The sequence below is a fragment of the Marinobacterium rhizophilum DSM 18822 genome (assembly GCF_000378045.1).
Classification (GTDB): domain Bacteria; phylum Pseudomonadota; class Gammaproteobacteria; order Pseudomonadales; family Balneatricaceae; genus Marinobacterium_A; species Marinobacterium_A rhizophilum.
The window spans coordinates 1-115,343 of the sequence record NZ_KB899096.1 but is presented as its reverse complement, the minus strand read 5'-3'; the positions used below and the strand labels follow the sequence as shown (position 1 = coordinate 115,343).

Below are 115,343 nucleotides of genomic sequence, written 5' to 3'. Positions count from 1 at the left end.
GGATCACCATTGGGTTGCTGTACTGCCCATTGGAGAAGAAGCTGAGACTCGCCGCCTCGCCACGGATCTGGTCCTCGGCATTGTGCACATAGGCCAGGAACTGGATTTCGGGCACCGGAATAAAGCCGTTGTGCGCAGCACCCAGCGCGAGTCCCAGAATACTCTGTTCGTCCAGCAGGGTATTGATCACGCGATGCTTGCCGAACTTTTCGCACAGTTTGCCGGTGACATTGTAAACGCCGCCTTTAGGGCCGATATCTTCGCCCATTAGCAGTATTTCGCTGTGTGTGGCCATCAACTCCGCCAGCGTCCAGTTCAGCAACCGCGCCATGGGCTGAGGCTGAGCCAGCAGGGTCCGGTCACGGGCAAACAGGGTTTCAAGCGCTTGCGCGTCAAGTGGCGCCACTGCTGGCACGGCGCGCGGCGGCGGCACGATGGGCGCCATCACTTCAGCCGCCGTGGCGAGCCTGGGCCTGCCAATGGCACGCTCCGCCATCACATCAACTTCGACTGCCGTACTCTGGTAAAGCGAAATGATCTGATCAGCCTTTAGAAGGCCGAGTTCAATCAACAGGCGGGCCGAATGCAGCAACGGGTCTTGGGCCTCAGTTTGTTCTATTTGCGCGGCGCTCAAATAGGCGCTCTGGGCGTCCGAGCCCGCATGGCCAAGCAGGCGCACACAGCGCATATGCATGAATACGGGTCGGTGATGACGCCGTGCCAGCTGCTCGGCCTGTCGCGCACAGCGGTACGTATCGAGCAAGTTGAGGCCGTCGCAACTCAGGTAGTGCAGACCCGGGCGCTGGCTGAAACAGGCGGCAATCCATCCCTGTGGCGTGGGGGTCGAGATGCCAATGCCGTTATCTTCACAGATAAACACCAGCGGCAGCGGAAGCTTCTGATAGCCCGTCCAGCAGGCACTGTTAACGGCGCCCAGTGCCGTGCTGTGATTGGCCGAGGCATCACCAAAGGAACAAAGCACGACGCCATCCGCAGGCAGGGCACCGCGATGCTTGAGCCGCCGCGCCAGCGCAATGCTCAGCGCCGTGCCAAGCGCCTTGGGCAGGTGAGAGGCGATGGTGCTGGTCTGTGGCGGTACAAATAGCGCCGCACTGCCGAGCACCTTGTGCCGCCCGCCCGACATCGGATCTTCACTGGACGCCACGAAGGACAACAGCATGTCCCAGATCGGATATGAGCCACCGGCCTGGCGGGCACGCTGCAGCAAGAAGGCTGCATCGCGGTAATGCAGGAATGCCATGTCATCCGGCCGAAAAGCCGCAGCGATGGCGGCATTACCCTCATGCCCGGCACTGCCGATGGTGTAGAAGGATTCACCCCGTGCCTGCAGTTTTCGTGAGCACAGGTCGAGCTGACGGCTCAGCACCTGGCTCTCGAACAACTGCAGCAATTGCGCTGCACTGAGGCCCGCATCCTGCAGGCTCAACCGAATAGCAGGCTCCGGAAGATCGCCGCCTTCTACCCGCTGCACGAAGTTTTGGTCGACAATCTCGGCTCGACTCTGCATGGCCATGTCTCCCTGAGGTATTCTCAGAGTATGGCCGAGGCGGCGGCAGTTAGCCGGCTGGCAACGGATCCCAAAGCTGGGGTATGCTTTTTTGTTTGCGCCGGTGCCATACCCAATGTCCGCCAATACCCTTGAAGTAAACCGCACGCGCTTTCGCTTTGACGACCACGAGGCCGTATGGCTGTTCGGCTACGGCTCGCTGATCTTCAAGGCGGACTTTCCCTTTATTGAGCGGCGTAGCGCCAGCATCACGGGCTGGTCACGTCGCTTTTGGCAAGGCTCCCACGATCACCGTGGCACCCTTGAGGCGCCCGGACGCGTCGCAACCCTGATCGAAACCCCGCAGGCGCGCTGCAAAGGCATGGCCTATCTGATCTCGCCACAGGTGTTCGAGCAGCTGGATTTTCGCGAAAAGAATGGCTATCTGCGCTTTTGCACCGAAATGACCTTCGATGACGGTCGTCATGCCCAGGGGCTGGTGTATATCGCCACACCCGACAACAGCGCCTTTCTTGGACCTGCGAGCGAAAGCGAAATCGCGCTGCAGATAGCCACTGCCACCGGGCCCAGCGGCCCCAATGCCGACTACCTGCTGCATCTGGCCGAATCCCTGCGCAGTCTCGGCGACCATGATGCGCATGTCTTTGAAATCGAAATGCAGCTGCGCCTGGCGTTAGGCAGCTGCCCGAGGGCACTCAACCCACTGTGAACCACCTGAGTTTGGCGTTCACATCAGACTGACCTCGCTATGGCCAGCATTCTCGAACGGCCGCCCGTAACCCAGTCCGCATAGATACAAATATGGATAAAAATCTCCAGAGAGACTAAACTGAAGCCCATGTATCGTATAACAGGGCTGTCATCATGAAGCAGGGCGTCGAACTGGGACAGCAGGACCCCAGGCGGGTCTCACAGGTTTCCCTCAAGGTATTCTTCAATATCGCGTCGGCATGGCATCTGAGCCGTGAACAGGAACAGATTCTGCTCGGCGAACCGGCGCGTTCCACCTTCTACAAGTGGCGCAAAGGCGAGGGGCCCGCATTGCCGCGCGATACCCTGGAACGGATTTCCTACGTAATGGGTATCTACAAGGCGCTGCGTATCCTGTTTCCAACCGAAGAACAGGCCAACGCCTGGCCTGGCAAGGCAAACGCCTATTTCGGTGGCGAATCCGCGCTTGCGGTGATGCTCAAGGGCAGCCTGATCAACCTGGCCGATGTGCGCCGCTATCTGGATCACGCCCGAGGCTAGAAGCCCTTTACCAGTGGTCACTGGTTCCATGCCATTTACACCGAATCGTTCACCCTTAAAGGCCTTTATTCATGCATGCCATGCCGGCACTGATCGACCTTGACTGGGACAAGGCGCACCGTCTGGTGCCGAGTCACTTTCCCCCCATCAGTCTGTTTGAAACCGTGGCTGATCCCGCGGATCTGGAAATCGTTTATGCCGTGGAAGCCCTCACCAATGACCGCTTGCGCGATGAGGCAGGCGAGCTGCGCCTGGTGGCCGCACCAGACCGCATAGCCGGCCCGGGCTCCACACCCGTCATGGCGGCCTTTACGCACATCGGCGTGGCGAGCCGATTCACCGATGGCCGGTATGGCGTTTATTACGCCGCCCGAACCCTGCAAACCGCCATCGCCGAAACGCGCTATCACCGCGAGACTTTCCTGCGGGCGACCCAGGAACCCGATACCGAACTGACGCTGCGTGAATATGTCGGCAAGGTGGCACAGCCGCTACACGACATTCGCGCAGAGAATTTTTGCGAGCTGCACCAACCCGACAATTACGGACCGTCACAGCGCTTCGCTCGCCAGTTGCGCGAGCAGGAAAGCCCCGGTCTTTACTACCCCAGCGTGCGGGATAGCGGCGGAGAATGTCTTGCGGCCTTCAAGCCCCGCGCCTTGACCATTCCGGTACAGGGCAGTCATTACCGCTACGTATGGAGCGGCCATGCCCAGGCGATTACCGCCGTGCTGAAGGTTGAAGCCGTTGCCTGACATGTGGCGCTAACATTTAAATTAAACGCTTTAAATACAGAAGGTTATCGGCTTAATTGCCCAGTCAACATGAAGTAAAAAGGCAAGGCAGGGCACCGAACAAGGCCACCCCGCGGGACACCTGGACGCGTTCTTACAAAGCGCTTGAAAAGACCTTTTTCAGCAGCTCTGTACTGCGGGCGGCCGGGTTTTCCCGAATGCGTTTTTCTTCAGCCGCAATCATCGTGAACAGGCCATCCGTTGCCTGTTCGGTCACATAGGTATCGAGATCCAGTGCACCCAGGCTTGCGACATTGCCAAGCATTCCAGCTTGTGAGGACATGACCTTATAAGCGCTGGTCACACCCACCTTGTTTGTGGCATCCGCGACAATAGGGCGCATCAACGCGTTCAGCTTGTCGCTGTTTTTGGCGCGCAGATACGCTGTTGCTGCGTCGTCCGACCCTTGCAGTATGCTGCGGGCATCCTCAACTGACATGTCCCGAATCGTGTCGACGAACAGGTCGCTGGCCAGCGGCACAGCTTGCTCGGCCGCGCGGTTCATGGTGGTGATGAAATTATCGGCCAGCGCTCCCTGGCCCGTCGCACGCAGACCTTTTTCAACGATCTGCAGCTGCATTGGCAAGGAAATCCGTACCGCCGGGTTATCGAGGTAACCACCTTCGGTGCCCAGCGATGCGACCGCAGTTTTTGAACCCTGTATCAGGGCTTCTTTGAGTCCGCTGGTGATATCGCTGTTGGAAAGACCCGCAATCGCGGCATCGGTCGCAGCTGTATTAGCCGTTGTATTATTAGCACCCTGGATTTGCGTCATGGTGTCCTGCGCCTTGTTCAGCACATCTTTCCAGTCTGCATAAGAGTTCAACGACGCGCCGAGCAGGCTCGCCACAAGAATGGGGGTCGACAGGTAATGCAAGCGTGCCATGGGTTCTCCGATGAACTGATGAAGGTGCAGCTTAATTAATACAAAAAGACCGCAAGTATAAAGGATCACGTAACCGAAAAAAGGCCAGCTTAATAGCTACCGGCTAGCAGCTGCACGCTTCAGGACCCGCAGAGGACAACTGGGACTTGTTCATAGATTCCCTAGCTCCTGTCCCTGGAACTTTCGGTTTTGGCTCGGTATTGCTGTGGCGATAAGCCAGTCCAGTTTTTGAAGGCACGGGTAAAGCTTCCCACTTTGGCAAAGCCAAGCCGGAATGCGATCTCATTGATTGAAAGGTGCGATTGTTGCAGGTACTGCAGCACTAGATCCTTGCGCAGCTGATCGAGAATTTCCTGATAACTGGTGCCCGCCAGTTTTAGCTTGCGCTGCAGATTACGCGGACTCAGATAAAGTGCGCGAGCGATTTCAGCTTGGTCGGCATGTTGCGCTTCCAAGGTTTCCAAAAGTTTGGCATAGACTTGGTTGACCACATCGTGACGATCCAAACGTGCCAGGTACTCGGTGATCAAACGGTCATTCAGCACTGCTAATTCGGCGTTGCGTGTGGGTAGCGGTTTGCTTAGGTCAGCCCTGTCAATCAGCAACCGGTTGGCTGGCGCCGAAAATTTGACCGGACAGCGGAAAAGCCGTTCAAACCCCTCAATATTCTTTGGGGGTGGGCGAGTAAAAGATACTTCCAGCGGTCTGAATTGCCCTTCAGCGATATGCCGCCCAGTGAGGGCGACAGTGGCCATGATCGCATCCATGTCGACATCGTGTAGTAGCTCCTTATACCACCGCGGAAAGCTCATCGTAATCGCGGCCCCTGAATCGTCTGATTCCATGGCGATGGTTAACGCAGTGTTGAACATGCGCTGGTGACGAATCAGACGCTGAAAACTTTCTTCCATACAGGCGCTGGCCCAGATCGAGATTCCCAGCGCGTGCCAGGAGGTCGGGCGGATATATTTGGCCACCATCAGCCCAAAACTGTCATCGCCGCTAGCCACTGTGGCTGACTGGAGTACCTGGCTGATCCGAGTCACCGGAAAACGCGCGTTGGTATCGAGGGCGCGTGACAGATTGATTCGATTGGCGCGAAAAAGACCCTCCGCATCGAGTTTGTAATGATCGATTGCGCGGGCAATGGCCACGGCCCAGCCTCCAATAACAGTCCCTTCCTGTTGCGTAACGGTCATAACTCCCCCTGAGAGTGGCCTGCTTTGATTTAATTTAACCTATAGCGCCATTCGTTTCACCAATTGCGACCAGAGATTGATGAGGGTTATCCCTTAATACATGCTGTGGCCATCGCCCGTTTGGGCACAACAAATAAACGCCCAGCTTTAGGCGTACAGGGGAGAGCAAATAATGAGCAAGCGTGAAGTGGTGGTTTTGAGCGGTGTTCGTACCGCTATCGGTACCTTTGGCGGCAGCCTCAAGGGGCATGCCCCCGGTGATTTGGCAGGCTTAGTGGTGCGCGAGGCGGTGAGTCGGGCGGGCGTGGAGCCTGAGGCGGTTGGCCACAGTGTTTTTGGTCACGTCATTAACACCGAACCTGCCGATGCTTACATGGCTCGCGTTGCTGCGATTAAGGGCGGCCTGGCGCAGACGGTTCCCGGGGTCACGGTGAATCGCCTCTGCGGTAGCGGCCTGCAGGCGGTAATCAGCGCCGCACAACAGATTGAGACCGGGGTTTGCGACAGTGCGATCGCCGGTGGTGCCGAAAACATGAGCCGAGTGCCGTATTGGCTGCCTAATGCCCGTTTCGGCTACCGCATGGGTGATGGCCAACTGGTTGACGCCATGGTGGCGGCGCTGAACTGTCCGTTCGAAAAGGTCCATATGGGCATGACCGCCGAGAACATTGCCGAGAAATGGGGCATCAGCCGCGAGGAACAGGACCAGGCCGCCACGCAAAGCCACAACCGCGCCCAGCGCGCGCTGGAGCAGGGCTATTTCAGTGAGCAGATCGTTCCGGTGGAACTGAAATCTCGCAAGGGCGTTACCCTTTTCGATACCGACGAACATGTGCGCCACAACTGTACCACCGACGAGATGGCCGGTCTGAAGCCGGTATTCAAACGTGATGGCACTGTCACCGCCGGTAACGCGTCGGGTCTTAACGATGCCGCCGCCGCGCTGATGCTGATGGAGCGGGGCGCGGCCGAGGCGCAGGGACTCAAGCCGATGGCGCGTCTGGTGGGCTACAGCTTTGCGGGTGTGGATCCCAAGTATATGGGGATAGGCCCGGTGCCCGCGATCCGGCAGTTGCTGGAACAGGCCAATCTGGCGGTTGGCGATATCGACCTGTGGGAAGTTAACGAAGCCTTCGCCGCACAAGCGCTGGCAGTGGCCAAAGATCTTGAACTTCCCACTGACAAGCTCAACCCCAACGGCAGCGGCATCTCGCTGGGTCATCCGGTGGGAGCCACCGGCGCCATCATCACCGTCAAGGCGCTGCATGAGCTGGCGCGCATCGAGGGGCGTTACGCCGTGGTCAGCCTCTGCATCGGCGGCGGTCAGGGTATCGCCGCGCTGTTCGAGCGCCTGTAACTCTTTTCCCTCCAAGCGTTTTGATCAGGCGCTGGCCGGAGTTGGCTACTTTTTCGCTGGCATGGGCGGCGCTCAAAACGTATCAGATTATCGGAGTTGAATATGCTGTTTAATGGATTCAGGTTGCAGTTGAGGGTGGATCACGGCATCGCTGAACTGCGTTTCGAGCGTCGCGATGGGCCGGTCAATACGTTGGATCACGTTACCCTGAGCGAGCTGCATCAGGCGCTTGAACTGCTGCAGCAGGAGAGCGGGGTGCAAGGGTTGCTGCTGACCAGTGGCAAGCGGGATTTTATCGTCGGTGCCGACATTAACGAATTTTCCGAGCTGTTCGGACTGGACCATTCCGCGCTGACAGCCAGCCTGCGCCAGACCCACGCGCTGTTCCAGCAACTGGAAAACCTGCCTTATCCCACGCTGGCGGCGATCAACGGGATGGCACTGGGGGGCGGCATGGAACTGACGCTGGCTTGCGATTACCGCGTGCTGGGTGAAGCGGCACGTGTTGGCCTGCCTGAGGTGAACTTAGGTATTTATCCTGGCTGGGGCGGCACGGTGCGTCTGTCTCGATTGGCCGGTATTGCCACCTCGTTGGGGTGGATCTTGTCAGGACGCCCGCAGCGTGCCGGCGCCGCCCTGGAAGCGGGCGTGGCTCATCAGGTGGTTGCCGATGCGCAGTTGGGCGACGAGGCACGGGCCTTCCTCCTGCAGCAGATCGATGCGGGGGACGACTTCACCAGTGAGCGGCAGCGCAAGCAGCGCCCTCTGGTGCTGGATGAGGCAGCCCAGCAGCAGTTGTTTGAGGCCGCCAAGCAAGTCGCCCGTCAGCACGGCGATCACTACCCGGCACCGCGTGCGGTACTGGAGCTGGTGCGTGAACATGCCGAGCTACCCTTTGATCAGGCGCTTGAGTGTGAACTGAACGGTTTCCCCGGCGTAGCCAAGGGACCTGTGGCCAAGAGCCTGGTCGGGCTGTTTCTCAGCGATCAACTGGTCAAGCGCAAGGCCAAGGCGACCACGTCCGAGGCACGCAACGTCAGTCAGGCGGCGGTTTTGGGTGCGGGTATCATGGGTGGGGGAATCGCCTACCAGTCCGCCAGCACCGGTACCCCCATTCGAATGAAGGACATCACGGGCGACGCGTTGGAGCTTGGCATGCGCGAGGCGGACAAGTTGCTTGCCAAGCAGGTAGAACGTGGTCGTCTCGGCGACGCCAACCGGCGCGCCGTTCTGGAAACCATCATGCCGACCCTGGAGTACGACGGCTTTGACGCGGTCGACTTGGTTATCGAAGCGGTGGTGGAAAACCCCAAGGTCAAAGCCAGTGTGCTGGCTGAAGTGGAGCGTGCGGCACCCAACGCGGTGATCGCCTCCAATACCTCGTCGATCTCCATCAGCCAATTGGCCGAATCGTTACAGCATCCGGAAAACTTCTGCGGTATGCACTTTTTCAACCCGGTGCACGCCATGCCCCTGGTGGAGGTCATTCGCGGCAAGCAGAGTTCCGATGCGGCGATTGCCACCACCGTGGCCTACGCGGTGTCCATGGGGAAAACCCCGATTGTGGTCAACGACTGTCCGGGCTTTCTGGTTAACCGCATCCTGTTTCCCTACTTTAATGCGTTCAATCGCCTGCTGAAGGACGGTGTGGACTACCAGCGTATCGACCGCGTGATGGAGAGTTTCGGCTGGCCGATGGGGCCGGCATTCTTGGCCGATGTGGTCGGATTAGACACTTTGGTGCATGCAGACGCGGTCATGGTCGACGGCTTCCCGGAGCGAATGGGGCACGACGGCCAGACCGTGGCCGAAGCGATGCTGCGCAACGGTCGCCTGGGGCAGAAGAACGGCCGCGGCTTCTACCGCTATGGCGTCGACGAGCAGGGTAAGCGTTTTAAGGCGGCGGAGGACGAAGTCTACGGCCTGGTTGAGTCCCTGGCCACCTCGATGCCGGAAATCAGCGACCATGAAATCGGCGAGCGGATGCTGATCCCGCTGTGCCTGGAAGCGGTGCGCTGCCTGGAAGAGGGCATCGCCGACAGTGCCGCGGAAGTGGACATGGGCCTGGTGCTGGGCCTCGGTTTCCCCCGTTTCCGGGGCGGTCCGCTGCGATACATCGATACCCTGGGCATCGAGGTGTTCTGCAATTTGGTGGAAAAACACCAAAACCAGGGCCCGCTTTATCGCCTGACCGACGGTCTGCGCCAGCGGCGTGCCGGGCAAAAAACCTTCTTTTAATCGTCACCTTCAAACATCGAGCGCCGCGGCTTGCGCCGCGGCGCCACGGAGCCTCGCGCGGGCTGGGCTCCCTTCACCCATGAGGATTTTGCTATGCCAGAATATCAAGCGCCGTTGCGCGACATCCGCTTCGCGATGAACGAACTCCTGGACTTTGAAAGCCACTACGCAAACCTGAATGGCTGCGAAGATGCGACGCCCGACCTGGTCGATGCCATTCTCGAGGAAGGGGGTAAATTTGCAGCCCAGGTCCTGTCGCCCCTCAATCAGGTCGGCGATCAGCAGGGCTGCACCCTGGTAGATGGCCAGGTCAGGACGGCGGAAGGCTTCAAGGAAGCTTACCAGCAGTACGTGGAAGGGGGTTGGCCGTCGCTGGCCCAGAATCCCGAGTTTGGTGGACAGGGCCTGCCTGAATCGCTGGCCGCGGTGATCGCTGAAATCAACGGTACCGCCAACTGGTCCTGGGGCATGTACCCCGGCCTGAGTCACGGTGCCATGGCGACGGTGCAAGCCCACGGCACCCCTGAACAGCAGGCCATGTTCCTGGCCAAGCTGATCGAGGGGCTGTGGACCGGCACCATGTGTCTGACCGAGCCCCACGCCGGTTCCGACCTGGGCCTGTTGCGTACCAAGGCAGAGCCCGCCGAGGATGGTACCTACCGCATCACCGGCACCAAGATCTTTATCTCCGCCGGCGATCACGATATGGCCGAGAATATCGTGCACATCGTTCTCGCGCGCTTGCCTGATGCGCCGGCGGGAGTGAAGGGCATCTCCCTGTTCCTGGTGCCCAAGTTCAATATCGATGGCGACGGCAACCTGCTGGATCGCAACAGTGTTTCCTGCGGATCGCTGGAGCACAAGATGGGCATCCACGGCAACGCCACCTGCGTGATGAACTTCGACGGCGCCAGGGGCTACCTGATCGGTCAGCCGGGGCGTGGTCTCAACTGCATGTTCACCTTTATGAACAACGCCCGCCTGTTCGTGGCCCAGCAGGGCGTTTGTCACGCGGAGCTGTCCTATCAGGGAGCCTTGACCTACGCCAGGGACCGCCTGCAGATGCGTTCGGCCAGTGGCGTCAAGGCGCCGGATAAGAGCGCCGATCCGATCATCGTCCACCCGGACGTGCGGCGCATGCTGCTGACCCAGAAGGCTTATGCCGAAGGTGGCCGGGCATTGACCTACCTGCTGGCGCAGCAGGTGGACCGGGCCCATAAGGCGACCGATCCGGACGACCGCGAGGACGCCGAGAAGCTGCTGGCCCTGCTGATTCCCATCGCCAAGGGTTTTCTGACCGAAGCCGGCGTCGAAGCTGCGAACCTGGGGATACAGGTGTACGGCGGTCACGGCTTCATCAGCGAGTGGGGCATGGAGCAGATCCTGCGCGACGCCCGTATCGCGCCGATTTACGAGGGTACCAACGGCATTCAGGCGCTGGACTTGCTGGGGCGCAAGGTGATCGGTTCCAAAGGGGAACTGCTGGAACACTTTATCGGCCATGCCAACGCCTTTATCGATTCTCAGGCTGATAATGCGGCCATGGCGGAATTTGTCGCCCCCCTGCAGGCCAACCTGCAGCGCTGGGTAAAGCTGACTCACACCGTGGTAGCCCGCACCCAAAGCAACCCCGATGAGCTGGGGGCCGCGAGCTTCGACTACCTGATGTATGCCGGCTACACGGTGCTGGCGTATATCTGGGCACGCAGTGCCGCGGTTGCGCAGCACAAGCTGGATGCGGGCAGTGACGAGACGGCCTTCTACCAGGCCAAGCTGACCACCGCCCGGTTCTTCTTCCAGCGCCTGTTGTCGCGCAACGAAGGCCTGGCCAGGAGCCTGGAGGCGAGCGGCGAGACCTTGATGGCGATGGACGCGCAGGCGTTTTAATCTCGCCTCGCGTACGGCGGCGCCCTTTGAGCCTCCTGGGCACGGGGGCGCCTCCGTAGCGGCCGTATTGGTCGAAGGCGTATCGACGCTGGGAGTCCATCGCGCTTCTGCGCCTCAAGAGGCTGAGCAACAGTCGGAGAAAACACGATGAACACATCGATCCGCGGCGAACGCCGGGGCAAGATCTTTGCGATCAGCCTGCAGCGTGCGGACAAGAAAAACGCCCTCACCACAGGGATGTACGAGGTGTTGACCGAGCTGTTTGCCGAGGCCGACCGGGACGCGGCGGTAGCGGTAATCCACCTTACCGGCAGTGGTGACAGCTTCTGTGCCGGCAATGACCTTACCGACTTTATGTCGGCGGCAGAGCGGGGCGAAACAGATAGTCCTGGGCGAGCATTTCTGCAGCAACTCCATCGTCAGCGAAAACCGATAGTGGCGGCGGTCAACGGCGTGGCGGTCGGTATCGGCGTCACTCTGTTGCTCCACTGCGACCTGGCATACGCCGCCGCCGGGGCGACTTTCCGACTGCCTTTTGTTGACCTTGGACTGGTTCCGGAGGGCGGCAGCAGCGCCTTGTTGCCACAGATGCTGGGCCACCGGCGGGCGGCAGAACTGCTGCTGGCGGGCCGGAAGTTTGATGCCGAAACGGCGGTCGTGATGGGGATCGTCAACGAGGCTTGCCCAGCCGATCAGCTGCAGGCGCATAGCTGGTCGATGGCTGAGTTGTTGGCCGCAAAACCGTCACAGGCGTTGCTGGAGGCCAAAGCAATGTTGAAAAAGAATCCCGGTCGGCCCCTGGCGGCGGTGATCGACAGCGAGATTGACCAGTTTATGGCGCGCCTTGCCGGCGAAGAGGCGCAGCAGGTACTGCGCGGGCTGATGAAACCAGGCGCCTAGGGTCAGTTGGCGTCTGAGCGGGTGATCAGCGCCACAACCGTGTCGGCGATCTCTTCCAGGTCCTGGCGTTCCACGTAGATACCGTCGATCAGCAGGCGCGCCAAGCCGTGCAGTGCCGCCCAACTGGCCTGCGCGGTTCGCAGCGCGCAGTGGTCGGCGGGCAGTACCCGCTGACGCTGCATCCGTTCCACCAGGTCGACCCACAAGCGGAAGCTGGCCTTGGAGATCTGTTGCAGCGACGGCGTGGGGCTGCCGCGCTTCCAAATCTCTTTGCCGTACATCAGGTCGTAGGTTTGTGGATTGTCGTTGGCGAAGCGGATATAGGCACGCACCCACCGAGTAAACAGCGCCTGGCTGCTAGCGTCGTCCTCGACGTCGAGTATCTCCCGGATCATGCGGTCCTGGGCCTCAAAGCCGATTTCAGCGATGGCGCACAGCAGGGCATTTTTATCCTTGAAATGATGATAGGGCGCCGTGCGTGACACGCCAACCTGGTCGGCCAGTCGGCGCATGGATAAACCTTCGATACCGCCGTCGCGAATGATGGCGTTGGCAGCATCGATCAGTGCGGGGCGAAGTTCGCCGTGGTGATAAGGCTTGGTGTCTGTCATGGGAGCAACTTAGATTTTTAACTTGACGGTGTCAAGTTTCGACGATAACTTGACGGTGTAAAGATTGGCCGAATAAGAACAGTTCGCCGGCCAACCAACGGCATAGAGAGACTCAGACATGACTGCAAACCGTTATCCGCACTTGATGGCGCCCCTGGATCTTGGCTTTACCACGCTCAAGAACCGGGTATTGATGGGTTCCATGCACACCAATCTGGAGGAGCAGCCGGGCGGCTTTGAGAAGCTGGCGGCATTTTATGCGGCGCGAGCCCGTGGTGGCGTCGGGTTGATCGTCACCGGCGGGATTTCACCGAATCCGGAGGGGGTGGTGTTTCATGGCGCAGCGAAAATGGATGACGAGGCGGAAGTGCCGCACCATCGCATCCTTACCGATGCGGTGCACGCCGCCGGTGGCAAGATCTGCATGCAGTTGCTGCACGCCGGGCGCTACGCGGCCACCCCGGTCGCCGTTGCTCCCTCGCCGATTCGGGCGCCGATCAGCAAATTCACGCCGCATGAACTCACCGATGCCCAAGTGGAGAAGCAGATCGACGATTACGCCCGCGCCGCCAAACTGGCGCAGCAGGCCGGCTACGACGGGGTCGAGCTGATGGGCTCCGAGGGCTACCTGATCAACCAGTTTCTGGCCGCACGGACCAACCAGCGCAGCGACCGCTGGGGTGGCAGTTACGAGAACCGCATGCGCTTCCCGCTGGAGGTGATCCGCCGGGTGCGCGAGCGGGTGGGCGCGAAGTTTATCGTCATCTACCGGCTGTCGATGCTCGACCTGGTCGAACAGGGCAGCAGCTGGGAGGAGATCGTGACGCTGGCCAAGGCTGTGGAAGCGGCAGGCGTGAACATTATCAACACCGGCATCGGCTGGCACGAAGCGCGCGTACCCACCATCGCCTCCAGTGTGCCGCGGGCCGCCTTTACCGGCGTGAGCGAAAAGCTGCGTGCCGAAGTCACGGTGCCGGTGATCACTTGTAACCGCATCAACACGCCGGAAGTGGGCGAACAGGCGATCGCCTCCGGCCAGGCGGACATGATCTCCATGGCGCGGCCGTTCCTGGCGGACCCCGACTTTGTTGCCAAGGCCGCGGCCGGGCATGCGGAGCAGATCAACACCTGCATCGGTTGCAACCAGGGCTGCCTCGACCACGTGTTTGTCGGCAAGATGACCACCTGCCTGGTCAACCCACAGGCCTGCCGCGAGGATGAACCGGCGGTGGATCCCACCGACGCACCGCGGCGCATCGCGGTGGTGGGAGCGGGACCTGCCGGAATGATGGTGGCGGCGGTCGCCGCCGAACGCGGCCACAAGGTCACCCTGTTCGAATCCCGCACCACCCTGGGCGGCGAATTCGAAATCGCCGCGCGGATTCCCGGCAAGGAGGAGTTCTACGAGACCCTGCGCTACTACCAGAGCCGCTTTGAACAGGCGGGGGTGGAAGTGCGTCTGGGACAGAGTGCCAGCAGGGAGCAGCTGCTGGCGGAGGGGTACGATGACGTGGTGGTGGCCACCGGCGTACGCCCCTGGACACCGCCGATTCCGGGCACTGAGAACGCCGAGTACCTGGACTACCTGGATGTGCTGGAGCACGGCAAGCCGGTGGGGCAGCGGGTGGCGATCATCGGTGCCGGCCCGATCGGATTTGACGTGGCCGAGTACCTGACCGAATCCGACGAGCATGTGCACCAGGGCAAGGAAGGCTTCATGGCCGAGTGGGGGGTGGACGCCCGTTTCGAGACCCGTGGTGGCCTTACCGCACCACGGCCCGTACCGGCAGTGGATCGACAGATCTTTATGCTGGAGGTGCGTGACATTAAGGTGGGCTCCGAGCTGAGCAAAACCACCGGCTGGATCCACCGCGAAGTGCTGAAGAAGCGCAACGTGGCGATGTGGGGCGGGGTTACCTTCAAGCAGGTCGACAGCGATCGTATCCGACTCGAGCACCAGGGTGAGGAGAAGATGATCGAGGTGGATACCGTGATCGTCTGCGCCGGCCAGCGGGCCCGCGCCGACTTGGCCGAGCAGCTGGAGAGCTGCGGGGTGGCCGTGCATCGAGTCGGTGCGGCGCGCGATGCCCGCGGTATGGACGCCAAGCTGGCCTTTGCCGAGGCGCTGGAACTGGCCAACTCACTCTAAGTTGGCGATCCGTTTAGGTAATCGGCAGGCGGTGGCGGTAGCCCGTCACCGCCTTGCCGCCGACCAACCCTCGGCACTTGCCCGGCGGTCATTCCTCACCGTCCACTCCTGATTTCAGGTACCTCCCATGTCGATTACCCCGAATCCGGCAATCCCAGCACCAACAGACTGCGCCACCGATAGCGTCGATGGCTATGTCGATGTGAAGGATGAACCACGCCATGTTCCGCGCTTTGAAAACGACTATGCGCGGGTCTACGATGTGCGTTTCAAGCCGGGAGAGCATTCGCTCTACCACCGCCACAGCGTCGATACCCTTTATGTCGCGGTCTACGACACACGGGTCTTTGACCAGACCTATGGCGCGGATCACGGTGTAACCCATGAGCTACCGGCAGGGCTGTGTGGCTGCCGTCCCCATGGCCGTGAGCCGCTGATCCACCGTGTGCGTAACGAGGGTGCGGGGCTGATGCAAATGATCGGCGCCGAACACAAGCGGTCGCCGCCGGTGGTCGCGGAGCGCCCGCTCGAGGCGCCCCTTCATACCCCGGTCGCGGATCCGTTCAAAGGGGAGTCCATACGCTGCTACCAAATCGATCTGCAACCAGGGGAGTCCACCGGCCTGGTGGAATACCCCTTTTCGGGCCTGCTGGTATCCTTCAGCGACGCGACGCTGGCGGTCGGCGACGGTCGAGCCACTCAAGTTGTCGCCTTTGGCCCCGGAACCTTCATCTGGCATGACGGGCCGATCGCACGTCAGCTGCACAATGTGGGCAAGACACCTTTTCGCGCTGTACTGGGCGAATGGCGCTGATCACGGCTGGGAGCGGTCCTGACCCCGCTGAGCGAGGGTGGCTCTTGCCGCTCTCAGGTCGGCGTAGTCGGCGCCGGCCGGGAAAAGTCCGCAAATGCGGGAGAGGTGCTGGCGGGCGTCTTCGGCCCGCCCCTGGTGCTGCAGGCAGTCACCGAGCGCTCGGGTCGCTCGCAGCTCCAGCAATCGGGCGCCCTGGTGCCTGGCAATCGAGATGGACCGGCGCAAACAGCCTTCTACATCCTCGACCTCTTCGGGCCGGCGCTGCTGCAGCGGTGTCCGCCGGATCAGGAGCTGCGCCTTCAGGAAGAAGAGTTCGGCCTCGAATACCGGTTCCTGCTGCCGGGCCAGCACGTGCTCGGCTTCGGCCAACTGCGTCAGTGCCTCCTCGATAAGACCGGCCTTGCCGAGGGCATCCGCTTCCAGGGTCAGAAAGTGGGAATGGAAAAGCCGGGTCTCGGTCCGGTGAAATGCGGCCAGGCCTTCGCGGATCTGCTCGATACCCTCGCGACCGGCGGTCTGGTCCACCATCGCCCATCCAGATAACACCTTGCCATAAAGCAGCCAGATGGCAAAATTATGCTCCCGGGCGAGGTCGATGGCCGCTTCTGCGCAGGCTTGAGCCTGGTCGCTCTCCCGGCGCACGCGGTGCCGCTCAGCGGCGAAACAGAGGGTGGCGGCCAGACTGAAGAGGTGGCCGCGCTGGCGGGCCATTTCAATTGCTTCTGACATCATGCGTTCTGCCTGGCGCGAATCACCCATCAGCTCCAGCACCATCGCCATCAGATAACGGCTCCAGACGCCGGGCTCGAGCCCGTAAAGGATGGCATGCTGGCTGTGGAGCCGGGCATCGTAAAGCTGCAGCGCCTGTGCCAGATGCGCGTAGGCGTCTTGAAGCCTGCCGAGGAAGAAGAGTACCGAGCCCAGGGCGCAATGGGCCTGCAGCAGGAAATCGCGATCCTGTTCCTGTTCCGCCAAGTGGAGCAGCTGCTGTCCAAGCTCGCTGGCGGTCTCGTGCTCGGCACGTACAAGGTAATGATTCCTGAGCCCGGCCAGGATAAAGGAGAGGTCGGCCGTCGATCCCACCTGCCGCTGCAGCGCCAGGGCGCGGCGATAGGTCTGTTCCACCTCGGAGGCTGCATGGCCTCTGACGGCGATCAGGTTGGGTCCCAGCGAAAGCTGCAGTGCCAGCTCATTTCGGGCGCGCTCCGCCGTATCCGGCAGCTCCTCGAGCAGCTGCAGTGCCCGGCTGAGATGCCCAATGGCTTCTTCGTTGGCGGAACGTTGTGCAGCCTGCCGTCCGGCACAATGCAGAAACTGTACGGCCTTGGGCAGGTTTCGTCCCTGCGTATAGTGGTGCGCCAGCTCGTTGCAGTGGTCCTCGAGGTGTCCTTCGAAAAGGGTTTCGATGGTCTCGGCTGTGCGTTCATGCAGCATTGCACGCCTTTCCTTCAGCAGACTGCCGTAGGCGACTTCCTGGGTCAGGGCATGCTTGAAGCTGTACTCCACTTCCGGAAAAGCCGGGCGCTCATAGAGAAACTCCCCATTCTGCAACTCTAACAGCAGGCCACGCAGCTCGTCGTCTTCGAGGTCGACGACGTGCCGCAACAGGCTCCAGGAAAATGCTTTGCCTATCACCGCCAGTTTCTGGAGCAATGCCTTCTGGGCCAGGGGAAGACGATCGATTCTCGCGCTCAGCACGCCCTGAACGTTGGTGGGAATGTGCAGAACGGCAGGGAGCCGATTGAGCCGGTATTGGCCACGTACGCCACAGAGTACTTGCTCCTCGACCAGGGTCCGGACCACTTCTTCGAGAAAGAAGGGGTTGCCTTGCGTCTGCTCCATGATCCCTGGCCTGATCGATGCTAGGCTGGCATCTTTGCCCAGCAGAGCGTCCAGCAGCTCTGCGGATTCGTCGCCCCCGAGCGGCTGCAGACGGATCTGATGGAAATGGCGGTATCCTTCCCACCGGTGACGGTATTCGGGCCGGTAGTTCACCAGCAGCAGGATCCGCGCGCCGGCAATGTCTTCGATCAGGCTTTCGAGAAAGGCCAGGGTTTCGCGATCCAGCCACTGCAGGTCTTCGACGATGACCACCAGGGATTGCTCGAGGCTCTGGCGCATCAGCAGTTGTTTAATCGCGTCGAAGGTATGTTGCCGTTTGAGGCTCGGATCCATCTGCGCCAGGTCCGACGTCGACTCGTCGAGGCCGAGTAGAGGATCAAGGTAGCGTCGGCTCGCTTCGAGTTCCGGATCCAGTGCCTGCAAAATGGCGGTCACTTTTTCGCGGCATTGGCGCTTGTCGTCGCGGGCGCCAAATTTAAAATAATTCTTCAGCAGCTCTATCAAGGGAAGGTAGGCAAAGGCCTTGCCGTGGGACACCGAAAAGGTTTCCAGTACCCGGCAATCGCGTTCGCAACGGCGCTTGAATTCGAAAAACAGACGGGACTTGCCAACGCCAGGCTCGCCGACAACGCCAACCACCTGTCCCCGTTGCTCGCGTGCCCGCGTCAGCGCCTTCGATAGCCGCGCGAGTTCGCGCCGCCGGCCGGTAAAGCGCACCAGCCCACGGTGTGCCGCAACCTGCAGCCGGGTGCGCATCGCACCGACACCCTCCAGCTCGAAGGTCGTGACGGGATCGGTAATGCCCCTGACCTTTATCGCCCCGAGTGAGCGGCACTCAAAATAGCCTTCGGCCAGTCGGTGGGTCGTCTCGCTGAGGACGATGGATCCCGGCTTCGCCAGCCCCTCGAGGCGCGAGGCCAGGTGTATGGTCTGCCCGACCGGATCGTAGTCGGTACGCAGGTCCTCGGTACGAATCGAACGCACCACCACTTCACCACTGTGAATGCCAACACGGATCTGTATCGGGCGTGCTTGCGCCAGACCGCGACTGGCGCAATAACGCGCCATTGCATCGCGCATGCGCAGTGCAGCGAACAGCGCGCGTTGGGCATGGTCTTCATGCGCGATCGGTGCGCCGAACAGGGCCAGAATACCGTCACCCAGGGACTTGGCGACATAACCCTCATAGTGATGGACCGCCTCCATCATCAGTTCCAGTACCGGATCGATCAGGCGGCGGACCTCTTCCGGGTCGAGGTGTTCGATCAACGCCGTCGATCCGGCCATATCGGCGAACAGCGCCGTAATGATCTTGCGCTCGCCCGCAACGGCGCCTCTCGCCTGCAATGCGATCTGCTCGGCTCGAATACGGTCGGCGAGGTGGCGGGGCGTATAGTCGATGGGGGCAGCCATCTCGGGATGAATGGAGGCTGATGGTCGATCACCGAGTGAAGCGCCACAGGCTTCACAGAATCTGGCGGCTTGATTGACCCGATGGCCACAGCGGGGACAGGCATGCAGCAGCAAGGTACCGCACTGGCTGCAGTACGTTGCGCTTTCCGACGTCTCGCATCCGCAATTGACGCAACGCATCATTGCCTCGTCTGTCCGGCCACCTCGGTTCACCGGCAGTTCTTCGGTCGGTGTTCCGGGCTAGCCGGTAGCGCGCCGTGACCTTGCGAATCTGCTGGGGATCCTGCGAATACGTCTTGAGTGTTCGCAGGTTACCTAAAAAGCATAGTGCAGACCGCGGGAGCGGACGGATCGGGACCGACGGCTCGAGCATGGAAAAGCTGTCAAATCCGGCTTTTCCGCACGACTGCATGGATGCAGGAAGTAGAGCGATGCAGGGTGCCCGAGCCAAGTCGATCAGTGTTAAGTCCGACAGGCTGCTAGAAAGTGCCGGGGTAGGCGCCGCCGTCCAGCAGCAGGTTCTGGCCGGTGACAAAGCCGGCCTGGGCGCCGCACAGGAAGGTGCACAGGGCGCCGAATTCGGCTGGATCACCAAAGCGCTTCGCCGGACTGGCCTGCATCTGCTGTTCGCGGACCTGATCGGCGCTGACACCCAGTTTCTTCGCATACGACTCGACGGTGGAGGTTAAGCGGTCGGTCTCGAACGAGCCGGGCAGCAGGTTGTTGATGGTGACGTTATGGGCCACGGTTTCCCGCGCCAGTCCTGCCACAAAACCGGTCAGGCCGCTGCGGGCGCCGTTGGAAAGGCCGAGGATCGAGATCGGCGCCTTCACCGCCGACGAGGTGATGTTGATGATGCGGCCAAAGCGGCGTTCCTGCATGCCGTCCACCACCGCCTTGATCAGAAAGATCGGGGTCAGCATGTTGGCGTCCAGCGCCGCATACCACGCCTGTTGATCCCAGTCGCGGAAGTTGCCAGGCGGCGGTCCGCCGGCGTTGGTCACCAGAATATCGGGGTCAGGGCAGGCGGCCAGTACCTGGGCGCGCCCGGCTTCGGTGGAGATATCGGCGGCGACTGCATGGACAGCAACGCCGGTTTCGGTGCGTATCTCGTCAGCGGTTGTTTCCAGCGCGTTGGCGTTGCGTGCGTTGATGACCAGATTCACGCCCTCTTTGGCAAGCGCCAGGGCGCAGGCACGCCCGAGGCCTTTGGACGCGCCGCAGACGATAGCGGTGCGGCCGTTCAGGTTCAGATTCATAGCGGGGTTATCCTTGGGTGATTGTCGGCGATTGGTGGTCAAAAACACTCACAGCTGCAGCGGGTCAGGAGGAACCGTTAGATACCGTCGACGAGGACCACGCGCCCCGAGCTGCACGCGTCCCGAATCGTTTTCAGCCCCTGGTAGACGTCGCCGTAGTAAAACTCCTCGGCTTTGGCCATGGAGGGAAATTCAAACAGCACGATGCGGCGCGGTTCCCAATCGCCTTCCAGGACTTTGTGTTCGCCACCGCGGGCCAGGTATTTTCCACCCGCGGCCTCTATGGCGGGTTTGGCCTGGGTCATGAAGTCCTGGTAGCGCGCAAGATCATGGATATCGATATCGAAAATAACGTAGGCACTCATTGGCTGTTCCTGTGAGTTGTGATGAATTGCTGTACCTGACCACGGCGCCGCCTTGACGACGGCGCGGCTGGCAGGGCCGGTCAGACTGCCCGCGTGTGGCGCAGCGGCTTGGGTTCCAGGCCCGTGTCGAGGCGTGCCGGCGCGTCGGCCAGCTCGATCAGGTCGCGGTTGACCTGGTCGATACGGTTGACCCCGAGCAGCGCCATGCCGGTGCGGATCTCCCGCTGGAAGGTGTCGAGCAGGTTGTTGATGCCGGTTTCGCCGCCGCCGGCCATGGCGTAGATCCAGGGGCGGCCGATCAGCACGCCATCGGCGCCCAGAGCCACCGCCTTGAGCACATCCAGGCCGTCGCGCACGCCGCCGTCCAGATAGACCTCGGCGCGGTGGCCGATGGCATCGGCGATGGCCGCAAGCTTGCTGATGCTGGAGGCGACCGAATCCAGCTGGCGGCCGCCGTGGTTGGAAACCACCACGCCGTCAGCGCCGACGTTCACCGCCGCCAGGGCGTCTTCCACTTCCATCACCCCCTTGATCAGCAGCTTGCCCGGCCAGAGGTCGCGCAGCCAAGCGATATCCTCCCAGGTGACGCTGGCATCGAACTGGGCGTCGATAAACGCCTTGTAGGCATTCAGATCGTCCGGGTCGGGGACCACCTGGCTGAGGTTGCCGATGGTGTGCGGCTTGCCCTTGATCCCCACATCCTTCAGCCAGAGCGGGCTGTAGAGTAACTGGGCGGCTTTGGACAGCTTGCTGGCCAGGTTGGTACCGATCATGCCGTTGCGATAGTCGCGCAGGCGCATGCCGGCCACCGCCAGGTCGACGGTGAACACCAGAGTGGTGATACCGGCGTTCTCGGCGCGCTTGAGCAGCGCCTTGACGATGTCGCGGTCACGCAGCATGTAGAGCTGGAACCAGATCGGCTTGCCAGTGGCGGCGATGATCTCCTCCACCGGGCAGATGCCGAGGGTGGAACAGGTGAACGGAATGCCGATAGCGTCGGCGGCGCGGGCACCCTGGGTTTCGCCGCGGCGGGCGAACATGCCGGCCATGCCCACCGGGGCCAGCGCCAGCGGCATGCTGGCGGCCTGGCCGGCGAGGGTGGTACCGGTGTCGACGTTGTCGACATTCTTCATCACCCGCTGGATCAGCCGGTAGCGGTCGAAATCGTTGACGTTGGACGCCAGGGTGGTTTCGCGGTTGGCGCCGCCATCGATGTAGTCGAACAGAAAGCGCGGCAGGTAACGCTTGGCGCGACGGCGGTAGTCGTCGACGGTGACCGGGTTTACGTTGAAAAGGCTCATGGCGAACTCTCCGTTAGCGATTCTGGATCAGTGACAGCGGTCCAGCGGCGCGCCCTGCTGCAGAAACTGGCCGATGTTGGCGCACACCCGGCGCGCCATATCCATGCGGCACTCGGCGGTGGCGCTGCCGATATGGGGCAGCAGGGTGACATTGTCGAATTCGCGCAACGCCGGGGTGATCTCGGGCTCGAACTCAAACACATCCAGACCGACCGCGCCGAGATGGCCGCAGCGCAGCGCCTCCACCAGCGCCGCCTCGTCGATCAGCGGGCCGCGGCCGGTGTTGATCACCACCGCGCCCGGCTTCATTTTTGCGAGCGACTCGGCGTTGAGCAGGTGACGGGTCTGTTCCGTGAGGGCGCAGTTGAGGGAGACGATATCCGCCTCGGCCAGCAGCTGATCGAGGGTGGCACAGTAGCGGGCGCCCAGCGCTGCCTCCGCCTCCGGCTTGCGGTGCGGGCCGTGGTAGAGAATCTCCATGTTGAAGCCACGCGCCCGTTGCGCGACCGCCTGGCCGATGGCGCCGAAGCCGATGATGCCTAGGCGCTTGCCGTGCACCCGCTGGCCCAGCTGAGCCACGCCGGCGGTCCAGTTGCCGGCGCGCAGGTGGCGTTCGCTGATGCTCAAACGGCGGCAGGTGGCCAACATCAGCGCCAGGGTCAGGTCGGCGGTATCCTCGGTGACCACCGGGGTGTTGCTGACCACGATGCCGCGATCACGGGCCGCCGCCAGGTCGATGTTGTCGGTGCCCACCCCGATGTTGGCGATCAGGCGTAACGATGTCGGCAACTGGTCGATGACGTCGGCGGTAACCGGGTCCATGGGGGTGGAAACCAAGATGTCGCCGTCGTCGGGCAGCGGCTGGCCCAGGTCGACGACACGCAGCGATCCAAACTGACCCAGTGCCTCCATCATGGCGGGTGGCAACGGGCGGGAGACGATAATTGTGGTATTGCCCATGGAATCGGGCTCCTGTTTCTTATTGATGGAATAGATGGGGTTATCCCAGCAGCGGGATGAGTGCGATCATGCCCAGCGTGACGCCGACCGGGATCACCACGGTGATCACGCCGACGTCCCGGTAGGCTTCCTTGTGGGTCAGGCCGGTGATGGTCAGCATGGCGACAATCGCGCCGCAGTGGGGCAGGGAATCGAAGCCGCCGCTGGCCATGGTGGCGATACGGTGCAGCACCTGGGGCTCGATACCCATCTCGAGGTAGGAGGGCGCCAGGGTCTGCATGAATATCTGCAGGCCGCCGGTGGCCGAACCGGTAATGGCGGAGACCAGGCTGATCGAGGCAAACATTGACAGCAGCGGCGGCAGTGCGGAATTCAGCATGAACGACGTGAAGTCCACGAACCCTGCGGTATGCGTGACCACGCCGCCAAATCCGATCACGGCGGCGGTGTTGATCAGCGGCATGATGGAGTCCTGGGTGCCGTGTCCCATCACCTTCATCGCCTCGCGCTGTATCGCCGGGAAGAGTACGGCTGCGACGACCGACCCGGCCAGCAGGGCAATGCTTGGCCAGATAATCGGCTGGCTGTTGGCAAACAGCAGCACGGCGCGCAGCAGCGAGCCTTCCGCCAGTGCGGCCATGTCGATGGACATGCTGATCACGCGGGGCAGAATGATGAACAGCAGCACCAGTGCCAGCGGCAGGCTGGCCGTGAGCCAATGCGGATAATCGCGCTCGTCAACGCAGGAGATGCGGTCATGGGGCGCGGGCGTGAACCCTTCGCCGCGCTCAACTGCCAGCACGCGCTCGCGTTCCAGGTACCAGATTCCGAAAATGAACATCAGTGCGCCACCGACGGTGGCAATCCAGAAGCCCGCGAACAGGTCGGTGCCCAGCGCGACCGATGAAATCACATTGTGTATCGACGGCGTGCCAGGCAGGGTGGTCAGGGTGAAGGTCCCGGCCCCCAGCGCCAGCGCGCCGCAGAACAGCCGCTTGGGAATATCGGCTTCTTGCAGCAGTTTGAGGCCAAGCGGATAGATGGCGAAAATCACCACGAAGGCGACAACACCACCGTAGGTGAGCAGGGCGCAGGCCAGGGTGGTGATCCACAGCGCGCGGTGCGCACCGAGGCGGCGCACCAGTGCCATGGCGATACTCGATGCGGCGTGGCTGTCGCCCATGACGCGGCCGAAAATGGCGCCGGCGGCGAACAGCAGGAAGAACTTGCCGGCGAAGGTAAAGGCGCCCAGCGGACCGAAAACGTAGTATTCGGACAGGCTCGCTGCCAGTGGCAAACCATTGGTCAGAATGACCACCAGAGAGCTGATCAGCGACGCCAGGATGATATTCACCCCGCGCAGGGCCAGCCAGATGAGCAGCGCGACGCTGCCTATTAATCCTGCGTATTCCATTTATTATTATTCTCCGAAGCTATCGAATGCCCGCCTTCAGCGGCGGGCTCGGTTTCCGGGCTGTTGCCCGGTGTAAGCGGTTATGACCATTGGGCGCGGATCAATTTTTTATCGATCTTGCCGACGCTGGTTTTGGGAATGTCATCGGCCAGCTTGATCGTTTTCGGAACGGCCCACTTGTTGATGCGACCGCTGTCCACGTACTGCTGCAGGTGCTGCTCGAGTACCGCTGACGTCAGGTTTCCAGAGGAGGGTACGATCAGCGCTGAAGGACGTTCGCCCCAGCGCTCATCGGGTATGCCGATGACCGCCACGGCCGCAACGTCGGGATGGGTGCTGATCAGGCTTTCCAGCTCCAGCGAGGAGATCCACTCGCCACCGGTTTTAATGACGTCCTTGATGCGGTCCTTGATCTCGACAAAGCCATCGGGATGGATGCAGGCGATGTCGCCGGTATGTAGCCAGCCACCGCTCCAGAGTTCGTCGCCTTTCTCGGGCTCGTTCAGATAGCTCTGCGTCAGCCAGGGGGCGCGGGTGACGACTTCGCCGGTACTGACGCCGTCGTGGGGCAGAGGATTCCCTTGTGGATCCCAGATCTCGAGGTCCACCAGATTAGACGGCTGTCCTGCTTTAACTCGCCAGTGAGCTTGCTCATCGGCGGGTCGAGCGCTCAGTTCGGACGTCATGCGCGTGATGCACAGCAGTGGGCAGGTTTCGGACATGCCATAGGCGCTAAAGGGTTCGATACCCAGAGCCATGGACTGCTCAGCAAGTCCCGAGGTCAGCGCGCTGCCGCCGATGATGACCTTCCAGCCACTGAAATCGGTGTCCCTGGCCTGGTCGGACTGCAGCACCATTTGCAGGATAGTGGGTACGCAGTGGGAGAAGGTGACACCCTCTTCGCGGATGAGTCGGGCCAGGGTGTTCGGCTCGTAACGGCCCGGATAGACCTGTTTTACCCCCATCATGGTGGCGGCATAGGGAATCCCCCATGCATGCACATGAAACATGGGGGTGATCGGCATGTAGCTGCCGGCGTGATCGAGCAGCGGGCCTTCGGAGCTGGAGGTGGACAGAGTGTTAACCATGTTGAGGGTGTGTAGCACCAGCTGACGGTGGCTGAAGTAAACCCCTTTGGGGTTGCCGGTGGTGCCGGTGGTGTAGAAGGTGGTGGCCACCGAGTTCTCATCGAAGTCGGGAAACGCGTAGTCGGCCTCGGCCTGGTCGAGCAGTTGTTCATATTCGCCGAAGGTGGTGAAGGCGGGAGCAACGGGAGTCGTATCGTCACTCAGCTGGACAAAGCCCCTGACCGTTTCCAGCTGGTCTTTGATCCCTTCGACGATCGGCAGAAAATCATCGTGAACCAATACCAGATCATCCTCGGCATGGTTCATGGTGTACAGAATCTGTGCCGGCGAGAGCCGAATGTTGACCGTATGCAGAATCGCACCCAGCATCGGTACGGCGAAGAAACATTCCAGATAGCGGTGACTGTCCCAGTCCATCACGGCAACCGTATCACCGGGACCGATACCCAGCTGTTTCAGGGTGTTGGCCAGACGGCAGATGCGCTCGTTAAGTTGCGCATAGGAGAAACGGTGTTCACCCGAGACGATCACATTGCGCTGCTCGGTACGTTGGTGCGAGGTCAGGATGCGCTTGATCAGCAGTGGGTAGTCGTAAGCGGATTCACTGGGCTTGAGGATTTTAGTGGTCATCGCCGTCTCTCATATTGTTGTTTTGTTATTTCGGGGGTAGGGCGCCAGCTTCCGTTTCGGGTGAACAGAACCGAAGGCCGGCTTGGCGCCGATCATCAATGCGAATTCTTCGCCTTGCCTTGAGTCTTGTTATCGAAATTGGATCTGGCGCGCGATGTTGTTAAGCCATGGTGCAGAAGATCTTGGTCGACTGGCTTGACATAAAATGCCCTGCTTTTGACATTTTGCGATCGAGCACGACGCGGTGGCATTGCGCCCCCGTCGTTGTCACCTTTTGTCAAGTTGCGAGCATCTTCTGTCAAGCTGGGTTTTGGTCCCAGCCGCTAGGCTACGAATGAAGGATTGGCGGCTACGAGTGCGCCCCGTCCGTACGGTTGGCGTTCAGCCCGCAGCACGCCTGCAGGCCGCCCGAGAACAGCATCTACTCACCCATGTTCGATACCTGCGCAGCAATCAGGCGTTTGCGGGGCGGGGTTGGTCTGAGGCAGAACAATAAAACAGAGGTTCAAATGAGCAACGCAGCATTGAAAGTCGCCAGCGAGCAGAGTCGCATTGATCAGGTTTTTGACAGGCAACGTCGTGCCTCACGCGAGAAGCCCTATCCGAGCTATCAGGAGCGCATCGACGCGCTGAACAAGATCGACAAGATCCTGATGGAAAACATGGACGCCATCTGCGCGGCGGTCAATGCTGACTTCGGCAACCGCTGCCCGCAGGAAACCAAGCTGCTGGATATCTCCCAGCTGACCAGCGCGGTGGCCTACCACAAGAAGCAGCTGAAAAAGTGGATGAAGCCCGAGAAGCGTCACGTGGGGCTCAACTTCTTTGGGGCCAAGAACCGCGTGATTCCGCAGCCCAAGGGCGTGGTCGGCGTGGTCAGCCCCTGGAACTACCCGTTGGCACTGGCGGTGGGGCCCTCCATCACCGCACTGGCGGCGGGTAACCGCGTCATGGTCAAGATGGCGGCCAACTCCCAGAACCTGTGCCGCCTGATGGACAAGCTGGTGTCGGCCGAATTCAGCGACGAGCAGTTCGCGGTGATTCCCGGCGTCTCCGCCGGCGCGTTCACCGACCGCCCCTGGGATCACCTGGTGTTCACGGGCTCCCCGGCCACCGGCAAGGTGGTGATGGAAACCGCCTCCAAGTACCTGACCCCGGTCACCCTGGAGCTGGGCGGCAAGTCGCCCACCATCGTCGCCCCCGACTACAACCTGCGCACCGCCGCCGAGCGGGTGCTGTGGGGCAAGTGCATCAACGGCGGCCAGACCTGTACCGCGCCGGACTACCTGTTCCTGCCGCGCGCCAAGCTGGACGAATTCGTCCAGCACGCCAAGGATGTGGTGAGCGCGCGCTACGCCAGCGCCGACTCCTCGGATTTCACCTCGCTGATCGACGACAAGGCGTTCGCGCGGATTTCACAAACCCTTGAAGATGCCACCCAGAAGGGGGCCAGGGCGGTCCGTCTGGTGCCCAAGGGCGAGCCCAACGCCAAGGATCGCAAGTATCCGCCCACGGTAGTGCTGGACGTCAAGGAGGACATGCTGATCATGCGCGACGAGATCTTCGGACCGCTGCTGCCGATCAAGCTCTACGACAGTATCGACGAGGTGATTCAGTACATCAATGCGGGCGAGCGTCCGTTGGGACTCTACCTGTTTAGCAACGACAAGCGCCTGCAGGAAAAGGTGATCTACAACACCCTGTCCGGTGGCGTGTCTCTTAACGATACCGTTCTGCAGGCCGCGCAGCACGACATGCCGTTCGGCGGCGTGGGCAACAGCGGCATGGGACACTACCACGGCAAGGAGGGCTTCCTGGAGTTCTCCAAACTGCGTCCGGTGTTCCAGCAGGCCAGGCAGTCCGGCATCCTGATGCTGGCACCGCCTTACGGCCCCCGCTACGAGAAGCTGATGAAGCTGGTGTTCAAGTTCCGTCTCTGATCGGCGCTCTTTCGCATACGGCCTTCGCTCCTGTGAAGGCCCAACTCCCTTTCTGTGGCTCATCGCAGATTGGCGGTAAAGATGCAGGGTGCTGGTGAGTGCAACGAACCGCACCATCAGGGCGCCGGTGCGGTGCGGTGCGCTCCGCTTACCGGCACCCTACGGTATCCGGTGTTTACATCGGGGCACCTAAAAAACGCACCGTCCCTGTTGTGAGAAGAGCTTTTTTTCTATTTATCCTCCCCGGGCTGCCGCTCCCATCGTTATCTGCGCGCCAGCCCGGCCACGCTAGAGAGTCGTTATGTCTGAACAGCAAACAGCCGCTGTGACCCCCCGTGTTTTCCGCTCCACTCCCCGCTATGTACAGGCGGTGGGTCTGATTGACCGTGCCGCCGATTACCTGGCGCCGCTCAAGGTGAAGCGTTGTGCCGTTCTCTGTACCCCGCGCAGCCGGCGCGGGGAGGGCGCGCGCTTGCTCGCCGCGCTGGACAAGGCCGGTATCGACGTACAGGTCACCACCTTTGGCGGTGAGTGCTCATTCCGGGAGATCGAAGCGCGGACCGAGGAGCTTCGTGCGCAGCCGCCGGTTGACGCGCTGATCGCTCTGGGGGGCGGCAAAACTCTGGATGCGGGCAAATGTATCGCCCATCGTCTGGAGGTGCCGGTGGTGATCATGCCCACGCTGGCCTCCAACGACGCCCCCTGTTCCGCCCTGTCCGTCATCTACACCCCGGAGGGGGCCACCGAGACCTACGAGGTGTTCCCGCAAAACCCCGCGCTGGTACTGGTGGATACCGAGATCGTCGCCCAGGCGCCGGTGCGTTTCACGGTGGCCGGCATGGGCGATGCCATGTCGACCTGGTACGAGGCCCGTGCCTGCCACACCAATCCGGCCGGGGTGACCCCCTACGGTGACCGCCCGACGCTGGCGGGTGTGGCTCTGTCCAAGACCTGCGCCGACATCCTCTACGAGCACGGTGTCGCCGCGGTTGAGGCGATCGAGTCCGGTCAGGTGACGGCGGCGGTGGAACATGTGGTGGAAGCCAACACCCTGCTCAGTGGTGCCGGCTTCGAGTGTACCGGCGTGGCCGGTGCCCACGCCCTGGCACAGGCGCTGACTCTGCTGCCGGAGGTGGATCACAACTACCTTCATGGTGAGATGGTGGCGGTGGGGATTCTGACCCAGCTGATGCTGGAGGCCGACCGCGCCGAGGCCGAGCGTTGCGCGCGTCTGTTTGCCCGGGTCGGGCTGCCGGTCAACTTCGCTCAGATCGGCCTGTCGCTTGAAGACGAAGCCTCCGTCAGCACGCTCATCGAAGCCACCCTGGCGTTCCCGTTCATCGGTAACATGGCTGTGGCCGTCACGGCCGATAGCCTGCGCCAGGCGTTCACCGAGGTGGAGCGTCTGGGCGCTGAGCTGATCGATGAGGTGGGAGACCACCCCTACCGGAGCCTGCACGCCTGACCGATCCACGGCAGAGAATGGACTGAGCCGTCCGTTCTCTTTGCCTTGTTTCTTCCCCCTATCTATCCCCCCGAGCCCGCTTTACCCCATTGACCTCACGTTTGCGGGGCTACCGATCCGGGGGGAACACGACCGAGGATAAGCTATGAAACTGCTGCGTTACGGCCCTGTCGGGCAGGAAAAGCCGGGGGTTATCGACGCCCAGGGACAGATCCGCGACCTGTCGGGCCATATCGATGACATCGGCGGTCAGCGCCTGAGCCCTGAGAACCTGGCCCGGCTGCGGGCCATCGATATCGACACCCTGCCGCGGGTGGCCGAGACGCCCCGCCTTGGGGCCTGTGTCTCCGCCATCGGCAAGATCATCTGTATCGGCCTGAACTACCGCGATCACGCCGAGGAAACGGGCCAGCCGGTGCCGGAAGAGCCGGTGATCTTCGCCAAGTTTACCAGCGCGGTGAGCGGTCCCAATGACCCGATTCCCATGCCCCGCGGTGCCCAGACCATGGACTGGGAAGCAGAACTGGCGGTGGTGATCGGCAAGACGGCCAAATATGTCAGCGAAGCTGAAGCTCTGGATCATGTCGCCGGGTACTGCGTGGCCAACGACCTGACCGATCGCGCCTTTCAGATAGAGCGGGGCGGGCAGTGGACCAAGGGGAAGAGTTGCGATGGTTTTGCGCCGCTCGGGCCCTGGCTGGTCACGCCGGACGAGGTGGACGATCCGCAGGCGCTGGATATCTGGCTGGAGGTGGACGGCGTTCGTTACCAGCAAGGTAATACAGGCAACATGATCTTCAACGTGGCCTGGCTGATCAGTTATCTCAGCCAGTTCTTCAGCCTGCACCCGGGCGACGTCATCCTCACCGGCACGCCCGCCGGGGTGGGCATGGCGCAAAAACCGCAACCGGTCTTTCTCCGTGCGGGGCAGCGTGTGTGCGTCGGTATCGAGGGGCTGGGCGAGCAGCGTCAGCTCACCGCAGCCGATGGCTGATCCGGCGCCTCCAGGGACTCCAGGTTAGCGCGTTGATCAACTGCCTGACGTTGCAGGTGAAACACAAAAAGGCCCGGATATGGATCCGGGCCTTTTTTATTGGTCGAGGGGTCAGAGCTTGCCGTGGATCGCCGGCTCCGGGTTGGGTTCGCGGCTGGAGAGCAGTTCAAAGTCGCAGCCCTCATGGGCCTGAGTGACGTTGTCACTGAACAGCAGTCCCCAGCCCCGCTTGAAGCGCGGTGGTGGCGCTTGCCACTGCTGACGGCGCTGCTCCAGGGTTGCCTCATCGACACAGAGGGTGATGCTGCGGGCCGGGATATCGATCTCGATCTCGTCACCATTCTGCACCAGGGCGAGCGGGCCGCCGATCCAGGATTCAGGACTCACATGCAGGACACAGGTGCCGAAGCTGGTGCCGCTCATGCGGGCGTCACTGATGCGAACCATGTCTCTAACCCCCTGTTCTACCATCTTCTTGGGGATGGGGATCATGCCGTTCTCGGCCATGCCCGGGCCGCCCTGAGGGCCGACATTGCGCAGCACCAGGACGCTGCTCGGGTCCACCGCCAGATCGGGCGAGTGGATGCGGGCCGCCAGGTCGTCGGCGCTTTCAAACACCAGGGCGCGCCCCCGATGGCGTTGCAGGGCGGGGTCTGCGGCGCTGGGTTTGATCACGCAGCCGTTGGGCGCCAGGTTGCCTTTCAATACGGCCAGCGCCTCGGTGGCCACCGGGTTGTCCAGTGAGCGAATGATGTCGTCGTTTTCCACCCTCGCTCCGCGGATGTTTTCACCCAGTGTCTGTCCGTTCACGGTCAGGCACTCCAGCTCCAGCAGGTCCGCCATGCGGGTGAGCATGGCCGGAAGACCGCCGGCATCGGCAAACTCAGGCATGATGTACTCACCCGAGGGTTGCACATTGGCCAGCACTGGCACCTGTTTGCCGATGGCATCGAAATCGTCCAGCGTGAAGCTGGCGCCGGCACGACGCGCCAGGGCGATGAGGTGAATGGTGGCATTGGTGGAACCGCCCAGGGCGACGCAGGTTTTGGCCGCATTGGTGAATGCGTGATCATTGAGTATGTCGCTGGGTTTGACATCATCCCAGACCAGCTGGACGATGCGCCGCCCGGCCGCCGCGGCGAGTTGGTGACCACGGGAATCCATGGCCGGTATGGAAGAGGCGCCAGGCAGCGACAGGCCCAGTACTTCCGCCAGCGCGGTCATGGTGGACGCGGTGCCCATCACGTTGCAGGTGCCGGGTGAGCTCCATATTTTCTGCTCAACGGTCTGCCACTCCTGCGCTGACATCTTGCCGGCAATCAGTTCCGGCGCCCAGCGAAAAGCGCCGGTGCCGCTGCCGAAACGTTCACCACGGAAGGTCGCCCCCATGGTAAAACCGGCCGGGCAGTAGATGGTCGGCAGGTTCATGCTGATGGCGCCCAGCAGCAGACCCGGTGTGGTTTTGTCACAGCCGCCCAGCAGGATCGCGCCATCGATCGGGTGGCAGCGCAGCAGCTCCTCGGTTTCCATCGCCAGGAAGTTGCGGTAAAGCATGGAGGAGGGCTTCACATAGCCTTCTCCCAGCGACATGGCCGGCAGTTCGACGGGAAAGCCGCCGGCCTGCCAGACGCCGCGTTTGACCGCCTCGGCACGCTCCCTCAGATGAGCGTGGCACGGATTCATGTCACTCCAGGTGTTGATGATGCCGATCACCGGCTTGCCCTCGAACTCTTCCCGGCTGTAACCCGCCTGCAGGGCATGGCCGGTATGTTCAGTGGAGAGCGGCGTGCCGCCGAACCAGCGTCGGCTGCGAAGTTGTTCAATGGTTTTTGTTGTCATAAACGCAGACCTTTTATGGCAGAGCGGCCGCATCAGTGCGGCCGCTCTGCGGGTGTTGGGGGCGAAGCGGTTCTCGCCTGGCACGATTCAGTAGCCGCCGCGTGGGTTGGGCGCGTTGTCCTTGCCTTTGCCTTGGGCGGCGCTGAGCGTCTGCAGGGCGCCGGCGCGGATAAAGCTGATATCGGTGCCGATGGAGGCGAAGTCGAAGCCGCTGGCAATCGAGTTAGCCGCCATCTCGCCGCTGACGCCAAAGATGCCGGCAGCCAGGGCGTTTTTCTCGCAGGCCTTGAGGATGGCGGCGATGGCGCCGGTAAAGGCGGGATCGGTGAAGTTGCCGGGGGCCAGACCCAGCCCGTAGCACAGGTCCATGGGGCCGACGAAGAGTCCATCGACGCCTTCCACCGCGGCGATTTCATCCAGGTTACGCAGCCCCTCCGCGGTTTCGATCATCACCAGGCAGGCGACCTGTTGGTTGGCCGTGGCCAGGTAGCTCATCCCCTCCAGCATCGCATCGCGCATCGGACCGCAGGAACGGCTGCCCTGGGGCGGGTAACGGCAGGCCGCGACGGCACGGCGGGCATCGTCCGCCGAGTTGACCATGGGCACGATGACGCCCTGGGCGCCGGCATCCAGCGCCTTGCCGATTTGCTCCGGCTGATTGGCGGCGACGCGCACCAGCGGGGTGGTCGGCACGCCGGTGATCGCCGGCAGCAGTCGGGTCAGGTCGCTGTAGTCCATCAGGCCGTGTTGCAGATCAAAACAGATCCAGTCCACATCCATGCGGCACAGAACCTCGGCCATATGGATATCGGGCAGGTTGGACCAGATCCCCAGGCTGGGCTCTTTGGCACGCCACTTTTGTAATGCAAGGTTAAGCATGGGCTTTATTCCCGGTTTTGTTGTTATCGCCAAGAGGCTGCCTCAGCGCAGCATCTCCCGATTGCGTACGCCACCCTTGTCGGCACTGGTGGCCAGCAGGGCGTAGGCCTTCAATGCCAGACTGACGCGCCGGGCGCGTTCGCCGGCGGGGCGCCAGGCCAGGTCGCCGCGCGCCTCCATGCGGCTTCTGCGCGCGGCCAGCTCCGTGTCGGCAATGTCGATGTTGATGCTGCGCTTGGGGATGTCGATCACGATTCGGTCGCCATCCTCGATCAGACCGATGGCGCCGCCGTTGGCCGCCTCCGGTGACGTATGGCCGATGGACAGCCCGGAGGTGGCGCCGGAAAAGCGGCCATCGGTCAGCAGCGCGCAGGATTCCGCCAGGCCCTTGCCTTTGAGCAGACTGGTGGGCACCAGCATCTCCTGCATGCCGGGGCCGCCCTTGGGGCCTTCGTAGCGGATGATGACGCAGGTGCCGGGCTGGATCTCGTCTGCTCGCAGCGCGGCGATTGCTGCATCCTGATCGTCGAACACCCGGGCCACGCCCTTGAACTGCAGCATGTGGTCCGCCACCCCCGCCGTCTTGACGATACAGCCATCCTCGGCCAGGTTGCCGAACAGCACGGCCAGGCCGCCTTCGCTGCTGTAGGCGTTGTCCAGGCTGCGGACGCAACCGTTCTGACGATCGCGGTCGAGGCTGTCCCAGCGGCACTCCTGGCTGAATGCTTCGGTGGTGCGGATTCCGGCAGGGCCGGCGCGGTAGAACTTTTCCACCGCGGCATCGGTGGTGCGGCAGATATCCCACTGATCCAGCGCCTCGGCCAGGGTGGCGCTGTGCACGGTGGCGCCGCCGGTCTTCAGCAGTCTGGCGCGGTCCAGTTCACCCAGAATGGCGAACACGCCGCCGGCGCGGTGGACATCCTCCATGTAGTACTTACTGGTCGAGGGCGATACCTTGCACAGCTGCGGGATCTCGCGCGACAGACGGTCGATGTCCGCCATGGTGAAGTTGATCCCTCCCTCCTGCGCGGCAGCCAGCAGGTGCAGGATGGTATTAGTGGAACCACCCATGGCGATATCCATGGTCATGGCGTTGTGAAAGGCATCCACGTTGGCGACCTTGCGCGGCAGCACGCTGTCGTCATTTTGTTCGTAATGGCGTTTGGTGATCTCGACAATGCGGCGGCTGGCTTCCAGGAACAGTTCGCGGCGGTCGGCGTGGGTAGCGAGCATGCTGCCGTTGCCGGGCAGGGCCAGGCCCAGCGCCTCGTTGAGGCAGTTCATGGAGTTGGCGGTAAACATGCCGGAACAGGAACCGCAGGTGGGGCAGGCGCTCTGTTCCACCTTCAATGCTTCCTCGTCCGAGGTCGTGTTGTTGATGCCGGCGATATAGGCGTCCACCGGGTCGATGCGCAGCACCTGTTCGGCCAGTTGCACCCGTCCGGCCTCCATCGGGCCGCCGGAGACGAAGATGGTGGGGATGTTGAGGCGCATTGCCGCCATCAGCATCCCGGGGGTGATCTTGTCGCAGTTGGATATGCAGATCAGGGCATCGGCGCAATGGGCGTTGACCATGTATTCCACCGAGTCGGCGATGATCTCGCGCGAGGGCAGGCTGTAGAGCATGCCGTCGTGGCCCTGGGCGATGCCGTCATCGATGGCGATAGTGTTGAACTCCTTGGCGATGCCGCCGGCGTTCTCGATCTCGCGCGCCACCAGCTGGCCGATATCCTTGAGGTGGACGTGGCCGGGCACGAACTGGGTGAAGGAGTTGGCGACCGCGATGATCGGCTTGCCGAAGTCCTGGTCACAGACCCCCGTGGCGCGCCAGAGTGCCCGGGCGCCGGCGTTGTGGCGGCCTTCGGTGGTTTGCTTGGAACGGTAGTTGGACATGGGGGCCTCCTCAGTCGAAAGTCAGGTTGACGTTGCCCAGGCCGTTGTCGAAGCGGGCGGTGACACGGTCGCCTGCCGCTACCGGCAGGGCGCGGGTGCAGGAACCGGAGAAGATCACGTCGCCGGGCTCGAACGCGACGCCGAATTCCGCCAGCTTGTTGGCCAGCCAGGCAACCGCTGTTACCGGGTTGCCCAGCACGTCGGAAGAGAGGCCGGTTTCGCGGACCTCGTCGTTGATCAGCAGCTCGCCTTTGATATTGCGGATGTCGATCGCGTCCAGCCGCACCGGGTTGCCGCCCAGCGCGACGCGCCCGACGGCAGCCAGGTCGGCGATGGTGTCACGTACATCCATGCCCGGCGCCGGCGCTACCCGGAAGTCCACCACCTCGATGGAAGGCAGCACGAAGTCGGTGGCGCGGATTACGTCGGCGGCGTTGATGCCGGGGCCCTGCAGGCGCTCTTTCATCACAAAGGCGATCTCTATCTCCACCATCGGGCTGGCGAAGTCGGCGCGGTTCAGATGCGCCTCTTCGTCCACGAACATGTCATCCAGCACCGTGCTGTAGTCCGGTTCGGTGGAGCCCAGCATCTCCTGCATCGCCTTGGAGGTCAGGCCGATCTTGTAGCCTTTGATCCTGCGCCCCTGTGCGACGAACTTCTCTATCACCTGTTCCTGAATGCGGTAGGCATCTTCCATTTCGATGTCGGGATGGGATTGGGTCAGCAGGGAAATCTGCTCCTTGCTCTTGAAGCAGGCGAAGATCTGCCCAGCAATCGCTAGTCGAGTACTGTCGTTCAGCATGGGGCTGTCCTTTTTTGTTGTCTTGGGGAGCCGATTCACGGCTTCCGGAATGGACGTCGTTGTAAAAATTAAGCGCCGTGAGCCAATTTGTGCATCGCACGGTCGGCCATGACCATGATCGGAATCATGGTGTGGGTTGAGGCAGTCGTCGGCATTACCGAGCCATCCACGACATAGATGTTGTCCAGATTGTGCAGTTGCAGGTTCTGATCCACCACTCCGACATCGGCGTTCAGACCAATGCGGCAGCTGCCCTGAACGTGTGCAGAGGTCAGCGCTACCATGCCCGGCTCGATGGGAAAATCATCGATACGGGACAGTTGATCGGCACTGGTGATGGGGCCAAATACGGCGCTGTTGCAGTGGATCTCTTTGGCCCCCGCCTCAAACAGGAACTCGGCAGCCGTTTTAAAACCACGTTTGAAGCGCTGCTTCCATTCTTCGGTTGGCGTGTACTGAATTTTGGGTTTGACCTTGCCATCCGGTCCCCACTCCCAATCCATGGTGCCGGTGGGCTGATCGGGTACCAGCAGTGCGGAGAACTGGGTATTGGGGTACTGCTGCATCATCCGCTTATGGTCATGGCCAATGCTGTTGGAGAAATGAGAAAAGATACCGGCCATACCACCAACACCTTCCATGCGGAAACCACCCAGGCCGTGTTCGGCACGGTGGTCGTCAAATTCGCTCATGTAGATCGACTGGGGTGCTCCACGCCAGGAGGTCATCTTGTCGCTGTCAGAGAAGATGGCGGACATGCCGATTTGCGGCTGTAGCGAGATGTTCTTGCCCAGTTGCGGCAGGCCCTTGTCGAACCCTGAGCGCTTCAGAATGGCGGGCGTGTGAACGGTGCCGGCAGCCATGATGATACGCTCGCAGTCGATCTCGACCGGATGGCGGAAGCGGCGGGTGCCACGCTCGACTACGCTGCCGTGTACACGGTACTTGCTGCCGGATAGGCGCTCAATACGGTCCACACGAACATCGGTGTAGATGCGGGCGCCCAGTTCCGATGCCATCGGCAGGTAGGTCAGGTTGGTACCCTGTTTGGCGTCATAGGCACAACCCTGGAAGCAGTATCCGCTACCGACGCAGTTCTTGCGGTTAGAATTGAATACGCCTGCCTTGTAACCCAGGCGGTTAGCGGTTTCGAGCAGCACCTTGTTGTTGCGGTTGAGAATCCTCTCTTCCAGGCGGTGTACGTTCAGCGTCTTGTACACACGTTCGTAGGAAGCGGCCAGGTTTTCCTCGGTCAGTTCGTTTAGACCGAACGTCTGCTGCCAGTGTTGAAGCACCTCGGCGTCGATGGGCGTCGCGTCTGCCGTGTTGATAACGGTGGAACCGCCAAAGGTGGACCCCTGCCAGACATAGATCATGCCATCGGTTGTCGTCTGGCGGCCGGCACCACGATACAGTGCAGGCATCATGTCTTCTTCGCGCTGGTTGAAATCCTTGGCCTGGAAGTAACCGCCTTCTTCCAGCACAACCGTTTCGTAACCTGCAGATGCCATGTGATAGGCGGCGACACCGCCGCCAGCACCGGAGCCAACGACAACGGAGTGGGTTTTCAGCTTCAGCGGTGCAAAAATTTCGTGGCCTTGAATAATCATGATTAACCCTCCACCTGCGGATATACCGGTCGGTCACGTTTCACCAGCGGGCCGTCATAGCCGATGTTCGGCCAGGCCTGCTCGTCCGTGTAGAAATAGAACAGGCAGAGTCCACGCAATGCGGTATAGACCGCAACGGCATCGCCACCGGCATCTCTCAATGCCAGCAGTAGCGCTTCACGCTCTTCTGCCGCCATGCTGGAGAAAAGGCCTTCCTTGCCTTGAATGGCGGGCGCTTTGTGTTCCAGGAACATAAGCGCACCACGGACTCCCTGGATCAAGGCGGTATCTTCTGGTTCGATGTAGCTGTCGATGCGAGCCGCCAGATCAATGTCCAGGGCACCGAGCGGGAAGGCGCCACCACGCGGGATAATGGTGTCGCTGACGACAGAGAGGATGCGGTAGTCGTCGGCCGTCAGAATGTTCAGCTTTGGGGTAGCGATGGCAGCGTTGGCGAGTTCCTGCGCACTCATTAGAGGGGAGGCCGCAACCGCGGCCATTGCCATCAGCGACCGCTGTAAAAAGAGTCGTCGCGTGGCAGAGGGGAGTTGTTTGTTATTATCCATATTTCTCAGCCTTTTTTTGTATGGCCTTATAGTGTTTTCGCCTGAATATGCTCGATGTGATTTACTCGGGGCGAACAGTTTCTTTCAGTAGGGCATTTACAAAATGCCGATGGTGTTAATCTTTTTGGCTATTCAGGTGCTTTAAACCAGTACCGGTTACTAAAGAAATTCTATGGTTTACATGCTAGGGGTCTGAGCCCGATGTATCTTGACATCAGATGTCTTGCATTTGACTTAATGCGCCAGAAGTTGGCGGGACGGTTTCAAAAGAAGGTTGCACGTGCGCCCACTCTTTTTGGGTTAAAGAGCCTGTGGCGTGACCGCTCAAACGCATCCTTGCGTGTGCGGCATACCGTACTTCCTGTACATAACGGACAAATAAATAGGAAAACTATTTGCACGCCAGGTTAATAATAAAAGGCTCATCGCGCTTTAACGCGAAGATGGCGCAATTCGTAGGATCATCCTACGGTTTCGTGGTCTAGCTTCCCGCTAATCTGCGAAGGACCTAATAAAAGCGAGGTTTTAATTTAATACCTTGCCGGGATTAAGCAGGTTTTTCGGGTCCAGGGCCTGTTTAAGTGCCTTCATCACGGCGATTTCCGCCGCTGATCGGCTGTACTGCAGGTAGGGTTTCTTGTCGAGGCCGATGCCGTGTTCCGCCGAAATCGAGCCGTTACAGGCCTGCAGTGGCCGGTATACCCTGTCCTCGACCAATGCCTTGTCGCTTGTGGGCACCTTGCCGATGATGATGTGCAGGTTGCCATCGCCCAAGTGTCCGAAGACGATGCAGCGGTTCTGTGGCCACTGTTCGTCCAGTTGCGCCTGCAGCGCTTCGAGATAGGGCTCCATGGCGGAAATTGGCAGGCTGATGTCAAAGGCGTGAATCGGGGCAAGACTGAACAGGGCTTCGACATCATCGCGGATCGCCCAGATTTTCTCGCGCTCGGCGGACGACTGGGTCAGGACGGCGTCGCTGATCAGGTCCTGTTCCAGGGCTTGGCCCAACAGCGCCTCGAGACGCGCCTGTTCCTGTTCGTTGCTGCTGCCCTGGGTTTCGATAATGACATAGTAAGGCGCCTGTACAGGCAGCGGTGGCCTGTGGCGTTCTGTGCCGGTGACCAGTTCGTAAAAGTTGCGCCACATGACCTCAAAGGAGCTCAATCCGCCGCCCAGGCCCGATTCTGCGAGGTTCAACAGCCGGCTCAGGTTGGCGAAGTCATCGACGGCGACCAGGGCGGTGGCTTCACCCAGGGGTTTTGGGCGAAGGCGAAGGACTGCACGCGTGACGATCCCCAGCGTGCCTTCGGTACCGATAAAGAGATGCGGCAGGTTATAACCGGTATTGTTCTTGAGCACCTTGGACAGGGACGACACCACGGTGCCATCGGCGAGTACGGCCTCCAGGCCGAGCACGGACTCGCGGGTCATGCCGTAGCGCAGAACACGGTTGCCGCCCGCGTTGGTCGCGATCGTCCCGCCAATGGTGGCGCTGCCCCGGGCGCCGAGGTCTACCGGATAGAACAGCCCGGCGGCTTCGGCGGCTTCCTGCACGGTTTGCAGGTTAACGCCCGCTTCCACGGTCATGGTGCGGTTCAGCGAATCGATTTCGACGATACTTCGCATCCGTTCCAGCGAGATGACGATGTCGCCACTTTCGGTTCTGGCGCCACCGACCAGGCCGGTGAGGCCGCCGTGGACCACGGTCGTCTGGTTTTGCCCCTCGCACAGGCGCATGACCGCTGAGAGTTCCTCGGTGTTGGCCGGGCGAACAACCGCCTCGGCCTGGCAGGCGGGGGCGCCCATCCAGCCGTCTCTTCGCTGATGGACGTCGTTGCCGGTTAGGATTCCCTTGGCACCGACGACGGTGGTGAGCTCTGCAATCAGATTCGCGTTCATAACAAGCCTGTTCTTCTAGTAGGTGAGCGGAAGACCCCACTAACGTGATGCTTCTACCGGTCGGGGGTAAGACAGTCTTGAATATGACGCGATGGGTTTTTGATCGCTTGACGGCAGGTGTCCGCGATTTGCCATTTTACGCCAGTGAGGCGTCAGGATGTCTGGCGCCACTGTTGCGGAGAGACGCCTGACCAGCGCTTGAACGCACGGGAGAATGCACTCAGTTCCGAATAACCAAGATTGAGTGCGATATCGGTCAGCGTATAGTTTCGCTCGAGGGCTTCGCGGGCAATCTGGAAGCGTACCTGGTCGACCAGCAAACGGAACTCGGTTCCCGCCAGCTGCAGCTCGCGCTGCAGCGTTCGCACGTTCATTCCCAGCATCGAGGCGATGGTTGGCAGCGTCGCGTCCCCGGTGGGGATAAGCTCGAAAATCAGCTTGGAGACCTTGTACTGCAGCGGTTGCTCTCGACCCTTCGATTCCCTTTCCAGAAACGATTCCAGGTAGCTTTTTATTTCGTCCGACGCCGGTCTGGGCGTCTGTCGAAGAAGCTGAATGGGGAAAATAATGGCGTTTTTTTCCTGCTCGAAGCAGATTTTTGCCGGTGTATACCGCTTGTATTCCTCGGGCGCGGCGAGTGGGCCATGACTGAAGTGGATCTTCGCCCTTTCCATCCATTCGGGCGCCATTTCACGCAGCACGTTGTAGCCAAGCCCCAGGCTCAGCTCGAATGTCTGTTCAAGGCTGATTGCAGGGTCAATGTCGAATTCGATTGACAGTTCAACGTCTTTTTCCCGCAGCGCAATGTCGATGAGCACGCCCTGGGCATGAAAATGGAAGTATTTGCGTATTACGTCCAGGGCGTCTGCCACGGTGGCGCTCTCGGCCGCGAGCAGGCCCAGGGGACCGAAGGTTTTCAGCCCCTGATAGGAGGACAGGGCGATCCCGAATAGCGGGAAGTCGGCGGTGTCTGCCGCCCGGTTAAGCACGTGGGCAAAGCTGTCATAGGGAATCATCAGGTCGGTCGATCTGAGCACGGTGCTGGACAGTCCCTCATCCGCGAGCAGTTTGACCGGGTTGATTTGCAGCCGCCGGCAAAGCGGGTAAAGCCCCATGAGGGCGCTGCTTTTCACCTGGGATGCGATTTTCGCCTGTGACATGACCGTACCTTTCTTATTTATTATTGTTATTCAATATCATTCTGGTGGCGTAAATTGTCAAACGCCGGCCAGTACGTGCCTTTTGATCCGCTCTGCGATGGCAATCATTGATCATGATGCCATACGCCGCCAGCGACCCGGCCCTGCGCGTGGTCGCCACACAGGTGAAACCGGGGACACCGACCGGCGCGAGCGGCCCCGTTTGCTCTGCAGGACGCTGTTTTGCCCGCAGACCGCAGCCCGCAGCCCGCAGCGCTTGCTTTGTGGATCGCGCGGTATCGCAAGCCCTGGCAGCCGGCGCTAGAAGCCGGCGCTAGAAGCCGGCGATACGTTCCAGCGTCCAGAATGCGGCGAGCGATCCGGCGCCATAAATTATCACCTGCTGCAACCGGGCCAGCGGAAACGCCGACCATTTGCCGAGCAGCCAGAAGGTGGTCATGACGGTCAGTACGAACGCCACCTGGCCAATTTCCACACCGACATTGAAGAACAGCAACGCGGTGGCCAGCTCGGTTTGCGGCAAGCCGATTTCCTGCAATACCGCGGCGAATCCGAAGCCGTGGATCAGGCCGAACACAGAGGACACAAGGATCGGATAGCGCCAGGCCAGGCTCGTGCGGCGTGCCCGTGCAATCTCGGCGGCCAGGAACAGTATGCTCAGGGCGATCACCGCTTCTACCGGGGCGACAGGCAACCGCACCAGGCCCAGCGTCGTCAGTACCAGCGTCAGTGAGTGAGCCACCGTAAAACCCGATACCGTGACCAGGGTCCGTTTGATCGTGCCCGATATCATCAGCAGGCAGAGCAGGAAGAGCAGATGGTCCCAGCCGGCCAGGATATGTTCGATCCCCAGTTCCAGGTACTCGCCGACCACCTGCGAGGTACTTTGCGGGGCCGGCAGCTGCCATTGAGTCTCGCCGGGGGATAGCAGCTTCTGGTGGGTTTCACCGGAGCTGAAGGCGACTCTCACCAGCGCCGTGATCGACGGGTTGAAGTTCGGGTAGTCGATACTGAGGGTCTGGCCGGCCAGTGAGGCCGAGCATTCCACCTTCGCGATCGGGCCCAGGTTCTGCTGCTGGCAGCTATCCGGCAACATTACATAGGGGCGGTTGTCCGCTTCAATCGATGGGGGCACATTCAGTTTGAGGCTATAGCGATACAGTCCCTGCTGCTGGCTATCGAGCTCGTCGATCTGCAGGTAAAGCGGACGTGCCTCGTGCGCGAACAGCGCCGTCGGCGCCAGCAGCACCAGCGCGAGCAGCAGCTTACAGGCGATTTTCAACATGGTATTGCCCCACGATCTGTTGAATGGCCAGTTCCTGCTTCTGCTGCTGTTCCCATCGCAGGTAGTCCTGCTCGACGCGTGTCTGTATCTGCGCCAGTTCCGGTACGCGCCCGGGCTGGTGTTCGCTCAGCATCACCAGATGCTGCCCATGCGTTGAGGTGAGGGGGCCTTGCCAGCGTCCGGTGTCCGGCTTTATTCGGGCCAGCTGATCCATAAAGGTTTCACCGAAATGACTGGCGATGAAGTCCGGCGTCCGCTCGACGTAGTTGCGGTGGTACAGGAAACGGTCGCCGAAACGTGCGGCGTGCGAGAACTCGACGTGCTGTCCGTTGAGCTGGTGCAACAGGTCGGATGCTTTGTGCGTACCCGTGTCGCCCTTGATGAACACATGGGTAAAGGTGTACGAGGGCTCCTCGTAGTAGTCCTGGCGGTGGGCATCGAAGTAGGCCGCTACCTTTTCAGCATCGGCGGTCACGGCTTGCTCGGCCATGCTCTGGGCGATGAACTCCAGCTTCTGCACGGAGCGGCGGCGGATGATGTAGTCGTTTTCGCTCATGCCCAGCGCCTGGGCTTGCCGATACAGTGCTTCTTCACGAACGAAGTCGTGAATCAGCTGCTGGCGTTCGACGGCCGTCATGTCGTCCAGGCGCTGCGCGGCCATGTCGGGCTGAAACGCCTTGGAACGGTACTGGATAAAAGTCAGCAGCGTGTCGCGGTCGACAACGATGGTGTTGTCGGACAGGGTCGTATCGGGGGTGCCGATGAGCTGGTAGGTACCGAAAAGACAGGCGCCGACGAGCACGAAATGCAACAGGGGATCTTTAATCAGTCTGCGAATCATGACTCAGTGCTCCTTGGCCGGCGTGTACCAGATAGGCGAGGAATAGGCGCGTTCCTGTACCCACTTCGGCATCTCGCTGCGCAGCTGCTCACCGAAGTGCTTTTCGTCGTAGACGGTCCAGCGCGGGGTCGGTATCTGCAGCACGCGAACGTAGTAGAAGGCGCGTTCCATGGGATCGAAATCGGGGTCGGTCCAGACGCTGGCCAGCTCGGCGGCGCCGATGCTGTTGCGCCAGGTGGCCTCCGCCAGATCGACCGTGTTGCCGATCGCAGCCAGCTTGCCGTTGGCGTCCGGCGTACGGTCGCCGCTCCAGGCCACATCGTAGACCTGCTCGCGGGTGGTGCCATCGCTATCCAGCCAGCCTTTGACGATCTGTACCCGGTCGAGGTTGGCGCCGTCCGGGTCGCGGGACGCGGTGACCATAAAGCGCGGTGCCTCGCCGGCCGGCGCCTGCGTCAGGTCGCCGCCCATCGGGACGCCCTTGGTGTAGCCGCGGTCCACGTAGTCGGAGTAGCTCGCCTCGTCGTCGGAGAAGTCCCAGCCGCCAAAGAAGCGCACGGTCATGCGGGGGCCGGTGGTGGCATAGGTTTCGCGGCGCTTGATGGCGTCGAACAGGGCCTCGCGGGTGTTTTGTGTGGCCCAGACTGCGGCATAACCGGAAGCCGAGGTCTCGTCTACGCTCAGGGAATATACCTTGCCGTGCTTGCCCTTGGTGTAGGCCGGGACCTCGGCGCGTTTGGCGCTGGGCTCGAACAGGCTGAACTTGCCCCAGAAATTGTTTTCCTCCACCGCCGGCAGGCTGGTGTGGGCATCGGTGCTGCCGATCATGCCGAACTTGAACGGATTGACGCCGAGCTTGGCTTCCTGCTGCAGGCCGAGCTTCAGCGCAGAGCGCGCGTATTCATAGGGCAGCATCTCGGGGCGCTTGGCGGACAGGGCGCTCAGGTTGCCCTTGTCCCAGGTTTCGAAGTCGGCGAACTCGTCGTCGGGGGACAGCGCGGGGTGGGTTTCGCCGTCGCCCTTGATCTGGGTGACCTCGATCACCGGCTCCCAGCGGCTGCGGGTTTTGGTGTACTCGCGGCTGAGCGGGTTGCCGTCGCGGTCGGCCAGGGCGAACATCAGACCGTTACTGACATTGCCGTTGTGGGGAATGGCCAGTACCCTGCCGCCGGTCTTGTCCTCATAGCTCTGCAGGAATCGCCATAGATCCTCCGGATCTTCACTGTCGAAGGCGGAGAAGGGCAGGATCTGCCCTGCCTTGCTGGCATCATCACCAAACATGACCACTCGGTGCAGATTGTCGCCGCCGGGCATGGTGGTCCATTCGTAGCCGATAAAGGCGGTGAACTTGCCGGGGTCATTGTATTTGTCGGCGGCCTCGGTGATGCGGTCCCAGGCGCTGCGTTCCACCATCGGGTTGCTCAGGCTTTTACGGTTGTCGCCGATATCGACGTTCATCTCCAGCAGGGCCTTGAGCTGTTCGTCGGGGCCACCGTTCAACAATGCGGACCAGCGTGCACCGACCGGATCGCTGAGCAGTTCCTGGTTGCCCGCGTTGATCATCGGCACCAGCCCCAGATACTCGGCGTGGTCGGCCACCATCAGGAAGTCCAGCGGCCGGCTCAAGCGGGCAGTCATGCCGTTGTGGGCCTGAACCTCCTCACCGCGGGCAAACCGGTAAGCCTCTTCCGGGCCAAGCTGTTTGTTGCCCATCATCGCGGCATCGAAAGAGTAGCTGGTGTGCAGGTGGGTGTCGCCCCAGTACACCTGCTGCGGGTAGGTCTTGCCCGCCATCGGCGAGTAGGAGGGCTCCGCCGCCGTGGTGGCCAGGGAGAGCAGGGCCGCTGAAACTAGTACCGAAAGTGTTGTTATTTTCATAATGCACTCGGGTTTATTGATTCGGCGTGCAGATGGGTTCGGACTGAATCCATCTGCACATCGCCGTTTCTCGGCGTAGGGCCGTGAAACGCTGCTGCAAGGGCTTAAAGTCGATCAGTGATGGATCAGGGCGTGTACCAGATCGGCGAGGAATAGGCGCGTTCCTGGATCGTGGCCGGGCGCTGCACGTCCTCAAGCGGTTTGCCCAGGGCGAGGGCATCGAGCATGGTGTGGCGTGCCGTTGGGATCTGCAGCACGCGCACGTAATAAAAGGCGCGCTGACTGGCATCGAATTCCGGGTCCTGCCAGACCGTCGTCAGCTCCTCTGCGCCGATGCTGTCGCTGAACTTGCCGGTTTTCAGGTCGACGGTATTGCCGACCGGTTGAGTGTCGGCGCCGCGGTCCTCTCGACCGTCGGACAGTGCCACGTTGAATACCTTCTCCTGGCTGTTGCCATCGGCATCCAGCCAGCCCTTGACGACCTGGACCCGGTCAAGATTGGCATCCATCGGATCCTTGACCGCCTGGATCAGGAACGACGGGTGCTTGCCGTCCGGCGCCTGGCTCAGGTCGCCTCCCATCGGCACGCCCTTGCGGTAGCCGACCTCGGCCAGCTCGTTGCCAGTTGCATCCTGTGCATCGAAGTCGAAACCGCCGAACAGGCGCACCTGCATGCGCGGCCCGGTGGTGGCATAGACTTCCTTACGCTTGAAGGCGGAAAACAGCGATTCGCGGGTGTTCTCATCGGCCCAGACCGCGACCATGCCGGCGGCGGACATGCTCCAGCCATCGGCGTGCGGCGTGGTCTCCTTGTCCTTGTTCTCGGGGATGGAATCCAGGCCGAACTTGCCCCAGAAATTGGGCTCGCTGGCGGTGCTCAGGCCCGTATGGGAATCGGTGGACCCCACGACGCCGAACTTGAACGGGTTGGCGCCGGTCTGGGCTTCGATCTCCAGGCCGCGTTTCAGGCCGCTACGCACGTAGTTGCTGACCTGGTCCACGTCCTTCTGTTCGTCGGCGCCGAAGGTCATCACATGCTCAAAGGTTTCGAAATCGGCGAATGGGTCGTCCGGCGAAAGGCTCGGGTGGGTTTCGGAGTCGCCCTTTATCTGAGAAATCTCGGCCACCGGTTCCCAGCGCATTCGCGTGCGGGCGTAGCTGGCGCTGATCGGATGCCCGTTGCTGTCGACCTTGTTGAACATCAGGCCGTTGCTGATATTGGAGTTGTGGGGGATGGCGACAAAGTCCGCACCGGTCGATTCGGACGTCGACTGCAGCCAGTTCCAGAAGTCCTCCGGACGATCGCTTTGCATCGAGGAGTAGGGCAGGAAGGTTTTCGCCACCTCTTCGCCCTTGTTGGTGAAGACGATGCGGTGCAGGTTGGCACCACCGGGCATGGACGACCATTCCCAGCCGATGAAGGTGGTGAACTTGCCGGGTTCATTGTTGGTTTCGGCGGCGTCAATGATGCGGTTCCAGATCGGCTGCCGAATCGCTTCGCCCATGAGGTCCATGTAGGGCTGGCCCTTCACGAGCGCGCCCGCTGCGTCGTAATAGACGGACTTGGAGCCCTTGGTATCCCAGAGCTCGATCAGCTTTCTGCCGTTCTCGGTGCTTTCCAGCAGCGGGCTTTTGTCCCTGACCTGCTGCAACAGTCCCATGTACTCGGCGTGATCGGCGACAACCAGGAAGTCGAGCGGGCGGTTGAGCTGCACACGTACGCGGTTATAGGGGTGGATGACCGGCTGGCCCTTGGCGAAGCGGTAGGCGGTATCAGGGTCGACGGTTTCATTGCCCATGGCAAAGGCGTCGCCGGAATAGGACGTGTGGAGGTGGGTGTCGCCCCAGAAAAGCTGCGTCGGGGCGGCCATGGCAACCGTTGCGGAACAACCGGCAAGCGCCATCAGACTGGCGAGAATCTTCTTCTTCATTGTTATCTCCGTCGAATACCGAATCGGTATCCTTTTATTATTTTGCTGAAAGCATAAGAGAACGGGTGGCGAATCGTTTGACATTATGCGCATCAGGGTTGATAGATTGCGTCAGAATGGAATTGGAAAGCCCTGCACAGCAGGGCTTTGATTGATTGCACAGGGTGGGTGACGCACCGGATCAGCTGGCCTTGTAGAACAGCTCGCCGTTGTCGGTTGCGATGCGGTTGTGGGCCTGGCTGAATGTGGCCAGCAGTTGCTGCTTGTGGTCCGCCACCTTGTGCATCGCCGCTTCCTTGACATGGCCATAACCGCGGATCTCCGCCGGCAGATGGGCAATCTTGACGGCGATGTCGTGGTTGGCCTCGCTCAGTTGGGTCAGCAGCGACTCGATGGTATCGCGGTAGTCGACGATCAGCTGACGCTCCTGCCTGCGCTCGGCGGTATAGCCGAAGATGTCAAAGGCGGTTCCGCGCAGCCCCTTGAGCTTCGCCAGCACGCCGAAGGCCTTGAAGACCCAGGGACCGAACTCCTTCTTGCGCAGATGGCCGGTCACCGGGTCGCGCTTGCTCAGCAGCGGCGGCGCCAGGTTGAATTTCAGCTTGTAGTCACCGTCGAACTGCTGCTTCAGGCTTTCCACGAACTTGCCGTCGGTGTACAGGCGCGCCACTTCGTATTCGTCCTTGTAGGCCATCAACTTGAAGTAGTTGCGCATGACGGCCTCGGTCAGTTCGGTACGGCCCGGGGTTTTCTCCTGCTCGATCTGCCGTGTCCGATGTACCAGTTCGAGGTAACGCTGCGCATAGGCCTTGTCCTGGTAGGCGCTCAGGTGATCGATCCGGCGCTGCAGCGCCTGCTCCGGCGTTTCGGCGACATCCGGCTTGCCGGCGTTGAGCTGCTTTTCGATCAGCGTCGTGATGCGGCCGATGTCGTGAGCGGCGACGCGGCCGAGGCGGAAGGCGCCCTGGTTGAAGGGAACGGACACGCCGTTGATCTCTATCGCCTTGAGAATGGCCTCCTCGCCGAGCGGCAGCCAGCCTTTCTGGAAGGCGAAGCCGACCAGGAACATGTTGGAGGCGATACTGTTGCCGGTAAGGGCGTTGGCGATCTTGGACGCGTCGATGGTGGCAAGGTCGTCGCCCAGAACGTCGGCGATGCCCTGGATCAGAGCCGATGACGGCAGTTCGAAATCACGCACCAGCTGCAACGCCGCGGTCGCCACGGGGTCGGTGTTGACGACAGCCTTGGTATGGCCGTGTCGGATCGAGCGCATCGAGCTTTCGCTGGCGGTGACCACCAGGTCGCAGCCGATGATCAGGTCCGCATCGCCGGGCCCGATCGGCAGGCTGGTGATGTCCTGCTGGCGATGGCCGATGCGCAGGTGACTCTGCACCGCGCCGCCTTTCTGGGCGAAACCGGTCTGGTCGTAAATGGAGATGGCCTTGTCCTCCAGGTGCGCCGCCATACCCAGTACCGCGCCGATAGTGACCACACCGGTACCACCGATGCCGTTGATCATGATGGCGTAAGCCTGATCGAACTCGGGGCGCGCCGGCGTAGGCAGGCCCTGGAAGAGGCTGTCGCCGAGCTCGGCCGTTTGCGCCTTGCGCAGCTTGCCGCCCAGCACGGTGACGAAGGACGGGCAGAAACCGTCAACGCAGCGGTAGTCCTTGTTACAGGTCGACTGGTCGATCTTGCGCTTGTTGCCGAACTCGGTCTTGCGGGTCTGCAGGCTCACGCAGTTGGCCTGTACCGAACAGTCTCCGCAGGCCTCGCAGACCTGATCGTTGATGAACAGGCGCTTGTCGGGATCCGGGAACTGGCCACGCTTGCGGCGGCGACGCTTCTCGGCAGCGCAGGTCTGGTCGTGAATCAGTACGGTGACGCCCTGGGTGTCGCGCAGTTCAAGCTGCAGTCGCTCGAGCTCGCGGCGATGGTGAATTTCGACCCCGCGGGCGAACGCCGGCTGATCCTCGTACCGTTGCGGATCATCGCTGGTCACAACGACGCGCCTGGCGCCCAGCGCCGTTACCTGCTCGCTGATCTGCTGCGGCGTCAGGTGACCTTCGGCGACCTGGCCGCCGGTCATGGCGACCGCATCGTTGTACAGGATCTTGTAGGTGATATTGGTGTTTTGCACCACGGCACCATGGATGGCCAGCAGGCCGGAGTGAGTGTAGGTGCCGTCTCCCAGGTTCTGGAAGCGGTGTGTGTCGCCGACGAAATGGGACAGGCCCACCCAGTTGTGACCTTCGCCACCCATCTGGGTCGGGAAGGTGGTGTTGCGGTTCATGAAGCCGGCCATGGCGTGACAGCCGATGCCGGCCATCGCCTTGGAGCCTTCAGGGACCTTGGTCGAGCTGTTGTGCGGGCAGCCGGAACAGAAGTACGGAATGCGCACGAGGCTCGGAATGATGGCGCCGCAGCCGCCGGTGACCGTCGCGAGGTACTGGTCGGCGGTGTTGCGGGTCTCGTCGTCGAGCAGGCCGTTGGCGGACAGGCGGTCACGCAGCAGTATCACGACTTCATCCGGGTAGGTCGCGCCGTAGGTTTTCTGGATGGGCTGACCCTGCTCGTCTTTCTTGCCGACAAGGCGCGGGCGCTTGTCCGCGGACCAGTTGAACAGCTGATCGGCAATCTGGTTTTCCAGCAGCGGCAGCTTTTCCTCGATCACCAGCAGTTCGTCGTGACCCTCGGCGAATTCGGCCAGGCCCTGGTCTTCCAGCGGCCAGGTCATGGCGACCTTGTACAGGCTGATGCCCATGGCGCGGGCCTTGTCCTCGTCGATGCCCATCAGCTGCATTGCGCGCAGCAGATCCTGATAGACCTTGCCGGCGGTGATGATACCGAGCTTGCGCTGTGGCGCCTCCAGGGTGATACGGTCGAGCCTGTTGAGGCGTGCGAAAGCCTTGATCAGTGGAATGCGCCCGCTGTACGCCATGCGCTCTGCGGTGGCGGCGGGGCCGAGGCCTCCCTGGGGCGGCACGAAGTGGGCTTCGGGCGGAATGTCCAGGCCTTCGGGCTCGCGCGTGATGGAGAGGCCCGGGTCCAGTTCAACGGTGGCGGTTCCCTCGACGGTTTCATTGACCACCTTGAGGGTGACCCAGGCGCCGGAGTAGCGCGACAGTGCCCAGCCGATCAGGCCGAAGTCGATGACTTCCTGGATGGTCGACGGGTACAGAACCGGTGAACCGTGGGCCATCATCTCCGGGTCGGAGAAGTGTGCGATGGTGGACGATTTCGCGACATGATCATCTCCGGCGATCAGCAGCACGCCGCCATGGCGGGACGCGCCGAAGAAGCTGCCGTGCTTGATGGCATCGCCGGAGCGGAAGACGCCGGGCCCCTTGCCGTACCAGATGGAGAAGACGCCGTCGAACAGCTTGTCCGCTTCGGCCTCGATTTGCTGGGTTCCCCAGACGGCAGTGGCTGCCAGGTCCTCGTTAACGCCCGGCTGGAACACGATGTCGTGGGCTTCGAGCAGCTTCTTGTTGCGCGAAAGCTCCATGTCGTAAGTGCCGATCGGCGAACCCCGGTAGCCGGTAATATAACCGGCGGTATTGAGACCGCAGGCCCGGTCGCGCTGCTTTTGCAGCAGCGGCAGGCGCACCAGGGCCTGGTTGCCCGTCATATAGACGGTACCGCTCGCCTTGGTGTACTTGTCGTCCAGTGAGACTTCTTTTAACGTCATGCTCTTTACTCCAGTGGCCACGGCGCTTGTCACTCGCCGCGTATAGGCGGGATAACCAAAACGTCGCGCGCTGTCTTTTCCAGTACTTGTTCAGCGGTATTGCCCAGCAATACGCCCCGCAATCCGGTACGCGCCACGGTGCCCAGCACCAGCAGCTGGGCGCCCAGTCGGGTGGCGCGTTCCGGGATCAGCAGCTCCGCCGGGCCTGCTGCGACATGCACCCGTTCCTGCGCAATGCCATGCTGCAATGCCAGTTTCAGGCAGGCGTCGCGATAATCGCGCGCCTGCTGTTCCGGGTCCTGGTCCGGGTGCATCGGATCCTGCATCGGTGCCGGGTAAGCGCTGAACAGGTGCAGCGGCGCTTCCAGGCGCGCCGCCAGCCACTGGGCCTGTTGCAGGATGGCTTTGCTCAGTTCCCGGTGCTCGAGATCGGCCGGCTTGGCTTCGACTGCCGCCAGAATCGGTGCCTGCGCATGCTGGGCATCGGAATGTACCAGCAACACCGGGGTGCGGTTGCTGCGCAGCAGTTTCCAGTCGAGCGATGTGAACACCTCATCGGCAAGGCTGTGCGGCTGCGGCGCCTTTACCGTGAGGTCCACGTCGTGCCGATGCTGGCACTCCAGCACGGCGCGCAGCACATCCTTCTCGGCGCTGATATCCAGTGCCACGTCCAGGCCCTGCTCGTTCAACTGCAGCAACTGACCGTCGATCGCTGTCCGTATTCCAGCGGCGGCCTTGCCGGCCGGGAGCAGGGCGGAGATCTTGCTTCCGTTGCAGCGCGCCAGCTGCGCCGCCCTTTGCAACGCGACCTGGTGCGGGCCGGCGGGATTCAGAACCGCCAGCAGATGTTTGTACTCATGCATGGGACACCTTTGGCTGTACGTGATCGGTTTGCTCGAGCAACTCCCCGTTGCTGCGTTGGCCAGCCGCCAGGCAGCTCGGCTCGCGCTTCACCAGGAAGCTGGCCAGGGCCGGCAGGAAGATAAGGGCGCCGACCATGTTCCAGACGAACATGAAGGTCAGCAGGATACCCATGTCGGCCTGGAACTTGATCGGCGACCAGTACCAGGTGCCGACACCGATACCGAGGGTCAGGCCAGTGAAGGCCACAGCCTTGCCGGTGGTCTTGAGCGTATTGAAGTAGGCTTCACGCAGGTTTTGCCCCGCTTTCAAATAGGTTTCCAGCTTGCTGTAGATATAGATGCCATAGTCGACACCAATGCCCACGCCCAGCGCGATCACCGGCAGGGTGGCGACCTTGACGCCGATACCGAGCCGCGCCATCAGGGCCTGGCAGAGCAGCGAGGTCAGCGCAAGCGGCAGCAGGATACAGGCGACGGTCCGCACGGAACGAAAGGTAATCAGACACAGGATACCAACGACAGCGTACACCCAGATCAACATGTCGTACTGGGCCTTGGCGATGACGATATTGGTCGCCGCTTCGATACCGGCATTGCCGGCCGCCAGCTTGATGGTGATATCGTCACTGTTGTACTGGGCGGCAAAGGCTTCGGTTTCTTTGACGATGGCCGCCAGGGTCTCGGCCTTGTGATCGTTCAGGTAGACGAACACCGGCATCAGGCTGCAGTCGGCGTTGAAGCTGCCACGGGGGGCGCTGATCGACGCCTGGTTGAGCAGGTTCTGGTTACGGTTCAGCGCCATCCACTTGATGCTGCCTTCGTTGTAGCCGCTCATGGTCTGCTTGGTCAGGTTGACCAGCGAGTTGGCGGACTGCACGCCGGGCAGCTGCTGCAGGCGCCACTGCAGCTGATCAACGATATCCAGCGTGTGGTAGTTCGAGCAGCGGTCCTTGGCGGTTTGCACCATCACCACGAAGATATCGGTACTGGTGGAGTAGTTGTCGTTGATGAAGGCGTTGTCCAGGTTGTAGCGCGAATCCGGACGCAGCTCCGGGGCGCCGGCATCCAGGTCACCAACCTTGAGGTTCTGGCTCTGATACAGGCCGACAGCGGCCAGGCCCAGGGCCAACAGGATCAGCGCGCTCGCCTGTGGACGCTGCGTGAAGCTGGAGAGCAGGTTCCAGATCGGGTGCTTGCCATGCTCCTCGATTCGCTGCTGCCGCTTGACCGATTTCTGGCTGACGCCGGTGTAGGACATCAGAATCGGCAGCAACACGAGGTTGGTCAGGATGATGACGGCAACACCCAGACTGGCCGCAACGGCCAGATCCTGGATGACCGCGATATCGATGACCATCAGGGTGGCGAAACCGACGCCGTCACTGATCAGCGCAATAATGCCGGGGACATAAAGCGAACGGAAGGCAAGGCGTGCAGCCAGCTCCTTGCCGGCGCCGTTGGCGCTTTCGTGGCCAATGGCGTTGATGATCTGTACACCGTGGCTGACGCCAATGGCGAATACCAGGAACGGCACCAGCATGGAGAAGGGGTCAAGACCGTAGCCGAGCGTTTTCAGCAGCCCCAACTGCCAGATGACGGCGACAACGGAGCACAGCAACGGAACCACGGCGCTGCGCAGGCAGCGCGAGTAGGCGTACAGCAGCACCAGCGTGATGGCCAGGGCCATGGCAAAGAATACCGCCACCTGGCTGGCGCCGTCGATCAGATCGCCGACGACCTTGGCGAAGCCGGTGATGTGGATTGTGACGCTGTCGCTCTCGTACTTGTCACGAATCAGTTCTTCGAGCTGGCTGGAGAACTGCTGGTAATCGATCGGCTGTCCGGTCTCCGGGTTCCTGTCCAGCAGCGGGGCATAGATGACGGCCGACTTGAAATCGTTGGCGACCAGGGAGCCGATACGACCCGACTTCAGGATATTGTTCTTGAGTTTCTCCAGCTCCGCCGGCGAGCCGTCGTAGGTGTCGGCGATGACCGGACCGCCGGTCAGGCCTTCCTCGGTAACCTGGTTCCAGCGCACGCCCGAGGCCCAGATCGACAGCAGGTTGGCGCGGTCGACACCCGGGATGTAGAACACCTCGTCGTGTATATCCTGCAGGGTTACCTGGAAACCCTTGTCGAAGATATCGCCCCGGGTATGCTCGACCGAGATTCGAATGGCGTTGCCCAGGCCCGCCAGGTCATCCTTGTGCTGGAGGTAGTTGGAGATATAGGGATGCGACGCCGGGATCATTTTATCAAAGCTGGCTTCCGGCTTGATGCTGCTGGCCTGAAAACCGAAGAACAGGGTCATCGCCAGCATCAGCAGGATCACCCATGGACGATGGCGAAAGAAAATACGTTCGATGATGGACTCGGCGCCGGAAATGCCTGATGCCATGGAGGAGTTAGTCTTTTTCATTATTTTTTACCTTCGGTCACGGCAGCGGCATGAACGCCATGCGCGCCGGCGATCAGCAGGCCCTTGTTTGCGCTTTCGAGCACCTTGCTCAGCGGTAGACGGGCCGGATTACGGTCGGTGCCGATGACCTGCCCACGGGCGTCGATATGCAGGGAGACCCCGCCGGCGCCGACCAGCACGACGCTACCGTCCTGCAGCAGGCTGCCGCTGAAGAAGGTCGAATCCACGCCGGTGTCGATGGCGTCCCAGGTGTTACCCCAGTCCTCGGACTGGAAGGCGTGGCCACGCAGGCCATAGGCTACGAGACGGCCCTGGCCGGTGCCGGTGATACCGAAAAAGGAGCCGTCGTAGGAGCTGTCCAGCATGTGCCAGCTTTGGCCCCAATCCTGGGAACGATAGAGGGTGCCGGCTTCCGCCGCGATATACAGCTGATCGCCGATCTGCTTGATCGCGTTGAGATGGAACAGGGTGGGGTTGTCGAGGCGATCGAACCAGGCCGACCAGGTCTTGCCACCGTCGGTGGTGTGCAGAATCAGGCCGAAGGCGCCAACCACGATGCCCTCGTTACGGTCCTTGAACCAGAGATCGAGGAAGGGGCGGCTGGGGCCCTCGTCGGTAAATGCCTCGGCGTCGTCCGCCATGTAGGTACGTCCTTCGAGCTCGGCTTCGAGTGCGTCGCGCTGCTCTTGCGGTGCTTTTTCAATCGCCTCCTCAAGCTCGGACAGGCGCGCCTGGGCGTGCTCGAGCATCAGTTCGTTGGCCCGCAGGCCATCCAGCACCTTGCCCCAGGTATTGCCACCGTCCTCGGTCTTGAGCACGATGCCGTCGTGGCCGACGGTCCAGCCGAAACGGTCGTCGACGAAGAAGGTATTGGTCAGTGTCACGCGCACCGGCGCCGGGACCTGCCGCCACTTTTCACCTTCGTCACCGGATATCAGGATATGGCCGCGCTCGCCGACGGCAACCAGGCTGTCGCCGACACGCTCGATGTCCAGCAGCAGGCTGTGGGCTGCCAGCGGGGACATCATGGACGCTTCGTCGAGGGCGTCGCTGGCCTGAACGCCTGCCGAAAGCGCCAGGCCCAGCAGCACGCATAGGCTTTTACGCGCGCGCGGCGGTTGTAAAACGGATTGGGGCTTGCGGTGTTTTTTCATATGATTATTCTTTTTGAAAGTAATATGAAGCGAACCACTTCCGGCAAACGGGCAAGTGGGAAATAGTGAAATCCGATATTCGGCGCCATTACGGCAGCACGCTCGAACAGAACGTGCTGGGGAGCCTATGAACAAGTCCCAGTTGTGCTCTGCGAGCCCTGAGGCGTGCAGCTGCTAGGCGCAGTGTGCAGGCAATGGCCTTAGTCCTTGTCAAACACTGCAACAACGCAGATGCATGTCTCAGGGCCCGCCCTTCGGGGCTTTCAGCGCGAGCCGGAATCGCGGCGCAGTTTCGAAGGCATGCCGGGGCCTGTCGAGGAACTGCAACAAAGAGTCCGGTTCGCGCTGAAAGCCAGAGCCACATTGGGACTTATTCATAGGCTCCCTAGCGGAATAGCGGTGAACGAAACCGGCACTTGCGTGCCGGCCTCATTTTCAGCGGTTAACGGCGTGCCATCTGGCGCACGTTCTGCGGGGTGTAGAAGTTGTCGTCCTTGGTTGCCTGCGGGACATACGGGATGGTGTCGTATTCCTGCATGGCGTAGTCACCGGACTGCAGATCGTAGTTGGTGAGGGCTCGGGCGATGATGTTGCCATCCGCGTACAGCGCGACGGGGTGCGAGTGACCGAAGCGCCACAGCTCACCACGACCGTCGTACATGTCTGTCATCAGTGCGAACCAGGAGTCCTCGTCGAGGTAGAAGCGGCGCTTGCCATAGATATGGCGGCTGTCTTCACGCAGCGTCGCCTCGACAATCCAGACGCGGTGTTTCTCCCAGCGCTCGAGGTCGGTGTTGGTGTGGTTGGCCTGCGCAATGTCCTCCATCGGCGTGCCCTTGCTGTGGGCAGCCAGGAACTTGTAGGCGTTGTACGGCACCAGCATTTCCTTCTTGCCGATCAGCTCCCAGTCAAAGCGCTCCGGAGAGCCGTTGAACATAAAGGCCTGGTCATAGGTGGTCAGGCCGTTCGAGCCCGGATCCGGCGTGTCGAAGGCGATGGTCGGTGCACGGCGCACGCGACGCTGTCCCGGAATGTACTGCCATGCCTGACGCGGCTCCTTGCTGGCGTTGACCGGGTCGCGAACCAGGGTGACTTCACCCTTGCGGCGGGTCGGCAGCGAGTATTGCAGCAGCAGCTGGATGATGTTGCCGTTGAAACTGCTGATGTCGCCGTCCTTGTAGTAGTACGGATAGGTCTCGATAAGGTGGCCGGCGGTAACGGCGCGGGACCCGTTGGCATAGATCGTGGCGCTCTCGTAGGTGGCGTCCTTGCCTTCGCCATACCAGCGCAGGGTATGGTTCCAGATCGCTTCCTGGCCGTTCTGCGGGATCGGGAACGGGATGCCGCCGTAGGCGTTGGTCACACCGTTGCCGTCCGGCGTCAGCTCGGCGTTCAGGGCGTTGGTGTGGGTGTTCTCGGCAATCCAGTTCGGAATCGGTGCGGTGCGGTGGGTCGGGTAGACGTTCAGCTTGAAGGTCGGCTGCTTCTCGAATAGCGCTTTCTGACCGTCTGACAGCAGGTTCTCGTATTCCTTGTAGTTCTGTGCGGTCACGGTGTATAGCGGCTTTTCGTCGGCGAACGGGTCAACCTGGTGGCCGCCTTTGACGTAACCGGCCGGCGGGGTGGTCAAACCGCCGGTCCACTCGGGAATGGAGCCGTCGGCATTCCCGGCGCGCTCGGCACCGAAGGGCGTCAGTTCGCCTTTCAGCCTGGCGGCTTCGTCCGCGGAAACCTTGGCAATGGCCATGCCGGCGTTCAGCGCCAGGGTGGTGAAAGCGGCTGCGAGAAGGGTTCTCTTGAAGCTCATGACAATAACTCCTCAGGTGTGCGTCTGATTGTTTTTATGTATGAATGTCGAAGTTAGAAGCTGTACTTGTAGTAAGCGGCAAGGTAATCGCGGTCGGCATTGAGGTGGCCGAACGCCAGGTCGCCGTCTTCTGCGATAATGTCGGCAGGGTCAGCCAGGAACCAGACATAGCTGGCGCCAAACTTGTGCTTGTTGAGGTAGGTGAAGTCGGCTTTCAGGGCGAACTGTTCGTTGTCCTCGGTGAAGGTGTAGGCAACGGATGAGCGGCCGTTGAAATCGTTGCGGTAGGTGCCCGACACGGCCAGGTCCAGACCGCCGACGATGTTGAAGTAGTCGGCCTTCAGGTTGAGCACCGCGCTGGCGGCGCCACGGTCATTTGCCAGGTTTTCCTTAATGCCACCGCTGACGCCGTCGATATCCAGCACGCGGTTGTAGCCGATTTCGCCGACCAGGGTCATGTTGTCGGCCAGGGGGTTCTGCGGCAGGATGTAGATCGCGGAGACCTGGGTCTGCATGGTTTGCGCCGGCTTGAACAGGAAGCCCGGCGCAGCCACCTGCACCGGCTGACCGTCACGGTAGGAGACTTCACCGCTAACGTTGACATCGCCGAATACGGTACCGAAGCTCAGGCCGTACAGGTCGATATTTTCGAAATACTCGTGGTTCATGTTGAGCGAGGCTGCGGACAGGAACTGCAGCGACGGGGTGAAGTCGTTGTAATTCAGGTAGTAGAAGCCGAACTCGGTGTTATTGAGGTTTTCCGCCAGGTAACGCAGCGCGACACCGTACTGGCCCTTGTCGGGCCGGTCCTCGGTCACCTTGGCGCCAGCCGGCAGAAACGGCTGGCCGAATTCGTCGCCGACCGACTTCTGCCCCAGACCGTCGAGGATGTTGAAGTAGCTGCCCGGGGCGTCGATGCGGGTGGCTTCCCAGTCGTACTGGTAGTAAGCGCCGAGGGATAGCGCATCGGTGAGCGTCATTTCGCCGTATACCTGACCGATGGGCATGAAGATATCTTTCAGTTCGACGCCCGGGGCATTGGCCTTGGTCGCATCGAGTGGGCCCTGCGCGGTGGAGATGCCGCCCTGCAGGAACAGGCTCTCGCCCCAGTTGACCACCTGCTCACCGGCGCGCAGGCTCAGGGCCTGATCGCCTAAATCGAAATTGTGATAGACGAAGGTGTCGAGCAGTTCGATCTTGGACTTGTGCTCGTCGAGGCCGTCCTGCTGGAAGGGCTCGCGGGCCAGACTGTCATTATCGTACACCTTGTCGTACCAGCCGCGGGCGCGGACAAAGACGCCGCCGTCACCGTAATTGACGTCCAGGTCAGAGCCGAAACCCAGGCGGTTCTGGGTCTGATCGTGCTTGTCAAAATTTCGGTTGCCGTCATCAGTCAGACTGCCGAAACCGCTGAACGCGAGGATATCCTTGTCCTGGTCTTCCATGCGCCACTGGGTGTCGTAGGTAAGGGTGGTGTCCAGGTCGATGGTTACGCCATTGTCGAGCTCGAAATTGAGCGCATAGGCCTGCGGTGCAGCCGCCGATATCAGTGCAGCGGCCAGCGTTGCCTGTCTGATATTCAGGCTCAGAGGCGTGCGCAAGACATTCAATAGTCCTTGGCTAGCGAGGTTATTTTTCATCGTTTTATGAGCTCTTTTTGTTGTTATTACTGAAGGGGGTTTATTTTTTATTGAGTCGCAGGCAACGTCGGCTCTCGCCGGAATCGTCTGCCTGAATACCGGGGGATAATCCAGCCAGTGCGAAAGCGATTTGAATAAAGCCTGGGTCAGCGGGGTGTTGCGTATTTTCTTTCATCGTATGGCCGCTCGTTATTATTATTGCCGTGCGAAATATCGATCTTTACTCATCGCCGATACATGCACCGGTATGAGAGGTCCGGGTAGTTGGACCTTAGGCTTTGCCAAGCCTGTGTTTGGGTTCGGAACGCCGACTGATCATGTTATGTCATCGACTTTAATGGTCGGCAGGTTGTCGGGCTTGACCCGAGGCGAAAATCAATTGACATATTGCGCCGAGTATTTGATCGCCATGCGACATCGTCCGGCGTCGGGAGCTGCGCGGCCGTGCCGTTGAAGCTGTGCTGTGCTGTGTGTAGCTGGACAGATTTTTGAGGCCCAAAAAGCGAACGAATGGCGCTGGGCAGGACAGGGCGGCACGACCTAACAATAGACTTTTTGCGTCTTGTGATGCATTGCGGCATCAACGGCCGCACATCAATTGTTTAAGCAAGAGCGGGTTTCAGGGATTGCTGACTGCAATCTTCGAATCTGCGCAATGGATCCCGGATCCACATATTGGTCGATCCGGCCTTCAAAGTGGATGCTCAGTTAAGACCGTGTGAGGTTACGGTTCTAAACTGTCGATTCCAGTTTAAAAATGAACTTTAATGCATTATGAATCAAAGACTTAGCGAATTCTTTCCAGTCGGTAACAACTTACGTTTCCAGTTTAAACCTGAATTTTACCGAACCGCCACATCGTGGACCTGTCCGCTAATTTGATTTGAGACTGCGTATTCGTTGTGCCTATAGACAAAGATTATGGACAGGAAGTAGGGTTGTCAATTTAATAGGTAGCGGGTGCCAACGCCGGTAGCGTGTCGGCTGATGCTGGAGACAATCAAACGCCTGCTCGGCGTGGGAACGACACCGACTCAATTCGAACCTTGTCTTGGTCCCATTTTGGGACTAAAATCCGCTTATGAGAATCATTGCCCTGTCGACATTGAAGTCCTTCTGGGAAGACAACCCTGCGTACGGCGATGCCACGGAGCCGATACTGGCCTGGTACAGGCACACACTGAAAGCTGACTGGAGCTCGCCCGCCGAGGTCAAGCAGGACTTCCGAAATGCCAGCATACTCAAGGATGGCAGGGTGGTGTTGAACATAGCCGGGAATAAATACCGGTTGGTGGTCTGGATCAACTATGCCTATCGCGTGGTCTACATCCGCTTTGTCGGCACCCATGCCCAGTATGACCAGATCGACGTCGAGACGATATAACGCCAGAGGTAACGGAAGATGGACATCAAACCGATCCGCACTGATGCCGACTACCGTGCGGCACTGAAAGAAATCGAAATGCTGATGATGGCGGAGCCAGGCACGCCCGAAGGCGAAAAGCTCGACGTCCTGGTCACGCTGGTCGAGGCTTACGAAAGCAAGCATTACCCCCTAAATCTTCCCGACCCTGTGGAAGCCATCAAGTTCGAGATGGAACAGAAAGGCCTCACAGCGAAAGATCTGGAACCGATGATCGGCAAGCGCAACCGTGTGTATGAGGTCCTCAATCACAAGCGTTCACTGACACTGAAAATGATCTGGAAACTCCATCAGGAGCTCGGCATTCCAGCCGAGTCATTGATCAAGCCGCCTCGCCAGACCCATGCATAATGTAAAGAGGCGATTCGTCGCTCCGGTCGCCAACTTTCTCCATGCCTGCATTCGATAGTCCTACGGCCACACAGGAAGAACTGTCAGCCATAGACAAGCGGCTGGCCGAGCTCGAAGCCGAGAAGCAACGGCTGGTCCAGCGAAAGCAGGCGCTACTACGTGCACCTCCAGCCCATGCGCAGCTGATACTCAGCCCAGAACAAAAGGTAAAGTTGTTCCGCGATCTCTTCAGGGGGCGCAGCGACTTGTTTGCCGTACGCTGGCAAAACGCCCAGGGGCGTCACGGTTATTCCGTCGCCTGTCACAACGAATGGCTACCCGGCATTTGTAAGAAGCCGAAAGTCAAATGCGGTAACTGCGGCCATAAGCACTTCAAAGCGCTCGATGAGCAGGTGATATACGAACACTTGGCCGGAAAGCAGGTGGTTGGGCTCTATCCGTTATTACCGGGGAACCGATGTCACTTACTGGCTGCGGACTTTGACAAGACGGGATGGCAGGATGCCGTTAAGGCCATGGCGAAAGTGTGCCACCAGGCATCGATACCTCAGGCAGTCGAAATATCGCGGTCCGGCAACGGGGCTCATCTCTGGATCTTTTTCTCTGAACCGGTGCTGGCCCAGGATGCGCGCCGTCTGGGCTTCGCGCTTCTCGACAAGGCGATGGAAATCCATCCCGGACTCTCCTTCGACTCCTATGATCGGCTATTTCCCAACCAGGATCATATGCCGGAGGGTGGTTTCGGCAATTTGATCGCCTTACCGCTTCAGCACCATGCGCGACGGCAGGGTAACAGCCTGTTCGTCGACGCCGACCTTCATGCGTACCCGGATCAGTGGCGCTTCCTGTCACAGCTTGACCGGCTGTCAGCTGACGATCTGTCCAGGTTGCTACGAGAGCTTGAGCCTGAACGGCCTGCGACAATCGACAAACGTCCGCCCTGGGAGCAAGGGCTACGCAGCGACCGTGACCGTATTGAAGACTGCCCCGAGAGTGTCACGCTAACATTGGCCAATCACATATACATCAAACAGGACGCTATTCCGGCGCCCCTGATTGCAAGGCTGAAGCGGCTGGCCAGCTTTTCGAATCCGGTGTTCTTCAAAACCCAGGCACTTCGCTTTTCGACCCATGGCATACCGCGCTTTATCACCTGTGCTCGAATCGAGCAGGGGTACCTGTCACTCCCGCGCGGATGCCTGGATGATGTGAAAGATCTGCTGAAGGAGCAGCAAATACAGATCGAAATCGAGGATCACCGGCGCTGCGGTCAGCCACTTAACAAAATGGAGTTTCTGGGTGCTTTGCGACCGGAACAGAGTCTAGCGATCGAGGCAATGGCCGAGCAGGATACCGGTATCCTGCATGCCCCCACCGCTTTCGGCAAAACGGTCACTGCGATCGGGCTCATCGCCAAGCGTCGCGTAAACACACTGATCCTGACCCACAGCCGTCAACTACTCGACCAATGGAATGAACGCATCCAGTCGTTCACCACCGGTGTAAATGTTGGAATCATCGGTGGCGGAAAGAAGAAGCCGACCGAAGAAATCGACATTGCGACCTACCAGAGCCTGATCAACAAGAAGGACAATACCGTCTCCGAATATGTTCAGCGGTATGGTCAGGTCATAATCGACGAGTGCCACCATATCTCCGCACCACGATATGAAATGCTGCTCAACGAAGTCAGGGCTAAATACATAGTAGGTCTCACCGCGACACCAGATAGGCAGGATGGCCATCAGAAAATTATGTTCATGGTTGCTGGCCCCATCCGCCACAAAGTCAAAGCGGAGCAGGGTGCAAAATTCCAGCAAACTGTGTTTGTTAACCAGCGCTATGATCAGCCTCCGGCCGAGCTGAGGCTGTCTGATGAGCGCCCGCATATCGCATCGGTCTATCGGTGGTTGGCGACAAACGGAGAACGTAATGCAGCTATAGCCGAAGATGTCGTCAACGCAGTAAAGCGAGGGCGCCATCCGCTGTTGCTGACCGAGCGGCGTGAACATGCCGAAGCGTTGGCGCAGCTCCTGGCGTCTCGAGAGCTCAGGGTTCTGGTGTTGAGGGGCGCAATGCGCGCCTCAGAACGCAAGAGTGCAAACGAGCAGCTGGCCTCGGTCCAAGTGGTCGTCGCCACGGGCAAGTACGTCGGTGAAGGCTTTGACCTACCACGATTGGATACGCTGTTTCTCGCGCTACCAATTGCCTGGAAAGGTTCACTGGCGCAGTATGCAGGCCGTCTCCATCGGGAAGTGGAGGGTAAAGAGGCTGTCACGATATATGACTACTTGGACTCCTCGTTACCGATGTTGCAGCGCATGTTCCAGAAGCGGGAGAAAGGCTATGCCGCGATGGGATATGACGTTAGATTTCCTGATCAAGATGACGCCAAAAGTACACTTGAGCTGGAGTTGTAAATAGCAGGCCTTCCTGGGTGACTTCCCACGGGACATCGATGACGCTGTTTTGGCGTGCAAAACCCTGGATACCAGATCTTAAAGGCTCCTGGGACGTGTCTTGCAAGGCGATGGAGCAGGGCCTGATAGCGGATGTAGGCTTTATGGATATGCTCAAGAGCAGGAGTTTGACGCCCCAAGCGATTACCAGGAGACAGCGGATCAGGCCAAGTAATCATCGCCTGGCGCTGTTCTCCACGCTGGAGAGCACGCTGGAAGTCATTGATGCAGGTTAGAAACGATGTACGGACTCAAGGATGCAGAGATTAGGCAGATCCGGGCGATCCCGATATCGCCATACTTTACGGCTCCAGAGCCAAAGGAAACTTCAAACCGGGATCGGACGTTGACCTGACGCTCGAGGGAGCCGAGCTGTCCGTCCAGGTGTTGAACGAAGTTGCATGGGCTCTGGATGATTTGCTGTTGCCGTATCAGATCGACCTGTCGATCCTCGAGCAGATCTACAACCAGGATCTGATCGACCATATCAACCGGGAGGGTGTGAGGCTATACACCCGGCCTCGTTGATCACAAAGGCCGTCTAATTAGCTGATGCTCCTAATGATATATGACTACCCATTAGCAAGGGAGAACGCTGTGCCGTTTGATCTAACAAATCGTCTTGTCGTAGGTCTTGCGTCAAGCGCCTTATTTGATTTGAGCGAGTCCGATGAAGTCTTTCGGTCTCAAGGTGAGCAAACCTATCGGAAGTACCAGCTTGAGAACCAAGATGTTGCATTGAAATGCGCAGTTGTTACAAACCCTGACGCGCGAATAAGTAGAGCCTCTGTGTATCCCAACCTAGCCATGCTGCCTTTAGCGATATATTTGCATAGATCGGGCGTGCGCTGTGTCGCGTTGAGCGAAAACTTGGTCCTTTGGCTGGGCTCTGCCAATGTGCGTGACAGCCACGCAGGGCATGGCCTGGAGCGACTCAAACGTCGGTGAGACCGAATCTCAGCCTCAACTTGAAACGGCTGATGCACTGCAAATGCAGGAGTTCGCAGAATTCAGGTTAAAACTGGAAAACATGTTTCGGACCGTCATGTCTTCATCTGGCTGAAGGGCACACGGTACTTGGGCTAAAGGGCTGTTCGAGAGATTCCACTTTTGGCTGAACGAGTTCCGTTTGAAACTGGAATCGACACTCAATTTGAAATGACACGTGTTAATTCAGGTTAAGGACGAGATTCTGCTCTCTTTTAAATCAATGACTTAGCGTTCAAAATCAAATCAGGATGAGATTCGACTCAAGCTAAAGATGAGATCTTCCCCCGAATCTCAAGCTAACGATGAGATTTTCCTCGGAAATCGATATGGGACCAAGATGACCGCGACCTGAACCCGAAGAATCTCACAGAATTATGTGTAGTTTTTATACCACGATATTGCTTTCGACAGAAGGTGGTAACAGAGGGATGGAGACATTAGTTACAAAGAATGACGGCGCAAATGGCCCCGGACAGGAAATTTTCTTCGCCTGGGCGGTTGACAAATGATCGATTTTTTTGTGCCTTACTCGACCCTCACACTGACCGTATTGAGCACTGCCGCAACCATCTCGGCCTGGCTACGGCTATGCGCATTGTGTAGGAGGTTCCGGATATGGAAGCGCACTGTCGCTTCACTGAAGAATAAGCAGGTAGCTATATCTTTCACTGCCTTACCGTCCATCAGTCGCCGAAGGACTTTGACTACTGTGGCACTGAGGGCAAAGGTCTTTTCCGGATAAGTGTAAGTAGGGCGCTGCGCGATGGTTATGCTGCCTCACTAGGCTTTTGCGAGGCTAACGGTATACATCAGGTTGACCCGCGAGTCATCGAGGTACTCAAGGGCGATATTTTCACTGTGTCCGTCGATCTGGCCTTGAATCTGCCGGTCTATAGTGGGCTGCAGGGGATGATCTGCATCAGCGGTATGGATCACATCAATTAGCGAAAGCTAATTTGATTACCATCCAAATGAATCTTACTCAACATAGGTGTTAATGAAGCTTAACAACCTTGGGCATCACGAAAGTAGGGCGGAAGAGTGGCACTTCGTGATACTTAGTTACCATTGATCGTAAAAATCAGTTGGTGAACTTTGTTGAGAATTGTTCCGAATTCAGTGTTAACAGCTTGTATTTTATCAAGGTTTAACGCGAAACTCTAAGCCGCTACGTTTGACCGTACTACATAGGCATGGTGAGCCAGCACCCGCTTATTCGGTATTGGGCCAGTGTACATCGTATTTATCTAAAATAAGTTGATTCGTAAAAAACTCTTGGCTTTCTGATTTTTCCGATTAGCTATTGGGAGCCTCTTTGCTATACATGAATATCTAAAGGAAGCTCGTATTAGGGCGTATATCTGTGCAGCATGGCAGCTCAAATAGTCGCTGCATATTTATATCCCTGTACCGGCCGCTATTAGCGGCAGCAGTCAGTACATCGATCAGGCCTCTGTGCTTCCTAATCTATGGAGAGACAACGATGCCTGATGCCACAGCACCTAAACTCGATGGGTTCGTTCTCAATGTTTCGGAGGACTTACGAGATAATCGAGACTGGTTCTACACCCCCCCGCCTATACAATTGAAAGCTGAACAAGATTTTCCCAAGAGTCTAATTGTTCGCAATCAGGCATCTGAAGGAGCTTGTACAGGTTTCGGGCTTGCAGCCGTCATAAATCTTCTCAATCAGAGCCGAGATCGGGACGTTATTGTTAGCCCGCGTATGCTCTACGAAATGGCTCGGAAGTTCGATGAATGGCCAAGTGAAGATTATACCGGGTCATCTTGCCGTGGCGCTATTAAAGGCTTTGCTAATATGGGGGGGTGCCGGGAAGCACTTTGGCCCTATGAAGCTCAAAAACCGGGCGAGCTTACGGTAGCGGCGGCCAAAGATGGACGCTCCAATACTATGGGCGCTTACTATCGTCTCACACGCCGTATCAGTGACTTCCATGCGGCCTCGAACCAGGCCGGGGCCATTTTCTGTTCAGCAAACGTCCATAGCGGTTGGAGTCAGGAAGCTAGCCGGAATGGCGTCATCCCGTATCGATCGGATACGACAGGCGGTCATGCCTTTGCCATTGTCGGTTACAACCGAAACGGATTTTGGGTGCAGAACTCGTGGGGGCCCGGATGGGGTAATAATGCCGTAGCGCTTTGGAGCTATGAGGACTGGCATGTGAACATCGTTGATGCCTGGGTGTTGAGCCTAGCGCTTCCGACTCCGCAAATCTGGTATATGGGAGAACCAAATGAAGGCCGAGTTGCAGGAGGTGTAGCCAGTTTCTGCAAGAAACCGTCACGAGGCCAGATCGCCGGGCATTTCGTGCATATCGATGATGGCAAGTTCCATGATGCTGGTAAGTACTGGAGCAACCTGACTGACGTAACCAACACCGCGCAGAAGGTCAGGAAAAATCGGAAATACCGTCACTTACTCTTGTATGCACATGGAGGCCTCAACAGCCCTGAGTCATCGGCCAGTCGGATCGCCGCGATGCGTGACGTGTTCAAGGAAAATGGCATATACCCCTTCCATTTCATGTACGACACAGGAATTTTGGAAGAACTGAAGGACGTAATCGTCAGCCGTGGCGAACGGGAAGGGGAGCGTGTAGCAGGTCTATCTGATCTGTGGGATAAGTTGCTGGAGCGAGCCACGCGTCCGTTGGGGCGTGCCGTATGGCGAGAAATGAAGTTTGGCGCGTCAAGCGGCTTTGCGGTGGATGCTGACGGTGCTAAGACACTTACCACGTTTAAAGAACTTTTAACGAACGAAAATGCGCCACAGCTCCACATTGTTGGCCATAGTGCTGGCGCAATTCTCATGGCATGCCTTCTTCAGGCCTTGGAGAGCCTGATTCCCGTTTTTCGCGTACAAACTTGTAGCCTGATGGCTCCAGCCTGCACGACTGACCTATTCAAGTCACACTATGAACCTTATTTGAAGGCTCCTAAAAACAGGTTCGGTGTCAATGATATGGCGGTTTACAACCTGATAGATAAGTTGGAAAAGGATGATTCAGTTGGGCCATATAGAAAATCACTTCTTTATCTAGTGCCGCGTGCATTTGAAGATATAACGCCTGCACCGATTATTGGAATGGACATATACAGTAGAAACCCTGAACTACTGAAGCTTAAGAACCTTAATATTATTTACAGTCATGATGATGATATCGAGCCGCGATCATTAAGTAAAACACACGACGGATTCGATAATGATCCTGCAACACTAAATGACATCCTAAAACGTGTACTAAAAGACGAGCCTACCAGACTCTTCGATAAGACAGATCTTGAATGTGTTTAGTGAAATCAATGAAATCTAGTCGATGTAGAATTACTTATAACGCTGTTTAGCTAATAACATTTTGAATGTAGAAAAAACGAGGTTGTTATCAAAGTAATCTCAATTGGTTTCCGTGTATCCGGATGGGCGGTAGCGTGCAAATTGACTAAAATTAAGACGAAAACACCGCACTAGGCACCGATAACGCAGTATTAATGCTAAGGGCGTTTTTTAAAAGTGATAATCATAACCTTGGAGAATTATATATGAACGAACGTCCTGGTCCCCATTTTCTGAAAGCAAAGTTTACCTGCAACCACTGCGGTGAACTCCCCTATGATCCACCTAAAATGTTATTGGACATTCTTGAAGACCTGCGTGATGAGTTTGATAGCCCTGTTATCATAAACTCAGAATATCGCTGTCCGACTCACAACAGAAACGTTGGGGGAGTAAAGAACAGTAGGCACCTGGTCGGAGATGCTGCGGACGTTGTGGTTAAGGGGGGCGACCCACACGACGTCTATGTTTTTCTGGATGAACGTGTAGGCTCTGACTCAATTAAAAGGTTCACGCTTGCCTCGAAACCTCCTCCTATTTATAACACATCGCTATTGCTGAGAGAGGACGATCTGTCGGTAACGCTTACAAAAGTGACGATTAACAAGATCAGGAAATTGACATCAATAAGCTACGATTATTTAGGAAAACCATAACAGCTTTGAGTGGAGCCAAAACATTAAGATGCTAAGAATATTATTTTTATCACTTTTTATAATGGGTTGTACAACTGTCAAAATCACAGATAGAAATGGTTCAGTAACTGTAAAAAGAGATTTCGGTGTTATTAAGCTATCCGCCAATCCACAAGAGGGCGCTGTATACGCAGACGTATCATTGATTGGCTACGCTACTACGCCGCTTGGTCAAGTGATAGGCTATTCTAAGCAGTCAATTGCAGTTATGTCTGAAAATTGCAAACTAGTTTTATGGGTTAATAATTCAACTAACCCATTAGTCGTTAATGAGTTACTTAAAGGAAATGCATCCATATGCATTTATAATTCTAAAGAAGAAGAGGAAAATAGATATGAAGATTAAATTGCCTTTGGTTTCTATAGTTGTTCTAGGCTTTACAAGTGGCTGCGCAAAAAACGAAGTAAATATGCCTCTTGTATTTGGCCAGTCACACACGGTAGGCGTTTCGATAAGCGGCCCTGCAGCCGATCAAGGTCTTGATCTTACTTTGGGTTACAAAGATAAGGATTTTGCAATTGTTCCAGTTACTGTCGTGCAAGCGAATGGAGACTCCACGTTGGTTAAATCAACAGCTGAAAAGAATCATCAGGATGCACTGTCTGTGCTAGGCCAGTTCGAGTTAAACACAGATGCAAAGCAAGCAGATGTGGGTTTAGGGAAGTTTTTTGCAACTGGTCTCGCGGCAAAAAAACTGGCCGACGGTTTTGCACATAAAATGGGGCTTCCAGAAACTAATAAGCAAAAACCTAAGTCGTTAACTACTGGCGAAGCAGAGTGAGCATACGTTGTTTTTGCGTGCATTGACTATTGATAATAGTGAGGCAATAAATCATGAATCCACTTGCAGGACATTTGGCACTTGTAATAGGTCATACACGAAGCCGACCTGGTGCAGCAGGCGTTTACCCAATATCAAGTAGTGAGTATGAATTTAATAATGACTTAGCAGACATGATACAAAAATACGCAAACACGCGAGGTCACAACGTAGAGATATTTCACAGAGACGGAGTCGGTATAGATGGTGCCTACAAAAACGTTTCAGAATGGGAGCCAGATGCTGTTTGCGAGCTTCATTTCAATGCGTTTAATGGAAATGTCAAAGGTACTGAAACGCTATATTCGGATAAAAACGATAGTAAACAAGTTCTAGAAAAAGAATTTGCCATTTTTGTACAAGAGGAGATATGTAGAGTTTTTAGACGCAAAGGAAGAGAAGATCGAGGTTTGAAGAATCGTCCTTTGAGTCGGGGCGAGCGAGGCTATTGGAATGTTAATCAATTATTTGGTATTCCATCAATTTTGATCGAGCCGTTTTTTGGCGACAATAAAGAGGAAGCAAAGGCTGCAGTCGAAAATAAGCAGGAACTAGCCGAAGCCATTGTAAAAGGATTTGAACGCTGGAAATCTTTAATTGCTTACGAACGCGGGTTAGTTACTACGCCCGATACAACAGATACACGCGATACTCCAGATACTCCAGATACTCCAGATACTCCAGATACTCCAGATACTCCAGATACTCCAGATACTCCAAATACATGAACTGGGGAAGATGCATCAACTCGATGAGAACAGACACATTAAGCGTCGTAAAAGTGGGAATAATTCCTTCCTTGGATCGGGATAATCCGACGCACCTGACCTGAAGGAGTAAACCGGATTAAGCCAAGATATTAACCCCGCTTGCAAATATATTAACGCGGCGTAGGAGACATGCGAACTACTGGTAAATTTGAATGCGAGTGCCTACATCTGAACAAAAGCGTGTACTCCATTAGGCATGTAGCATGTCTTCACTGCAGAGGGGGAAAAATGATACATGACTGGAGACGACTAGGTATCTGGATACCGCACGTGCAAAAGACGTCGGTACAGCCGTGCTGCGATCAACATCCATTAGATGGTAGGCTTGAGCCAATTTGATTCGTAGGGAGCGACGGTGCACTCTGGTTCCTGACCGTCCCATTCGCGGAGCAATGCAAACAGGTAGCGTCACCCAGCGATTTAACCGGTGTGGCCGTTTCCTCGGATGGCAGCGTCTGGGTTCTACCCCGTTACTGCGGACACTTCTGAAAAGAGGCACAATGTGCCAAAGGAGTGTTAATGACCAAACGCAGAAGATACAGCGCCAAGTTTAAGCGTGAGGCGGTTGCCTTGACCCGCCAGCCGGGCGTGAGCTGCCGCCAGGTGGCCTTGGAAATCGGCATTTCCCCAACTTTTTGGCCCGCTGACGACGAGAAGCCGACACGGCGACAGACGGAGCCTTCAAAGGTGTCTGCGAGGAAGGATTCGCCGACCAAATTAACGGACATCACGAACCGATTCGCAATCCCCGGAAGCGCTCAATGTGATCAGAGGCCTTGGCGTACGGGGCTAGCGCCCTATGGATTGCGGGCCCATATTCAGACAATCACTCAAAGTACGAAAGCCACTCAGACATTGACGTCGTATTAAAAGGACATGTCGTGAGAGTACTTGGCGGAATTTTTCTACACTGTCACAATGGGTAACGATTTAAAAGAGTAAGTCGCCCACCCATGACGGTTTTATTAAATAGGATCAAAAAGCGGTTGCCTTGATTGAAGACGCTTACAAAATCACAAGAATATCTTTGAAAGTAAATATGGTTATTAGGCTGCTTGTAGCTATATGGGCAGTAGCGTGGAAAACTACATAAGATAATTTTATTAGTAGCTTATTAAATCCGATATATCACTTTCAGTAAAGACTGTCATATTGAATACTAGTTTACTATTAAGTTCGAAACGATTTGTCAGCGATATTACCCAACCAATGATAACATTAAATAACAATTACTTATAGATATTGAGGTAATGAAAATGGAAAAATTAGTTTATATTTTGAAGGAAGCTACAGATAGATTGCCTCAATTGAGATATGCATGGGGCCTGCTAGGTGTTGCAGCCACAGCAGCTATCATCACGAGTATTTTGGGGGAAGGTAAGGCGACGATAATTATAGTCGCTGTTACCATCATCGGACTCGTTTTAATATTCATAACAATGGTGGCGTTGGGCTCGGCAACAATAGCTACTAAACCAGCAGCGACATTGATATGGTCAATCACGGTTTTCTTTGTCATTTTTCTAGGGTTTACTATTTCTGCTTTCGCATGGTCATGGCCTTGCAATTGGGTAAATTTTATAGAACTAGAGGTGTTAGAGTGTGGTCACAATCCAAATCCGGATATAACATCAGTTGATATTAAGAGGACGTCTGACTTCAGAGGATCAGGATGCGTCGATGGTAATAAGAAATTAGTTTACAAAGTAACAGACGACCTTACATTTAGTGAAGCTATTAAAATATACAGGGCGCAGGCAGGTACAACAAAAAACACAGGTGAATATAAATTAGATATTAGTTATTTAAAAGATGGTGAAACAATAAATCCAATAACTCCTGCAAAGCGTGTATGGCCACAAATAGAGCAAAAAACAGTAGACATACCTGTTAATGGAAAAGAATTACAGGTAATATATAAGTACAGTCCGATTTTAAATAATAAAGAAGATAACTATGGGGTCGGATTTATCTCATCCCTTCCTATAAAAAAAATAGTTACAGAAGTAATTCTACCAGACTCCAAAGAGGTACTAATGGTTAATGACAAGTATGACGATGATAACAACTATTTCCAAGGATGTGATTTTAAGCTAGGAAATAACCCTAAGCTAAGTTGTGAAAATTTTGAAGGCGAGGCGAATAAACGTTATGTGCTCCATTGGATTTGGGATGTTTATAATGATTGTTAGATTTCTATTTTATCTAAAATTCAGCATGAGGTATGTTGTTAACTCCGATTGTACACACGATGGCGCCAAAATAAAAAGAACCACATAGATTGAATACATGGCTTTGTTTTCGATTTTTATATTAAGTGTATGAATTATTCAAAATAACAATAAGCAGCTTAAAGTGCGTCAATCCAGTGCGCTTCACGTTTTCTTTTTAACGCTAGCTCGTGTATGTTTCTATATAAGACGGTGAAAACCTTTTTGTTCTGGTACCTAATAGCAACCATGTAGTATTTTTCGCCAATATAAGGTTCGCAGTTCGAAAATGGTGTCGTATAGATGATGCTGATATCGCCTTTCTCAAAGGATTGCGCCCTCATTTTCGTTCCCTCTGGTTTATAAGACTCTCCCTGAGCAGTTAACTCAATCGCCTTATTAACAATTTGGGTGATTGGAATCATAGAAAATGTTTCCGGTATTCGAGCTGCCGATTTGTAGTACCAGCGTAGCGCTATGTCCTGCTTCCGCCTAATACTTGTCGCTGTATTGGTTAGAGGACTGTCAGAGATGCGTCAGGCGTAAACCTAATGTAAACCTCCCTGTTTTAGTGCCAGCTATTATTAGAGTTCATCCGATAAAAATGCCAAAGCGCATGAGCCCAATACTTACTTCATACGATTTATGCACAATTATGTTCGCGAGCATAATTTATGTAAGCCAACATAATTGGTGTTGTGTTAAACTCACAGGCCCGGCCTGTCCGGGGTGGGGGACAGACTATTGAACTAGACTGCCCAGGTTGATCAAGCTGGTTGCCCATCATACTGAAAAAGCCGTTACCGACCACATTGGTCTCGGAGTCCGTCCTCGCCGCACTGGCTGAGGCCGGCGCGATCCAAACCGTGTACCTCGTCGAAGACAGTGGTGGAGACTTCCATATCGTCGCCCGGAGCGCTGATGCGGATTACCGCATTGAGAAGAAGCGGGGCGGGGTGCGCACCTTTCGCGACCTGCGCCGCGCCGCCGAACTCGTCCGGGGCATGGGGATCGCCCATATCCGATTGCACTTGAACGAACACACCCCGTCGATACGTACTGGTCTAGCCTGACACCGGGGGCAGGCATGCTGGCGCGTGGCTTCCTGACGTGGCTGCAAGGTCGTTGGTGCGAATGCCGCTGCGGGTTAGGGAAGGCGAGGACTCGGTGCCGTCACCATTCGGTGTTGGGCCGACACTGGCGGACGCAGAGGTGCGAAAGGCCCGTTGGGACTCTGTCGACCTGCCAGATGTCAGGAACTGGTCGCGATGCTGAAAATGGCCGTCGGCAGGCCCTTTGGGATTACCAGTCGAATCAACGTTCTCGACCGTCCGTCTACGAACCAAGAGAGCTCAGAGCTGCGGCTCATTCGAGACCACGCTGGCGATGGTCAATCAGCTACTGGAAAGCGGGCAGAATAACTGGAAGCGGATAAATGGATTAATCTGCTGAACCTCGTGATCAACAACGTGAGATACCGTTCCTGTGCTCTCATTCCAAGCAGTGATGTCGCCGCTAATCCTCCCTTGTCCTGTATTTGGGTAGAGGTCACACCTTTCGATAAGTCGCCCACCGAGTGCCTGTACGACCTGACCGGTCAGGTCGTCGTCTGGGAAACAAGGACACGTTGGGGGAGCGGCGCTCGCCGACTGTTCGAGGGCCAGACAAAGTGCGGCTAGTATAATTTTAGATTTCATCGACTTTTCCTCCTTAGCAGACCTGCTGGTCTTGAGTGTAAATCGAGCTTTAGCCAGACAGATTGGTTTGAAAGCGATCCACTGGATCACTTTTTTTGGCCTAAAAATAGCTGTCTAAAAATAATGATCTCATTAGGAAAACAAGCTAATTTAGCGCCAATTATTTTTTGTTATTGATAATCAATCACTTATTAGGCATGCCATCACAGCGATTGATGGCGAAGTGTAAAAGACACTTAACGCCGTAATACGGGAACTTTACATATCGGTTGCTCTCGGGCTTGCTCTAGTGAATTAGGATTACCCCCCGCTGACCTGCCCCCGAAATTTAATCCAACTGCTTTCTAGTAATGTCGTTGTTTGTTGATTCTGTGGCTTGCACCCGAAACATCGATGCGAACTCCAATGGAGTCTTATAATCCAGTGATGAGTGTGGTCGCTGTTCATTGTAATCGACCCGCCAGTCACTGATCAGTTGCCGGGTATGGGCCAGGTCCTTGAACCAGTGCTCATTCAGGCATTCATCGCGGAACTTGCCATTGAAGCTCTCGATGTAGCCGTTCTGCATCGGCTTGCCGGGCTGTATCAGCTTCAGCTCTACCCAGTGCTCATAGGCCCATTGATCGAGTGCCTTGCCGGTGAATTCAGGCCCTTGATCGGTCCTGATCGCTCTCGGATAGCCCCGGAACGCCGCTATCGCGTCCAGTGTCCGGCAGACCTGCTCCCCCGAAATACCATGTGCCACCGGTATGTCCAGGCACTCCTTCGTGAAGTCATCGACGATGGTCAGGCATTTAATGCGACGACCATTCGCGAGCGAGTCCATGACAAAATCCATCGACCAGGTGTGGTTGGGCTGGTAGCGTCAGTGGCTGTCGCTCCAGCATGACTCCTTTGCGGCGCTTCCGTTTGCGGACCGCCAACCCGGCCTTCCGATACAACCGATAGACCTTCTTGTGGTTCACCTCGATCCCTTCTCGACGCAAGAGCTGATGGACTCGCCGATAGCCAAACCGGCGACGCTCCAACGCAATATCCCGAATACGTTCAGTCAACTCGGCATCCTCGACTGAACACTGAGGTGCATAGCGCAGTGTGGCGCGGCATAACCCGACGAGTGAACAGGCCCTGCGCTCGGAAATCGCGATCTGGGATCGCATAGTGCGCACGGCCTCGCGCTTGTTCTCGACGGTCAGTACTTTCGGTTCAAAGCCGCCTTTAGCGCCTCAGTATCGAGCATCGCTTCCGCCAGTAGCTTCTTCAGCCTGGCATTCTCCTCTTCCAGCGCCTTCAGCCGTCGGGCTTCTGACACTTCCATGCCGCCATACTTCTTGCGCCAGGTGTAGAAGGTGGCGTCCGAGATGCCATGTTTTCGGCAGAGCTCCTTCACCGGCAAGCCTGCTTCGGCTTCCTTGATGATGGTAATGATCTGCTCTTCGGTGAATCGTTTCTTCATGTTCATCATCCTTCTTTGGTAATGAACATTACTAAGTCGCTGATGGATTAGAAAGTGGGGAGCAGGTCAGGAGATAAGGAGATAAGGCGAAAGGCTATGGGGATTTGCTCGAAAGGCTTCAGAAACAGTGCGCTTCGATGAAACGGGCTGTCGACGAGATCCGATAAATTTTTTGCCTAGTCCCCAATGACGAACGTCCGCTCGGGTTGAAAGGTCCCATCACCGTTACCCAGGAACACCGAGACGTTATCAGGATCCAGGTCCGACGAGTTCACCGTCACCACATCCATCAATCCATCACCATTGAGGTCAGCGGCGGCAACTGCCTTCGGGACGTTACTGATTTCTGTCAGTAGTGAGAATGGTTGATTGAACAAAAAGGTTTCACCGTCACCAAGCCTGACCTGAAACCGAGGATGTCGCCAGTCTGTCTTGCTGATCAGTACCAGATCTACTGCATCGTCTGCATCGATTGGTGCCGTCACGATTGACTGTGGCTGCACGATAGCAGGAAACGACTCAACGTTGGGTATAAAGGTGCCATCTCCGTTACCCAGCAAGGCTGAGAAATGACGGAAAGATCCTTCACCAACAACAATGTCATAATTGCAGTCATTATTCAGATCATCGAGTGCAATTGAATGGGGAACGCCAAAAATCGGGAATGACTGTGGCGCTTGGAGGGTGCCATCTCCATTCCCTAGGTAAGCAGACATTGCGAAGCCCACGCCATTCCCGGCAATGACGTCCAAGAAGTCATCATGATTCACGTCTGCGATAGCAAAGAGGGCCGGGATGCCCGTAAAAATGTTGGGGTCCGATGGTATTTTAAAGCATTGTATGGTGCTAAAGATGCCGCTTCCATCGCCCGGCAGCATGCAGGCACGCGATATATTGTCCAGACGGCCAACAAAGATGACGTCCAAGTATCCATCGTTATTTGTGTCGGCTAAGGTTGCAGTTGATAACCCCGGGAAGGCCGGGAGGGCTGTCTGAGGCTGAAACGTTCCATCCCCATTCCCCAATAATAAGGAGATATCATCTGATCGGCTGTTCGCAACAACCAGATCCGCTGCACCGTCGTTGTTAACGTCACCGTGTGCCAAGGTTTCTGGCCGCTCCCCTACAGCGTAATTCACCCGCTCATGGAAGGTACCATCACCTATGCCAATCAGTACCGACACGACGTCAGACCACTGACACCTCCGCGCCCTCGGATTGCATCCTCCCCACACGTGAAGCGCAGCAATATCCAGAATGCTATCCCGATTGAAGTCGGCAATGGTAATGGGGCGAGGGTCCGTCGTGGGCGTCACATCGCAGGTATCAACGCAGGGTGGGGCAAGTCCTTTGCTCTTGCGGGTGTAACTGCTCAATATCCGATCACATGCCTTTGCGGAAGCAGTGGGTGCCTCGCTGTCGCAGTCCAAGGCCTCACAATAGGCATTACAGAGACCATATCGGCTGGTACCTTGATCCACATCACACACCGCTTCCGTGCGTGATGAGAGTGCACTTGGAGGCGCGCCTACAGAGGGGTGGGCGAAGGTGAGGCCCAAAAACAAAAAGCAACTGATACCTTTCGCAACCAAGGCGGTACTTTTCCGGACACGGAGTGGATGGACATGGATGGCGTCGTTAGAACAGACCTTAGGCAGTTTGAGCATTGTTGGCTCCTCCCTTAACGTCCTGGCTCGATCCTTCGGTCAGGGGTGACGATCCAGCTTAGTTCGGGAGATTAGGCCTAGCAATCATTCATTGAGGCTGACAATGAATGAGGGAATACCTGTAGGCTTTGGCTTCAAATATCAATATTCATTATAGGAGAATATGAACACTTGAAGACTTAATTCCCCTTAAGTTTCTTGGGTGTTGATACCTGACATTCCAGTGAGTCAGTGCGGTCATCACACACATGTAGTGGTCAACTAATTCCGGATAGTAGATTAAGTTGCTCTTCGGCCTTGGCCGGAGGCAACCCCTTGTTGTACTGATGAGGACGCTTCCAGTTGTAGCGCTGCATCAGATAAAAGCTGGCGTCTCTCTGAGCTTCCAAGGCGCTGGCGTAGTGACCGTGCAGGTAAGTGATGCCCTCGATCGTTGTTCCAAAGGTGAGATCAGGAAATGACGGTGGAACGTGAAAGATCATCTCGCCAGAGTGAGCTCCAGCCTCAAATAGTCGGTCGAAATTTGTTGTAACGATCTGAGGTACGCCGCTCTGGTTCGAGGAGATACGTTTGACCAAAGCGTGTTCTCGGCCGGCTTGATCGGCTTTAGTGGAAGCGTCCAGCCGTTCAGTGACCAGTGCGTTGACTTCGTCCTTTCCGTACTCTTGGTGGAGCAGGTTAAAGATCTGATCCAATGGCATATTTGCACCCGTTGGGTCATCCAGCCAGGGCTGGAAAGCAGACATGATTTCGGAGTTCTCGGGAGGGTCGAAGAATTCGATTACATATTGGGTGAGGCCAATGAAGTCTGGCATGCCCGAGGGCAATGAAACACCGGCTCCGCAAAGGAAAACCACACGACCAGCGTCGCAGCGTTCCAAAAGGATGTCAGGTATGTTCGGTCCGTCGATATGAAATCTCATGGCCCTAATATTATCAACAGCATCCTGGGTGAAAATAGGGTTGAGTAGAAAAAGATAAGATATACATTTCAACGAGTAGAATCATAGCAATCGCTTATTGCTGAGGATGGACTACTATGGGCCGCAATCGACACGAGCGGTTGGTTAGCATAACAATTCGTAGGGATAGGGTTCGTTCTAACGTAAGACCGATGACCTTGGAGGTATGCAGACAGGCGAACGGTAGGGAGTCCGGATCTATCTTGGGGAGCTCGGTAGAGCGTAACACCGTCATGAACTCGCTGGGTCTCGTGGTTCGACACCATAGGACGGATCTCGGTGATGGTCCCAGAGACTCACGACCATTTCATTCTTGACGTTGATGGACCAGACTGACCACTGCACATTTTTCAGGATGGCGCCGAACTTGGCGAAGGCTGCGGAGAATAAGCGGGAAATCGTAATTTCCTGTTGATCACCCAACTTTTTGAGTCTAGATCGAATCCATAGTTGGACACTCTCGATGCGAGCAATCGCGGGAAGTGCAGATTCCGCCATTCAGTCAGGATGATTCTTACATGAGGGCTTCCTTCTGACCAATAGGCAGCAACTCCAGGCTATCAATTATACAATTCTCGACACTTTTGATGAGCACGGCAATCAAAAAACATAACAATACTAATAAGTTACATGACGTAATGAGAGTCCACGTTACGAAAAAAGCTCGCAGAGAAACTGAAGAAAGCAGGGCATGTCATTGCAGCATGGCCTGCAGCACCTGGCAGCTTGCTGGATGGCTGGCACGCTAATCTGGTCGTCATTCAACGCCGTAACTGCATACTTTTTATCCATGACCAGACGCGCTACACAGCCGCAATATGTGATCGGTCTGTGCAAGGCACGCTGCGGGTCGCTGCGCTGGAACTGGAAGCCCGGACCTGGGACGGCAGCGATATCATGGAGATCGGCCAATATTCAGTTTCGGCCTGGTTGACGGAGCAGCCACGCTGCACCAGAGACCTCCAAGAATCACGACACCTTTGGCCGAACAAGGAGATGCAAAAGCTGCTCGAGCAGTTACCAGTGTAGGCCGGCCGACTGGCAACGGACGTTCATAAACGAGCCGATACACCTAGCAAAACAGCGTGCGGTACGTTGCGTTACGTGCCACTTATCCCGCAAAAAACAAATCTTCGCGACTCTCCAAACGGGTAGGTGCCAGAACCGCAGAATCTCATCGTTAACTTGATTATGGGGTTTGAACCTGTTGCATGTGATAGCGCTAAAGCCCAGGGTGTACGAGGCCTGCAGGAAATCAAGCAACCATGAGATCGGATCTCATCCTTAACTTGAAATAACACACGTCCATCCACGGCTTTATCTCAACAACATCCTATTTAACATAATATACATTATACGCATATCATATTTGTTCGTAATACCGCCTTTGCGCTGTTCGTAAGCGACCACAACTAACGGTAAAGAAATCCACAAGATTGGCTCTAGTTCTTTGCGCTTGACCAGACTGATGTTTCTAACTCATTGATTTTGGTTAGGACCGCTCTCTAGCCCTGGCTAGCATGTCGTGCCGCCTTCATCGGTTTCGACTACGTACGCCACAAACACGTTTCCAGTTTTGACCGGTATGACTCCATCCCAGTCACTTCTGCGTCCACGCCAACGCCAGGACCGTGCGGAGAGTCGCGAAGATTTCATTTTCACGGACTAAGTCCCACGCTATGCAACACAGCGCACGACCAAACTCTGCTGGCACTTGTACCGATTACTGATACAGGCCGTATCGCGGTCAGTTAACTGGCAGACTCCAGAGCCCCATGTCTGATCGTGTTTTATCGCTGTAAAAGCGCTTGATTCGAAGCCACTAAGCCTAGATGCAAGCTAGCTTTTCGATTGTAGACATCCAGTCCTGCATGCTGTGGTTGCTCAGGGTTGCTTGATAGCTTCCGCGTTTCTGGATACGGCTCAGGAATCATGTACGTGCGGGGTCTTGTACTGAGAATGCAAGGTCTATAAACGGTTCTGAACTGACTCAAACCAGCACAAATCTCTAAAGGATGACGGCTGATATTGAGCATCTAAATATCCTGATCTAGATGAAATACTACCTGAGGCAGCAATACTTCACGGCGTAACCCTCGCTACGCGGGCATTCCAGCGTCAAATAGCCCTCACAGCAAGCCATCCAGGTCACGTTCCCAAGCGCATGTGCACCAAGATACAAGCTTTTAAAGCTTGATTTATGAATAGGCTAAATACCGCTAATTGGCAGCAAATTCGATCGAATTTCGCCTATTTTCTGGATAACTGGTTCTAGTAATCGCGCTTGACGCTATTCCGAGCGGGACAATTTTTTGAAGACGCAGCTATGACTTACGATCCAATGTGTAGCGCTTAACCACTGAACGGAAGCAAGACCCTATATACCTTATATATACCAATAATTTCATATAGTTAGGAGTCATTGCCGATAAATTACGTTATCGGCATAGCTATGTATATGTTGGGCGTTGCCAGCTACGTTGTGCTCTCGATAGCGCAACACCATCCCTATAAAGTACACAATACGTATTAAAGAACATTTCCCTGCTACGTTGCGCGTATCACGTACCTACGTGTGAATCGTATCCATGCTGCCCATAAAAGATAGTTTCAGCTGGGCCAGTCGGAATTACGTTTACTCGCCCCCTCGAGTCACGAGCTCATGAAGCCCGACATAGCCATGGGAGAGCCACGGATATGACAGAGGAACTCATGCTGAGTTGGTTGTGATCTACCAGTGATGCTCGATTGGTAACGGCTTCGATAACACGACGCCTGAGCACTGGCGACTTGTGACGATTGAAGCACCCTTCCCTTTGCTCGAATACCGGTTTTGCAGCAGCCCCAAGCGTGCTCGTACCAAGAATCGAAGCGGGTACTCCCAAGGCCCCTCTCCAGTAGCGTATTCAGAATTTAACCTAGTATTAGAGATAAATACCCCGTCAGAACTAGCAGATATCTGGGTGGACCTGTGGGCCCTGGTAAAGAGAAGCTCGAGATGGAAACCAAGAACATGAAGGTGCAGTATCCAAACGGCGAAGGAGCGCACGGGACCGAGAACCCGCTGCGTCCGGTAACGAAGGAAGAAAAGTCCTGGGGATGGTTTGCAATCTTCAATATCTGGGCAAACGATATCCAGTCGCTGTTCGGCTATTCGCTGGTGGCATCACTTTTCATTTCCTATGGCGTAAGCGGTTGGACAGCGTTCGCCGCGCTCATTACCGCGGGCCTTATGGTTATGCTACTCGTCAATCTTTCCGGCGCTGCCGGTGAACGTTATGGCATCCCCTACCCGGTTCTCGCCCGGGCCAGCATGGGGACGGCCGGGGCCAAGCTGCCTGCGATTCTTCGCGCGACGGTTGCGGTCTTCTGGTATGGCGTTCAGGTTTACTTCGCCTCGACGGCACTTGCGCTGTTGATCCGGTCTGTAACCGGCATCACAGCGGGGACGGAAATACTTGGGCTCGACAGTGTCGACTGGGTGTCCTTCCTCATCGTCTGGGCGTTCCACATCTTCATCTTCTGGCACGGCATGAGCTGGGTTGAAACTTTTCTGAATATCGCCGGCCCGTTCGTGTACGCCGTCATGATCGGCCTGGTGATTGTGCTGTGGAACAAATCGGAAGGTCAGCTGCTGTCTCAAGCCCAAACGATCTTTGCAAACCCGGAGGGAACCTGGGCCTCAGAGGTCAAGGGCTTTATTGCGATTATCGGCACCATGGTGGCCTATTTCGCGGCGGTCATGATCAATTTCAGCGACTTTTCGCGCTACGCCCGTGACAAGAACACGATGATCAAGGGGAATCTGGCCGGACTGCCATTCAACATGATTCTGTTTTCGGCGTTGGCATTACTCACGACAGCCGGTGCCGCCGTCGTGTATGGCGAAAAGATCATCAATCCAACAGAGATCGTCGGCCGCACCGATAGCGTGGTCCTCGGTGTTATTGCCGCCATCACTTTCTTTGCCGCAACGGTCGGAATCAACCTGGTGGCAAACTTCGTTCCTGCGGTCAACGGCATCGCCAACCTGTCACCGTCCAAGATCAGCTTCCGCAAGGCCGGCATGATCACCTCTGTATTCGCGCTGATCATCGGTGGGTTGTGGACGAGCTTTATCAGCCAGTTCGGTATTAGCGGTTTCGTCAACACACTGGGCGCGACGCTGGCCCCGCTCTACGGCATCATGATCGTCGACTACTACGTACTGCGAAAGCATGAGCTCAAGCTCGACGATCTTTACAACATGGAAGGCGGTACCTATCACTTCGGCAACGGCTGGAATAACAATGCGCTCGTCGCATTCGGCATTGCGGCGGTGTTCTCGGTCGCCACGGTCTGGGTTCCAATTCTTGGTCAACTCAGCGGTTATGCATGGATCATCGGAGCCATATTGGGCGGGGTGATCTACTACGTCCGCTGCAAAAAATCGCACATTGTCTAATGAAGCTGCGAACATCAAGGATCAGCGCGGTCATCGGGCCGGATTGTGAAGGTGTTCAACACCGCCTCAATAGATGCATCCCTGGCATCGACCAGAAGGCCGGTCAGTTCCTGCTTTGCTTCGCCAAGGCACTGCTCCATGTCGAAAACCTCGTCAGTACCGTAGAGAATCGATTCTGTTTCGTTTAACGACTGTTTCTCCTCACAATAGTCAGCCACTTCGAGACCAACAACGGTAGCGGCTACGGCAACAGTACCGACCGTTGCAGCCGCCAACATCGTGGCGCCAATACGTTTGGAGGATCGCTTCACAAGCCGTTTAGAAACCGACGCCCTCTTCTTCTGATGCCTGTGCTTCAACTGCTCGACCACCTGCTGTGAGCTGCGCAGTTCCTGGAGTGTTTCCACAGAAGTCGCCGCCAGCCCGAAAAGGCCGAGGACGGAATTCAGGAACAGCGAGGCGACTAGCGTGACAGTGGCGAGTGTCACTGAAACGGACCAGAAGATCGTTTTCATCTGCAGAGCTCCTAGCATGCTTAACGATTCCGATACCCTTGATGGGGTATCCAAACGGATTTTAGCATCAAGGCTGGTACAGCTCGGCGTAATAGCCGGCTGTACCCAGGAGCACTGTCACAGGTTCTGAACCGTTATTCTGCCAGTACCAGCCGTGGGTTCCCTCGAATGGCGCCTGGAATGAACCACTCGATCGGGTTTGGTTACTCCCCACCCAGAAACTGGTGAAAGCGTCACCGGCATTCGGTGGTTCGCCATGCATATCGAAGCTTACAGACCCGCTCTCGACCTCCCAGTGAAAGATGAAATTCTCGCCCGTCTTCATGACGGCCTTGATCTCGGCACCTTGCCCGGGCATCAGGGTCAACGACATCGCATCCGAACGATAGCGGGACTCGCTTTTCCACACAGGGTTAGATACAGCAACTGGCGTGTCGGACGTAACGGTGTTGATCGCATCCTCGGGCATGGCCGCATTGGCGCTACTCAATGCGGTCAGCCCCATGGACTTGCCCACCCCGGTCGGGTCGATTCCGTACTCGGCCGGCAGGATGGCCGTCACCAGCAGCACACCCGCCACAACTAACGCGCCCGCCGTTGCCTTGATCAGGCTTCTGCCGGAGGGAAGCCCTTCGTGTTTCAGATCAGATATATCACGCATCCCGCACTCCTCAGGAAAGGGCCAGATAGCCGGCAAGTTGGTAGCCTATCAGCATGAAGCCCGCTGACATCAGTGCCAGGTTCGCGGCAAAGGCCTGTCGAGCGAAGGCCTGCGTGCGACGCCAGGCGTTCATGGCAATCAGGATCGCACCGAGTGCCAATAGCTGACCGATCTCCACCCCGATGTTAAAGGCCAGAATATTGGCGACCAGGCCGTCTTCGGACAGGGTGAAGTCCTGGAGCTTGGTGGCAAGACCAAAGCCGTGGAAGAAACCAAAGATCAGCACAGCAGCCCTGGTGTCGGGCGCAACGCCAAACCAGCGCTTGAATGCACCGAGATTATCCAGCGCCTTGTAGACAACAGACAGCCCGATAATGGCGTCGACGAGATAGGGGTTGAGGTGAGTACCGCTGAGCACCCCATACAACAGGGTAACGCTATGCCCAATGGCAAACAGCGTCACGTAAACCCCGATGTCTTTCATGCGGAAGAGAAAAAAGATCACGCCAAACAAAAACAGCAGGTGATCGTATCCGGTCACCATGTGTTTGGCGCCCAGGTAGATAAAAGGCAGCAGCTGGGCACCACGGGTCTGTTCGATAAAACGCGCATCGCTGTCGGCAACGCCATGGGCGAGTGCGCCCGAGGCAATGCAGAGCAGCAACAGTGATACCAGGCATAGCGCCAACTGGCGAGCAGCCAGGGGCAGATACCTCGGTGGGCTCGAGCCTGTCACGTGCATTCGCTTGTCTCCACTGGGAATCGACATCCGTTAACCGTCGCAACGCAATCGGCCGCCCCGCTACCGCGCGGCAATTGCTCAGGCGTAAGCTGTTCTACTTAACCAGAACCGCGCACAGAATAGAACTGAACTTCAGACCCACTACCAGAGTGCCATTACCCCTGCTTCCCAAGCCACCTCCTGAGCTACCACCTTAACCAGCGCGCTAACGGTCCTTCACAGGCGGCTAATCCTCAAGCCGGTTGAGCGACTTGTTGGCGGCCGACTCATGGCGCTCCGCCCGGCTGGTATGCAGATACTGCGACGTGGTCTCGATGCTGTCGTGCCCCGCATCGGCCTGAACATGGGACAGCGGCCTGCCGTTCAGGTTGATATCGTGCGAAATGCCGGTGTGGCGAATGCTGTGTGGCGTCATGGCGCGCATTTCCCTGGCATCCTGTTCAAAACCGTCTTTCTCCGCCCGGTCTGCCGCCAGCTCAATCACATGGTTGATTTCTTCCCGTAGCTGGCGAATACCCAGATTGGCATTCAGCAAACCGACGTCGCGCCCTCGCCCCGCGGCGCGATGGCGAATAAACAGCGGCGTGTTGTCGGCCGGTGACGGCAGGTCATCCAGGCCCAGGTATCGGCGATATTGCTTGAGTGCGCTCAGCAGCTTCCTGGAGACCGCGACCGTGCGCTTCTTGCCCCCTTTGCTGTGCGGTATGAAATACAGCCAGACCGAGGTCTTGCTGTCCCGCCGAAACTGACCCATCACGGGGGCAAAGCCGGGCCGGGCTGCCACTTCAGATATTCGCAGATAACAGGCGTACATCAGGCTTATCAAAAAGCGTGTGCGCTGATGCTCCGCGGGATCCGTTTTAGAGAGCTGTTCCGCCGTCTCCATGACATATGACCACTGCAGCTCGGTAAAGGCCTTCATGTCCTCGGCATCGTTCATCGCACCCTCGGGGCCTGCCTTGTAGCGCCCCTGCTTGATCAGCATCAGCGCCGGATTGCGCTCGGTGTATTCCTCCTGGATCAGGTAACCAAAGAAGGAGGACAGGATCGCCAGCTTGGTCTTCAGTGCCTTCTCCGTGATGCGATACGGCAATATTTCGCCCTGCTCACGCTTGCCCAGAAACGGCCGCCAAAGCGGATTGGGCACCCGTTCATCCAGCACCTTCGAGACAACGAATTGCGCCACGTTACGGTACGCAATCAGCCCCGCAGGCGGATGCATGCAGTACTCGATGTAGCGGTTCATGTGCTGGCGGCGCACGTCGGCCAGCGAGATCTGCGCCACATCAAAGCACCAGTGCAGAAAGGTCGTCAGTTCACTGCGATAGGTTTTGTAGTTGTTTTCGCTGTGACGCTGTTCCAGCAGCCACTCCAGCGCCAGTTCGTAGACAAATCCTGCATCGGGCACCGACTCGAGCATGACCCGGGTCAGGTACTGATTGACATGGGCGTTGGCATCTTCCACATGCGCAATTCCATCGAACAGCGGCATGGCGGGTGGCATCTCGATCATCGAAAACCCCGTACAAATAGGTATAGATAACCATTAAATCATATAGTTATGATCATGTTGTCATAAATTACATAGTATTTTGACAGGCGCTCACGGACATCGCCGCGTGCGCGGGCGGCGGTGCAGCATCAGGCCGACTGGCTGGCCTGTTCGAGATAATCGAGCAACGCATTGAGGCTGGCAATACGGCCGTAATCGGCTTCGGGAATCTGTATGTGCAGCCGGTGATTGATGGCAATGACGAGGTTAAGATAATCGAGGGAGTCCAGATCCAGCTCCTCCCGCAGATCGGTATTTGGCTCAACCGAACCGAGTTCAGCCTCGGGCGCGATGTTGAGCAGTTCTTCGGCGATAATCTCCTGCAGGCGGCTTCTGTTCATTCGATGCTGTCTCCTTCAGAGTGATTCCGGTGCCTGCAATTGTTTTTCCAGCAGGCGCAGCAAGCGCGCACCCAGGTGTCCGTCACTGACGCGGTGATCCGCAGCCAGCGTGACCCTCATGACCGTACGCGCCTCAATGCCGCCGTCTTTGGTGACCCAGGGACGCGTGCAGGGGCTGCCGAAGCCCAGGATGGCGACCTGTGGCGGAAAGATCACGCCATACACCGCCTCCACACCCCGCTCGCCCAGACTGGTTACTGTAATGGTTGCCGCACTCATCTCCGAGCTGCGAAGGCCACCCTGTCGTGCTCGCGCACTGACGTCGCGCAGATTTTCCATCAACGCATCCAGTGGCTGCCGGTCAGCATCCAGCAGTGCAGGCACCACCAGGCCTGCGCCCCGAATAGTGATGGCCATCCCTACGTGAATAGCGCCGCTGGGCTGAAAACCGCCGTCCCGGTAAAAGCCATTCAGTTCCGGCACCTGCTTCAGCACAGCAGCCGTGGCCTTGATCAGCAACGCACCCAGCAGCACACGCTGCTCCGGCGGCCTGGCCTGATTGCGGGCTTCGAGCCAGGACAGTGTTTCGCTCAGGTCGATCGTGCTGGCCAGATAGTAATGCGGAATTTCCCGTTTGGATTTTGCCATGGCGGCGGCAATGGCCTGTCGCATCGCGCTGCGATCGATGCCAGGTTTAACCCTAGCGGCGGCTGGCTTCACGGGGTGTTTGGCGCCGTGCTTGCGCTCGATGTCTGCCAGTAACAGGGCGCCGCCGGGGCCGCTCCCCCTGATACCGGACAGATCCAGCTGGTACTGCTGCGCTCGAGACCGAGCCAGGGGGGATGCCAGGATGCGGGCGCGGGGCTCGCCTGAAGTTGGCGTCTGTGCACGTGCCGGTGCTGACGCAGGCAAAGCACTGGCGCTGGCAGTCGCTACTGCGGCAGTCGTAACCGCGCTGGCCGCGACCGGCTCAGTTGAAGCGGCGCCGGCGGTTGCAATGGAGGCGATGGGCGTACCGACGGGCACCTTGTCGCCCTCATCCACCAGCAGCGCCTCAATGGTACCGTCCTCAAACACCTCCATGTCGATGGCGCCCTTCATGGTTTCGATTACCGCCACGATATCGCCTTTCGTCACCGAGTCTCCGGGCTTGATACGCCACTCGATCAGCGTGCCCGCGTCCATGTCGGCGCCGAAAGAAGGCATCGTCAGTTCGCTCATGCGTGCTCCAGCACTTGCCGCACGGTGGCAAGAATTTGCGGTATCTGTGGCAACGCTGCCTGCTCAAGATGATGGGGATACGGAATCGGCACCTCCTTGCTGCAGACCCGCGCCACCGGCGCATCCAGTTGCCAGAACGCCTGCTCCATGATGATGGCACTGATCTCGCCGGCCAGGCTGCCGGTCCGCCAGCCCTCATCCACCACAACGGCGCGGTGGGTTCTGGCAACGGTTTGCACGATGGCAGCAGTATCCAGCGGACGCAGGCAGCGCAGATCCAGCACTTCGGCCTCGATCCCCTCGCCGGCCAGTTGCGAAGCCGCACTCAGTACCTTGCCAAGGCTGCCACCGTAGGTGATCAGCGAAACATCCTTGCCGGGGCGTCTTACTACCGCCTGCTCCATCGGTACGGGCTGCGCTTCGTTCGGCAGAATGCCGGTCTCGTTGTAGAGCATTACATGTTCGAAGATGATGACAGGATCCGGGTCCAGCAGCGCCATGCCCAGCATGAAACGGGCATCCTCGATTGTACCGGGCACCAGCACTTTCAGCCCCGGCACATGGGCATACCAGCATTCGAAACTGTGGGAGTGCTGCGCGGCCAGCTGCCGCCCGGCACCGGTCGCCATGCGTATGACCAGCGGAACGCTGAACTGTCCGCCGGACATGTGACGGATCGTCGCCGCGTTGTTGACGATCTGATCCAGGGCAAGCAGGCTGAAATTCACCGTCATGATCTCGACAATGGGCCTCATCCCGCCGAGCGCGGCGCCCACACCGGCCCCCATGAAGCCCGATTCCGACAACGGTGTGTCGCGAATGCGTTCCGGGCCAAACTCCTGTAACAGTCCCTTCGTTACTGCATAACAGCCGCCATAGCGGCCGACATCCTCCCCCAGCAGGAAAACGCGCTCATCCCCCAGCAGGGCTTCACGGATCGACTCGCGTACCGCTTCACGATAGGTTATCTCTGTACCCTGGGTCATTGCGACCTCCTCGGGGTGTACACATCCGTGTCGAGTTCTGTTTCAGACTCAAGCGCAGACGATTCGGCAAAATCGACGGCCTCGGCAACCTCTGCCGCCACGCGGTGCTCAATGGCGGCCACATCGTTCTCCAGCAACATGTGGTTGGCCTGCATCCATTCCTGCAGCAGGACAATGGGGCCGTGTTTCTGCCAGCGCTCGATTTCTTCCTTATCTCGGTAGAGCTGGGTATCAAACATCGAGTGGCCGCGAAAACGGTAGGTCTTGCACTCCAGGAATTTCGGTCCCTGGCCCTCACGAATGGCGCTGCAGGCCGTTCTCGCCGCGGCCTCCACATCCACCACATTCATGCCATCGACCGCATGCGCATCGATACCGTAGCTGCGCGCCTTGAGATAGATATGCTGCTCGGATTCGGAAATCTCCAGCGCCGTGCCCATGGCGTAGAGGTTGTTTTCGCAGACAAACAGCACCGGCAGCTGCCACAGCGCCGCCAGATTCATGCTTTCATGAAATTCACCCTCGGCCACGGCCCCTTCGCCGAAAAAACAGGTGGTGACCCGCGCAAGGCCGCGCATTTTGTCAGCCAGTGCCAGCCCCACCGCCATTGGCAGGCCACCTGCCACGATCGCGTTGCCACCAAAAAAACGGTGCTTTTCGTCAAACAGGTGCATGGAGCCGCCGCGGCCGCGACTGCAGCCTGTGACCTTGCCATACATCTCGGCCATGACACTGGCCATGGATATGCCCCTGGCCAGGGCGTGACCGTGTTCGCGGTAGGTAGCGATAACCGCATCCTCTGGTGCAAGCCCACGGGCGATGCCAACCGCCACGGCCTCCTCGCCGATGTAAAGGTGCAGAAACCCACGGATCTTCTCCTGGGTGTAAAGTTCGGCACATTTCTCTTCAAAGCGGCGGATACGGATCATGTCCGCCAGCATCGGCAGCAGGTGATCACGATTGATGTGGGGTTTGTCGCTGGCGGCAGTATTCATCGTTCATCACTCTCAAGGGTGGATATATCCCCTTCAGGCAGGCCCAGTTCACGGGCCTTGAGCAGGCGACGCATGATCTTGCCGCTGCGGGTCTTGGGCAGGTTTTCACGAAAAACGATTTCCTTTGGTGATACCACTGCGCCGAGCCGCTTGCGGGCATGGCCGAGAATCTCCCGACGCAAGCTTTCATTGGGGTCGTGCCCGGGCTTAAGGGCAACAAAGGCTTTGACGACTTCACCGGACATGGGGTCCGGTATTCCGATGACGCCAGCCTCGGCCACCGCGGGATGTTCCAGCAAGGCGCTTTCCACCTCAAAGGGCCCGATCAGATGACCGGCCGACTTGATAACATCGTCAGCGCGCCCGACAAACCAGAAGTACCCCTGTGCATCGCAACTGGCGAGATCACCACTCAGGTACCAGCCATCGGCAAAGCACTTTTCATAGCGGGCCTGTTCGTGCAGGTAGCCGCGAAACATCGAGGGCCAGCCTGACCTCAGGGCGAGTTCACCTACTTCCCCCGCGGCGCTGGTGGACGTGACGTGACCGTCTTCCTGCCGCTTGACGATCGCCGCCGTGATGCCTGGCAGCGGACGCCCCATGGAGCCGGGCAGCACCGTCTGGGCGGCAAAGTTGGCGATCATGATGCCGCCCGTTTCTGTTTGCCACCAGTTGTCATGAAAGGGCTTGCCAAAGGCAGCCTGCCCCCAGACCACCGCTTCCGGATTCAGTGGTTCGCCGACACTGGCCAGAAAGCGCAGCGTGGAGAGATCCCTCGACTGCGCCAGTTCGGCCCCCGCTTTCATCAGCATGCGAATGGCCGTTGGCGCCGTGTACCAGACACTGATGCGCTGCGACTCCAGTATGCTGTACCAGCGCTGGGCATCAAATTCGGCTTCGTCCACGACCATTGTCACGCCCAGGCTCAGGGGCGCGATGATGCCGTAGGAGGTACCCGTTACCCAGCCAGGATCCGCGGTACACCAGTAGGTATCCTGCGGATGCAGGTCCAGCGCATACAATCCGCTCAGCGTATGGAACAGCACGGCCTGGTGCACATGGATGGCGCCTTTGGGCTTGCCCGTAGTGCCGCTGGTAAAATGCAGCAGCGCCATGTCTTCCGCCTGGGTGGGCAGGATCGCGAACTCTGTACTGGCCTGTGCCATAAGAGCCGCGAGGCTGAGACAGCCCGGCGCAGGGTCGCCGTCATCAATCAGCAGAACCTGTTGCAAACTGGGCAGTTCATGCCGCCATGGCGCGACCTTTTTGCGATACAGCGATGCGGTGGTCAGCAATACCCGTGCCTCGCCAATTTCCATGCGCGAGCGCACCGGCTCAGGCCCGAACGCGGCAAACAGCGGCGCGAATACAGCGCCGGCTTTCAGCGTTCCCATCGCGGCAATGTAGAGCTGTGGCTGTCGGCCGCACAGCGTGAATACCCTGTCGCCCTTGCTTACCCCAAGACGGGCCAGGACATTGGCGAAACGGTTACTGGCTTCCATGAGCTGGACATAGGTGCAGTCCCGGCATTCATCGGTTTTGCTGAGCCAGCGCAAGGCAACCTTGTCGCCCTTGCCGTGGTGCACATGACGATCAACCGCTTCATAGGCGATATTCAGCCCACCCCCGGGCAGCCCGTCCAGACAGCGGCTTGCCGACTCCCAGTCAAAATCAGCGGTACAACGTTCATAGTCGTCAAGATTCGGTGGCATGGCGAAATCGGCAGGGTCTTTGCGGATGGCGTCAAATGACATTGTTGCAACCCCCGGGGCCAAAACTGACAGGTATATAGGCACTGGAAAAGAAAAGACTACTGTATGCCAGCATAGACCATAGAAAAGGCAGGGCTATTGAGCCCCGCTGTGAAAAAACGCCGGCGCTGTCTGTGATGATCAAGCGACTATGCTTTAGCCACATCGATGCCTTGCTCGTCAGCTGTCATCTGTGAAAGAACCGAGTGACTGTCCAGTATGCAAGATTCATCTGCCCAATCCCTGATGCGCGCCGTACGCCCTGGCGTGGTTCTCAAGTACGTGTCACAGCTGCTCTTATTGCTGGCCTTGATCACCGCGGTGCCGGCCTTGGTCGCGCTGCTGCTTGATGAGGCGGACGTGGCGTTGCGTTATGTAACCGTGATCGGTGTGCTGGCACTGGTGAGTTTGCCGCTTTCGCGCCTGCCCGAGCCGCAACAGATACAGCGTAACGAGGCACTGTGCGTCACGGCGCTGGTTTTTCTTATCACCCCGCTGCTGATGACCTATCCACTCATGGCCAGCGGGCTGTCCTGGATTGATGCCTGGTTCGAGGCTGTTTCCGGCGTGACCACCACGGGCCTGAGCACCCTGCCGGCCATCGAACAGCAGCCGGCGATCTTTCTGTTCGCACGCGCCTGGATGCAGTGGTATGGCGGGCTGGGTATCGCCGTTCTCGCGGTGGCACTGTTTATGGGGCACAAGACGACCAGCAAGAAACTGCTGGAATCCGCCGGTGAGGAAGGACAGGCGACAACGGCGCGAACCTATGCGCGTCAGATTCTGCAGGTTTACCTGGCCCTGACGGTCATTGGCTTCCTGCTGCTCTGGCCGTTCCAGCAGGATGCATTTCTCGCCTTGATCCATACACTGGCCGCCGTATCTACGGGCGGCTTTTCCGGCTTCAATGACAGTCTGGCGAGCGTGCCGCCGGGCGCTCAAACGATGCTAACGCTGCTGTCGCTCGCAGGTGCCATTACACTGCCATTGTATTTCATCGCCTTTCGCCAACAGCCTGGCAGGCTGCTGCATGACACGGAAGTGCATGCATTGCTGCTGCTTACGGGTTTGACTACGCTGCTACTGAGCCCCTGTCTGGCAGGCTGGCATCAGCTGAACTGGGCCAACGGGTTACGCCACGCCGCCATGCTGGCGGTTTCAGCACAGTCTACGGCAGGCTTTAGCAGTGTTGATGTTGCCAGCATCGCGCCCAGCGCCCAGTTGATACTCATCTTTTCGATGCTGATTGGCGGCTGCACCGGGTCGACCGCCGGTGGCATAAAGATTATTCGGCTGCTCATCCTGTTGAAGCTGATTCAGCTGACCTTGCAACGCACAGCCGCATCACCGCGGGCCGTGCTGCTGCCAAAACTGGGCAAAACCCGGCTGGACACCGACGAAATAGCGGGTGTTCTAGTCCTGAGCGGCCTGTGGGGCCTGGTCACTCTGCTTTCGTGGCTGCTATTGCTGGCCGATGGCCAGGATCCACTGGGTTCGTTGTTCGAGGTCGTGTCGGCCATGGGCACGGTCGGCCTGTCCAGCGGCATTACCCAGCCGGACCTGTCCTCGACACTTAAACTGGTACTGGGAGCTGACATGTTGCTGGGCCGGCTGGAAATCATCGCCCTGCTGGTGCTGCTCTATCCCCCCAGCTGGTTTGGCAGGAGGCGCAGTCACTCATGAGATTCGTATTGATCGGCACCAACGCTTTGACAGTCTCCACGGCCCGGCTGCTGCTGGACGAAGGCTTCGAGGTGGTCTTGATCGAGCGTGACAAAGAGCGCATCGAACAGCTGTCCGAACAGCTCGACTGCGGATTCCTGCATGGCGATGGCAGCTCGCCTGAAGTGCTGAATGAAGCGGAACCTGAGAACACCGACGCGCTGTTCTCGCTGCTGGCCAACGAGCAGACCAATACAATCGTGGCACTGCTGGCCCGTTCATTGAAGTATAAGCGCGTCATCCTGCTGGTGGCCGGCGTCGAATTCGAGCGCATCTGCACGGAGCTTGGGCTCGACGATGCCATTGCGCCCAACCGCGCAATGGCCCGCCACCTGGTGAATATGATCCGCGGAGAAAAAAGCCTGGAGCTGTCCTCGACCATCCACAAGGACGCCGAAGTATTCTCGTTTATCGTGGATGAAAAGACCGCTTCGCCGCTGAAGGAATTCGACCTGCCCAAGGGCGTACGCATTATTTGCCTGTACCGCAACGATCAGCTGGTCTTGCCCGAGGAAACCGACCACCTGGAAGCGGACGACGAGGTGATCCTGATCACACGGGTGTCACGGTTGCCGGAACTCAAGCGGCGCTGGAAGCATGCACCCGAGCACTGGGCCAGCAACGAGAGTCCCGATACCTGAATTCGCCAGAATTCGGCCCGTTGCTTGACGGGGATCAATGCGCGCCACCTGTTGCTGAACGATAGTGGGCCTCCTTCGGACGTCACTGCAACAGGAGCATTAGCATGACAATCGAACATCACGACCTGGTCCACGAACTGCCGGAATTCCGCGAAGCCATCCACGAGCTGAAAATGAAGGATGCCCACTTCCAGCGTTTGTTCGACGAGTATCATGAAACCACACGACAGGTGGCGCGCATGGAAGCTGAGATAGAACCTGTGATGACGCAGGTAGAAGAGGAATACAAGCTTAAGCGCCTGCACCTCAAAGACGAGCTCTACGCAATGCTCAGGGCCCACCGCGGCTGATAGTCGTCGCTGGGCCCCGTCACTTCGCCCAGCACCGCTGCTGAAACGGCGCCCGTGATCACACTCACCTGGTTACGGGCCAGAGCGCCGAGTGCTTTCGACCCGAAAAGTCGCCGGCCACTGCAATATTTTCCTGCTATTCCCTCTCTGTATACTCGGCACGTCGTCTGCCGCTGCTATCCTGTACTCCAACTCAAGCGCCTGCAATCAACTTTCATGCCGATTGCGGCAACCACGGTCGTGCGGAGACATTTAAACATGATGGCAGCATTTGCAACCTACCCAAGTCTTGCGGGCAAAACCGTATTCGTCACGGGCGGCGCCTCCGGTATAGGTGCAGAGATTGTACGCGCCTTTGCAGCTCAAAATGCCCACGTGGGCTTTGTCGATCTTGATAGCAACGCCAGCACGGCACTTGTGAGTGAACTTGGCAGTGACAAGGTGGCATTTGAAATCTGCGACCTGCGCGACATCGCTGCACTCAAAGCGGCCTTTAAGGCACTGCAGGCAAAATTGGGCACCGCAACGGTGCTGGTCAATAGCGCCGCGCGTGACGACCGTCACAACTGGCAGGATGTAACACCGGAATATTTCGATGAACGCATGGCCACCAACCTGCGGCATCAGTTTTTTGCCATACAGGCACTGGCTCAGGGAATGATCGATTCAGGCGGTGGATCGATCATCAATATGGGATCGAATTCATGGTGGGAGGCCGGCGGTGGCTTCCCTGCCTATGCTACCGCCAAGGCCGCGGTGCATGGCTTGACCCGTACCATGGCCCGGGATCTGGGCCCGCACCGTATTCGTGTAAATACGGTGGTACCGGGCTGGATTATGACCGAACGGCAGAAGACGCTTTGGACCTCCCCCGAGGCGCTGGAACGCCACCGCGAGCGGCAATGCCTGCCCGATCTGATCGAGCCCGTGTATGTGGCACGCATGGTGGTTTTCCTGGCATCCGATGATGCCGCCATGTGTACCGCCAATAACTACATGGTGGAAGCAGGCTCAATCTGACGTGCCGCAGCGTACCACTCGACGGATAACCGCGCAGGCCGGGCCCGCACTGCCCTGCGCGTGCTGCATGCGCGGACATGACTGAGATCCAGAGAGGTGAAGGCCCGGGGATATAGCCTGCAAGGAGCAAACAGTGACTCTACTCAGGACCCAGCGATTCTTACCCCTGTTTGTGACCCAGTTCCTGGGCGCATTCAACGATAACTTTTTCAAGAATGCGTTACTGATTTTCATCCTGTTTGCGTTAGCGGATCAGACATCGCTCGATGCCAAGATGCTGATGCCACTGGGTGCTGGCCTGTTTATCCTGCCATTTTTCCTGTTCTCCGCGCTGGCCGGACAACTCGCCGACCGCTATGAGAAGGCCACCCTGATCAAGGGGCTCAAAGGCCTGGAAGTCATCATCATGGCCATTGGGGCCGCCGCGCTGAACCTGGAGTCGATCAACCTTATGCTGGGGACCTTGTTCCTGATGGGAACCCAGTCCGCCTTTTTCGGGCCGTTAAAATACGCCATCCTGCCGGAACAGCTGCTCGAATCGGAGCTGGTGGCTGGCAATGCATGGATTGAAGGCGGCACCTTCCTCTCTATCCTGCTGGGCACCATTGCCGGCGGCCTGCTGGTGATGACGCAAAACGGCCCGCAGTGGGTCAGCGTCGGGCTGCTGGCTGTCGCCCTGGCGGGCTTGCTGGCAAGCCTTGCGATCCCCAACACCCATGTCAGGGCTCCAGACCTTGCCGTGAACCTCAATATCGCCACTGAAACCCTGCAGATCATGCGGGCTTTGCGGGCGAACCGAACGGTGTTTCTGGGCGTGATCGGCATATCCTGGTTCTGGTTCGTCGGCGCGACCTTTCTGTCGCAGTTTCCCGCCTACTCAAAAGAACTGGTCGGCGGCGACGAGAAACTGGTCACCCTGTTCATGACGCTGTTTTCGGTCGGCATCGGGCTGGGTTCCTGGCTCTGTGCCCGACTGCTGAAGGGAAAGATCAGCGCCAACCTGGTACCGCTGTCTGCCATCTTCATGGCGCTGTTCTGTATCGACCTCTATTTTGCCTCCAACGCTTTCAACGGTGCGCCGCAGGGTGCCCCGGTCATGTCCATCGGCGCCTTTGCCGGCAGCGTTCAGGGGGCCCGTATCTTGATCGACCTGATCCTGCTGGCCATTGCCGGAGGACTCTATATCGTGCCGCTGTATGCCCTGATTCAGGCGCGCAGTGCCGAGCATGAGCGCGCCCGCATGATCGCGGCGAACAATATCCTCAATGCACTGTTCATGGTGGCATCATCCCTGGTACTGATGGCCGTATTCGCCCTGGGCGGTGCGATCCAGGATGCCTTCCTGCTGGTGGCCGGCGCCTCGGTTATCGTGGCGATCTATATCTGCGGTCTACTGCCGCGGCAGTTGTTTCGCAGCCTGGCCATCATTATCTTCAAAACCCTGTTCAAGGTCGAAGTGCACGGCGCCGAAAACTTCAGCAAAGCGGGCGATCGCGCCGTGATCGTGGCGAATCATGTCAGTTGGCTCGATGGTCCGCTGATGACCGCTTTTGGCCCGCAGGACGCCCTGTTTCCGATCAACACTTTTATCTTCAGTAAATGGTGGGGCGCGCTGTCACAAAAATTTGCCAACATGATTCCGGTTGACCCCACCAGCCCTTATGCCATCAAGACCATGATCAAGGCGGTGGAGAACGGCAATCACCTGATGATTTTCCCGGAGGGCCGCCTGACAGTGACGGGATCCCTGATGAAAATCTACGATGGCCCCGCCTTAATTGCCGACAAGTTGCGGGTCAAGGTCGTTCCGGTGCGCCTGGACGGTGTCCAGTTCTCAAAGCTCTCGCGGCTAAAGGGCAAAATGCCGCTGAAGTGGTTTCCCAAGATAACCATTACGGTGCTGAAACCCGTCACCCTGGAGGTGCCCGCGCATATTCGTGGCCGTGAGCGTCGCAAGGTGGCCAGCCAAAAGCTCTACGATCTGATGTCCAACATGATGTTCGCTACCAGCAACAACCTGGACAACACCCTGTTCAATGCGCTGCTCGACGCCCAGGCGGTGTATGGCCCAAAACACCCTGTGCTGGAAGATCCGCAGATAATGGCCAAACCCATGCCCTACCGGGATGCACTCAAAGGCAGCTTCGTGCTGGGCCGATACCTCAGCCAGAGCACCCAAGCGGGTGAACCGGTGGGCGTGCTGCTGCCGAACTCAGTCGCGTCGGTGGTCACGTTCTTCGCGCTCCAGGCCTTTGGGCGTGTACCCGCCATGCTGAATTTCACCATGGGGCCGGGCAGCCTGGTGAAGGCATGCGAAACCGCTCAGGTGCGCACCGTGCTGACCTCGCGTCGTTTCGTGGCGCTGGGCAACCTGGGCGCCGTCATCGATGCGCTGTCCGCGCAGGTGGAAATCCGTTACCTGGAAGATGTGAAGGCCGGCCTGACGCTCTGGGACAAGGTCAGCGGTTTGCTTTGTCGTCTGCGTCCGCGGGCACAATGTGAATCAGACCCGAATGCGCCGGCCGTGGTGCTGTTTACCTCCGGTTCCGAGGGCACCCCGAAAGGCGTGGTGCTGAGTCATCGCAACCTGCTGGCCAACCTGGCCCAGATCGGGGCCAGGGTGAGCTTCAACACACAGGACATCATTTTCAATGCAATGCCCATGTTCCACAGTTTTGGCCTGACCGGAGGCACGCTGTTACCGTTGCTGTCTGGCCTCAAGACCTTTCTGTACCCCAGCCCGCTGCATTACAAGATCGTGCCGGAACTGATTTATGAAACCAATGCTACCGTGGTGTTCGGCACAGACACCTTTCTGTCGAATTATGCTAAAAAAGCCAACCCGTACGACTTCTACAGCGTGCGTTACATCATCGCCGGCGCCGAGAAAGTCAAAGCCGAGACCCGTGCCCTGTACATGGAACGCTTCATGAAGGGCATTCTCGAAGGGTATGGCGCAACGGAAACCGCCCCGGTCATTGCCGTCAACACCCCCATGCACAACAAGGTCGGGACAGTGGGCCGCCTGCTGCCGGGCCTGCAAGCCAGACTCGAGCCGGTGCCGGGCGTGGATCGCGGTGGCCGCCTGTGGGTCAAGGGGCCCAATGTCATGCTGGGGTATTACAAGCACGATAAGCCTGGAGAGTTGCAGCCCCCCGCCGACGGCTGGTATGACACTGGCGATATCGTCGACATTGATGCCAACGGCTATGTTGTAATCTTGGGCAGGGCGAAACGATTTGCCAAAATCGCCGCCGAAATGGTCTCACTGACACAGGTAGAAAGCATGATAAGCCACCTGTGGCCGGATCATGCCAGCGCCGTTGTCGCGATTCCCGATCCGAAAAAAGGTGAGCAGCTGGTACTGTTTACCGACCAGGCAGATGCTGATCGCAGGTCCCTCAGAGAGCATATCCGCGCCCAGGGCGGTACCGAGCTGATGGTGCCAAAGGCAATTCGTGTTGTCAGCAAACTGCCGGTACTGGGGACCGGCAAGACCGATTACGTCACCCTTGGCGAAATGGCCCTGGAAGATTAACGCTGAACGAGGTCTGCACTTGCGGGCAGGCAGCGCAACAAGGCGCGGCCCCGGATTCTATTCTGCACCCGTGAACGGTGGGCCTGTGCGGTTACCTGCCACTGGCATTCTGCCCTCATGTGCTCTCCAGCCAGAACCCGCACAGACAGCCCACTCTCTTAACCTTCACGTTCCGGGTGAGTCGCGAGGAAATGCTGCAGAACCTTGTTTAAAGCATCAACATGCTGCTGATCGCCCTTGATCTTTGCACGCTTGATGTCATCCAGGATGATTCGCTTGATGCGTTGTTCGTCCTGGTGTGTGACCAGGTACTGCCCCAATGCCATCGCAATGATCGGTTCCAGATGCTCATGTTCTGCGATGGCTTCAATTTCTTCCTCAGACAAGCCACACAGGTCGAGGCATTCTTGATAGGTCAACATGATATAGATCGCCTTCTTTTGTTTGTTTGATACGACATCTGCTTCATCATGAACCCTTCGGGTTCATCTTCAGTGTACTCATTCGAGCCATACTTATGTTGCGCTCGATCAAATACTTGTCTTCATGACGCTGTTGATGTTGCGGGGATATGAAGCCATCTCAGCGCGCAGCTGTACTTATTCCTGTGCTATTGCAGCATAATATGCGCCTGATCACATTCACCAAATGGCGCTCCAACGCCCCGGTACATGGCCGGTACCCGGTCCGTCTGAACGCGTTCAGCTCAAGCTGCTGTGCAGCAATCACAGGATTATCGACGCCTCAATGATGGCTGCACACGGCGTAGCTGTATCCATTCTATCGGCCGGGTGATGACTACAGGGATGCACACGCAGATGGCACCGGATTCACTGTTCAAACACCGCAGTTTCATGCGTTTCTGGATCGGGCAGATGGCCTCATCCTTTGCCTTTCAGATGCTGCTGGTAGGGCTTGGCTGGCAAATCTACAACCTGACCGACAGCGCCTTGAGCCTGGGTCTGGTTGGACTTGCACGCTATCTGCCGCAACTGGTTCTGACACTCCACGCCGGACACATCGCCGACAACCACGACCGGCACAGGATCATGATCCTGTGCCGCTTAGCGATGACCATGACCATTGCCGTGCTGGCCGTGACCAGCGTGATGGGCATTATCACGCCGGCGATCATCTATGGCTGTTGTGTCGCGCTGGGAACGGCCAGAGCGTTCGAGGCGCCTGCAACCCAGGCGATGGTGCCGAATATTGTCAGCGCCGACCTGCTCGCGCCAGCCCTTACCTGGACCGCATCGGGCCGCGAGGCGACAACCATTATCGGACCGGCACTGGGTGGCATCATCTATATTTTTGGTGCAGGTGCCCTCTATGGCACAAGTACCGTCTTCTGCCTGATCTCGGCAATCATTCTGGCCAACCTGCGGTATCGCTACGAGCGGCGCGAAAAACGCGCGGCAACCCTGGATTCTCTGTTCGGCGGCCTGCGCTTCACCTGGAAAAATCCGGTGGTGTTCGGTTCGATTTCGCTGGATATGTTTGCGGTGCTGCTGGGCAGCGTCACGGCGCTGCTTCCGATTGTGGCGCGCGACATCCTGGAAACCGGCCCCTGGGGCCTGGGGTTACTGCGAAGCGCCCCGGCTGTCGGTGCAGTGGTCATGTCCATCTATCTGGCCTGGCGCCCGGTGAAACGCACCGTCGGCCTGAAAATGTTTGTGGCTGTCGCGGTATTTGGCGCCATGACCATTGTTTTCGGCCTGTCCGAAACACTGTGGCTGTCGATCATGGCATTGCTGGTCATGGGGGCGGCGGATATGGTCAGTGTGATCATCCGCTCTACGCTGGTTCAGCTTGAAACGCCGGATGAGATGCGCGGCCGCGTCAGCGCGGTCAATTCCATCTTTATCAGCACGTCGAATCAGTTGGGTGAGTTCGAATCCGGCGTGCTTGCCGCTTTCGTCGGCGCCGTGCCGGCGATTATCATCGGCGGTGTCGGTACGCTCGGTATAGTGGCGATATGGGCATACTGGTTCCCCAGTCTCGTTAAGCGGGACTACCTGGATATGCGGGGACGGCATGAAGAGAATTAAGCGGTACTGCTACAGGTGGCACTCCAAGCGTGCCTGCCAGCGAAGCGCCGGCATAAACCTTTGCATCGGGTGACGAAGCACAGCTGGAGCCATTAACCATGCGCCATTTTATCGTGACAATTGCACTACTGCTTGCCACTGCCAGCGCCGGAGCGAACGAGGCGGTCAGTGTCCGCACCTCGGACTCGGTGGCCATTGGCGGTCACGATACGGTGGCCTACCACTCCACCAGTAACCGGCAGAGCCATCAGCAGATTCAGGGTGACAATCACTTTGAGGTGCACTGGAACGGCGCGACCTGGCGTTTCGCTTCACTGGCGTCCGCCAACCGTTTTGCGGCAGACCCGGAACGCTATCGGCCTGAATATAACGGTTTCTGCTCAAATGCCCTGAGCCTGGACGAAGGCCTTATTCCCACCGATGGCTCTGTCTGGGAGTTCTTTGGTGACCAGTTGCACTTGTTTTACGCCGAGCGCGGCCGTCAGCGCTGGTTGAATGGAGACTGGCAACATTACAGGGCTCAGGCGGATCGAGCCTGGGAGAGCCTCAAAATACGTTAACCGCCGAAATTCCTGGCCGATGAACCTGCCCAGGACGCCCATAATTCAGTACCCCCCTGCAGGGCGCCACTGTCTGTTCCATTGACAAGCCCCCGGTCACAGAAGACCGGGGGCGCCCGCTACCCGACCTGTTCCTGGGCCATATAGATCAGTTCCCAGATGTGTCCATCCAGGTCCTGGAATCCATGGCCATACATGAAGCCATGATCCTGTGGCTCGTTGTAGGTACTGCCCCCACCACTGAGCGCGCGGGTTACCAGCGCATCCACTTCTTCGCGACTCTCGCAGGTGAGACAGATCAGCACCTCGGAAAAGGTAGAACTGTCGCAGATATTTTTAGGGGAAAAGGCCTGAAAACGCTCTTCAGTGAGCAACATGACGCTCATTTGTGACGAGACCACCATGCAGGTCGCAGAGGCATCGCTGAACTGGGGATTGAAGGTAAACCCCAGATGGGAGAAGAAGTCGATTGCCCGATCCAGCTGTTTCACGGGCAGATTGATATAACTCTGTCGGTTCATGTTGGTCCTGCCTGGCTGCGATATTATTGTTTTCGAACTCAGGTACAGATCAGCTATCTGTGTCTCATATGCGCCGATTTTCGCCCACATACAATAGCTGCTGATGCCGCTTACCACCAGTCCATTTAATCCGCCGCCAGAACGCTGCCCGCTCACCTGCCTGGAAGCGCCCTGCGGGCCCGGACGCTTCCTGCGCAATAGCGCTAAAATTAACTCAGCTGACTAACCAGGCGATAGGTCGTGAAACCCAATATCCATGCTGCGAAGTCGATTAAAACAGCAGGACGCTGCAATGCGTGCATGTGTGATCCCGGGCCGAAACAACGCCGGGCACTGCCGGGATTGTTGCTGGCGCTGCTGGCCGTTGCGATGCTCAGTGGCTGCTCGCTGGCCCCGGTTGGTGCTCCAACCGGACCCGGCCCGCAAGCTGGGCCCCTGGCACAGTGCCTGACGCTGTTCGAAGCTGCAGACAACGACATCGATCAGGCCGGTGTGCGTCATCAGGGGCTGGCCCGCATCGCCGGCTTCCCTTATCTGCGAGTGAACCGCTTTCTGGCGTCCTTTGCCCCGGAGGTGGACACCACCGGTCAGATCACAACCTGGACAAGACACCTGGCTGCGCTTGATGCAAGGGCCCGCCAGCCTGAACTCGCCAACCTGGCGACCCATCTCGCCAAGACAGGGTCTGCGCTTGAGCCTGGCTTAGCGACCCGGCTGGATGAGTGTCGTACCCGGTTGGTAACCGCGCTGCTGAAGCAACCCCGGCAGCTGCGGCAGTTGCGTCATAACGCCTCGGTTCCCGATGATTACCAGAGCGCCTGGCGTGTTGCCGGACTTTATCCGCTAACGGCTCCCGTCGTGCTCTCCCGTATCAGGGCCTGGCACGAGGAAGCCATAAACACTTTCAATCAGCCCCTGAGCCAGCTGACCGTTGTCGGACAACTCACGCGATGGCGCACGGTGCAGGACACACCGTCGCTTAACTCTGTAATTGAAGTACCTGTGGATGCCCTGGGCATTCCCAGGCTCACGACTGCCGGCGTGGCACAGCTGTTTGCCCGGCATGCACCGGTCTGGGAAGTGGATGTACGGGACGATAACGATGTTATCGGCACACCGGTCTGGAAGCAGGGTCCTGCTTTTGATACCACCACGGCAACCCAGTATCAGCAGTTGTCGTACAGCCGTTTTGGCGGCAAGGTCTTGTTGCAACTGAATTATGTCATCTGGTTCAAGGCGCGCCCCGGCAACGATATCTATGCCGGGCGTTTCGATGGTTTGACCTGGCGCGTCACCCTGGGCCCTGACCTGCAGCCCCTGCTCTACGACAGCATTCACAACTGTGGCTGCTACCATACCTTTTTTCCCACTGCATCGTTACAACTGCGCGCCGACCTGCTGCAGTCTGACGCAGAGCCGCCACTGGTTCCCCAATATGCGCCGCCATGGCCTCTGGTGGTGCGCCTTGAACACCGCCGGCATTTCATCCAGCGGGTCTATTCATTGCAGGACACCGGTCACGGCCTTCCGCTCGTCGTACAGGACTATGACAGCCTGCTTGCACTGCCCGCCGAGCAGGGCCACCATAGCTTTTTCGGCCGCCATGGCCTGGTGGCCGGCAGCGAACGGACAGAGCGCTTTATTCTCTGGCCGATGGGGATCCGTTCCCCCGGCGCCATGCGCCAATGGGGCCGTCATGCGGTGGCCTTTGTCGGGCGCCGGCATTTCGATGACCCCGACCTGATAACCGCACTGTTTGAGCGAGTCCCCGGCCCATGACCGCGTTACCCCTGCACCGTTGTTCCATCCCTCCGCGACCACTGATACGGGTCGCTGGCATTCTGCTTGCTCTGGTCGCGGGCGTGGCCTGCGCTGAGCGTCTGGACGTGGGGCTTTTTTCCCGCGGATCGCTCGACGCCTGGGAAACCGAATCCTTTGTGGGCCATACTCGCTACCGGCTGGAAGCAGATCCCGCTCATGGCAGCGTGCTCAGGGCCAACAGCCAGGCCAGTGCATCCGGGCTGTTTCGCAGGATAAGCCCAGACCTTGCCCGCACACCCTGGTTGCACTGGTCCTGGAAAGTCGACAGTCTGCTGGGGAACGCAGATGAGCGCAGCAAGGATGGCGATGATTATGCTGCTCGAATCTACGTGGTATTTTCCGGCGGTCTGCTGTTCTGGAACACCCGTGCCATTAACTACGTGTGGTCAGGCAACCAGGCGGTGGGGACCGAATGGCCCAACGCCTACACCGCCAATGCCCGCATGATTGCGGTTCAATCCGGTGCCGAGCATCTGGGCCAGTGGCAAAAGGAAGTACGTGACGTGCGCGCTGATTACAGGCGACTGTTCGCTGAAGAACCCGGCCGGGTCAGCGCTGTCGCACTGATGACCGATACCGATAACACTGGTCGCTCGGTCCAGGCCTGGTACGGGGATATCTGGTTTTCTTCGCAGCCGTAACTGCGCCAGGCAAACAGGGCTCAGCGCACGTTCTTGCGTGGAAGACTCAAGTGCAAGCGGGTCACAAACATCAGGTCGCAGAGATCAGGGCACCCGTTGTCCGCGGGCCATTTCAAGCAACGCGAACCAGTCACTGCGGCGCATGTCGAACTGACAACCGGCCAGCGCATCAGCGATGCGCGCTTCATTGAAACTGCCCAGTACCGGCACTGGCGTTCCCGGAATACGGCGCAGCCAGGCCATTGCCAGCCCGACAGGCCCACAACCGGTCTGATCTTGCATTTCCTGCAGCATAACGCCAAGGCCCTCTTCTTCCAGCCGCCCACCCGCCAGCGGTGACCAGGCGAGCATTTGCAGGCCGTCGCGTTGCATGGCCTCGCTGGTACCATCAAACAGCGGTGTAGTCACGCGCAACGAGAGCTCGATCTGGTTGCAGCTCAAACGACTGCCCAGCGCCTGTTGCAACAGGCGCCATTGCTCGGGAGTAAAATTGGATACGCCAATCTGCGCGACCTTGCCGCTTTGTATCAGTCGCTCCAGCATACGGGCGACAGGTTCTGCGTCCAGCAGCGGATCCGGGCGATGCAGCAGGAACATGTCGAGCCGCTCGACCCCCAAACGCTCAAGGCTTCCATTAACCGAGACCTCCAGATAATCGGGGGAGCTGTCGTAATAGGTCACATTCCAGGGCGAACTGTCGCGGGCGACCTTGACGATATCGGCCTTGCTTATCAGGTGCAGCTGCGACTTCAACTCGGGGCGTTGTGCCAGAGCCGCACCAAAAAGGGATTCACACCGGCCGTCGCCGTAGATGTCGGCATGATCAAACCAGTTCAGCCCCTGCTGAATACGCCGCTCGATCCAGTCCGCCAGCTGCGCCGGCGCGTGCAAATGCTTCTGTTCGGCCAGGCGCATCATGCCCAGCACCAGGGGCGCTGCAACAGCGCTGTTCTGCTCTGCCATGTCCTACTCCATGATCGATAAGGTCGTGCCCATGCTGTGGTGCTGTCCGGGCTGCAGCTGAACATTGTTCAGGAAGGTATTCGCCGCCTCGACACAGACGAAACCAGGCTGTTGCGCCAGCCCGATATCCACTATGTCCTTCGCCGCAGCCCCCGGGTTCCAAACCACCGTCGAGCCGCTGCCGGACTTGGCGATGCCAAGACATCGATTCAAACCAGTATCATTCAGCAGCGTGACGGAATCATGAAAGTATATGCGGTCAGTTGATTCTGTCATGGCCAGAATCCCGTGCTGGTGATATTCAGCGTTCTGGCGCAGCTTGTCCCGATAACTGCAGCCCTGCAAGCCCTCGAGCGTAACCTCGGACACATCGGACACCGCGAGATAGCTGTGCAGCGCCTCGGTCAGTTCGAGCGGGGTGCCCGTACCATTATGCGTGTGCAGCAACACCTGCAGCGCCGAGGCATCGGCGTTAACCTCTACCGAGACCTCGACCCCCTCAAGCAAGGTGTCACAGGGCCGAACATCAAGGCTGAGGGATGTGTCTGTGTTCCGCGCAATGCTGATGTCCCAGAGCGCAGTTCTCGCCACACCATGGAACGGCTGTGAAGCGTCGCTCGGATGAGCGGCGAACCAGGGCCAGCACACCGGGATACCACCGCGCAGCGGTGCCGGCGCAGGCTTGAGGCAGTCACTGAGCCATAATACCGGCGCGGCACCTGCCGGGCGATAGTGCAGCACCTGGGCGCCCTGGCGGGCAATGGCCAGCTCCCCCCAGCGCTGCTTTACCAGCAGTAGCGGGAAGCCCTGCATACTGACCTCCTGCACACCAACCGGCATCTCCTCCAACAGGGTGCAGAGTTCCTTGTTCATGCTATTCCTTATCCGTTAACCATTGGGTTCTCAAGCCCCGCCGCAGCGCCCAGCAATCCCGGGTACTCCGCGGTGCAGAGCCAGACCGGCACTTTCCCCATGTAGTCGACAAAGCGCCCCTTGGCTTCGAAACCTTCTCGAAAGGCACTGCAGCGCAGGAAATCAGCCATGCGAGGCAATATGCCGCCGCAAAGATAAACGCCCCCCCGACCGCCCACCGTGAGCACGGCATCGCCGGCCTGTTCACCCAGAATCCGGCAAAAACGCGCCAGCACCTCCTGCGCCAGCGTATCCCCGCCCAGGCCTGCGGCCAAGACCTCGGCCGGCTGTGACAGGGGCATGGGGAGCGAGCGGTACTGGGCGATGGCCCGGTACAGATTGACCAGCCCCTGCCCACAGAGAATACGCTCCACCGAAACGCGTCCGAACTGATCCTTGAGGCTACGCCAGACAGCTACCTCAAGTTCATCCGTGGGGGCGAAACTGACATGCCCCCCCTCTGTGGCCAACGGGACCCACTCGCTGCCGGCCGGAATCAGCGCCGAAACACCCAGCCCCGTGCCGGGCCCAATCACCAGCCGCGCACTACCCGCGAGGCTTTCACCATCGCCGATGGCTATCAGCTCATGGGGCTGAACATGCAACATGCCCAGCGCCATCGCGGTGAAATCATTCAGCAGCCGGAACTGATCAAGCCCCAGCGTCTGCTGCATGGCGGTGCGATTGAACGCCCAGTGATTATTGGTCATGCGAATCTGCTCGCCCTGCACCGGGCAGGCAAACGCCAGACAGGCGCGCGTCACGCTGCCCACACCGGTCTCGGCCAGATAGGCATTAAAGGCGCCATCCAGGTTCTCGAAATCGGCACAAGGCAGCGTGCGTATATGCTCCAGCTCGACGCGGCCTGGCTTCACCAGCGCAAAACGCGCATTGGTGCCGCCGATATCGCCAACCAGTGCATATTCACTCATGCAGGCGTCTCCCCTTGAAAGAAGATGCTGGCGCCCTCTTCCGCACCGCTGACCTGCTGGCGCAGCGGAGCGAAGAGCTCACGCCCCATACCCAGCTGATGACCGGCCATTTCACTGGCGACGGCGGCATCACGGGCAGCGAATTCATCGGCATCCATAATGAGTTCCAGGCTGCCACTGCGGGCATCCAGGCGCACCATATCACCACTGCGCACCCGTGCCAACGGGCCGCCATTAGCCGCTTCCGGCCAAACGTGGATCGCCGCCGGGACCTTGCCGGACGCACCGGACATGCGGCCATCGGTCACCAGCGCCACCTTGAAGCCACGGTCCTGCAGGGTGCCCAGGTACGGTGTCAGCTTGTGCAGTTCCGGCATACCGATCGCTTTGGGGCCCTGGTAGCGCACCACGGCGACAAAGTCCTTCTCCAGCTCGCCACGCTTGAAGGCTTCGGCCACCTGGTCCTGATCATCAAACACCAGCGCCGGTGCTTCCACAACCTGGTGCTCGGCCGAAACCGCAGAAATTTTTATCACACCGCGGCCCAGGTTGCCCTTGAGCAGCTTGAGGCCGCCATCGGCGCTGAACGGCTCCGCCGCACCACGCAGAACCGCGGGATCCAACGATTCAGTCGCCCCCTGACGCCACACCAGTTTGCCGTCTTGCAGGAAAGGCTCCTGGGTATAGTGCGCCAGGCCCTCGCCCATGACGGTCACGACGTCCTCATGCATCAGGCCTGCGCCCAACAGTTCGCGTACCAGGAAGGAGGTACCACCGGCGGCCTGGAAATGGTTGATATCCGCTTCACCATTGGGGTAGATACGCGCCAGCAACGGCACCACATCGGACAGATCGGAGAAATCGTCCCAGTTGATAATGATGCCGGCTGCGCGGGCAATGGCAATCATGTGCATGGTGTGGTTGGTTGATCCGCCCGTTGCCAGCAACGCAACCAGGCCATTGACCATGGCTTTCTCATCCAGCACTTCGTACAGCGGTGTAAAACGACCGTTCTGGGCAGTAATGCGCACGGCCTGGCGGGCGGATTCGCGGGTCAGCGCATCGCGCAGTTCGGTACCGGGGTTAACAAAGGAGGATCCCGGCAGGTGCAGGCCCATCAGCTCGACAACCAGCTGGTTGGTGTTGGCCGTGCCATAAAAGGTGCAGGTGCCCGCGCTGTGGTAGGAGCTGGATTCGCAATCAAGCAGCGCATCACGACCCACTTTGCCTTCGGCATACAGCTGACGGATACGGGCTTTTTCCTTGTTGGGCAGACCACTCATCATCGGGCCAGCCGGCACCAGTACCGTCGGCAGGTGACCAAAGCTCAGCGCGCCCATCAGCAGCCCCGGCACGATCTTGTCACAGATCCCCAGGTACAGCGCCGCATCGAACATGTTGTGGGACAGTGCCACTGCGGTCGACATCGCTATCACGTCACGGCTGAACAGGCTGAGTTCCATGCCGGGCTGGCCCTGGGTTACGCCATCACACATCGCCGGAACACCGCCAGCCACCTGCGCCACCGAACCCAGCTCACGCACCGCGGCGCGAATCTTGTTGGGGTAGTCCTCGTAGGGCTGATGCGCCGACAGCATGTCGTTGTAGGCCGTCACGATGCCGATGTTGACGGCGTTTGTCAGCTTGAGCGCCTGCTTGTCACTCTCCCCACAGGCGGCAAAGCCATGGGCCTGGTTGCCGCAGGAAAGCTTGCCGCGATGCACGCCTTGTTCCTCGGCGGCCTTCATGCGACTGACATAGGCATCACGGCTGTTTTTGCTGCGGGCGATGATCCGTGCGGTGACTTGCTCGACGGTGGGATGCATGGCAACTCCTGAAGTATGTGTTCTTTTGCTTAGAATATTACGTATATAAGACAAACTGAGACATCGTATCGACAGCGCGCAGCCATATAAAGGTACTTATCTCGTTTATTTTGGTAAGTTTACCAATTTTTTATTTTAATGTTTGATTTATTTCCCACGAAAGCGTAAATTTTACAACATTAAAACAGCATAACAATGCATTTAGAGGGTTGTGACATGACAATACGGGTTGCTATTAATGGTTTTGGTCGCATTGGCCGCAATGTCCTGCGAGCTCTTTACGAAAATAATTACCGTGACCGCATCCAGGTAGTCGCCATCAACGACCTCGGTGATGCCGCCATTAATGCTCACCTGTTCCAGTACGACAGTGTTCACGGTCGCTTCAACGGCAGCGTCAGCCACGACAGCGAGTCCATGACCGTCAACAACGATCGCATCAGCATCTGCTCTTTGCGCAACCCGGCCGAACTGCCCTGGGCTGAGCTCAACATTGATGTGGTCTATGAATGCACCGGCCTGTTCACCAGCCGCGAAAAAGCAGCTGCTCACCTGAGCGCCGGCGCACGCAAAGTCATTATTTCTGCTCCCGGTACCGGCGTCGATGCCACCGTGGTTTACGGTGTTAACGATAGCACCTTGCGCCAGAGTGACGAGATTATTTCCAATGCGTCCTGCACCACCAACTGCCTGGCCCCAGTGGCCCAGGTACTGCAGCGCGAGATCGGCATCGAAAGCGGCCTGATGACCACCATCCACGCCTACACCAACGATCAGAACCTGTCAGACGTCTACCACACTGACCTGTACCGCGCCCGTTCCGCGACCCAGTCCATGATTCCGACCAAAACCGGCGCCGCTGCTGCGGTAGGCCTGGTACTGCCGGAACTGGCGGGCAAATTCGATGGCATGGCGGTACGTGTACCGACCATCAACGTCTCCCTGGTCGACCTGGCCTTCATCGCCGAACGTGAAACAACCGTGGACGAAGTCAACGCCCTGCTACAGGCCGCGGCTGAGAAATCCCCGGTCATGGGCTTCAATACCCTGCCGCTGGTATCAGTCGACTTCAACCACTGCGCCCTGTCGTCAACGTTCGACGCCACTCAAACCAAAGTCTCCGGCCGACTGGTAAAAGTCATGGCCTGGTACGACAACGAGTGGGGCTTCTCCAACCGCATGCTTGATAACACCCTCGCCCTGGTTAATGCACCGGCCTAAGGAGCAGCATAAATAATGTTACGCCGAACCAAGATCGTCGCTACGCTTGGACCTGCTACCAGCAGCCCTGAAATGCTCGAAAAGCTGATTGCAGCCGGCACCGATGTGGTGCGCCTGAACTTCTCCCACGGGGAAGCTGCAGACCACCAGGCGCGTGCCAACCTGGTGCGCGAGATCAGCCGTAAACAGGGTCGTTTTGTCGCCATTTTGGGTGACCTGCAGGGCCCCAAAATTCGCATCTCGCGCTTCAAGAATCACAAGGTTTTCCTGACCAAGGGCCAGGCCTTTGCGCTGGACTCCACCCTGGAAAAGGATGCTGGCGACGAGACTCAGGTCGGTATCGACTTTGAAGCCCTGATACGCGATGCCCGCATCGGTGACGTGCTGCTGCTGGATGATGGCCGCGTTGAGCTTAAGGTTACCGGCGTATCCGATACCAGGATCGATTCCGTGGTGCTGGTGGGTGGCCCGCTGTCCAACAACAAGGGCATCAACCGTCTGGGCGGCGGCCTGTCCGCCAAGGCTCTGACCGACAAGGACCGCGAAGACATCAAGACGGCCGCCGCCATTGGCGTCGACTATGTTGCCGTGTCCTTCCCGCGTGACGCCTCGGATATGGATGAAGCTCGCACACTGCTGCGTGCCGCCGGTTCCACCGCCGGCCTGATCGCCAAGATCGAACGCGCCGAAACCGTCGCCGATGATGCGATCCTAGATGGCATCATTCGCGCATCCGAAGCCGTGATGGTTGCCCGTGGCGATCTCGCGGTCGAGATAGGCGATGCGGAACTGGTTGCCGTGCAGAAGCACATCATTGCCCGCGCCCGTACGCTTAACAAGGTAGTGATCACCGCGACCCAGATGATGGAGTCGATGATCAGCAGCCCGATGCCGACGCGCGCCGAAGTGTCCGATGTGGCCAATGCCGTGATGGATTACACCGATGCGGTCATGCTGTCGGCCGAAACCGCCGCCGGCGACTATCCGGTGGAAACGGTGGAAGCCATGTCGCGGGTTTGCATGGGCGCTGAACGCCATCCCATCACCCACCGCTCCAAGCACCGCATTCACGAAAACTTTGAAGCCATTGACGAGACCATCGCACTGTCGGCCATTTATGCCGCCAACCATCTGCGTGGCGTCAAGGCCATCATCTGCATGACTGAGTCCGGCAAGACGCCGCTGCTGATGTCGCGCATTCGCTCGCCGCTGCCGATCTTTGCCCTGTCCCGTCGCGAAGATACGCAGCACCGGGTGTCCCTGTACCGCGGTGTGCAGACCATTCCCTTCTACAGCGAAGAGATGGAGCCGAGCGAGATCAATCAGCGCGCCATTAACGAGCTGATTAAACGCGATGTAGTCGTTGAGGGAGATCTGGTTGTAATCACCAAGGGTGATTACATGAATGCCCAGGGCGGTACCAACACCATGAAAGTGGTCAAGGTGGGTCAGGATATCGCTTAAGTTACACGGATTACACAGGTGCCCGGTTGGCCAGGGCACCTGCACCTTCACTCCCCGGAGTGAACCCCGTTATCGTCTGTTGGCTCGCAGGCTCATATTGGTTGCAGATAGGGTAAATCGATAACGGTCTTGGCAGGCATCGGACGGATTCCCCCGATTGCCTGCTTTTTTATGCCTGCTATTTAACTTTACCTTCAAGCAATAATCATTTGATTGTATTCTTTTTTACCTCCTGCTTTCCAAAGACCAAGATGGTTCTGCACAGCCGCCAGCCCTGGCTGACCGTCGCGGGCAGTGACGCTTTCGAGCCAGCCTGCCTATACATCCGGATTTACCCTGAGCCATTCAACGGCTGCCAGATCCGCCTTTTTGCCGTTCTCCAGGCTTTCAAAACCGATAGGAACTGCCAGCAAGTCGACCGAGGTTTTGTAGCTAGAGAAGATACTGCGCGCCGACAGGATTACTGTAAACTGGGTTAGAACCAATACCAGAGATTAGCAAGGCTAATGGCAAATCCGAGTTTCCTTCCCGCCACACCCAGCCTGCAGGCCTTTGAGGCGGCTGCAAGACTGCATAATTTCACCGCGGCTGCACGCGAACTCAACAGCACCCAGTCGGCGATCAGTCAGCATATCAGCCGAATGGAAGAAGAACTGGGTGTACAGCTGTTCCACCGCCTGCACCGCGGCGTGCGGCTGACAACCAAAGGCGGGTTGTTGTTCGAGGCGGTGTCGGAAAGCCTGCAATGCCTGCAGCGGGGTATCGCCACCGTGCAGCAAAAAAGCGTAAAGGAAATAATCAATGTTGCCACGGACTTTGCGCTGGCCGCGTATTGGCTGGTACCGCGCCTCGCCAGTTTCAGGGCGCTCTACCCTGATACCGAGGTCCGGGTTATCACCGCGCAACAGCAGATCACGCCTGATCAGGCAGATATCGATATCGCCATCAATTTCGGTGACGGCAGCGAAGCACCAGGGCGCTCTTTACCGCTGTTCGATGAAAGTGTCGTGCCGGTATGCAGCCCGATGCTGCAACAAAGCGGTGCCGATAATCACGCAAAACTGACCCAGCTGCCCTTGCTGCAGCTGGAAGCGGATCACAATGCGCGCTGGTTTGACTGGACTCGCCTGTTTGCCATGCTCGATATTCATGAAACACCCCGCGAACCAGACCTGGTGTTTAACAACTACACCCTGTTGCTACAGGCCGCCATCGCCGGCCAGGGCGTCGCTATTGGCTGGCGCCCGCTGGTGGATTCCATGCTTGAGAGCGGCTTGCTGGTCTCTCTTCTCGATGAGCCGGTCAACTCGCGCTATGGCTATCACCTTATCCTGCCGCGGGCGCGCAAGCTTTCGCCAATCGTGCAGCATTTTGCAGACTGGCTGATGTCGCAAAGCGAATCCGTACAGGACTGAGCCTCCTTTGCGGACTCAAATCAGCCAGCCAATTCGGCGTTTCACGCCAGGTGTCAGGCTCAACATTGCAGGCTCAGATAATGCCACGCACCTGGCCGGCGCACCTCAGTCGCATACCACTCAAACAGTCCGAGTCCGAATGTCAGTCTTCACCCGTGAAATGACCACGGCGCACGCCCGTGAGCAAACTGAGAAAATCGTCACCCTTCACCCGTAACAGGGTTTGATGGTCGCCACTCTCAAAATAGTGGAAAGCCAGACTCACCAGGGCCTCATCCAGCAGCGTTTCGAGCCCGTAAAGGGGGCCAATTGGCGGAACGGCACCGAGATCACAATCCGGAAAAAATCCGGCGACTTCATCTTCATCGGCCAGAACCAGCTCCCGGCCCAGTTCCCGCTGCACCGCAGACAGACTGACCCAGGTATTCCCCGGCACGACCACCATCACCGCACCCTGACTGTCCTTCAGGATCACCGCCTTGGCTATGTGCCCTTCATCAATATGGGCAGCTTCGGCACTTTCATGGCTGGATCCCGTCTGGTAATGCTTGAAGACATCGAAGCTGATCCCGTGCTCGTCTAGATAGCGTTTCACATTCGCGGCGATTGTCATGACCTGAATCTCCGTTTAAATACCGCAGAGGCCTCACTTTATGAGCCAAAGTGATGATGACGGGAGTCCAGCGGTAAAAACGTCCCGCCTGCCTGTGTAGTTTAAGACAACTCAGAAGGGCCGGCAGACCCTATTGGTGAAAGACACGGGCTGTCCGTCACAATGAGCAGCCACACGGCAAAACCTGCGGCCAGAACCCAAGCTGCCGGCTTGCTATACTGCCATTTTCGTTTGGCCGCACTGTACTGGGAGCTGTTCAATGATCACAGATGCCGCTGCGCACAGCAGCAGCGACGCACTGCCGCCCCGGCCTGTTCCTGCGGCCAGTGCTGTACTGATGCGCAACGGCTGCGTACTGCTGGTGCAGCGTGCCCAGGCACCCAACAGGGGATACTGGAGCTTTCCCGGTGGCAAGATCAGGGCTGGCGAAACCGTGCGGCAAGCGGTACTGCGTGAGCTTGGCGAAGAAACCGGGGTAAGCGCCAGCGCCGGAAGCATTCTGACTGTGCTTGACGTCATGGCGCACCGCGGCGATCGTCTGGATTATCACTATCTGCTGGTGGTGATTTACTGTGAGTGGCTGTCGGGCGTGCCGCGCGCGGCAGACGATGCGGCCGATGCGCGCTGGATCCCCATCGAGCGGCTGCGCCGTGGTGACTACCTGCTGACTGACACGGTATTGCCAGTGCTTGACCTGGCCCAACAGCACGCGAATTCAAATCCCCACCCTGATGCGTCCTGCCACACGCCACCTTAACGTCCAACCGGGCTAGATCGGGACATTAAGATACAGATCCACACAGCCTCCCCTGCATTGGCTGTATCAATAATAGTGACCTAAGATCTTGATACGACGCACGTTAACACCCAGACAAGGCGCAGGATGCCCCTCAAGGAGAACCCCATGTCCGCCGTAGATTCGCTCAACACCCGTGTAGCCCCCTGGCTGCTTAGCCTTATGCGCATGGTGTCCGCCTTCCTGTTTATGCAACATGGTGGCCAGAAACTGTTGGGCTTTCCGGCACCCCCCAACAATCCGGTCGAGCTCATGTCCCTGATCGGCCTGGCGGGCGCACTGGAACTCTTTGGGGGTGCTCTGCTGCTGGTGGGCCTGTTCAGCCGCCCTATCGCCTTTGTACTCTCGGGCATGATGGCCGTGGCCTACTTTATGGTCCACGCCCCCCAGGGCTTCTGGCCAATGCTCAATGGCGGCGAACTGGCAGCCATGTACAGCTTCGCCTTCCTTTATCTTGCTTTTGCAGGTCCCGGCCCTCTCAGCCTTGATCGACTCTTTGGTGGCCGCTGAGATCCAAAACGACTCCGCCTGACAACAGGCGGAATCTGTGACTCCCGCAGGCTTGCGAATAGCCCCAAAGGGCTTCTGACTACTGATCGAGGGCTTTCTTGACCCGTTCCGCCAATTCATTCCCCCCCTGGCGCTGTATATAACCCAAGAGTACCGTCACAAACGGGCCGAGCATGCTTGAATCCAGGCCAAGCTTGGAAAAGCCCGCCGCAAGCCCGGCAAGATCACCGAACTTTCCACCGCCAAATCCCGACACCAGCCCTCCCAGGGCACCCAGCAAGCCACCTCCAGCCGTACCGGGCACCGCTTCCAGCAACCCTTCCGCATTCGGAATCACCGCCGATACTTCGGCAAAATCGCTGGTCGAAAGCTTTTCCCGCAAAAGTTTGAGCAACAGGCCGCTACCGCCTTCTGCCTGTGTTTCACTCACACCCACCACACTGACCAACTGCTGCACCAACATGTTCATGGCTTCATCCCCTTCCCTGTTGCGTTGGCAGTCCGACTGCCGTGCAAAATCCGGTCTGCTGCGTTCTGCGCCGGGTAACGACTCAGCCCTCTACCTCTTCAATCGGCATGGTGGTCGCGTGGCGCTTGAGAAGCGCCATGGCGTCACTGCGCAAGTCCGCTGACTCAAACAGGGCGCTGGTCGCGACGACCTGCCCATTACTGGCCTTCAGGTTGAAAAAGAACTTACCGTTTTTGGACTCCGCCAGCGCATAACGACCGTCTATCTGGCTGTTTTTGCGTACCGATTCGACACCGTTCAGACAGCTCTTTTTGACCGCATAGTTTTCACTGCGAACCAGAGACATGCCGGACGTATCGAGGAAGGAAAAAGTATAGGGCTCTGCAGCCTGGCTTTTCTTGACGACTATTTTCACTGTTTGACACTCCTGTTATCGACGGGACGGCCTGCTCTATACCGGTATTTCCGCCCCCGTTTCCCTGCTTAGCTGACGCGGATGCATCTCCTGGGCATCACTGCATTACGCAGGTGCAGCAAAAGTATAGCCGCAGCGCGGCACAGTGTTAGTCAACGAAGAAAAAACATGTTGGCAGGTCATTGAAACCCTGCCGGTATCGCCGCCCCTGCGCTCAAAAACACGTTCATGCGCAAGCCCGGTCAAAAGCCGTATTGGCAGCGGGTAAAATCGCCGTTTTTATTAACCCGGCGGGTTAATACATGAAGCAGGGATGCTTCATCATTGGCCGCAGGCCAATGCGAACGCCGCGGAAACCAGCATGTCCGCGCACCTGCGCCCGTTTCCGTGGCGTGATGTGCAAATAGGTAGGGAACCTATTTGCACACCAGGTTAATAA

Annotated in this window: 89 protein-coding genes and 6 pseudogenes (1 of these 95 running past the window's edge); 43 read left to right on the top strand and 52 right to left on the bottom strand. The window is 58.2% G+C overall.

Going from position 1 to position 115,343, the window contains the following annotated elements; translation table 11 throughout:
- A protein-coding gene (locus F451_RS0110580; protein WP_026291675.1) for a dehydrogenase E1 component subunit alpha/beta crosses the window boundary here: on the bottom strand, positions 1–1,528 show its 5' portion. 686 nt of this gene lie to the left of the window's left edge; the window shows 1,528 of its 2,214 coding nt (coding positions 1–1,528); it begins with the start codon at positions 1,526–1,528; the stop codon falls past the left edge of the window.
- A gap of 115 nt (positions 1,529–1,643) precedes the next feature.
- On the opposite strand from F451_RS0110580, the gene F451_RS0110575 reads away from it, so the two are divergent.
- The 3 genes from F451_RS0110575 (at position 1,644) to F451_RS0110565 (ending at position 3,534) form a co-directional block, all read left to right on the top strand.
- Positions 1,644–2,237 (top strand): gamma-glutamylcyclotransferase, encoded by a 594-nt coding sequence (locus F451_RS0110575; RefSeq protein ID WP_020681344.1) that lies wholly within the window; start codon positions 1,644–1,646, stop codon positions 2,235–2,237.
- Positions 2,238–2,392: 155 nt separating this feature from the next.
- The gene (locus tag F451_RS0110570) at positions 2,393–2,779 is read left to right on the top strand and encodes an MbcA/ParS/Xre antitoxin family protein (protein ID WP_020681343.1); all 387 of its coding nucleotides are present in this window, start codon (positions 2,393–2,395) and stop codon (positions 2,777–2,779) included.
- Positions 2,780–2,850: 71 nt separating this feature from the next.
- Positions 2,851–3,534 carry an RES family NAD+ phosphorylase gene (locus F451_RS0110565; protein ID WP_020681342.1) on the top strand — a complete coding sequence of 228 codons (684 nt, stop codon included), beginning with the start codon at positions 2,851–2,853 and terminating at the stop codon, positions 3,532–3,534.
- Between the two features lie 133 nt (positions 3,535–3,667).
- Here F451_RS0110565 and F451_RS0110560 read toward each other — a convergent pair whose 3' ends face one another.
- Positions 3,668–4,423 carry a DUF4197 domain-containing protein gene (locus F451_RS0110560; RefSeq protein WP_205624003.1) on the bottom strand — a complete coding sequence of 252 codons (756 nt, stop codon included), beginning with the start codon at positions 4,421–4,423 and terminating at the stop codon, positions 3,668–3,670.
- 197 nt (positions 4,424–4,620) lie between these two features.
- Positions 4,621–5,658: an AraC family transcriptional regulator gene (locus F451_RS26725; RefSeq protein WP_020681340.1), complete on the bottom strand. Its 1,038-nt coding sequence runs from the start codon at positions 5,656–5,658 to the stop codon at positions 4,621–4,623.
- 172 nt (positions 5,659–5,830) lie between these two features.
- Between F451_RS26725 and bktB the strand changes: the two genes are divergently transcribed.
- The 4 genes from bktB to F451_RS0110535 all read left to right on the top strand — a co-directional run bounded on the left by bktB (position 5,831) and on the right by F451_RS0110535 (position 12,040).
- Positions 5,831–7,015 carry a beta-ketothiolase BktB gene (gene bktB / locus F451_RS0110550; protein WP_020681339.1) on the top strand — a complete coding sequence of 395 codons (1,185 nt, stop codon included), beginning with the start codon at positions 5,831–5,833 and terminating at the stop codon, positions 7,013–7,015.
- Between the two features lie 102 nt (positions 7,016–7,117).
- A complete protein-coding gene (gene fadB / locus F451_RS0110545) occupies positions 7,118–9,253 on the top strand; it encodes a fatty acid oxidation complex subunit alpha FadB (RefSeq protein WP_020681338.1) in 2,136 nt (711 codons plus the stop codon).
- A gap of 93 nt (positions 9,254–9,346) precedes the next feature.
- Positions 9,347–11,140 carry an acyl-CoA dehydrogenase C-terminal domain-containing protein gene (locus F451_RS0110540; RefSeq protein WP_020681337.1) on the top strand — a complete coding sequence of 598 codons (1,794 nt, stop codon included), beginning with the start codon at positions 9,347–9,349 and terminating at the stop codon, positions 11,138–11,140.
- 147 nt (positions 11,141–11,287) lie between these two features.
- Entirely contained in the window at positions 11,288–12,040 is a 753-nt protein-coding gene (locus F451_RS0110535; protein ID WP_020681336.1) for an enoyl-CoA hydratase-related protein, read from the top strand.
- A 2-nt stretch (positions 12,041–12,042) separates the two neighbouring features.
- Here the strand turns inward: F451_RS0110535 and F451_RS0110530 are convergent, their stop codons facing one another.
- A complete protein-coding gene (locus F451_RS0110530) occupies positions 12,043–12,651 on the bottom strand; it encodes a TetR/AcrR family transcriptional regulator (RefSeq protein ID WP_020681335.1) in 609 nt (202 codons plus the stop codon).
- A gap of 118 nt (positions 12,652–12,769) precedes the next feature.
- On the opposite strand from F451_RS0110530, the gene F451_RS0110525 reads away from it, so the two are divergent.
- Together F451_RS0110525 and F451_RS26720 are read left to right on the top strand one after the other, a co-directional pair.
- The gene (locus F451_RS0110525) at positions 12,770–14,800 is read left to right on the top strand and encodes an oxidoreductase (RefSeq protein WP_020681334.1); all 2,031 of its coding nucleotides are present in this window, start codon (positions 12,770–12,772) and stop codon (positions 14,798–14,800) included.
- A 127-nt stretch (positions 14,801–14,927) separates the two neighbouring features.
- Positions 14,928–15,614, top strand: a complete 687-nt coding sequence (locus F451_RS26720; protein ID WP_020681333.1) for a hypothetical protein — start codon at positions 14,928–14,930, stop codon at positions 15,612–15,614.
- On the opposite strand, the gene F451_RS0110505 is transcribed toward F451_RS26720, so the two are convergent.
- The 7 genes from F451_RS0110505 to F451_RS0110475 all read right to left on the bottom strand — a co-directional run bounded on the left by F451_RS0110505 (position 15,615) and on the right by F451_RS0110475 (position 25,886).
- On the bottom strand, positions 15,615–19,049 hold the full coding sequence (locus F451_RS0110505; RefSeq protein WP_026291672.1) for an adenylate/guanylate cyclase domain-containing protein: 3,435 nt from the start codon (positions 19,047–19,049) through the stop codon (positions 15,615–15,617).
- A 299-nt stretch (positions 19,050–19,348) separates the two neighbouring features.
- Positions 19,349–20,128, bottom strand: a complete 780-nt coding sequence (locus F451_RS0110500) for an SDR family oxidoreductase (protein WP_020681331.1) — start codon at positions 20,126–20,128, stop codon at positions 19,349–19,351.
- A 77-nt stretch (positions 20,129–20,205) separates the two neighbouring features.
- Positions 20,206–20,493, bottom strand: coding sequence for a DUF1330 domain-containing protein (locus F451_RS0110495; protein ID WP_020681330.1), 288 nt, complete (start codon positions 20,491–20,493; stop codon positions 20,206–20,208).
- A gap of 80 nt (positions 20,494–20,573) precedes the next feature.
- A complete protein-coding gene (locus F451_RS0110490) occupies positions 20,574–21,794 on the bottom strand; it encodes an L-lactate dehydrogenase (protein ID WP_020681329.1) in 1,221 nt (406 codons plus the stop codon).
- A gap of 27 nt (positions 21,795–21,821) precedes the next feature.
- Positions 21,822–22,754, bottom strand: coding sequence for a 2-hydroxyacid dehydrogenase (locus F451_RS0110485; protein WP_020681328.1), 933 nt, complete (start codon positions 22,752–22,754; stop codon positions 21,822–21,824).
- Between the two features lie 40 nt (positions 22,755–22,794).
- Positions 22,795–24,168, bottom strand: a complete 1,374-nt coding sequence (locus F451_RS0110480; protein ID WP_020681327.1) for a GntP family permease — start codon at positions 24,166–24,168, stop codon at positions 22,795–22,797.
- An 80-nt stretch (positions 24,169–24,248) separates the two neighbouring features.
- Entirely contained in the window at positions 24,249–25,886 is a 1,638-nt protein-coding gene (locus tag F451_RS0110475; RefSeq protein WP_020681326.1) for a fatty acid--CoA ligase, read from the bottom strand.
- Between the two features lie 509 nt (positions 25,887–26,395).
- On the opposite strand from F451_RS0110475, the gene F451_RS0110470 reads away from it, so the two are divergent.
- The 3 genes from F451_RS0110470 (at position 26,396) to F451_RS0110460 (ending at position 30,285) form a co-directional block, all read left to right on the top strand.
- Positions 26,396–27,826, top strand: a complete 1,431-nt coding sequence (locus F451_RS0110470; protein ID WP_020681325.1) for a coniferyl aldehyde dehydrogenase — start codon at positions 26,396–26,398, stop codon at positions 27,824–27,826.
- Positions 27,827–28,127: 301 nt separating this feature from the next.
- Entirely contained in the window at positions 28,128–29,291 is a 1,164-nt protein-coding gene (locus F451_RS0110465) for a glycerol dehydrogenase (RefSeq protein WP_020681324.1), read from the top strand.
- A gap of 145 nt (positions 29,292–29,436) precedes the next feature.
- Positions 29,437–30,285 carry a fumarylacetoacetate hydrolase family protein gene (locus F451_RS0110460; RefSeq protein ID WP_020681323.1) on the top strand — a complete coding sequence of 283 codons (849 nt, stop codon included), beginning with the start codon at positions 29,437–29,439 and terminating at the stop codon, positions 30,283–30,285.
- Positions 30,286–30,396: 111 nt separating this feature from the next.
- Here the strand turns inward: F451_RS0110460 and F451_RS0110455 are convergent, their stop codons facing one another.
- The 18 genes from F451_RS0110455 to F451_RS0110370 all read right to left on the bottom strand — a co-directional run bounded on the left by F451_RS0110455 (position 30,397) and on the right by F451_RS0110370 (position 58,403).
- Positions 30,397–32,124 (bottom strand): IlvD/Edd family dehydratase, encoded by a 1,728-nt coding sequence (locus F451_RS0110455; protein WP_020681322.1) that lies wholly within the window; start codon positions 32,122–32,124, stop codon positions 30,397–30,399.
- Positions 32,125–32,211: 87 nt separating this feature from the next.
- Complete coding sequence (locus tag F451_RS25330; RefSeq protein ID WP_020681321.1) at positions 32,212–33,003, bottom strand: HpcH/HpaI aldolase family protein; 792 nt, start codon at positions 33,001–33,003, stop codon at positions 32,212–32,214.
- 42 nt (positions 33,004–33,045) lie between these two features.
- The gene (gene ilvD / locus F451_RS0110445; protein ID WP_020681320.1) at positions 33,046–34,896 is read right to left on the bottom strand and encodes a dihydroxy-acid dehydratase; all 1,851 of its coding nucleotides are present in this window, start codon (positions 34,894–34,896) and stop codon (positions 33,046–33,048) included.
- A gap of 10 nt (positions 34,897–34,906) precedes the next feature.
- Positions 34,907–35,698 carry a 2-keto-4-pentenoate hydratase gene (locus tag F451_RS0110440; protein ID WP_020681319.1) on the bottom strand — a complete coding sequence of 264 codons (792 nt, stop codon included), beginning with the start codon at positions 35,696–35,698 and terminating at the stop codon, positions 34,907–34,909.
- Positions 35,699–35,766: 68 nt separating this feature from the next.
- On the bottom strand, positions 35,767–37,308 hold the full coding sequence (locus F451_RS0110435) for a GMC family oxidoreductase (protein ID WP_020681318.1): 1,542 nt from the start codon (positions 37,306–37,308) through the stop codon (positions 35,767–35,769).
- A gap of 2 nt (positions 37,309–37,310) precedes the next feature.
- Positions 37,311–37,874 (bottom strand): gluconate 2-dehydrogenase subunit 3 family protein, encoded by a 564-nt coding sequence (locus tag F451_RS0110430; protein ID WP_083928405.1) that lies wholly within the window; start codon positions 37,872–37,874, stop codon positions 37,311–37,313.
- Positions 37,875–38,399: 525 nt separating this feature from the next.
- Entirely contained in the window at positions 38,400–39,773 is a 1,374-nt protein-coding gene (locus F451_RS0110425) for an FAD-binding oxidoreductase (RefSeq protein ID WP_020681316.1), read from the bottom strand.
- 152 nt (positions 39,774–39,925) lie between these two features.
- Complete coding sequence (locus F451_RS0110420) at positions 39,926–40,933, bottom strand: AraC family transcriptional regulator (RefSeq protein WP_020681315.1); 1,008 nt, start codon at positions 40,931–40,933, stop codon at positions 39,926–39,928.
- Positions 40,934–41,246: 313 nt separating this feature from the next.
- Positions 41,247–42,218: a HupE/UreJ family protein gene (locus F451_RS0110415; RefSeq protein ID WP_020681314.1), complete on the bottom strand. Its 972-nt coding sequence runs from the start codon at positions 42,216–42,218 to the stop codon at positions 41,247–41,249.
- Entirely contained in the window at positions 42,199–43,059 is an 861-nt protein-coding gene (locus tag F451_RS0110410; RefSeq protein WP_020681313.1) for a peptidylprolyl isomerase, read from the bottom strand. Before F451_RS0110410 ends, F451_RS0110415 begins: the two co-directional genes overlap by 20 nt.
- A gap of 3 nt (positions 43,060–43,062) precedes the next feature.
- Positions 43,063–44,937, bottom strand: a complete 1,875-nt coding sequence (locus F451_RS25325; protein WP_156826444.1) for a DUF3604 domain-containing protein — start codon at positions 44,935–44,937, stop codon at positions 43,063–43,065.
- A 125-nt stretch (positions 44,938–45,062) separates the two neighbouring features.
- Complete coding sequence (locus F451_RS0110400) at positions 45,063–46,868, bottom strand: DUF3604 domain-containing protein (RefSeq protein ID WP_020681311.1); 1,806 nt, start codon at positions 46,866–46,868, stop codon at positions 45,063–45,065.
- Positions 46,869–47,049: 181 nt separating this feature from the next.
- A complete protein-coding gene (locus tag F451_RS0110395; protein WP_276202596.1) occupies positions 47,050–50,580 on the bottom strand; it encodes an indolepyruvate ferredoxin oxidoreductase family protein in 3,531 nt (1,176 codons plus the stop codon).
- A gap of 8 nt (positions 50,581–50,588) precedes the next feature.
- On the bottom strand, positions 50,589–51,422 hold the full coding sequence (locus tag F451_RS25320; RefSeq protein WP_020681309.1) for a universal stress protein: 834 nt from the start codon (positions 51,420–51,422) through the stop codon (positions 50,589–50,591).
- Positions 51,415–53,841 (bottom strand): efflux RND transporter permease subunit, encoded by a 2,427-nt coding sequence (locus tag F451_RS0110385; RefSeq protein WP_020681308.1) that lies wholly within the window; start codon positions 53,839–53,841, stop codon positions 51,415–51,417. Before F451_RS0110385 ends, F451_RS25320 begins: the two co-directional genes overlap by 8 nt.
- The gene (locus F451_RS0110380) at positions 53,841–54,995 is read right to left on the bottom strand and encodes a WD40/YVTN/BNR-like repeat-containing protein (protein ID WP_020681307.1); all 1,155 of its coding nucleotides are present in this window, start codon (positions 54,993–54,995) and stop codon (positions 53,841–53,843) included. Before F451_RS0110380 ends, F451_RS0110385 begins: the two co-directional genes overlap by 1 nt.
- A 442-nt stretch (positions 54,996–55,437) precedes the next feature.
- Positions 55,438–56,802: a DUF1329 domain-containing protein gene (locus F451_RS0110375; protein ID WP_020681306.1), complete on the bottom strand. Its 1,365-nt coding sequence runs from the start codon at positions 56,800–56,802 to the stop codon at positions 55,438–55,440.
- A 53-nt stretch (positions 56,803–56,855) separates the two neighbouring features.
- A complete protein-coding gene (locus F451_RS0110370) occupies positions 56,856–58,403 on the bottom strand; it encodes a DUF1302 domain-containing protein (RefSeq protein WP_020681305.1) in 1,548 nt (515 codons plus the stop codon).
- A 1,120-nt stretch (positions 58,404–59,523) separates the two neighbouring features.
- Between F451_RS0110370 and F451_RS0110365 the strand changes: the two genes are divergently transcribed.
- Genes F451_RS0110365 through F451_RS28705 form a run of 6 tightly spaced genes read left to right on the top strand, consistent with a single transcriptional unit; the run spans position 59,524 to position 63,623 of the window.
- Entirely contained in the window at positions 59,524–59,826 is a 303-nt protein-coding gene (locus tag F451_RS0110365) for a type II toxin-antitoxin system HigB family toxin (protein WP_020681304.1), read from the top strand.
- Positions 59,827–59,844: 18 nt separating this feature from the next.
- The gene (locus F451_RS0110360; RefSeq protein WP_020681303.1) at positions 59,845–60,216 is read left to right on the top strand and encodes a helix-turn-helix domain-containing protein; all 372 of its coding nucleotides are present in this window, start codon (positions 59,845–59,847) and stop codon (positions 60,214–60,216) included.
- Between the two features lie 41 nt (positions 60,217–60,257).
- The gene (locus F451_RS0110355) at positions 60,258–62,636 is read left to right on the top strand and encodes a TOTE conflict system archaeo-eukaryotic primase domain-containing protein (protein WP_020681302.1); all 2,379 of its coding nucleotides are present in this window, start codon (positions 60,258–60,260) and stop codon (positions 62,634–62,636) included.
- 38 nt (positions 62,637–62,674) lie between these two features.
- Positions 62,675–62,911, top strand: coding sequence for a hypothetical protein (locus F451_RS0110350; RefSeq protein ID WP_020681301.1), 237 nt, complete (start codon positions 62,675–62,677; stop codon positions 62,909–62,911).
- 55 nt (positions 62,912–62,966) lie between these two features.
- Positions 62,967–63,203, top strand: a complete 237-nt coding sequence (locus F451_RS27200; protein WP_169434499.1) for a nucleotidyltransferase family protein — start codon at positions 62,967–62,969, stop codon at positions 63,201–63,203.
- 24 nt (positions 63,204–63,227) lie between these two features.
- The gene (locus F451_RS28705) at positions 63,228–63,623 is read left to right on the top strand and encodes a 5'-nucleotidase (protein ID WP_338040027.1); all 396 of its coding nucleotides are present in this window, start codon (positions 63,228–63,230) and stop codon (positions 63,621–63,623) included.
- A 567-nt stretch (positions 63,624–64,190) separates the two neighbouring features.
- Here the strand turns inward: F451_RS28705 and F451_RS28820 are convergent.
- Complete coding sequence (locus F451_RS28820; protein ID WP_420835276.1) at positions 64,191–64,430, bottom strand: LuxR C-terminal-related transcriptional regulator; 240 nt, start codon at positions 64,428–64,430, stop codon at positions 64,191–64,193.
- A 718-nt stretch (positions 64,431–65,148) separates the two neighbouring features.
- On the opposite strand from F451_RS28820, the gene F451_RS25315 reads away from it, so the two are divergent.
- From F451_RS25315 to F451_RS27715, 7 genes and pseudogenes are all read left to right on the top strand, one after another.
- Complete coding sequence (locus F451_RS25315; protein ID WP_020681298.1) at positions 65,149–66,981, top strand: C1 family peptidase; 1,833 nt, start codon at positions 65,149–65,151, stop codon at positions 66,979–66,981.
- Positions 66,982–67,226: 245 nt separating this feature from the next.
- The gene (locus tag F451_RS27185; protein ID WP_083928410.1) at positions 67,227–67,676 is read left to right on the top strand and encodes a D-Ala-D-Ala carboxypeptidase family metallohydrolase; all 450 of its coding nucleotides are present in this window, start codon (positions 67,227–67,229) and stop codon (positions 67,674–67,676) included.
- A gap of 28 nt (positions 67,677–67,704) precedes the next feature.
- Complete coding sequence (locus F451_RS27725; protein WP_156826442.1) at positions 67,705–68,061, top strand: hypothetical protein; 357 nt, start codon at positions 67,705–67,707, stop codon at positions 68,059–68,061.
- Positions 68,051–68,497, top strand: a complete 447-nt coding sequence (locus F451_RS25305; RefSeq protein WP_156826441.1) for a hypothetical protein — start codon at positions 68,051–68,053, stop codon at positions 68,495–68,497. Before F451_RS27725 ends, F451_RS25305 begins: the two co-directional genes overlap by 11 nt.
- Positions 68,498–68,550: 53 nt before the next feature.
- The gene (locus F451_RS27720; RefSeq protein ID WP_156826440.1) at positions 68,551–69,264 is read left to right on the top strand and encodes an N-acetylmuramoyl-L-alanine amidase; all 714 of its coding nucleotides are present in this window, start codon (positions 68,551–68,553) and stop codon (positions 69,262–69,264) included.
- Between the two features lie 561 nt (positions 69,265–69,825).
- Positions 69,826–69,995 (top strand): annotated as a pseudogene (locus F451_RS25300) (transposase); the annotation flags it as partial.
- A gap of 567 nt (positions 69,996–70,562) precedes the next feature.
- Entirely contained in the window at positions 70,563–71,498 is a 936-nt protein-coding gene (locus tag F451_RS27715) for a hypothetical protein (RefSeq protein ID WP_156826439.1), read from the top strand.
- A gap of 158 nt (positions 71,499–71,656) precedes the next feature.
- On the opposite strand, the gene F451_RS0110305 is transcribed toward F451_RS27715, so the two are convergent.
- Positions 71,657–71,941 carry a hypothetical protein gene (locus F451_RS0110305; RefSeq protein WP_020681293.1) on the bottom strand — a complete coding sequence of 95 codons (285 nt, stop codon included), beginning with the start codon at positions 71,939–71,941 and terminating at the stop codon, positions 71,657–71,659.
- A gap of 351 nt (positions 71,942–72,292) precedes the next feature.
- Between F451_RS0110305 and F451_RS0110300 the strand changes: the two genes are divergently transcribed.
- Positions 72,293–72,589: a hypothetical protein gene (locus F451_RS0110300; protein WP_020681292.1), complete on the top strand. Its 297-nt coding sequence runs from the start codon at positions 72,293–72,295 to the stop codon at positions 72,587–72,589.
- A gap of 232 nt (positions 72,590–72,821) precedes the next feature.
- Positions 72,822–72,997: pseudogene (locus F451_RS28400) on the top strand (IS256 family transposase); the annotation flags it as partial.
- A 544-nt stretch (positions 72,998–73,541) separates the two neighbouring features.
- Here F451_RS28400 and F451_RS27710 read toward each other — a convergent pair.
- The 3 genes and pseudogenes from F451_RS27710 to F451_RS28395 all read right to left on the bottom strand — a co-directional run.
- Positions 73,542–74,669 (bottom strand): annotated as a pseudogene (locus F451_RS27710) (IS3 family transposase).
- A 176-nt stretch (positions 74,670–74,845) separates the two neighbouring features.
- Entirely contained in the window at positions 74,846–76,336 is a 1,491-nt protein-coding gene (locus F451_RS0110280) for an FG-GAP repeat domain-containing protein (protein WP_083928402.1), read from the bottom strand.
- 257 nt (positions 76,337–76,593) lie between these two features.
- Positions 76,594–76,737, bottom strand: a pseudogene (locus F451_RS28395) (IS3 family transposase); the annotation flags it as partial.
- 1,230 nt (positions 76,738–77,967) lie between these two features.
- On the opposite strand from F451_RS28395, the pseudogene F451_RS28815 reads away from it, so the two are divergent.
- Both F451_RS28815 and F451_RS0110260 read left to right on the top strand, forming a co-directional pair.
- Positions 77,968–78,327: pseudogene (locus tag F451_RS28815) on the top strand (DUF6933 domain-containing protein); the annotation flags it as partial.
- Between the two features lie 1,969 nt (positions 78,328–80,296).
- Positions 80,297–81,742: an NCS1 family nucleobase:cation symporter-1 gene (locus F451_RS0110260; protein ID WP_020681284.1), complete on the top strand. Its 1,446-nt coding sequence runs from the start codon at positions 80,297–80,299 to the stop codon at positions 81,740–81,742.
- A 14-nt stretch (positions 81,743–81,756) separates the two neighbouring features.
- Here F451_RS0110260 and F451_RS0110255 read toward each other — a convergent pair whose 3' ends face one another.
- The 9 genes from F451_RS0110255 to acsA all read right to left on the bottom strand — a co-directional run bounded on the left by F451_RS0110255 (position 81,757) and on the right by acsA (position 90,509).
- On the bottom strand, positions 81,757–82,257 hold the full coding sequence (locus F451_RS0110255; RefSeq protein ID WP_020681283.1) for a hypothetical protein: 501 nt from the start codon (positions 82,255–82,257) through the stop codon (positions 81,757–81,759).
- Between the two features lie 67 nt (positions 82,258–82,324).
- Positions 82,325–82,918: a hypothetical protein gene (locus F451_RS0110250; protein WP_020681282.1), complete on the bottom strand. Its 594-nt coding sequence runs from the start codon at positions 82,916–82,918 to the stop codon at positions 82,325–82,327.
- 10 nt (positions 82,919–82,928) lie between these two features.
- Entirely contained in the window at positions 82,929–83,660 is a 732-nt protein-coding gene (locus F451_RS0110245) for a HupE/UreJ family protein (protein ID WP_026291669.1), read from the bottom strand.
- A 226-nt stretch (positions 83,661–83,886) separates the two neighbouring features.
- Complete coding sequence (locus F451_RS0110240; RefSeq protein WP_020681280.1) at positions 83,887–85,173, bottom strand: tyrosine-type recombinase/integrase; 1,287 nt, start codon at positions 85,171–85,173, stop codon at positions 83,887–83,889.
- A 128-nt stretch (positions 85,174–85,301) separates the two neighbouring features.
- Positions 85,302–85,553: an acyl carrier protein gene (locus F451_RS0110235; RefSeq protein WP_020681279.1), complete on the bottom strand. Its 252-nt coding sequence runs from the start codon at positions 85,551–85,553 to the stop codon at positions 85,302–85,304.
- A 15-nt stretch (positions 85,554–85,568) separates the two neighbouring features.
- Positions 85,569–86,774 carry a dihydrolipoamide acetyltransferase family protein gene (locus tag F451_RS0110230; RefSeq protein WP_020681278.1) on the bottom strand — a complete coding sequence of 402 codons (1,206 nt, stop codon included), beginning with the start codon at positions 86,772–86,774 and terminating at the stop codon, positions 85,569–85,571.
- Positions 86,771–87,760: an alpha-ketoacid dehydrogenase subunit beta gene (locus tag F451_RS0110225; protein ID WP_020681277.1), complete on the bottom strand. Its 990-nt coding sequence runs from the start codon at positions 87,758–87,760 to the stop codon at positions 86,771–86,773. The genes F451_RS0110230 and F451_RS0110225 overlap by 4 nt, the downstream gene beginning before the upstream one ends.
- Positions 87,757–88,755, bottom strand: a complete 999-nt coding sequence (gene pdhA, locus F451_RS0110220) for a pyruvate dehydrogenase (acetyl-transferring) E1 component subunit alpha (RefSeq protein WP_020681276.1) — start codon at positions 88,753–88,755, stop codon at positions 87,757–87,759. Before pdhA ends, F451_RS0110225 begins: the two co-directional genes overlap by 4 nt.
- Complete coding sequence (acsA, locus tag F451_RS0110215) at positions 88,752–90,509, bottom strand: acetate--CoA ligase (protein WP_020681275.1); 1,758 nt, start codon at positions 90,507–90,509, stop codon at positions 88,752–88,754. Before acsA ends, pdhA begins: the two co-directional genes overlap by 4 nt.
- A gap of 216 nt (positions 90,510–90,725) precedes the next feature.
- Here acsA and F451_RS0110210 point away from each other — a divergent pair, with 216 nt between their 5' ends.
- The 5 genes from F451_RS0110210 (at position 90,726) to F451_RS0110190 (ending at position 97,777) form a co-directional block, all read left to right on the top strand.
- Positions 90,726–92,189, top strand: coding sequence for a TrkH family potassium uptake protein (locus F451_RS0110210; protein WP_020681274.1), 1,464 nt, complete (start codon positions 90,726–90,728; stop codon positions 92,187–92,189).
- Complete coding sequence (locus tag F451_RS0110205; protein ID WP_020681273.1) at positions 92,186–92,869, top strand: potassium channel family protein; 684 nt, start codon at positions 92,186–92,188, stop codon at positions 92,867–92,869. Before F451_RS0110210 ends, F451_RS0110205 begins: the two co-directional genes overlap by 4 nt.
- Before the next feature lie 104 nt (positions 92,870–92,973).
- The gene (locus tag F451_RS0110200; protein WP_020681272.1) at positions 92,974–93,219 is read left to right on the top strand and encodes an HP1242/YdcH family protein; all 246 of its coding nucleotides are present in this window, start codon (positions 92,974–92,976) and stop codon (positions 93,217–93,219) included.
- Positions 93,220–93,477: 258 nt separating this feature from the next.
- Positions 93,478–94,239, top strand: a complete 762-nt coding sequence (locus F451_RS0110195; protein ID WP_020681271.1) for an SDR family NAD(P)-dependent oxidoreductase — start codon at positions 93,478–93,480, stop codon at positions 94,237–94,239.
- A gap of 133 nt (positions 94,240–94,372) precedes the next feature.
- Positions 94,373–97,777 carry an acyl-[ACP]--phospholipid O-acyltransferase gene (locus F451_RS0110190; RefSeq protein WP_040879678.1) on the top strand — a complete coding sequence of 1,135 codons (3,405 nt, stop codon included), beginning with the start codon at positions 94,373–94,375 and terminating at the stop codon, positions 97,775–97,777.
- A gap of 158 nt (positions 97,778–97,935) precedes the next feature.
- Here F451_RS0110190 and F451_RS0110185 read toward each other — a convergent pair whose 3' ends face one another.
- The gene (locus F451_RS0110185; RefSeq protein ID WP_020681269.1) at positions 97,936–98,199 is read right to left on the bottom strand and encodes a hypothetical protein; all 264 of its coding nucleotides are present in this window, start codon (positions 98,197–98,199) and stop codon (positions 97,936–97,938) included.
- Positions 98,200–98,595: 396 nt separating this feature from the next.
- Here F451_RS0110185 and F451_RS0110180 point away from each other — a divergent pair, with 396 nt between their 5' ends.
- Both F451_RS0110180 and F451_RS0110175 read left to right on the top strand, forming a co-directional pair.
- Positions 98,596–99,825 (top strand): MFS transporter, encoded by a 1,230-nt coding sequence (locus tag F451_RS0110180; RefSeq protein WP_020681268.1) that lies wholly within the window; start codon positions 98,596–98,598, stop codon positions 99,823–99,825.
- A 98-nt stretch (positions 99,826–99,923) separates the two neighbouring features.
- Positions 99,924–100,385 (top strand): YHS domain-containing (seleno)protein, encoded by a 462-nt coding sequence (locus F451_RS0110175; RefSeq protein ID WP_020681267.1) that lies wholly within the window; start codon positions 99,924–99,926, stop codon positions 100,383–100,385.
- A gap of 119 nt (positions 100,386–100,504) precedes the next feature.
- Here the strand turns inward: F451_RS0110175 and F451_RS0110170 are convergent, their stop codons facing one another.
- The gene (locus F451_RS0110170; RefSeq protein WP_020681266.1) at positions 100,505–100,906 is read right to left on the bottom strand and encodes a VOC family protein; all 402 of its coding nucleotides are present in this window, start codon (positions 100,904–100,906) and stop codon (positions 100,505–100,507) included.
- A 240-nt stretch (positions 100,907–101,146) separates the two neighbouring features.
- Between F451_RS0110170 and F451_RS0110165 the strand changes: the two genes are divergently transcribed.
- Both F451_RS0110165 and F451_RS0110160 read left to right on the top strand, forming a co-directional pair.
- Positions 101,147–102,685, top strand: coding sequence for a hypothetical protein (locus tag F451_RS0110165; protein WP_156826438.1), 1,539 nt, complete (start codon positions 101,147–101,149; stop codon positions 102,683–102,685).
- Positions 102,682–103,368, top strand: a complete 687-nt coding sequence (locus F451_RS0110160) for a DUF3047 domain-containing protein (protein ID WP_020681264.1) — start codon at positions 102,682–102,684, stop codon at positions 103,366–103,368. The genes F451_RS0110165 and F451_RS0110160 overlap by 4 nt, the downstream gene beginning before the upstream one ends.
- Positions 103,369–103,452: 84 nt before the next feature.
- On the opposite strand, the gene F451_RS0110155 is transcribed toward F451_RS0110160, so the two are convergent.
- Genes F451_RS0110155 through edd form a run of 4 tightly spaced genes read right to left on the bottom strand, consistent with a single transcriptional unit; the run spans position 103,453 to position 108,001 of the window.
- Positions 103,453–104,331, bottom strand: coding sequence for an aldo/keto reductase (locus tag F451_RS0110155; RefSeq protein WP_020681263.1), 879 nt, complete (start codon positions 104,329–104,331; stop codon positions 103,453–103,455).
- 3 nt (positions 104,332–104,334) lie between these two features.
- Positions 104,335–105,204: a D-hexose-6-phosphate mutarotase gene (locus F451_RS0110150; RefSeq protein ID WP_020681262.1), complete on the bottom strand. Its 870-nt coding sequence runs from the start codon at positions 105,202–105,204 to the stop codon at positions 104,335–104,337.
- Between the two features lie 8 nt (positions 105,205–105,212).
- Positions 105,213–106,175, bottom strand: coding sequence for a glucokinase (glk, locus tag F451_RS0110145; protein ID WP_020681261.1), 963 nt, complete (start codon positions 106,173–106,175; stop codon positions 105,213–105,215).
- The gene (gene edd / locus F451_RS0110140) at positions 106,172–108,001 is read right to left on the bottom strand and encodes a phosphogluconate dehydratase (RefSeq protein WP_020681260.1); all 1,830 of its coding nucleotides are present in this window, start codon (positions 107,999–108,001) and stop codon (positions 106,172–106,174) included. Before edd ends, glk begins: the two co-directional genes overlap by 4 nt.
- A gap of 216 nt (positions 108,002–108,217) precedes the next feature.
- Between edd and gap the strand changes: the two genes are divergently transcribed.
- The 3 genes from gap (at position 108,218) to F451_RS0110120 (ending at position 112,101) form a co-directional block, all read left to right on the top strand.
- The gene (gap, locus tag F451_RS0110135; protein ID WP_020681259.1) at positions 108,218–109,222 is read left to right on the top strand and encodes a type I glyceraldehyde-3-phosphate dehydrogenase; all 1,005 of its coding nucleotides are present in this window, start codon (positions 108,218–108,220) and stop codon (positions 109,220–109,222) included.
- A 15-nt stretch (positions 109,223–109,237) separates the two neighbouring features.
- Positions 109,238–110,686: a pyruvate kinase gene (gene pyk, locus F451_RS0110130; protein ID WP_026291665.1), complete on the top strand. Its 1,449-nt coding sequence runs from the start codon at positions 109,238–109,240 to the stop codon at positions 110,684–110,686.
- A 506-nt stretch (positions 110,687–111,192) separates the two neighbouring features.
- A complete protein-coding gene (locus F451_RS0110120) occupies positions 111,193–112,101 on the top strand; it encodes a choline sulfate utilization transcriptional regulator (protein ID WP_020681256.1) in 909 nt (302 codons plus the stop codon).
- 142 nt (positions 112,102–112,243) lie between these two features.
- On the opposite strand, the gene F451_RS25295 is transcribed toward F451_RS0110120, so the two are convergent.
- Positions 112,244–112,714: an aminoacyl-tRNA deacylase gene (locus F451_RS25295; RefSeq protein ID WP_020681255.1), complete on the bottom strand. Its 471-nt coding sequence runs from the start codon at positions 112,712–112,714 to the stop codon at positions 112,244–112,246.
- A gap of 259 nt (positions 112,715–112,973) precedes the next feature.
- Here F451_RS25295 and F451_RS25290 point away from each other — a divergent pair, with 259 nt between their 5' ends.
- Positions 112,974–113,471 carry an NUDIX hydrolase gene (locus F451_RS25290; protein ID WP_020681254.1) on the top strand — a complete coding sequence of 166 codons (498 nt, stop codon included), beginning with the start codon at positions 112,974–112,976 and terminating at the stop codon, positions 113,469–113,471.
- Positions 113,472–113,618: 147 nt separating this feature from the next.
- Positions 113,619–114,020: a DoxX family protein gene (locus F451_RS0110105; protein WP_020681253.1), complete on the top strand. Its 402-nt coding sequence runs from the start codon at positions 113,619–113,621 to the stop codon at positions 114,018–114,020.
- A 79-nt stretch (positions 114,021–114,099) separates the two neighbouring features.
- On the opposite strand, the pseudogene F451_RS0110100 reads toward F451_RS0110105, so the two are convergent.
- Positions 114,100–114,504 (bottom strand): annotated as a pseudogene (locus tag F451_RS0110100) (DUF2780 domain-containing protein); the annotation flags it as partial.
- A 67-nt stretch (positions 114,505–114,571) separates the two neighbouring features.
- Positions 114,572–114,904 (bottom strand): YegP family protein, encoded by a 333-nt coding sequence (locus F451_RS25285; RefSeq protein ID WP_020681251.1) that lies wholly within the window; start codon positions 114,902–114,904, stop codon positions 114,572–114,574.
- Positions 114,905–115,343 lie beyond the last annotated feature (439 nt).

Excerpts from the sequence above, each read along its gene's own strand:
- F451_RS0110575 (WP_020681344.1), top strand. The coding sequence starts at position 1,644 with ATGTCCGCCAATACCCTTGAAGTAAACCGCACGCGCTTTCGCTTTGAC.
- F451_RS0110570 (WP_020681343.1), top strand. The coding sequence starts at position 2,393 with ATGAAGCAGGGCGTCGAACTGGGACAGCAGGACCCCAGGCGGGTCTCA.
- F451_RS0110565 (WP_020681342.1), top strand. The coding sequence starts at position 2,851 with ATGCATGCCATGCCGGCACTGATCGACCTTGACTGGGACAAGGCGCAC.
- F451_RS26725 (WP_020681340.1), bottom strand. The coding sequence starts at position 5,658 with ATGACCGTTACGCAACAGGAAGGGACTGTTATTGGAGGCTGGGCCGTG.
- bktB (WP_020681339.1), top strand. The coding sequence starts at position 5,831 with ATGAGCAAGCGTGAAGTGGTGGTTTTGAGCGGTGTTCGTACCGCTATC.
- fadB (WP_020681338.1), top strand. The coding sequence starts at position 7,118 with ATGCTGTTTAATGGATTCAGGTTGCAGTTGAGGGTGGATCACGGCATC.
- F451_RS0110540 (WP_020681337.1), top strand. The coding sequence starts at position 9,347 with ATGCCAGAATATCAAGCGCCGTTGCGCGACATCCGCTTCGCGATGAAC.
- F451_RS0110535 (WP_020681336.1), top strand. The coding sequence starts at position 11,288 with ATGAACACATCGATCCGCGGCGAACGCCGGGGCAAGATCTTTGCGATC.
- F451_RS0110530 (WP_020681335.1), bottom strand. The coding sequence starts at position 12,651 with ATGACAGACACCAAGCCTTATCACCACGGCGAACTTCGCCCCGCACTG.
- F451_RS0110525 (WP_020681334.1), top strand. The coding sequence starts at position 12,770 with ATGACTGCAAACCGTTATCCGCACTTGATGGCGCCCCTGGATCTTGGC.
- F451_RS26720 (WP_020681333.1), top strand. The coding sequence starts at position 14,928 with ATGTCGATTACCCCGAATCCGGCAATCCCAGCACCAACAGACTGCGCC.
- F451_RS0110505 (WP_026291672.1), bottom strand. The coding sequence starts at position 19,049 with ATGCGTTGCGTCAATTGCGGATGCGAGACGTCGGAAAGCGCAACGTAC.
- F451_RS0110500 (WP_020681331.1), bottom strand. The coding sequence starts at position 20,128 with ATGAATCTGAACCTGAACGGCCGCACCGCTATCGTCTGCGGCGCGTCC.
- F451_RS0110495 (WP_020681330.1), bottom strand. The coding sequence starts at position 20,493 with ATGAGTGCCTACGTTATTTTCGATATCGATATCCATGATCTTGCGCGC.
- F451_RS0110490 (WP_020681329.1), bottom strand. The coding sequence starts at position 21,794 with ATGAGCCTTTTCAACGTAAACCCGGTCACCGTCGACGACTACCGCCGT.
- F451_RS0110485 (WP_020681328.1), bottom strand. The coding sequence starts at position 22,754 with ATGGGCAATACCACAATTATCGTCTCCCGCCCGTTGCCACCCGCCATG.
- F451_RS0110480 (WP_020681327.1), bottom strand. The coding sequence starts at position 24,168 with ATGGAATACGCAGGATTAATAGGCAGCGTCGCGCTGCTCATCTGGCTG.
- F451_RS0110475 (WP_020681326.1), bottom strand. The coding sequence starts at position 25,886 with ATGACCACTAAAATCCTCAAGCCCAGTGAATCCGCTTACGACTACCCA.
- F451_RS0110470 (WP_020681325.1), top strand. The coding sequence starts at position 26,396 with ATGAGCAACGCAGCATTGAAAGTCGCCAGCGAGCAGAGTCGCATTGAT.
- F451_RS0110465 (WP_020681324.1), top strand. The coding sequence starts at position 28,128 with ATGTCTGAACAGCAAACAGCCGCTGTGACCCCCCGTGTTTTCCGCTCC.
- F451_RS0110460 (WP_020681323.1), top strand. The coding sequence starts at position 29,437 with ATGAAACTGCTGCGTTACGGCCCTGTCGGGCAGGAAAAGCCGGGGGTT.
- F451_RS0110455 (WP_020681322.1), bottom strand. The coding sequence starts at position 32,124 with ATGACAACAAAAACCATTGAACAACTTCGCAGCCGACGCTGGTTCGGC.
- F451_RS25330 (WP_020681321.1), bottom strand. The coding sequence starts at position 33,003 with ATGCTTAACCTTGCATTACAAAAGTGGCGTGCCAAAGAGCCCAGCCTG.
- ilvD (WP_020681320.1), bottom strand. The coding sequence starts at position 34,896 with ATGTCCAACTACCGTTCCAAGCAAACCACCGAAGGCCGCCACAACGCC.
- F451_RS0110440 (WP_020681319.1), bottom strand. The coding sequence starts at position 35,698 with ATGCTGAACGACAGTACTCGACTAGCGATTGCTGGGCAGATCTTCGCC.
- F451_RS0110435 (WP_020681318.1), bottom strand. The coding sequence starts at position 37,308 with ATGATTATTCAAGGCCACGAAATTTTTGCACCGCTGAAGCTGAAAACC.
- F451_RS0110430 (WP_083928405.1), bottom strand. The coding sequence starts at position 37,874 with ATGGATAATAACAAACAACTCCCCTCTGCCACGCGACGACTCTTTTTA.
- F451_RS0110425 (WP_020681316.1), bottom strand. The coding sequence starts at position 39,773 with ATGAACGCGAATCTGATTGCAGAGCTCACCACCGTCGTCGGTGCCAAG.
- F451_RS0110420 (WP_020681315.1), bottom strand. The coding sequence starts at position 40,933 with ATGTCACAGGCGAAAATCGCATCCCAGGTGAAAAGCAGCGCCCTCATG.
- F451_RS0110415 (WP_020681314.1), bottom strand. The coding sequence starts at position 42,218 with ATGTTGAAAATCGCCTGTAAGCTGCTGCTCGCGCTGGTGCTGCTGGCG.
- F451_RS0110410 (WP_020681313.1), bottom strand. The coding sequence starts at position 43,059 with ATGATTCGCAGACTGATTAAAGATCCCCTGTTGCATTTCGTGCTCGTC.
- F451_RS25325 (WP_156826444.1), bottom strand. The coding sequence starts at position 44,937 with ATGAAAATAACAACACTTTCGGTACTAGTTTCAGCGGCCCTGCTCTCC.
- F451_RS0110400 (WP_020681311.1), bottom strand. The coding sequence starts at position 46,868 with ATGAAGAAGAAGATTCTCGCCAGTCTGATGGCGCTTGCCGGTTGTTCC.
- F451_RS25320 (WP_020681309.1), bottom strand. The coding sequence starts at position 51,422 with ATGCATGAGTACAAACATCTGCTGGCGGTTCTGAATCCCGCCGGCCCG.
- F451_RS0110385 (WP_020681308.1), bottom strand. The coding sequence starts at position 53,841 with ATGAAAAAGACTAACTCCTCCATGGCATCAGGCATTTCCGGCGCCGAG.
- F451_RS0110380 (WP_020681307.1), bottom strand. The coding sequence starts at position 54,995 with ATGAAAAAACACCGCAAGCCCCAATCCGTTTTACAACCGCCGCGCGCG.
- F451_RS0110375 (WP_020681306.1), bottom strand. The coding sequence starts at position 56,802 with ATGAGCTTCAAGAGAACCCTTCTCGCAGCCGCTTTCACCACCCTGGCG.
- F451_RS0110365 (WP_020681304.1), top strand. The coding sequence starts at position 59,524 with ATGAGAATCATTGCCCTGTCGACATTGAAGTCCTTCTGGGAAGACAAC.
- F451_RS0110360 (WP_020681303.1), top strand. The coding sequence starts at position 59,845 with ATGGACATCAAACCGATCCGCACTGATGCCGACTACCGTGCGGCACTG.
- F451_RS0110355 (WP_020681302.1), top strand. The coding sequence starts at position 60,258 with ATGCCTGCATTCGATAGTCCTACGGCCACACAGGAAGAACTGTCAGCC.
- F451_RS0110350 (WP_020681301.1), top strand. The coding sequence starts at position 62,675 with ATGACGCTGTTTTGGCGTGCAAAACCCTGGATACCAGATCTTAAAGGC.
- F451_RS28705 (WP_338040027.1), top strand. The coding sequence starts at position 63,228 with ATGCTCCTAATGATATATGACTACCCATTAGCAAGGGAGAACGCTGTG.
- F451_RS25315 (WP_020681298.1), top strand. The coding sequence starts at position 65,149 with ATGCCTGATGCCACAGCACCTAAACTCGATGGGTTCGTTCTCAATGTT.
- F451_RS27185 (WP_083928410.1), top strand. The coding sequence starts at position 67,227 with ATGAACGAACGTCCTGGTCCCCATTTTCTGAAAGCAAAGTTTACCTGC.
- F451_RS27725 (WP_156826442.1), top strand. The coding sequence starts at position 67,705 with ATGCTAAGAATATTATTTTTATCACTTTTTATAATGGGTTGTACAACT.
- F451_RS25305 (WP_156826441.1), top strand. The coding sequence starts at position 68,051 with ATGAAGATTAAATTGCCTTTGGTTTCTATAGTTGTTCTAGGCTTTACA.
- F451_RS27720 (WP_156826440.1), top strand. The coding sequence starts at position 68,551 with ATGAATCCACTTGCAGGACATTTGGCACTTGTAATAGGTCATACACGA.
- F451_RS27715 (WP_156826439.1), top strand. The coding sequence starts at position 70,563 with ATGGAAAAATTAGTTTATATTTTGAAGGAAGCTACAGATAGATTGCCT.
- F451_RS0110305 (WP_020681293.1), bottom strand. The coding sequence starts at position 71,941 with ATGATTCCAATCACCCAAATTGTTAATAAGGCGATTGAGTTAACTGCT.
- F451_RS0110280 (WP_083928402.1), bottom strand. The coding sequence starts at position 76,336 with ATGCTCAAACTGCCTAAGGTCTGTTCTAACGACGCCATCCATGTCCAT.
- F451_RS0110260 (WP_020681284.1), top strand. The coding sequence starts at position 80,297 with ATGGAAACCAAGAACATGAAGGTGCAGTATCCAAACGGCGAAGGAGCG.
- F451_RS0110255 (WP_020681283.1), bottom strand. The coding sequence starts at position 82,257 with ATGAAAACGATCTTCTGGTCCGTTTCAGTGACACTCGCCACTGTCACG.
- F451_RS0110250 (WP_020681282.1), bottom strand. The coding sequence starts at position 82,918 with ATGCGTGATATATCTGATCTGAAACACGAAGGGCTTCCCTCCGGCAGA.
- F451_RS0110245 (WP_026291669.1), bottom strand. The coding sequence starts at position 83,660 with ATGCACGTGACAGGCTCGAGCCCACCGAGGTATCTGCCCCTGGCTGCT.
- F451_RS0110240 (WP_020681280.1), bottom strand. The coding sequence starts at position 85,173 with ATGATCGAGATGCCACCCGCCATGCCGCTGTTCGATGGAATTGCGCAT.
- F451_RS0110235 (WP_020681279.1), bottom strand. The coding sequence starts at position 85,553 with ATGAACAGAAGCCGCCTGCAGGAGATTATCGCCGAAGAACTGCTCAAC.
- F451_RS0110230 (WP_020681278.1), bottom strand. The coding sequence starts at position 86,774 with ATGAGCGAACTGACGATGCCTTCTTTCGGCGCCGACATGGACGCGGGC.
- F451_RS0110225 (WP_020681277.1), bottom strand. The coding sequence starts at position 87,760 with ATGACCCAGGGTACAGAGATAACCTATCGTGAAGCGGTACGCGAGTCG.
- pdhA (WP_020681276.1), bottom strand. The coding sequence starts at position 88,755 with ATGAATACTGCCGCCAGCGACAAACCCCACATCAATCGTGATCACCTG.
- acsA (WP_020681275.1), bottom strand. The coding sequence starts at position 90,509 with ATGTCATTTGACGCCATCCGCAAAGACCCTGCCGATTTCGCCATGCCA.
- F451_RS0110210 (WP_020681274.1), top strand. The coding sequence starts at position 90,726 with ATGCAAGATTCATCTGCCCAATCCCTGATGCGCGCCGTACGCCCTGGC.
- F451_RS0110205 (WP_020681273.1), top strand. The coding sequence starts at position 92,186 with ATGAGATTCGTATTGATCGGCACCAACGCTTTGACAGTCTCCACGGCC.
- F451_RS0110200 (WP_020681272.1), top strand. The coding sequence starts at position 92,974 with ATGACAATCGAACATCACGACCTGGTCCACGAACTGCCGGAATTCCGC.
- F451_RS0110195 (WP_020681271.1), top strand. The coding sequence starts at position 93,478 with ATGATGGCAGCATTTGCAACCTACCCAAGTCTTGCGGGCAAAACCGTA.
- F451_RS0110185 (WP_020681269.1), bottom strand. The coding sequence starts at position 98,199 with ATGTTGACCTATCAAGAATGCCTCGACCTGTGTGGCTTGTCTGAGGAA.
- F451_RS0110180 (WP_020681268.1), top strand. The coding sequence starts at position 98,596 with ATGGCACCGGATTCACTGTTCAAACACCGCAGTTTCATGCGTTTCTGG.
- F451_RS0110175 (WP_020681267.1), top strand. The coding sequence starts at position 99,924 with ATGCGCCATTTTATCGTGACAATTGCACTACTGCTTGCCACTGCCAGC.
- F451_RS0110170 (WP_020681266.1), bottom strand. The coding sequence starts at position 100,906 with ATGAACCGACAGAGTTATATCAATCTGCCCGTGAAACAGCTGGATCGG.
- F451_RS0110160 (WP_020681264.1), top strand. The coding sequence starts at position 102,682 with ATGACCGCGTTACCCCTGCACCGTTGTTCCATCCCTCCGCGACCACTG.
- F451_RS0110155 (WP_020681263.1), bottom strand. The coding sequence starts at position 104,331 with ATGGCAGAGCAGAACAGCGCTGTTGCAGCGCCCCTGGTGCTGGGCATG.
- F451_RS0110150 (WP_020681262.1), bottom strand. The coding sequence starts at position 105,204 with ATGAACAAGGAACTCTGCACCCTGTTGGAGGAGATGCCGGTTGGTGTG.
- glk (WP_020681261.1), bottom strand. The coding sequence starts at position 106,175 with ATGAGTGAATATGCACTGGTTGGCGATATCGGCGGCACCAATGCGCGT.
- edd (WP_020681260.1), bottom strand. The coding sequence starts at position 108,001 with ATGCATCCCACCGTCGAGCAAGTCACCGCACGGATCATCGCCCGCAGC.
- gap (WP_020681259.1), top strand. The coding sequence starts at position 108,218 with ATGACAATACGGGTTGCTATTAATGGTTTTGGTCGCATTGGCCGCAAT.
- pyk (WP_026291665.1), top strand. The coding sequence starts at position 109,238 with ATGTTACGCCGAACCAAGATCGTCGCTACGCTTGGACCTGCTACCAGC.
- F451_RS0110120 (WP_020681256.1), top strand. The coding sequence starts at position 111,193 with ATGGCAAATCCGAGTTTCCTTCCCGCCACACCCAGCCTGCAGGCCTTT.
- F451_RS25295 (WP_020681255.1), bottom strand. The coding sequence starts at position 112,714 with ATGACAATCGCCGCGAATGTGAAACGCTATCTAGACGAGCACGGGATC.
- F451_RS25290 (WP_020681254.1), top strand. The coding sequence starts at position 112,974 with ATGATCACAGATGCCGCTGCGCACAGCAGCAGCGACGCACTGCCGCCC.
- F451_RS0110105 (WP_020681253.1), top strand. The coding sequence starts at position 113,619 with ATGTCCGCCGTAGATTCGCTCAACACCCGTGTAGCCCCCTGGCTGCTT.